107 protein-coding genes and 1 riboswitch (1 of these 108 running past the window's edge) are annotated in these 115,343 nt (G+C 44.2%); of the genes, 102 read left to right on the top strand and 5 right to left on the bottom strand.

Features of this window, described 5'->3' with window-relative positions; genetic code table 11:
• The 7 genes in view from HMPREF1521_RS06010 to HMPREF1521_RS05980 are tightly spaced (at most 57 nt apart) and all read left to right on the top strand, a layout consistent with a single transcriptional unit that may run on beyond the window.
• A protein-coding gene (locus HMPREF1521_RS06010) for an ABC-F family ATP-binding cassette domain-containing protein (RefSeq protein WP_038117109.1) crosses the window boundary here: on the top strand, positions 1 to 157 show its 3' end. It extends 1,220 nt beyond the left edge of the window; 157 of the gene's 1,377 nt are visible here — the last part of the coding sequence; its start codon lies off the left edge, out of view; it ends in the stop codon at positions 155 to 157.
• Positions 158 to 165: 8 nt separating this feature from the next.
• Positions 166 to 735 carry a GTP cyclohydrolase I gene (folE, locus tag HMPREF1521_RS06005; RefSeq protein WP_038117108.1) on the top strand — a complete coding sequence of 190 codons (570 nt, stop codon included), beginning with the start codon at positions 166 to 168 and terminating at the stop codon, positions 733 to 735.
• Positions 728 to 1,561, top strand: a complete 834-nt coding sequence (gene folP, locus HMPREF1521_RS06000) for a dihydropteroate synthase (RefSeq protein WP_038117106.1) — start codon at positions 728 to 730, stop codon at positions 1,559 to 1,561. The genes folE and folP overlap by 8 nt, the downstream gene beginning before the upstream one ends.
• A gap of 1 nt (position 1,562) precedes the next feature.
• Positions 1,563 to 1,925 carry a dihydroneopterin aldolase gene (folB, locus tag HMPREF1521_RS05995; RefSeq protein WP_038117103.1) on the top strand — a complete coding sequence of 121 codons (363 nt, stop codon included), beginning with the start codon at positions 1,563 to 1,565 and terminating at the stop codon, positions 1,923 to 1,925.
• A complete protein-coding gene (gene folK, locus HMPREF1521_RS05990; RefSeq protein WP_038117100.1) occupies positions 1,925 to 2,392 on the top strand; it encodes a 2-amino-4-hydroxy-6-hydroxymethyldihydropteridine diphosphokinase in 468 nt (155 codons plus the stop codon). The genes folB and folK overlap by 1 nt, the downstream gene beginning before the upstream one ends.
• A gap of 57 nt (positions 2,393 to 2,449) precedes the next feature.
• Entirely contained in the window at positions 2,450 to 3,259 is an 810-nt protein-coding gene (locus HMPREF1521_RS05985) for a hypothetical protein (RefSeq protein ID WP_038117097.1), read from the top strand.
• 12 nt (positions 3,260 to 3,271) lie between these two features.
• The gene (locus tag HMPREF1521_RS05980) at positions 3,272 to 3,511 is read left to right on the top strand and encodes a GlsB/YeaQ/YmgE family stress response membrane protein (RefSeq protein ID WP_038117095.1); all 240 of its coding nucleotides are present in this window, start codon (positions 3,272 to 3,274) and stop codon (positions 3,509 to 3,511) included.
• 183 nt (positions 3,512 to 3,694) lie between these two features.
• Here the strand turns inward: HMPREF1521_RS05980 and HMPREF1521_RS05975 are convergent, their stop codons facing one another.
• Positions 3,695 to 4,642 (bottom strand): L-lactate dehydrogenase, encoded by a 948-nt coding sequence (locus tag HMPREF1521_RS05975; protein WP_038117093.1) that lies wholly within the window; start codon positions 4,640 to 4,642, stop codon positions 3,695 to 3,697.
• 321 nt (positions 4,643 to 4,963) lie between these two features.
• Between HMPREF1521_RS05975 and HMPREF1521_RS05970 the strand changes: the two genes are divergently transcribed.
• The 6 genes from HMPREF1521_RS05970 (at position 4,964) to ftsH (ending at position 10,314) form a co-directional block, all read left to right on the top strand.
• Positions 4,964 to 5,296, top strand: a complete 333-nt coding sequence (locus tag HMPREF1521_RS05970) for a septum formation initiator family protein (protein ID WP_038117092.1) — start codon at positions 4,964 to 4,966, stop codon at positions 5,294 to 5,296.
• 75 nt (positions 5,297 to 5,371) lie between these two features.
• Complete coding sequence (locus tag HMPREF1521_RS05965; protein ID WP_038117091.1) at positions 5,372 to 5,770, top strand: S1 RNA-binding domain-containing protein; 399 nt, start codon at positions 5,372 to 5,374, stop codon at positions 5,768 to 5,770.
• 65 nt (positions 5,771 to 5,835) lie between these two features.
• Positions 5,836 to 6,732 (top strand): phosphatase, encoded by an 897-nt coding sequence (locus tag HMPREF1521_RS05960; protein WP_038117088.1) that lies wholly within the window; start codon positions 5,836 to 5,838, stop codon positions 6,730 to 6,732.
• Positions 6,701 to 7,699, top strand: a complete 999-nt coding sequence (gene tilS, locus HMPREF1521_RS05955; protein WP_038117085.1) for a tRNA lysidine(34) synthetase TilS — start codon at positions 6,701 to 6,703, stop codon at positions 7,697 to 7,699. The genes HMPREF1521_RS05960 and tilS overlap by 32 nt, the downstream gene beginning before the upstream one ends.
• Positions 7,700 to 7,721: 22 nt before the next feature.
• On the top strand, positions 7,722 to 8,267 hold the full coding sequence (hpt, locus tag HMPREF1521_RS05950; protein ID WP_038117083.1) for a hypoxanthine phosphoribosyltransferase: 546 nt from the start codon (positions 7,722 to 7,724) through the stop codon (positions 8,265 to 8,267).
• Between the two features lie 88 nt (positions 8,268 to 8,355).
• On the top strand, positions 8,356 to 10,314 hold the full coding sequence (ftsH, locus tag HMPREF1521_RS05945; RefSeq protein ID WP_038117080.1) for an ATP-dependent zinc metalloprotease FtsH: 1,959 nt from the start codon (positions 8,356 to 8,358) through the stop codon (positions 10,312 to 10,314).
• 163 nt (positions 10,315 to 10,477) lie between these two features.
• Here ftsH and HMPREF1521_RS05940 read toward each other — a convergent pair whose 3' ends face one another.
• Positions 10,478 to 11,821, bottom strand: coding sequence for a threonine/serine exporter ThrE family protein (locus HMPREF1521_RS05940; protein ID WP_038117078.1), 1,344 nt, complete (start codon positions 11,819 to 11,821; stop codon positions 10,478 to 10,480).
• A 216-nt stretch (positions 11,822 to 12,037) separates the two neighbouring features.
• Here HMPREF1521_RS05940 and HMPREF1521_RS05935 point away from each other — a divergent pair, with 216 nt between their 5' ends.
• The 63 genes from HMPREF1521_RS05935 to HMPREF1521_RS05625 all read left to right on the top strand — a co-directional run bounded on the left by HMPREF1521_RS05935 (position 12,038) and on the right by HMPREF1521_RS05625 (position 89,476).
• A complete protein-coding gene (locus HMPREF1521_RS05935) occupies positions 12,038 to 13,012 on the top strand; it encodes a biotin--[acetyl-CoA-carboxylase] ligase (protein WP_038117076.1) in 975 nt (324 codons plus the stop codon).
• 10 nt (positions 13,013 to 13,022) lie between these two features.
• Positions 13,023 to 13,790, top strand: a complete 768-nt coding sequence (locus HMPREF1521_RS05930) for a type III pantothenate kinase (RefSeq protein ID WP_038117074.1) — start codon at positions 13,023 to 13,025, stop codon at positions 13,788 to 13,790.
• 87 nt (positions 13,791 to 13,877) lie between these two features.
• Positions 13,878 to 14,873: a tRNA dihydrouridine synthase DusB gene (dusB, locus tag HMPREF1521_RS05925; RefSeq protein ID WP_038117072.1), complete on the top strand. Its 996-nt coding sequence runs from the start codon at positions 13,878 to 13,880 to the stop codon at positions 14,871 to 14,873.
• A gap of 114 nt (positions 14,874 to 14,987) precedes the next feature.
• The gene (gene greA, locus HMPREF1521_RS05920; protein WP_038117070.1) at positions 14,988 to 15,461 is read left to right on the top strand and encodes a transcription elongation factor GreA; all 474 of its coding nucleotides are present in this window, start codon (positions 14,988 to 14,990) and stop codon (positions 15,459 to 15,461) included.
• 29 nt (positions 15,462 to 15,490) lie between these two features.
• The gene (gene lysS, locus HMPREF1521_RS05915; protein WP_038117068.1) at positions 15,491 to 16,999 is read left to right on the top strand and encodes a lysine--tRNA ligase; all 1,509 of its coding nucleotides are present in this window, start codon (positions 15,491 to 15,493) and stop codon (positions 16,997 to 16,999) included.
• 557 nt (positions 17,000 to 17,556) lie between these two features.
• A complete protein-coding gene (gene speF, locus HMPREF1521_RS05910) occupies positions 17,557 to 19,731 on the top strand; it encodes an ornithine decarboxylase SpeF (RefSeq protein ID WP_038117066.1) in 2,175 nt (724 codons plus the stop codon).
• Positions 19,732 to 19,793: 62 nt separating this feature from the next.
• The gene (potE, locus tag HMPREF1521_RS05905) at positions 19,794 to 21,113 is read left to right on the top strand and encodes a putrescine-ornithine antiporter (protein WP_038117065.1); all 1,320 of its coding nucleotides are present in this window, start codon (positions 19,794 to 19,796) and stop codon (positions 21,111 to 21,113) included.
• A gap of 166 nt (positions 21,114 to 21,279) precedes the next feature.
• A riboswitch (purine riboswitch) is annotated at positions 21,280 to 21,378 on the top strand.
• A 52-nt stretch (positions 21,379 to 21,430) separates the two neighbouring features.
• A complete protein-coding gene (locus HMPREF1521_RS05900; RefSeq protein WP_051435763.1) occupies positions 21,431 to 22,774 on the top strand; it encodes an NCS2 family permease in 1,344 nt (447 codons plus the stop codon).
• A gap of 129 nt (positions 22,775 to 22,903) precedes the next feature.
• Positions 22,904 to 24,193, top strand: coding sequence for a guanine deaminase (gene guaD / locus HMPREF1521_RS05895; protein ID WP_038117064.1), 1,290 nt, complete (start codon positions 22,904 to 22,906; stop codon positions 24,191 to 24,193).
• Between the two features lie 150 nt (positions 24,194 to 24,343).
• The gene (locus HMPREF1521_RS05890) at positions 24,344 to 25,297 is read left to right on the top strand and encodes a cation diffusion facilitator family transporter (RefSeq protein WP_038117062.1); all 954 of its coding nucleotides are present in this window, start codon (positions 24,344 to 24,346) and stop codon (positions 25,295 to 25,297) included.
• Between the two features lie 150 nt (positions 25,298 to 25,447).
• The gene (gene serS, locus HMPREF1521_RS05885) at positions 25,448 to 26,728 is read left to right on the top strand and encodes a serine--tRNA ligase (protein WP_038117060.1); all 1,281 of its coding nucleotides are present in this window, start codon (positions 25,448 to 25,450) and stop codon (positions 26,726 to 26,728) included.
• A gap of 12 nt (positions 26,729 to 26,740) precedes the next feature.
• Positions 26,741 to 27,385: a fructose-6-phosphate aldolase gene (fsa, locus tag HMPREF1521_RS05880; protein ID WP_038117058.1), complete on the top strand. Its 645-nt coding sequence runs from the start codon at positions 26,741 to 26,743 to the stop codon at positions 27,383 to 27,385.
• Positions 27,386 to 27,449: 64 nt separating this feature from the next.
• Positions 27,450 to 28,412 carry a class II fructose-bisphosphatase gene (gene glpX, locus HMPREF1521_RS05875; protein WP_038117056.1) on the top strand — a complete coding sequence of 321 codons (963 nt, stop codon included), beginning with the start codon at positions 27,450 to 27,452 and terminating at the stop codon, positions 28,410 to 28,412.
• 237 nt (positions 28,413 to 28,649) lie between these two features.
• Positions 28,650 to 29,915 (top strand): UDP-N-acetylglucosamine 1-carboxyvinyltransferase, encoded by a 1,266-nt coding sequence (murA, locus tag HMPREF1521_RS05870; protein WP_038117054.1) that lies wholly within the window; start codon positions 28,650 to 28,652, stop codon positions 29,913 to 29,915.
• Positions 29,896 to 31,281: a rod shape-determining protein gene (locus HMPREF1521_RS05865; protein WP_038117145.1), complete on the top strand. Its 1,386-nt coding sequence runs from the start codon at positions 29,896 to 29,898 to the stop codon at positions 31,279 to 31,281. The genes murA and HMPREF1521_RS05865 overlap by 20 nt, the downstream gene beginning before the upstream one ends.
• 197 nt (positions 31,282 to 31,478) lie before the next feature.
• The gene (locus HMPREF1521_RS05860) at positions 31,479 to 32,822 is read left to right on the top strand and encodes a phosphodiester glycosidase family protein (protein WP_038117053.1); all 1,344 of its coding nucleotides are present in this window, start codon (positions 31,479 to 31,481) and stop codon (positions 32,820 to 32,822) included.
• A gap of 87 nt (positions 32,823 to 32,909) precedes the next feature.
• Entirely contained in the window at positions 32,910 to 33,194 is a 285-nt protein-coding gene (locus HMPREF1521_RS05855; protein WP_038117052.1) for a biotin/lipoyl-containing protein, read from the top strand.
• A gap of 13 nt (positions 33,195 to 33,207) precedes the next feature.
• Entirely contained in the window at positions 33,208 to 35,244 is a 2,037-nt protein-coding gene (locus HMPREF1521_RS05850; protein ID WP_038117049.1) for a SpoIVB peptidase S55 domain-containing protein, read from the top strand.
• 33 nt (positions 35,245 to 35,277) lie between these two features.
• On the top strand, positions 35,278 to 36,039 hold the full coding sequence (locus tag HMPREF1521_RS05845) for an ABC transporter permease (protein ID WP_038117047.1): 762 nt from the start codon (positions 35,278 to 35,280) through the stop codon (positions 36,037 to 36,039).
• A gap of 20 nt (positions 36,040 to 36,059) precedes the next feature.
• Positions 36,060 to 36,818, top strand: coding sequence for an ABC transporter ATP-binding protein (locus HMPREF1521_RS05840; RefSeq protein WP_038117046.1), 759 nt, complete (start codon positions 36,060 to 36,062; stop codon positions 36,816 to 36,818).
• Positions 36,818 to 38,077, top strand: coding sequence for an MlaD family protein (locus tag HMPREF1521_RS05835; protein ID WP_038117044.1), 1,260 nt, complete (start codon positions 36,818 to 36,820; stop codon positions 38,075 to 38,077). Before HMPREF1521_RS05840 ends, HMPREF1521_RS05835 begins: the two co-directional genes overlap by 1 nt.
• A gap of 23 nt (positions 38,078 to 38,100) precedes the next feature.
• A complete protein-coding gene (locus HMPREF1521_RS05830) occupies positions 38,101 to 39,561 on the top strand; it encodes a TolC family protein (RefSeq protein WP_038117042.1) in 1,461 nt (486 codons plus the stop codon).
• A 224-nt stretch (positions 39,562 to 39,785) separates the two neighbouring features.
• Positions 39,786 to 44,078: a translocation/assembly module TamB domain-containing protein gene (locus tag HMPREF1521_RS05825; protein WP_038117040.1), complete on the top strand. Its 4,293-nt coding sequence runs from the start codon at positions 39,786 to 39,788 to the stop codon at positions 44,076 to 44,078.
• Positions 44,079 to 44,258: 180 nt separating this feature from the next.
• Complete coding sequence (locus tag HMPREF1521_RS05820) at positions 44,259 to 46,433, top strand: BamA/TamA family outer membrane protein (RefSeq protein ID WP_038117038.1); 2,175 nt, start codon at positions 44,259 to 44,261, stop codon at positions 46,431 to 46,433.
• Positions 46,434 to 46,539: 106 nt separating this feature from the next.
• Positions 46,540 to 47,028 (top strand): OmpH family outer membrane protein, encoded by a 489-nt coding sequence (locus tag HMPREF1521_RS05815; protein ID WP_038117036.1) that lies wholly within the window; start codon positions 46,540 to 46,542, stop codon positions 47,026 to 47,028.
• 28 nt (positions 47,029 to 47,056) lie between these two features.
• Positions 47,057 to 48,028, top strand: coding sequence for a hypothetical protein (locus tag HMPREF1521_RS05810; RefSeq protein ID WP_038117034.1), 972 nt, complete (start codon positions 47,057 to 47,059; stop codon positions 48,026 to 48,028).
• Positions 48,029 to 48,038: 10 nt separating this feature from the next.
• A complete protein-coding gene (locus HMPREF1521_RS05805; RefSeq protein ID WP_038117031.1) occupies positions 48,039 to 48,581 on the top strand; it encodes an OmpH family outer membrane protein in 543 nt (180 codons plus the stop codon).
• 28 nt (positions 48,582 to 48,609) lie between these two features.
• Positions 48,610 to 49,641, top strand: coding sequence for a UDP-3-O-(3-hydroxymyristoyl)glucosamine N-acyltransferase (gene lpxD / locus HMPREF1521_RS05800; protein WP_038117029.1), 1,032 nt, complete (start codon positions 48,610 to 48,612; stop codon positions 49,639 to 49,641).
• Between the two features lie 6 nt (positions 49,642 to 49,647).
• Positions 49,648 to 50,550 carry a lysophospholipid acyltransferase family protein gene (locus HMPREF1521_RS05795; RefSeq protein ID WP_038117027.1) on the top strand — a complete coding sequence of 301 codons (903 nt, stop codon included), beginning with the start codon at positions 49,648 to 49,650 and terminating at the stop codon, positions 50,548 to 50,550.
• Positions 50,551 to 50,640: 90 nt separating this feature from the next.
• A complete protein-coding gene (gene lpxC, locus HMPREF1521_RS05790) occupies positions 50,641 to 51,480 on the top strand; it encodes a UDP-3-O-acyl-N-acetylglucosamine deacetylase (protein WP_038117025.1) in 840 nt (279 codons plus the stop codon).
• Entirely contained in the window at positions 51,477 to 51,902 is a 426-nt protein-coding gene (fabZ, locus tag HMPREF1521_RS05785; RefSeq protein ID WP_038117023.1) for a 3-hydroxyacyl-ACP dehydratase FabZ, read from the top strand. Before lpxC ends, fabZ begins: the two co-directional genes overlap by 4 nt.
• 20 nt (positions 51,903 to 51,922) lie before the next feature.
• Positions 51,923 to 52,735, top strand: coding sequence for an acyl-ACP--UDP-N-acetylglucosamine O-acyltransferase (lpxA, locus tag HMPREF1521_RS05780; RefSeq protein WP_084214635.1), 813 nt, complete (start codon positions 51,923 to 51,925; stop codon positions 52,733 to 52,735).
• A 199-nt stretch (positions 52,736 to 52,934) separates the two neighbouring features.
• Positions 52,935 to 53,774, top strand: coding sequence for an LpxI family protein (locus tag HMPREF1521_RS05775; protein ID WP_038117021.1), 840 nt, complete (start codon positions 52,935 to 52,937; stop codon positions 53,772 to 53,774).
• The gene (lpxB, locus tag HMPREF1521_RS05770; RefSeq protein WP_038117018.1) at positions 53,771 to 54,913 is read left to right on the top strand and encodes a lipid-A-disaccharide synthase; all 1,143 of its coding nucleotides are present in this window, start codon (positions 53,771 to 53,773) and stop codon (positions 54,911 to 54,913) included. The genes HMPREF1521_RS05775 and lpxB overlap by 4 nt, the downstream gene beginning before the upstream one ends.
• On the top strand, positions 54,906 to 56,636 hold the full coding sequence (locus HMPREF1521_RS05765; protein WP_038117016.1) for an ABC transporter ATP-binding protein: 1,731 nt from the start codon (positions 54,906 to 54,908) through the stop codon (positions 56,634 to 56,636). Before lpxB ends, HMPREF1521_RS05765 begins: the two co-directional genes overlap by 8 nt.
• Before the next feature lie 2 nt (positions 56,637 to 56,638).
• Complete coding sequence (locus HMPREF1521_RS05760) at positions 56,639 to 57,943, top strand: 3-deoxy-D-manno-octulosonic acid transferase (protein WP_038117011.1); 1,305 nt, start codon at positions 56,639 to 56,641, stop codon at positions 57,941 to 57,943.
• A gap of 18 nt (positions 57,944 to 57,961) precedes the next feature.
• Entirely contained in the window at positions 57,962 to 59,074 is a 1,113-nt protein-coding gene (gene lpxK / locus HMPREF1521_RS05755; RefSeq protein ID WP_038117009.1) for a tetraacyldisaccharide 4'-kinase, read from the top strand.
• 44 nt (positions 59,075 to 59,118) lie between these two features.
• Positions 59,119 to 59,850 carry a 3-deoxy-manno-octulosonate cytidylyltransferase gene (gene kdsB, locus HMPREF1521_RS05750; protein ID WP_038117007.1) on the top strand — a complete coding sequence of 244 codons (732 nt, stop codon included), beginning with the start codon at positions 59,119 to 59,121 and terminating at the stop codon, positions 59,848 to 59,850.
• Positions 59,851 to 60,669 (top strand): 3-deoxy-8-phosphooctulonate synthase, encoded by an 819-nt coding sequence (gene kdsA, locus HMPREF1521_RS05745; RefSeq protein WP_038117004.1) that lies wholly within the window; start codon positions 59,851 to 59,853, stop codon positions 60,667 to 60,669.
• A gap of 11 nt (positions 60,670 to 60,680) precedes the next feature.
• Positions 60,681 to 61,652 (top strand): SIS domain-containing protein, encoded by a 972-nt coding sequence (locus HMPREF1521_RS05740; protein ID WP_038117003.1) that lies wholly within the window; start codon positions 60,681 to 60,683, stop codon positions 61,650 to 61,652.
• Positions 61,653 to 61,654: 2 nt separating this feature from the next.
• Positions 61,655 to 62,176 carry an HAD family hydrolase gene (locus HMPREF1521_RS05735; RefSeq protein ID WP_038117001.1) on the top strand — a complete coding sequence of 174 codons (522 nt, stop codon included), beginning with the start codon at positions 61,655 to 61,657 and terminating at the stop codon, positions 62,174 to 62,176.
• Positions 62,177 to 62,190: 14 nt separating this feature from the next.
• Positions 62,191 to 63,120: a lysophospholipid acyltransferase family protein gene (locus tag HMPREF1521_RS05730; RefSeq protein ID WP_038116999.1), complete on the top strand. Its 930-nt coding sequence runs from the start codon at positions 62,191 to 62,193 to the stop codon at positions 63,118 to 63,120.
• Entirely contained in the window at positions 63,110 to 63,646 is a 537-nt protein-coding gene (gene lptC / locus HMPREF1521_RS05725; RefSeq protein ID WP_038116997.1) for an LPS export ABC transporter periplasmic protein LptC, read from the top strand. Before HMPREF1521_RS05730 ends, lptC begins: the two co-directional genes overlap by 11 nt.
• A gap of 15 nt (positions 63,647 to 63,661) precedes the next feature.
• A complete protein-coding gene (locus tag HMPREF1521_RS05720; protein ID WP_038117142.1) occupies positions 63,662 to 64,381 on the top strand; it encodes an LptA/OstA family protein in 720 nt (239 codons plus the stop codon).
• 9 nt (positions 64,382 to 64,390) lie between these two features.
• The gene (lptB, locus tag HMPREF1521_RS05715; protein WP_038116993.1) at positions 64,391 to 65,110 is read left to right on the top strand and encodes an LPS export ABC transporter ATP-binding protein; all 720 of its coding nucleotides are present in this window, start codon (positions 64,391 to 64,393) and stop codon (positions 65,108 to 65,110) included.
• 9 nt (positions 65,111 to 65,119) lie between these two features.
• On the top strand, positions 65,120 to 66,211 hold the full coding sequence (locus tag HMPREF1521_RS05710) for an LptF/LptG family permease (protein ID WP_038116991.1): 1,092 nt from the start codon (positions 65,120 to 65,122) through the stop codon (positions 66,209 to 66,211).
• Between the two features lie 133 nt (positions 66,212 to 66,344).
• Positions 66,345 to 67,553: a DUF3084 domain-containing protein gene (locus HMPREF1521_RS05705; protein WP_038116989.1), complete on the top strand. Its 1,209-nt coding sequence runs from the start codon at positions 66,345 to 66,347 to the stop codon at positions 67,551 to 67,553.
• 155 nt (positions 67,554 to 67,708) lie between these two features.
• Positions 67,709 to 68,233 (top strand): hypothetical protein, encoded by a 525-nt coding sequence (locus HMPREF1521_RS05700; RefSeq protein ID WP_038116985.1) that lies wholly within the window; start codon positions 67,709 to 67,711, stop codon positions 68,231 to 68,233.
• Positions 68,226 to 69,095, top strand: coding sequence for a YitT family protein (locus tag HMPREF1521_RS05695; RefSeq protein WP_038116983.1), 870 nt, complete (start codon positions 68,226 to 68,228; stop codon positions 69,093 to 69,095). The genes HMPREF1521_RS05700 and HMPREF1521_RS05695 overlap by 8 nt, the downstream gene beginning before the upstream one ends.
• Before the next feature lie 11 nt (positions 69,096 to 69,106).
• Entirely contained in the window at positions 69,107 to 69,691 is a 585-nt protein-coding gene (gene lepB / locus HMPREF1521_RS05690) for a signal peptidase I (RefSeq protein ID WP_038116981.1), read from the top strand.
• 638 nt (positions 69,692 to 70,329) lie between these two features.
• Complete coding sequence (locus HMPREF1521_RS05685) at positions 70,330 to 71,592, top strand: S-layer homology domain-containing protein (RefSeq protein WP_038116979.1); 1,263 nt, start codon at positions 70,330 to 70,332, stop codon at positions 71,590 to 71,592.
• Between the two features lie 595 nt (positions 71,593 to 72,187).
• Positions 72,188 to 73,417, top strand: a complete 1,230-nt coding sequence (locus tag HMPREF1521_RS05680) for an S-layer homology domain-containing protein (RefSeq protein ID WP_038116977.1) — start codon at positions 72,188 to 72,190, stop codon at positions 73,415 to 73,417.
• A gap of 447 nt (positions 73,418 to 73,864) precedes the next feature.
• Positions 73,865 to 74,677 (top strand): Cof-type HAD-IIB family hydrolase, encoded by an 813-nt coding sequence (locus HMPREF1521_RS05675; protein WP_038116974.1) that lies wholly within the window; start codon positions 73,865 to 73,867, stop codon positions 74,675 to 74,677.
• 12 nt (positions 74,678 to 74,689) lie between these two features.
• On the top strand, positions 74,690 to 75,604 hold the full coding sequence (gene rapZ / locus HMPREF1521_RS05670) for an RNase adapter RapZ (protein WP_038116972.1): 915 nt from the start codon (positions 74,690 to 74,692) through the stop codon (positions 75,602 to 75,604).
• Between the two features lie 12 nt (positions 75,605 to 75,616).
• On the top strand, positions 75,617 to 76,966 hold the full coding sequence (gene yvcK, locus HMPREF1521_RS05665; RefSeq protein ID WP_038116970.1) for a gluconeogenesis factor YvcK family protein: 1,350 nt from the start codon (positions 75,617 to 75,619) through the stop codon (positions 76,964 to 76,966).
• Positions 76,967 to 76,981: 15 nt separating this feature from the next.
• Complete coding sequence (whiA, locus tag HMPREF1521_RS05660; RefSeq protein WP_038116967.1) at positions 76,982 to 77,929, top strand: DNA-binding protein WhiA; 948 nt, start codon at positions 76,982 to 76,984, stop codon at positions 77,927 to 77,929.
• A 12-nt stretch (positions 77,930 to 77,941) separates the two neighbouring features.
• The gene (locus HMPREF1521_RS05655; protein ID WP_038116964.1) at positions 77,942 to 81,031 is read left to right on the top strand and encodes an ATPase; all 3,090 of its coding nucleotides are present in this window, start codon (positions 77,942 to 77,944) and stop codon (positions 81,029 to 81,031) included.
• A 234-nt stretch (positions 81,032 to 81,265) separates the two neighbouring features.
• Complete coding sequence (locus tag HMPREF1521_RS05650) at positions 81,266 to 82,216, top strand: aspartate carbamoyltransferase catalytic subunit (protein WP_038116963.1); 951 nt, start codon at positions 81,266 to 81,268, stop codon at positions 82,214 to 82,216.
• Positions 82,200 to 83,489: a dihydroorotase gene (locus tag HMPREF1521_RS05645; protein ID WP_038116962.1), complete on the top strand. Its 1,290-nt coding sequence runs from the start codon at positions 82,200 to 82,202 to the stop codon at positions 83,487 to 83,489. The genes HMPREF1521_RS05650 and HMPREF1521_RS05645 overlap by 17 nt, the downstream gene beginning before the upstream one ends.
• A complete protein-coding gene (gene carA, locus HMPREF1521_RS05640) occupies positions 83,486 to 84,553 on the top strand; it encodes a glutamine-hydrolyzing carbamoyl-phosphate synthase small subunit (RefSeq protein ID WP_038116961.1) in 1,068 nt (355 codons plus the stop codon). The genes HMPREF1521_RS05645 and carA overlap by 4 nt, the downstream gene beginning before the upstream one ends.
• Before the next feature lies 1 nt (position 84,554).
• Entirely contained in the window at positions 84,555 to 87,755 is a 3,201-nt protein-coding gene (gene carB / locus HMPREF1521_RS05635; RefSeq protein WP_038116958.1) for a carbamoyl-phosphate synthase large subunit, read from the top strand.
• A gap of 3 nt (positions 87,756 to 87,758) precedes the next feature.
• Positions 87,759 to 88,526 carry a dihydroorotate dehydrogenase electron transfer subunit gene (locus HMPREF1521_RS05630; RefSeq protein WP_038116955.1) on the top strand — a complete coding sequence of 256 codons (768 nt, stop codon included), beginning with the start codon at positions 87,759 to 87,761 and terminating at the stop codon, positions 88,524 to 88,526.
• Positions 88,526 to 89,476, top strand: a complete 951-nt coding sequence (locus tag HMPREF1521_RS05625; protein ID WP_038116953.1) for a dihydroorotate dehydrogenase — start codon at positions 88,526 to 88,528, stop codon at positions 89,474 to 89,476. Before HMPREF1521_RS05630 ends, HMPREF1521_RS05625 begins: the two co-directional genes overlap by 1 nt.
• Positions 89,477 to 89,706: 230 nt before the next feature.
• Here HMPREF1521_RS05625 and HMPREF1521_RS05620 read toward each other — a convergent pair whose 3' ends face one another.
• Positions 89,707 to 90,597, bottom strand: coding sequence for a LysR family transcriptional regulator (locus HMPREF1521_RS05620; protein ID WP_038116950.1), 891 nt, complete (start codon positions 90,595 to 90,597; stop codon positions 89,707 to 89,709).
• Positions 90,598 to 90,791: 194 nt separating this feature from the next.
• Between HMPREF1521_RS05620 and HMPREF1521_RS05615 the strand changes: the two genes are divergently transcribed.
• Positions 90,792 to 90,977 (top strand): hypothetical protein, encoded by a 186-nt coding sequence (locus HMPREF1521_RS05615; RefSeq protein WP_038116948.1) that lies wholly within the window; start codon positions 90,792 to 90,794, stop codon positions 90,975 to 90,977.
• A gap of 36 nt (positions 90,978 to 91,013) precedes the next feature.
• Here HMPREF1521_RS05615 and HMPREF1521_RS05610 read toward each other — a convergent pair whose 3' ends face one another.
• A complete protein-coding gene (locus tag HMPREF1521_RS05610) occupies positions 91,014 to 91,664 on the bottom strand; it encodes a YigZ family protein (protein WP_038116946.1) in 651 nt (216 codons plus the stop codon).
• Positions 91,665 to 91,884: 220 nt separating this feature from the next.
• On the opposite strand from HMPREF1521_RS05610, the gene HMPREF1521_RS05605 reads away from it, so the two are divergent.
• Both HMPREF1521_RS05605 and HMPREF1521_RS05600 read left to right on the top strand, forming a co-directional pair.
• Complete coding sequence (locus tag HMPREF1521_RS05605) at positions 91,885 to 94,056, top strand: cation-translocating P-type ATPase (protein WP_038116943.1); 2,172 nt, start codon at positions 91,885 to 91,887, stop codon at positions 94,054 to 94,056.
• A gap of 211 nt (positions 94,057 to 94,267) precedes the next feature.
• Positions 94,268 to 94,795 (top strand): ECF transporter S component, encoded by a 528-nt coding sequence (locus HMPREF1521_RS05600; RefSeq protein ID WP_038116941.1) that lies wholly within the window; start codon positions 94,268 to 94,270, stop codon positions 94,793 to 94,795.
• A gap of 90 nt (positions 94,796 to 94,885) precedes the next feature.
• On the opposite strand, the gene HMPREF1521_RS05595 is transcribed toward HMPREF1521_RS05600, so the two are convergent.
• Positions 94,886 to 96,211, bottom strand: a complete 1,326-nt coding sequence (locus HMPREF1521_RS05595) for an FAD-containing oxidoreductase (RefSeq protein WP_038116939.1) — start codon at positions 96,209 to 96,211, stop codon at positions 94,886 to 94,888.
• Between the two features lie 286 nt (positions 96,212 to 96,497).
• On the opposite strand from HMPREF1521_RS05595, the gene ylxM reads away from it, so the two are divergent.
• The 23 genes from ylxM (at position 96,498) to secF (ending at position 114,937) form a co-directional block, all read left to right on the top strand.
• Positions 96,498 to 96,821 (top strand): YlxM family DNA-binding protein, encoded by a 324-nt coding sequence (gene ylxM / locus HMPREF1521_RS05590; RefSeq protein WP_038116936.1) that lies wholly within the window; start codon positions 96,498 to 96,500, stop codon positions 96,819 to 96,821.
• 1 nt (position 96,822) lies between these two features.
• Positions 96,823 to 98,175, top strand: coding sequence for a signal recognition particle protein (gene ffh / locus HMPREF1521_RS05585; protein ID WP_038116934.1), 1,353 nt, complete (start codon positions 96,823 to 96,825; stop codon positions 98,173 to 98,175).
• Positions 98,176 to 98,234: 59 nt separating this feature from the next.
• The gene (gene rpsP, locus HMPREF1521_RS05580) at positions 98,235 to 98,498 is read left to right on the top strand and encodes a 30S ribosomal protein S16 (protein ID WP_038116931.1); all 264 of its coding nucleotides are present in this window, start codon (positions 98,235 to 98,237) and stop codon (positions 98,496 to 98,498) included.
• 21 nt (positions 98,499 to 98,519) lie between these two features.
• Positions 98,520 to 98,747, top strand: coding sequence for a KH domain-containing protein (locus HMPREF1521_RS05575; protein ID WP_038116928.1), 228 nt, complete (start codon positions 98,520 to 98,522; stop codon positions 98,745 to 98,747).
• 15 nt (positions 98,748 to 98,762) lie between these two features.
• The gene (locus tag HMPREF1521_RS05570) at positions 98,763 to 99,170 is read left to right on the top strand and encodes a YlqD family protein (RefSeq protein ID WP_038116924.1); all 408 of its coding nucleotides are present in this window, start codon (positions 98,763 to 98,765) and stop codon (positions 99,168 to 99,170) included.
• Positions 99,170 to 99,667 carry a ribosome maturation factor RimM gene (rimM, locus tag HMPREF1521_RS05565; protein ID WP_038116921.1) on the top strand — a complete coding sequence of 166 codons (498 nt, stop codon included), beginning with the start codon at positions 99,170 to 99,172 and terminating at the stop codon, positions 99,665 to 99,667. The genes HMPREF1521_RS05570 and rimM overlap by 1 nt, the downstream gene beginning before the upstream one ends.
• Positions 99,668 to 99,935: 268 nt before the next feature.
• Entirely contained in the window at positions 99,936 to 100,766 is an 831-nt protein-coding gene (gene trmD / locus HMPREF1521_RS05560) for a tRNA (guanosine(37)-N1)-methyltransferase TrmD (protein ID WP_038116918.1), read from the top strand.
• A gap of 61 nt (positions 100,767 to 100,827) precedes the next feature.
• The gene (locus tag HMPREF1521_RS05555) at positions 100,828 to 101,913 is read left to right on the top strand and encodes a hypothetical protein (protein ID WP_038116915.1); all 1,086 of its coding nucleotides are present in this window, start codon (positions 100,828 to 100,830) and stop codon (positions 101,911 to 101,913) included.
• 10 nt (positions 101,914 to 101,923) lie between these two features.
• The gene (locus tag HMPREF1521_RS05550; RefSeq protein WP_038116912.1) at positions 101,924 to 102,355 is read left to right on the top strand and encodes a DUF350 domain-containing protein; all 432 of its coding nucleotides are present in this window, start codon (positions 101,924 to 101,926) and stop codon (positions 102,353 to 102,355) included.
• 11 nt (positions 102,356 to 102,366) lie between these two features.
• Positions 102,367 to 102,930, top strand: coding sequence for a hypothetical protein (locus HMPREF1521_RS05545; RefSeq protein ID WP_038116909.1), 564 nt, complete (start codon positions 102,367 to 102,369; stop codon positions 102,928 to 102,930).
• A 14-nt stretch (positions 102,931 to 102,944) separates the two neighbouring features.
• The gene (locus HMPREF1521_RS05540; RefSeq protein WP_084214633.1) at positions 102,945 to 104,225 is read left to right on the top strand and encodes a glutathionylspermidine synthase family protein; all 1,281 of its coding nucleotides are present in this window, start codon (positions 102,945 to 102,947) and stop codon (positions 104,223 to 104,225) included.
• A 111-nt stretch (positions 104,226 to 104,336) separates the two neighbouring features.
• A complete protein-coding gene (locus tag HMPREF1521_RS05535; RefSeq protein WP_038116903.1) occupies positions 104,337 to 104,909 on the top strand; it encodes an RNA methyltransferase in 573 nt (190 codons plus the stop codon).
• Between the two features lie 9 nt (positions 104,910 to 104,918).
• Positions 104,919 to 105,656 (top strand): YebC/PmpR family DNA-binding transcriptional regulator, encoded by a 738-nt coding sequence (locus HMPREF1521_RS05530; protein ID WP_038116900.1) that lies wholly within the window; start codon positions 104,919 to 104,921, stop codon positions 105,654 to 105,656.
• 316 nt (positions 105,657 to 105,972) lie between these two features.
• Positions 105,973 to 106,467: a crossover junction endodeoxyribonuclease RuvC gene (ruvC, locus tag HMPREF1521_RS05525; protein ID WP_038116897.1), complete on the top strand. Its 495-nt coding sequence runs from the start codon at positions 105,973 to 105,975 to the stop codon at positions 106,465 to 106,467.
• Complete coding sequence (gene ruvA / locus HMPREF1521_RS05520) at positions 106,468 to 107,076, top strand: Holliday junction branch migration protein RuvA (protein ID WP_038116896.1); 609 nt, start codon at positions 106,468 to 106,470, stop codon at positions 107,074 to 107,076.
• Positions 107,077 to 107,078: 2 nt separating this feature from the next.
• The gene (gene ruvB, locus HMPREF1521_RS05515) at positions 107,079 to 108,089 is read left to right on the top strand and encodes a Holliday junction branch migration DNA helicase RuvB (protein ID WP_038116894.1); all 1,011 of its coding nucleotides are present in this window, start codon (positions 107,079 to 107,081) and stop codon (positions 108,087 to 108,089) included.
• On the top strand, positions 108,086 to 109,657 hold the full coding sequence (locus tag HMPREF1521_RS05510; protein WP_038116891.1) for a SpoIID/LytB domain-containing protein: 1,572 nt from the start codon (positions 108,086 to 108,088) through the stop codon (positions 109,655 to 109,657). Before ruvB ends, HMPREF1521_RS05510 begins: the two co-directional genes overlap by 4 nt.
• 11 nt (positions 109,658 to 109,668) lie before the next feature.
• Positions 109,669 to 110,694: a tRNA preQ1(34) S-adenosylmethionine ribosyltransferase-isomerase QueA gene (gene queA / locus HMPREF1521_RS05505; protein ID WP_038116888.1), complete on the top strand. Its 1,026-nt coding sequence runs from the start codon at positions 109,669 to 109,671 to the stop codon at positions 110,692 to 110,694.
• 8 nt (positions 110,695 to 110,702) lie between these two features.
• Positions 110,703 to 111,818, top strand: coding sequence for a tRNA guanosine(34) transglycosylase Tgt (gene tgt, locus HMPREF1521_RS05500; RefSeq protein ID WP_038116887.1), 1,116 nt, complete (start codon positions 110,703 to 110,705; stop codon positions 111,816 to 111,818).
• 76 nt (positions 111,819 to 111,894) lie between these two features.
• A complete protein-coding gene (gene yajC / locus HMPREF1521_RS05495; protein ID WP_038116884.1) occupies positions 111,895 to 112,185 on the top strand; it encodes a preprotein translocase subunit YajC in 291 nt (96 codons plus the stop codon).
• Positions 112,185 to 112,754 carry a 5-formyltetrahydrofolate cyclo-ligase gene (locus tag HMPREF1521_RS05490; protein WP_038116881.1) on the top strand — a complete coding sequence of 190 codons (570 nt, stop codon included), beginning with the start codon at positions 112,185 to 112,187 and terminating at the stop codon, positions 112,752 to 112,754. The genes yajC and HMPREF1521_RS05490 overlap by 1 nt, the downstream gene beginning before the upstream one ends.
• Positions 112,755 to 112,769: 15 nt before the next feature.
• Positions 112,770 to 114,044 (top strand): protein translocase subunit SecD, encoded by a 1,275-nt coding sequence (gene secD / locus HMPREF1521_RS05485; protein WP_038116878.1) that lies wholly within the window; start codon positions 112,770 to 112,772, stop codon positions 114,042 to 114,044.
• Positions 114,041 to 114,937: a protein translocase subunit SecF gene (gene secF, locus HMPREF1521_RS05480; RefSeq protein WP_038116875.1), complete on the top strand. Its 897-nt coding sequence runs from the start codon at positions 114,041 to 114,043 to the stop codon at positions 114,935 to 114,937. The genes secD and secF overlap by 4 nt, the downstream gene beginning before the upstream one ends.
• Positions 114,938 to 115,343 lie beyond the last annotated feature (406 nt).

The following is a 115,343-nucleotide window of genomic DNA, read 5'->3' as shown; positions in this document are numbered from 1 at the left end:
GACAAATCATCTGGATGTGTATGCGAAAGAAGAATTGAGCCGTGCGTTACGCGCGTTCAAAGGTACAATTGTGCTCGTAAGTCATGAACCCGAATTTTATAACGGGTGGGTTACGGATATTTGGAATATTGAGGATTGGACGACAAAAATTGTTTAGGAGGACCGATGAATCAACGTGCGAAGGACGGGATAAAGCAGTTTTTACAGGCTTTATCTGTTGATACAGAGGCGCCGGAATTAGAAAAAACACCAAGTCGTGTAACGGAATTATACGGCGAATTATTTAGCGGTGTCGGGATGGATACGAAATCCGCGTGGGGCGACACCTTTACGGCGGATTATAAGGGCCTGGTAGCTTTGAGTGGAATACCGTTTTATTCCATGTGTGAACATCATTTATTGCCGTTTTTCGGTACTGTAGATATTGTATACCAGCCGAAGGACGGTTGTGTAGCGGGGCTCAGTAAGTTTCAGGATGTGGTGAACATCCTCAGTCGAAGACCGCAATTACAGGAGCGGTTGACGTCAGAACTGGCCGATGCGATTATGGATGATTTATCGGCTCACGGTGTATTTGTGCGCATTACATCAACTCAGTTATGCATGTTGATTAAGGGGACTATGCAGCAAGATTCAAAGGTAATCACCTTGGAGAGTCGCGGTGTATTAGATGAGACAGGGACGTTTCGAGATGAAGCGTTAGCGATGTTAGGCGGAGGACAGGCAGATGTTTAAACGTAGAAATTATTCATGGAAAGATGGGAAGAGCTTGGCTTTATCCGATCGAACCCTCATTATGGGGATTTTAAATGGAACGCCTGATTCCTTTTCGGATGGAGGTCAATTTAACACGCCCCAGACGGCAGTGGATCATGTGAAACAGATGATTCAGGATGGGGCGGATATCATTGACCTCGGTGTCGAATCAACGAGACCTGGAGCAACACCGTTGACGGCGGATGAAGAGATCAGTCGTTTATCTGAGTTGCTGGAACCGGTACTGAATGCATCGACGGTTCCTGTTTCGATTGATACATATCATGCGAAGACCGCGGATTATGCGTTTTCAAAAGGAGCGCATATCATAAATGACGTGTGGGGACTGCATTACGACCCGGATATGGCGGCTGTTGCGGCACAATACAAGGTGCCTATTATTATCATGCACAACAGCAATGATACGAACTATGGTGATATTATTGAAGATATGAAAGCCTTTTTCTTTGCTGCTATAGACAAGGCGATGAAAGAAGGCGTATTACCTCAACAGATCTGGATTGATCCGGGAATCGGTTTCGGCAAGACGGAAGAACAGAACATTGAGGTTATACAGCGGTTGGGCGAATTGACGGCATATGAATATCCGGTTTTATTAGCGCCTAGTCGAAAACGTTTTATCGGTTCTATCTTGGGCGGCCTGCCACCGGAAGAACGTGACGAAGGTACCGTAGCAGCGTGCATTACCGGTGTATTCCAAGGCGTTGATATGGTACGTGTTCATAATGTACGGATGCATAAGCGAGCTTTAGCCGTGGCGGATAGCTTGCTGCGAGGTGAATAATATGGATAAAATCGTATTAAAGAATATGGGCTTTTACGGATATCATGGAAATCTGGAGTCGGAACAGGAACAGGGACAACGGTTCTTTGTGGACGTGGAAATCACCACGGATCTTACAAAGGCGGGACAAAGCGATAATTTAGAGGATTCCATTAACTATGTAGAAGTCTATGAGTTGGTGCGTTCCGTTATGATCGGTGAGAAATGCAATCTGTTAGAGCGGTTGGGGGCGCTCATTTCGGACTCCTTATATCAGCATTATCAAGGTATAGTAGGGTTGTCCGTGACGGTGCGCAAACCATCGGTGCCGATTGCGGGTATGCTTGATTATGTCGAGGTGGTTACTACGCGGGGCCAAATTTGATGTATACTTATTTCATCGGTGTCGGGTCGAATCTGGGGGACAGATATCGATATATTGATGAAGCATTTCAATCCTTTCAGACTCGTCATGATATATATAATGCGCACACCTCCACGTTGATTGAAACTGAACCGTGGGGATATAAAGATCAAGATACATTTATAAATGGCATGTGGTCCTGTGAAAGCAGTTTGTCGCCACATGATATGCTCGAAGTATTGCAGAATCTGGAGCGCATTGCCGGTAGAGAACGGCATATTCATTGGGGACCGAGAACATTGGATTTAGATATCATTTTAATTTATAAGGATGATAGGTTACTTTCTGTTGAAGATGAGAGTCTCACGGTTCCGCATCCATATTTCTGGGAACGGGATTTTGTACTGAAGTCGTTGAAGGAATTATTGCCTGATTTCATTTATGATGGAATATCTATCAAGGATAGATTATCTGTATTAGATATATAATATACGAGGCATATTATATAGTTACGTTTTATGATAAGGGGTTCCTGGGGAGGATAAATGTATATAAAACGTATAGGTCTATGCGTTCTGGCCATAATTATAATGGGGTTATCATATTGGCTTGCCGTGGGTGGAACCAATCATGGTACCAAGACGATTCGCATAGATCCGGAGTCGCATGCATTGGTAAATTCCAGTGATGCAGTTATCTCCAAACGCATTTTAGCTATGAAAACTGTAGACTCACGAGTTTATTTTCTTGGCTATGACGGTTATGGAGTGTATAATCTAGATAATAATACTCTTAGCCTTATGCCGATTGCTTTCAGAGGTCCTCATGTGGATGTTCCGGAAACAACGGCATATCAAAGAGGGTTAAAGAATGTTATTAAGGTAAAAGCGTTTTCCGATTTTGATGATAAGGATCGGTCCGAGTTGGAAGGATTGTTAAAATCCTCTGATCGTGGAACCTATTATTATGGAGACTTCTATCATTCCGGTTATGAAGCATCTCTTATAGATCTGCGGGATCAGTATTTTATTACAAATACGGTACGAGCATTAAAACGGGTTAATCATACATTATATGTGTATGATGCATCGGGATTTATCATCATTGATTTGGATACGCGACAGATTCAAGGATTTTTCAATAATCGCATTAGTGGTGAGGGTGCGAAGGGGATACCGGATAGCTTACGCGGTCATTATGGACCGAATTTCACTATGATTTATGCATTATCTAAATTAGCTCCTGAAAATTTGGATATTCTTTGGACGATGCGCAAGCAGTATTTAGAAAAATCCCCTCAAGTTGTAGAGGAGAAAGATTTATTTCCTTTAAATCTTGAGGATATGACATTATAGGAGGTATATATTATGCTTTGGTCTATTATTGTAGGCGGATTTATCGGCTTTGTGGCAGGTTGTATTACAGATAAATCTGCAAAAATGGGTATTATTTATCGTGTTGTTGCAGGTTTAGTCGGTGCTTCTGTAGGTCAAACCTTGCTTGGCACTTGGGGCCCTAGCCTTGCCGGCATGGCATTGATCCCGTCTATTGCGGGTGCTGTTATCGTTGTTGCCGTTGTGAGCTTCTTTACAGGTCGCAATAGCTAATTTCTTTTAGCTTGGTATTAAGCTTTTTAGAATATTGTAGATAGTATACTAATTGAATAAAAAGGTCCGCCTATTCCGTTCGCTCTCATTGTAGAGTCGCTATTCATCGGAATGGGTGGACCTTTTGTTGTATATTAGATTATAGTGAGTATTATTTTGGTTATGGAATCATGATGAAAGTTTTTACATGGTCTCCGCTTTTAATGCATGTTCTCGAATAACGGAACAGGAGTACCTGAATTTCTCTAATTCATCGGGCGTTAACTGCAGCTCTAAGATATCTTCGATGCCATCCTTCCCGATGATGGCCGGTGTAGAGGCGAAAATACCGGATTCGCCGTACTGTCCATTGAGATAACAGGAGCAAGGTAAGACCTTTTTTTCATCGTGAAAAATGGATCGGATGAGTTCCGTTGTAGCACTGGCAATGCCGAACTCTGTAGAACCTTTACCGGCCAGCACATGATAACCGCCGATTTTCACATCGTTTAACACCTGCGTGTGGTCAAGCTGAGGGAATCGGTGAGGTAATTCTTTTTGTAACTGCGTTAACGGCTTGCCCTGGATGCATATGTGGGACCAAGGTATCATGGCGCTGGTGCCATGTTCACCGAGGCAATAGGCCGTAATGGAACGATGGCTTATATGAAAGTGTTGACTTAATTCTTTTTGTAAGCGCGCTGAATCAAGTGCCGTACCGGATGAAATGATGCGATTATAATCCCAGTTTAAATGTTTTTGTAAATAGGTTGCGACCACATCGGCCGGATTTGAAATGGAAATGATGAATCCTTTAAAGCCTGATGCTTTAATGCGGGGGATGACATCTTTTAGGACTTCCACCGTTTCCCCTAACGTTTCCAATCTATCTTGTGATATGTTTGGTAAAGGACCTGCGCTGAAGATAAGAATATCGCAGTCCCCGCAATTTTCTATAGGACCTGCCGTAGCTGTTACGTGATGCGGAATATAACTGACGGCATCGTTAATATCCATAGCTTGCGCCTGTGCTTTCTTTTCATCGATATCCATCATGTATAATACATCTGCCTCACCCTGTAATGCGAGGGAAAATGCTACATGCGATCCTACGTGACCGGTGCCGATAATACCAACTTTTCGTAATTTCATGATGACCTCCTATCATTTATATCGAAATGTCTATTAAGGTTGATAAGTATACTGTTATTATATACCTCTCTAAAAATATAAGAGAAATTTTATTTTAATTGGTCATATTATAGTTAAAGTGATAGAAAGAGGGCCTGTACTTGTGCAGCGATTTTGCGCAGGGTGGAACAAGCAAGTATAAGCTCTTCTTTTTTTGTCCCATCAAAATTACGAAACGAAAATTCTATAAAATCGGGTTAGATTGTATGACATATTTCATCAGTTCTATGGTATAATTTAAGAATGTCAGTATACAGTTGATGAATATTTTGGGGGACATTTATGAATCAGCATACAACGGAAATACAAAGACCGAAGGAACCGCGCAAACGGGTTCGCCCTAATCGCAGAGAACAGGATCAGCGTATTGCCCTTATGTGGATCAAGCGAATCGGGATAGGGCTTATGGTTTTGCTATTGTTAGGGCAAGCCTATCGCTTGGTGGCTGTATATCAAGAAAAACAACATATAGAACAACAGTTAGAAGAACTAAAGCAGCGAAATGATGAATTAGAACAGGAAAAGGCTAAGTTACAAGATCCGAAGACCATAGAAGGGGTGGCTCGAGAGGAGTTAGGACTGGTTAAACCTGGTGAAGTACCATATGTGAAATGATTTGTACTTTTACAGATAAAGTTATATTCGCAACGGTTTGTAGTTTGAAGTTTCCGCATTATTTTAGGAGGTTGCATGGCAATCGAAGTTGGCAACATTATTGATGGTACAGTATCGGGTATTACGAAATTCGGAGTGTTTGTTGATTTAGGAGAAAAACAAACGGGTTTAGTACATATTTCTGAGGTGGCGCATGGTTATGTAGAGGACATCAACACAGTATTGAAGGTTGAGGATCCTGTGAAAGTTAAGGTTTTATCCGTTGAAGGAAATAAGATCGGCCTTTCTATTCGTCAAACGCAGCCGAGGGAAGAGGCTCGTGAAGAGCGTCCGCGTCGTATTCAGACTAAACAAAGCACAGAGGCTTTTGAGGCTAAAATGAAAATGTTTTTGCGCGACAGTAGTGAACGCTTGCATGATTTGAAGCGAAATACAGAAGGTAAACGCGGAGGCCGTGGCGGTCGTCGAGATTGAGTTAAGGGATGGCTTCGAGCCATCTCTTTATTTATGTATCCGTAAATATTGGTGCAGGAGGGCATATGAAATCGGCAATTGTAGATATCGGTTCTAATTCGATACGTTTGTTATTGGCGAAATTTGACGGAACTACATGGCATTTCGAACCGAAGCAGTTATGGACGACGCGGCTGGGACAGCGTAATACGGACGGAGCCTTGCGCACGGAATCGATAGAGGCTTCGTATAGGGCTTTTAAGGAGATACATAGCCTGCTTCAAGCATATGGAGCACAGTGTTGCTGTGGATTTGCCACCAGTGCCGTGCGCGAAGCACCTAATGGAATGGATTTTATGAATGCCGTTTCTGATTATTGCCCGATGGAGTGGCGTATCTTAAGTGGCGATGAAGAGGCCGTATATGGTTTTAAAGGGGCTTTGGGTGAGCAACTGCAGGATGGTCGTCACTACGCCACTATCGATATCGGTGGAGGCAGTACCGAAATTGCTGTAGGGAATATAGACGGTGTCTATTGGAGCCGTTCCTATCCGGTAGGGGCGGTGCGTTTACAGACCGTATCTGATGAAGGACCTCAACGGGTATGGGAGGAAACTCGCTTTTTGTGGGAACCGATGATGATTGAAGGTCAGTTTGGAGAGTTTGTCGGCATTGGGGGCACGTTGACGACATTGGCGGCAATTGACCTGGGGTTAGATGTATATGATGGCAGACGTGTACAAGGTCATAAATTGAGTCGTGAAACTGTAGAGGGGCTTATTATGAGACTTCGCTATATGAGTCGTGACGAGCGTTTACAGGTGATCGGATTGCCTGCGGGACGCGCCGATATTATCGTGGCCGGTGCCGAAATTTTAACATCCTTTATGGATTCGTATGAAGTGCCGCACGTAATTGTGAGTGATCAGGATGGTATGGAGGCGATGGCTCGTGAATGTGAAGCAGCTCATTCGAACCGTTAATTTCACATTAAAACAGAATGATTTATTTCCTGAACATAGCCGTATACTGGTCGCCTGTTCGGGCGGACCCGATTCGATGGCATTGCTTCATCTGTTATTGGATGTTGCGGCGCAACGACATATTCATTGGCATATCGGAGTGGCCATTATGGATCATCAGATTCGACGTGAAAGCAAGGATGAGGTGCTGTGGCTGCAGGATCGGGTGAAAGCCCTGAATCTGGACTTTTACAACGTGGCTATTGATGTACCGGCTTTTAGTATGGAGCGGAAGATTTCCGTGGAAACCGCAGGCCGGGATATCCGTTATGGATGGCTTACGGATTTAGCTCGAGCTAAGAGGTATGATTATATTGCGGTGGCTCATCATAAAAATGACCAGGCTGAATCGATTTTGGCTCATCTTATTCGGGGCTCGGGTATGAACGGTTTACAGGGGATGTCCGTGCTCAGCCATAGCTATGCAATACCTGTTGTAAGACCGTTACTTGAGGTGAAGAAAGAGGCGCTGCTGGCGTATTTAGAGGAACGTCATATTTCTTATTGTGTTGATTGTACTAACGATGATATAGAATATCAACGCAATCGAATTCGTCATTGTATCATTCCGGAATTGGAAAAAATAAATCCTGCCGTTATAGATTCTCTTGAGCGGATGTCCCGCTCTGTTACGGAGGATATGGAGTTTTTGCAACAGATGGCGCAAGAGGTTTTTGACACGTTGATCTCAGTAGATGATCGAAGCTGCACCGTTTCCCGCCGTCGATTGCGTCAACAGCCGATGGCATTACAGCGAAGACTGTGGCAGATGATGGTACGGGTAGTCGATAATCGTTTAATATTGAGCTTTGCTCATCAGGCACAGTTGTCTGATATAGTACAGACGGGAGAAGTGAAAACTTTCACTATTGCACGTATTATTATTGAGGCCCGATGTGATACAATAAAAGTGTATAGCAAACATTAGATATAGATCGTGGAGGTCATATATGCATCAGGATGTAAAAGAGATTTTGTATACCCCGAAGCAACTGGCTGCGCGCGTTACCGAACTGGGGCGCGATATCAGTCGCGATTACAAGGGCGAATCTGTGGTGCTCGTCGGAGTTTTAAAGGGGGCTATCGTATTTTTTACGGATTTGGCCCGTGCTATAGATGATACGGTGAATGTGAGTTTTGATTTTATTTCTTGCTCCAGTTATGGCAATAGTACTACAAGTACCGGCGTCGTAAGAATTCTGAAGGATTTGGACCGTTCCGTGGAAGGCAAGCATGTGCTCGTCGTCGAGGATATTGTGGATACCGGTACGACGTTGCATTACCTGCTGGATAATCTGCGTGCCCGCGGGGCTAAAAGCGTGCGCTTGGCGGCGTTACTGAATAAACCGGACCGTCGAAAGATGGATGTGCATGTCGATTACGTGGGCTTTGTGATTCCCGACTATTTCGTCGTCGGATATGGGCTGGATTTTGCCGAACGATATCGCCATTTACCATATATAGGTATTTTGAAGGAAGAAATGTATCAAGATTAAGAAGTATGGTATAATATATGAGTGCATCTCGTCATGAGGTGTACTCAATTCGTTTATAAACTAAATTGTTGTTGAAAGGGGTAATCTCTTGGGTCGATTTACAAAAAATATCGTCCTTTATTTACTGATCATTGCCGCTTTTGTTATCGCTATTGATGCTTTTTCTGGTCAAAGTGCGAATAAATCTGAACTCAGTTATACGGGATTTATTCAACAGGTACAGCAGAAAAAGGTTGAGTCCGTAACGATTACGAATGATCATGGTATTAAAGGCAAATTAAAGAATGGAACAGAATTTAATTCTTATGCGCCTAGTGATGAAACGCTAATCAAAACATTACAAGATAATGGAGTGGAAATTACAGCTGCTCCGCCGGAACAACCGGCTTGGTGGATGAGCTTGTTAGGGTCCGCTATTCCTATTATTATTTTGGTGGTACTTTTCTTCTTCATTATGCAACAAACCCAAGGTGGTGGCGGCCGAGTGATGAACTTCGGTAAAAGCCGTGCAAAATTAATGGGTGAAGGTAATGTAAAGGTTAATTTTAAAGATGTAGCCGGCGCAGAGGAAGCTAAACAGGAATTGGAAGAAGTGGTGGAGTTCCTCAAGGATCCCGGTAAGTTTACCGCTATCGGTGCGAAGATTCCAAAAGGGGTTTTACTTGCAGGACCTCCGGGTACCGGTAAAACCTTGCTCGCTAAAGCCGTAGCCGGAGAGGCGGGGGTACCGTTCTTCACTATTTCCGGTTCCGACTTCGTAGAGATGTTTGTCGGTGTCGGTGCATCCCGTGTACGCGATTTGTTTACACAGGCGAAGAAAAATGCACCATGTATCATCTTTATCGATGAAATTGATGCGGTAGGTCGTCAGCGTGGGGCGGGCCTTGGTGGCGGTCATGATGAACGCGAACAGACCTTGAACCAGTTGCTCGTTGAAATGGATGGATTTAGTGCCAACGAAGGCATTATTACCATTGCGGCGACAAACCGTCCGGATATTCTCGATCCCGCATTATTACGTCCCGGTCGTTTCGATCGTCAGGTTGTCGTAGGCCGTCCGGACTTGCGCGGCCGTGAAGCGATCTTAAAAGTTCATGCCCGCAATAAGCCGTTGGCTGATGATGTGGATTTAAAAACGATTGCGAAGAAAACTCCGGGCTTTACCGGTGCGGACTTGAGTAATTTGTTAAACGAAGCAGCTCTTTTGGCGGCTCGTCTCAATAAAAAAATCATTTCCATGGCGGAAGTAGAAGAAGCCAGCGAAAAGGTCAGCATGGGTCCTGAACGCCGCAGTCATATCGTGAGTGAAAAAGATCGCAAGTTGACGGCGTATCATGAATCCGGTCATGCTATTGTGGCACATTTGCTGCCTCATGCGGACCCGGTTCATAAGGTAACGATTATTCCGCGCGGTGCTGCCGGTGGTTATACGATGATGTTACCTACAGAGGAACAGAATTATAAAACCAAATCTCAATTGTTGGCGGATATTCGCGTGGCTCTCGGCGGTCGTATCGCGGAGGCGTTGGTTCTCGACGAAATCAGTACAGGCGCATCCGGTGATCTCCAAAGCGTTACGAACACGGCTCGTGCCATGGTAACACGTTGGGGCATGAGCGATGCGTTGGGACCAATTGTATTCGGCGAACAGCAGGAACAGGTGTTCCTAGGTAAAAATCTCGGACATGAACGTAATTATAGTGAAGAGATTGCCGCTAAAATCGATGAAGAAATTCATCGTATTGTAGAGGAAGCATATAAAGATGTTACAAAGCTTCTCAGCGACAATTTGGATTTCCTTCACAATATGGCAAAAGCTTTATTGGAGGAGGAAACCATTGATGCGAAAGCGGTGGAAAATCTTTATAAATACGGTACAACGAAAACTCCTGATGCGGCTGAGCCTAAAAGTGCACTGGAAGCAGCGGGAATTATCGTACCGGAAACGATTGATAATCCTGTCGATAATGCTGTTGGTACTGAAACTTCTGATCCTTCAGAAGAAATTAATCATGCGGTTTCTACCGATGAAGATGAAACTAAATAATATACGGTAGTTCATAACTATTGGTATGAATATAAAAAGAGCAGGTCTCCATGAGAGGCCTGCTCTTTCTACTATGTAGATACTTGTACTATATAAATCTATATAAATCCATATAGGGATAATGCTAATTATGATTTTTAAATCTCTTTGTGCTATATGGTATTTATTGACCGTCGTGCACATGTCTTGTCGCCATGAGTTCCGCAATTCGGCGCTCTTTGATATTCTTTAAATATTTCTGAGCCAATACATTCGGTATGGCCACGCCTACCGCAATCCCGATAATTGTGAGAACTCCGGTAATGCCGTTTTGCATCATGTGAACGAGGCCTGCTTCATTGAGGCTGTTTATGTGTAGAATATCGAATACGAAGCGATATAATAGGATTCCGGGCATCAGAGCGATGGCTGACGGAACGATGATAACCGTACTCGATGTTTTTATCCATGTAGATACTTTTACAAAAATAATACTCATAACAGCGGCGCCTATAAAGGTTGCACCGGGCGTGGAGAATCCGAAATCAACCAGCAGCAGATTGCGGACGAAAACACAAAGAATACCGCCGATACCGATGTATCCGAGCAAGCGTGTCGGTGCATTAAAGAGAACCGCAAATGCAGAGGCCGCCGTGAAAGCACCGATAATCTGTGTAAGGGAGATGACATGCGGCTTGATGTCGACGAAATTAAAGGCCGGAACGGGACTGAAATAGAGCGCCATGGCCATACCGAGCGTCATGCTGCCCACGATGAGAAGAGTTCTAATTGCCCTTGTTACACCGGATAATATATGGTTGTTGATTATGTCGATGACAAAGTTGATAAGTGGAACCCCGGGAATCATGAAGAGCGTGCAGCATACGAGGACATATAGCAATGAGCCCAGTTCGATGTGCGTATAAAAAGCGTATGCCGATATCATGGCGGTAAAAGCGCCAACGGAAATGCCGACATATTCGTTACAGCCGATACGCGTAGATAAGGTGCGTGTAACATATCCGATAAACGAGCAGATGATAGTGACGATAAAGGCAATCCAGTCGCCGCTGTATAAGAAGGCGAGACCCGCCGATCCTAAACCGCAAGCAAGGCCTTTTATCCAGTTCGGATACGTTGGTATGGTGTATTCCAGTTTTGATATGAGATGCTCGTACGTGGTGAGTGAGTAATGGCGTTCGAAGGCTCGCCAGGTCAATTTTGAAACGGCGTTGATCATAGCCATGTTCGGTATATGAACGGGCGTTTTACGAAAAACCGTAATGGACCGTTCCTTATGGAGCAAATTTACCATTAAGGTCGTATAGGAAATGTGTATATTCAAGTAATCATGAGGAATTCCCATAAATGTGGCGGCCTTTAACATTTCTTCGGTGATGCGGTTTGTATCTGCACCGCACTCCATGAGCAGCTTCCCCACGTGGAGCAGTACATCTAATTTGCGATGTATATGGACAAAGGGGTTCTCCAGCACCGTGTTCTTTTCTTCTAATGTAAAGTGTTGCATAATAGTTTCTCTCCCGTAGATATGTAAATACATTGTTATTGAACGTACATCATATAATCGAATGGTTAACATTTATATCTTGTAAATTTTTGATATATGTATTATACCACTTTCAGAATATAGAGTGTCTTGATTCAAAATAATCCTTGCATTTTCAGAGGCGCGCTTGTAAAATCGAATTGTAAACCCAGGTTAACAAAGAAAGGGGCTCTAACCATGCGTGATGAAGTGCTAGAATTCTTGAGACAAAACCAAGGTGGCTTCGTATCGGGACAGGATATGTCGGATGCATGTCACGTATCTCGTACTGCAATTTGGAAACATATCAAAGCATTGCGTCAAAAAGGCTATAAAATAGAATCTTATACCAAGAGGGGGTATCGATTATTGGAGGAACCTGATTTGTTGAGTCCATTGGCAATGAAACAGATTTTAGATACCGATGTGTTTGGCAAGCGGTATGTTTATATGGATACTACGGAATCCACAAATTTGGAGGCCCGCCGTTTAGCTCAGCAAGGGGCGGAAGAAGGGACTGTTGTCGTTACGGAAGAACAGGTGGCCGGACGAGGACGTTTGTCCCGCGGGTGGTATTCTCCTTTCGGTAAAGGCTTATGGTTCAGTATTATTCTGCGTCCTGATTTTGCACCTGCGGATGCACCTAAATGTACTTTGATGGCGGCGGTAGCCCTTACAAAGGCATTTCACAAGATGGGCCTTGTCGATGCGGGCATAAAATGGCCTAATGATATTCTCGTGAACGGTCGTAAACTGGTAGGTATATTGACGGAAATGTCCGGATCCATGGAAGAAGTTTCTCATATTATCATGGGTATCGGTGTCAATGTAAAGACGAAACAGGAAGAACTGCCTGAAGAATTAAAACATATCGCCACGTCCTTATTGATGGAAGGTGTTGACATTGAAAGGACGGAGGCGTTCAAGATTATACTGGAATCATTGGAACATCAGTACTATGAAATCCTCGATAACGGTTTTGAGGATACCCTTAATGAATGGCGTCAGCTCTCTGTCACATTGGGGGCGGATATAGAAGTACGTGCGCCGGGAAATACCTATGAAGGTGTGGCGACGGATATTGATGAAGACGGTAATTTATTAGTTAGAACCCCGGACGGGGCCATTAAACGCATTGTGGCCGGAGACGTGTCTATACGTTCACGCCAATAGAGGAGGATTCATGTTATTAGTTATTGATGTGGGAAACACCAATATTGTACTCGGTGTATATGACAGGAAAGACCTTGTCGGTCATTGGCGTATTTCTACGGATCGGGTGCGTACCACCGATGAATATGGCATGTTGATGATGAACCTGTTTTTTCATGATCGCAAGGTCAATGTGAAAGATATAAAGGATATCATTATTTCTTCCGTTGTACCGCCGTTAATGCCTACACTGGAACGTGTATGTCTGCGTTATTTCAATGTGAATCCGATTATCGTAGGACCCGGTACGAAAACGGGCATTGCCATAAAATATGATAACCCTCGTGAAGTCGGGGCGGACCGTATCGTGAATGCGGTGGCTGCTTATGATAAATACAAAGGCGATTTGATTATTATTGATTTCGGTACGGCGACTACTTATTGTGCCGTTCGAGGCAATGGTGATTATATCGGTGGTGTCATCAGTCCCGGCGTGACCATTTCTGCGGAAGCTCTTTTCCAACGGGCGGCTAAGTTACCGCGTATCGAGGTTAAGGATCCGGGACAGGTTATATGCCGAAATACCGTATCATCGATGCAATCCGGTATGTTTTACGGTTATGTAGGTCAAGTAGAAGGGCTTGTGACACGTATGAAAGCGGAAATGGAAGGATCCGTGACCGTAGTTGCCACCGGCGGTTTGGCACAGCTTATCAGCAGCGCTACCGATTGTATCGACCATGTAGAACCTATGTTGACGTTGGAAGGGTTGCGCCTTATTTACGAACGAAATAAATAATGCTACTATAATAGAGTTATAAATTATAACAAAGTAGTGTACATTCGGGTACAGCCTATGCTGTACCCTTTTTATTAGGTGATATATATGAATACAAAGCGATGGCATATAGGTTCCGTTTTGATTGACGGACAGGCCATATTGGCACCCATGGCGGGGGTAAGCGATATCGCATACCGGCTTTTGGCGAAAGAGAACGGGGCGGCTTTAGTGTGTACCGAAATGGTGAGCGCTATGGGAATTAAATATAAAAATGAACGAACACATGAATTATTGCGCATTGAAGAGGCGGAGCGACCTGTGTCGATGCAGATCTTCGGATCCGACCCTGCAGCTATTGCTTTAGGTGCAAAGGTCGTAGCCGATGCAGGTGCGGATATTGTGGACATCAACATGGGCTGCCCTGTAAAAAAGGTCGTTACATCCGGTGACGGTTCAGCTCTCATGAAACATCCGGATTTGGCCGCGCGTGTGGCGGAGGCGGCTGTCAAAGCTGTTGATGTACCGGTGACGGTGAAAATGCGTATAGGCTGGGATTATGATCATATTAATGTCGTGGATTTTGCTAAGCGCATTGAATCTACCGGCGTAGCCGCCATCGCTGTTCATGGGCGTACTAAGGAACAGATGTACAGCGGTCATGCGGACTGGTCGTATATTAAAGCGGTTAAAGAGACCGTATCCATTCCTGTTATAGGTAATGGGGATATCGTTGAGCCGGAGAATGCGAAGCGTATGCTTGATGAGACGGGATGTGATGCGGTGATGATAGGACGTGGTGCGCAGGGTAATCCGTGGATCTTTGATCGCATTCATCAGTACTTAGCCACCGGTGAAGTCGTATCTGCACCGTCCGCATTGGAGCGCCTCGATATGTTGATGAAACACTTCCGATTGTTATGTGAATACAAGGGGGAGCACCTGGCTGTGCGAGAAATCCGAACACATGCGGGATGGTATTTGAAAGGCTTACCTGAATCCGCCTATTGGCGCAATCGGGTGAATACGATTCATACGGTAACAAGCTTTCAGAAAGAGCTGGAAACATACCGTTCCATTTTGGCTGAAGTTAAGGCGCATTGACAAATGTATAGTATTTTTATATAATGATTGAGAAAATTTACAAACAAAGGATAAGGTGTCATCTTATTGTGGCACTTTTTCTTATTATTTATACGTAGAAAGTGTGGGGTATCCATGGCAGACGTAAAAGAAACATTACTTACCGCCGAAGGTTTAAAGAAATTAGAAGAAGAATTATCGTATTATAAATCTGTGCGCCGTATCGAAGTATCTGAACGCATTAAAACAGCTATTGAATACGGTGACATCAGTGAAAACTCCGAATATGACGATGCGAAAAATGAACAGGCTTTCATCGAAGGTCATATTGTGGAATTAGAAAATAAAATCAATACTGCGAAAATCATCGACGAATCCGTCAAGGGTGATGTAGTATCCGTAGGTAGCAAGGTTACCGTACTGGATACGATGTATAACGATGAGTTGGAGTACGTTATTGTGGGCTCTTCCGAAGCGGATCCTTTTAATAATCGTATTTCCAATGAATCTCCTGTAGGCAAATCTATTTTGGGCAAACGCAAAGGTGATGAAGTAGAGGTGTCCACACCGGACGGTCCTGTGACTTTCAAAGTATTAGCAATTCAATAATTTACGGTTCACAACGAAGAGGCGATAAGATGAGTGAAGAAATTAAAAATACCCAAGAAGAATTAAATGATCAAATGCAAATTCGCCGTGATAAATTGGCTGAGTATGAAGCTGATGGCATCTATCCGTTCGGTCAACGTTTTATTGTCAAAGATCATGCACAAGATATTAAGGATGATTTCTTGAATTACGATGATCAACCTGTAGTGATTGCAGGCCGTTTGATGACTATGCGTTCCCATGGTAAAACGGCATTTGCGAACATCCGTGATTTGTCCGGTGATATTCAGGTGTACTTCCGTAAGGATGTATTGGGTGAAGATAATTACAAGTATGTAAAAATGCTTGATATCGGTGACATCGTGGGTATTGAAGGTCATGTATTCAGAACTCATATGGGGGAAATTACCGTTAAGGTTGATAAATTGACCCTATTGTCCAAATCGTTGCGTCCATTGCCTGAAAAGTGGCACGGCTTAAAGGATACGGAATTACGCTATCGTCAACGTTATGTTGATCTGATCGTAAATCCCGAAGTCCGCGATACATTTGTAAAGCGTACTAAAATCGTAGCGAAGGTTCGTGAGTATTTGAACAATCAGCACTTCATGGAAGTGGAAACACCTATGATGCACGCTATTCCTGGCGGTGCTGCGGCTCGTCCGTTCATTACGCATCATAATGCCCTTGATATCGACATCTATATGCGCATTTCTCCGGAATTGTACTTAAAACGTCTTATCGTAGGCGGGTTGGAACGCGTTTATGAAATCAACCGCTCCTTCCGTAATGAAGGTATCGATAATCGCCATAATCCGGAATTTACAATGATGGAATCGTATCAGGCATACGGCAATTATGAAGACGTCATCCGTTTGACTGAAAATATCGTATCTTACTGTGCAAAAGAAGTTTTGGGTACGACCAAGATTACCTATCAAGGCACCGAAATTGATTTGACTCCACCTTGGAATCGTATTACGATGCAAGAGGGTATCAAAAAGTATACAGGTGAAGATTTTGATGCCGTTGAGACATTGGAAGAAGCCCGCGCCATTGCGGATCGTTTGAACGTTGAGTATGGTTCCGGTGACGGTATCGGTAAGATCATGAATGCTTGTTTTGAAGAGTATGTAGAAGAAAATTTGATTCAACCTACATTCGTATACGGTCATCCGAAGGAAATTTCTCCATTGGCTAAATTGAATCGTGAAAAGCCGTTGACTACTGAACGCTTTGAAGCGTTTATCTATGGTCGTGAACTGGCAAATGGTTTCTCCGAGTTGAATGACCCTATTGATCAGAAAGAACGTTTCGAAGCTCAATTGAAGGAACGTGAAGCCGGTGATGATGAAGCTCATCGCATGGATAATGATTATGTAACGGCGTTGGAATATGGTTTACCTCCAACTGCAGGGCTCGGTATCGGTATCGACCGTCTAGTTATGTTCTTGACAGACTCCGCATCTATCCGTGACGTATTATTGTTCCCGTTGATGAAACCGGAAGTTCAACAGCAAACTGAATCTGAAGAATAATAATTGTAAAGCTCACTGCCAATATGGCGGTGAGCTTTTTGCTGTTTAGCATACAAAAAAATCGATAAAAAGCCCGTATCAAATACGTTGATACGGGCTTTTATCAATTCTTATAATGTTGATTAATAAATATGTGAGGTATGATTAGATATACAATATAAAAATGCTGCATGGATTTTCTATGATTACATTGTGATATACATAAAAAATTTTGATTTACTTTGTGATGAAGTAAAAGAACATTGAGATATAGTATTTATCGTTGCTTTTCCGATATTATAGAGGTGTATGTGATTAAATTTACACATACCTGTAACAGTATAGATTATACATTTAAATCATGCACAATGTATAATTATGATATATGTGTATAATTAAACACTTTTAAATGAAAAATTCAGATGTTAAGATAGAAATATAGATACGTGAATTACCTTTAAAACAAGGAGGTGTATTTAGTAAAGGTGAATTCATTAATAAATTTTATAAATCGACCCTATGTGTAAGTCACATTCTTTAAATTATCGTTGTTAACATAATTTAGGAGGAAACACATCATGAAACATTTAAAAATTGCTTTCTCTCATAAAGCGCAATTCTATTTCGGTTCTATGGAAGGGCGTACAAATGTGGAGCTTAGTCAAACTGATTTTACCGATGTGGGGGCTATAGTCATTAGCGAGTCCGATACAGATGTACTTGAGAATGAGTTGGTTCAATCCTTTGGTATACCGGTTTTCTTGGTTGTGTTTGATAAGTCTGTAGATATTTCCCCGTTTATCGGTAAGGTGGAACGTGTTATCGACGGATCAACTACAAATTTTGATTTATATAAACGACAGATTGAAGCGGCCGCTGCAAAATATGAAGCTTCTATGTTACCGCCATTTTTCCAAGCTTTGGCAAATTACGTAGAGGACGGTAACTCTCAATTTGACTGCCCGGGGCATCAAGGGGGGCAATTCTTCTGTAAGCATCCTGCGGGACGTGCTTTTTATGATTTCTTCGGCGAAAATGTATTCCGTGCCGATCTTTGTAATGCGGATGTCAAGTTAGGTGATCTTCTGATTCATGAAGGTTCCGCAGTTGAAGCTCAGCAACATGCTGCACAAGTTTATAATGCGGATAAAACATATTTTGTATTGAACGGAACATCATCCTCTAATAAGGTCGTGTTAAATGCATTACTTACTCCCGGGGATATTGTTTTATATGATCGCAATAATCATAAATCGATTTGTCACGGGGCGCTCGTCATGTCCGGAGCAACACCTGTATATCTTGAAACGGCACGCAATCCGTTCGGATCCATCGGTGGTATCTTAGAACATTGCTTTGATGAAAAATATATTCGCAAGTTGATTGCTGAAAAAGATCCTAAGAAAGCAAAGGCAAAGCGGCCTATCCGGTTGGCGGTTATTCAATTGGGGACGTATGACGGGACTATTTATAATGCGCGTCAGGTTGTCGATAAAATCGGACATCTCTGCGATTATATCTTCTTTGATTCCGCTTGGGTCGGCTATGAACAGTTTATCCCTATGATGAAAGACTGCAGTCCGTTGCTTTTGGAACTTGGTCCTGATGATCCCGGTATTTTGGTATCTCAATCCGTCCATAAGCAGCAGGCGGGTTTCTCACAGACATCTCAGATTCATAAGAAGGATAAGCATATTAAGGGGCAAGACCGCTATGTAAATCATAAACGTTTGAACAACGCATTCATGATGCATGCCTCTACATCACCGTTCTATCCGTTGTTTGCAGCCCTTGACGTAAATGCAAAAATGCATGAAGGCGAAGCGGGTAAAAAATTATGGATTGAATGTGTGGAAACGGTTATCGAAGCTCGTAAGGCCGTATTGAAACACTGTAAATATCTTCGCCCGTTAGTACCACCGGTTGTACATGGTAAAAAGTGGGAAGACGGAGATACAAAGAAAATGGCACAGGATGTGGACTACTTCGCATTTGAACCGGATGCGAAATGGCACTCCTTTAAAGGTTATGGTAAAGGTCAATATTTCATAGATCCTTGTAAATTCCAATTGATTACACCGGGTATCAATGTGGAAACGGGTGAATATGAAGATTTCGGTATCCATGCCAATATTCTTGCAAACTATTTGCGCGAAAATGGAATTATTCCGGAAAAATGTGATTTAAATACCATTCTGTTCTTGATGACACCGGCGGAAACAAAGACGAAGATGGACGATTTAGTGGCACAGCTTGTTCGATTTGAACAATTGATTGAAGCCGATGCACCTATGCAAGATGTATTGCCGTCCATTTATTACAGCCACTTGGATAAATACAAGGGATATCATATTCGTCAACTATGTCAGGAAATGCATGACTTCTATAAAGACCGGAATGTAAGTATCTTGCAACAACGATTGTTCTTATATGATTACTTCCCGGAATATGTTATGAATCCTCAGGAAGCTAATTTTGAATTCCAGCGCGGCAAAGGTGAGCTTGTACCGTTGAGCGAAGCGGAAGGGCGCATCGCGCTTGAAGGTGCGCTTCCTTATCCTCCGGGGGTATTGTGCGTACAACCGGGCGAACGTTGGTCGAAGACTGCTTGTGATTACTTCTTGGCTTTGGAAGAAGGCATCAACAAATTGCCTGGATTTGCTCCGGAAATTCAAGGTGTATACATTACGGAACAGCCGGATGGAACGAAGAAGGCATTCGGTTATGTGTTGAAAAAAGAATTTGAAAAATAATTCCTCTGTGTACCGTCGGAGGGTTTCCGACGGTACAATACACAAGATAAAAGGAGGTAACTATGAGTACAGGCAAAAATAAGATGTCCGTATTGCAGCTTACAATTTTGACCGCTGTGAATATGATGGGGTCAGGCATTATCATGCTGCCTACAAAATTGGCGCAGGTAGGATCGTTGTCAATCGTATCATGGTTGATTACTGCTGTAGGTTCCATGTGTTTGGCTTATGCTTTTGCAAAGTGCGGTATGTACAGTCGTAAAGGCGGCGGTATGGGCGGTTATGCCGAATATTCCTTTGGCAAAGCGGGGAACTTCATGGCGAATTATACGTATGGCGTGTCTCTTTTAATCGCCAATATCGCTATTGCTATTTCAGCGGTAGGCTATGCGGCGACCTTTGCAGACGTTACGTTGACTCCATTGTTGACAGGTATTTATACAATTGTCACATTGTGGTTGGCGACGACGTTGAATTTCGGTGGTGCCAGCATCACGGGACGTGTATCCAGCTTTACGGTATGGGGTGTTATTGCACCGGTTATCGTAATCAGTACAGTCGGTTGGGCTTATTTCTCAACAGATATGTATGTAGCAAACTGGAATGTTAATAATATGCCGTTCGGCGAAGCGGCAACTAATTCCATCGCCATGACTTTATGGGCATTTCTTGGACTTGAATCCGCCTGTGCGAATGCGGATGCCGTGGATAATCCCGAAAAGAATGTACCGAAAGCAGTTCTCGGCGGTACATTAGGGGTTGCAGTTATTTATATCGTATCCACCAATATGATTTTTGGTATTGTTCCTGCAAATGAACTTGTTAACAGTAATGCACCGTTTGGTTTGGCATTTGCATCCATGTTTAACGGTATAGCCGGTAAAATCGTTATGGGTCTTATGGTTATGTCGTGTTTCGGCTCTTTACTCGGATGGCAGTTCACCATTGCCAATGTATTTAAGGGTGCTGCGGACGAAGGGTATTTCCCTAAATTATTCAGCAAGATTACATCTAAAGATGCACCTGTAGTAGGGATGGTAACGATTACAATCATTCAATCCTTCCTCAGTTTGATGACAATCAGTCCGTCTTTGAGTGAACAGTTTGAAACGCTCGTTAATTTGGCGGTTGTAACGAATATCATTCCATATCTCTTGTCGATGGGGGCTATCATTGTGTTGATGAAAGCTGCGGGCCGCAGTGGCGGTGAATTGAAGGGGACAACCTTTATTGCTTTCATTGGTTCCATTTATAGTTTATATGCGTTATATGCATCTGGTCTTGAAGCAATGACATATGGTGCCATTGTAACCTTTGCGGGATGGACTTTGTACGGCTTTGTATCGGACCGATTTGACTTGGAGCGCAATCTCGGGAAATAGTCTTTATATGATGAGCCTCCCGAGGGAGGCTCATTGTTAGGATGTTTATTTATTATTTATTATTTATTATTTATTATTGACAGCATATAAAAATAATTTTATACTTAAACTGAGATATACTTTGTTCGGTACATATTTTATATAACTGATATATATATATATATAATTTCATAGTAAGACTATACCTTGTATACCCTTGACATGATGGGTCAAGGCTTTCTAGCGGGAACCGATATTCACGACTACAAGAGCTATTTTGTGATGCTCTTGTAGTCGTTTTATTTATTTTCTTCTCTTTAAGTTAGGAGGTAAGTAAGATGAATTCGATGTCGAATGAGAGTGTAAGACACGGACAGGGCTGGCTTGATAAATTTTTCAAGCTGTCTCAGCATGGTACGAATGTGCGTACCGAGATTTTTGCGGGCATAACTATGTTCATTGCTTCCGTATATATTTTAGCGGTTATACCGAATTTGCTGGTCGTATCCGGTATGCCTCATGAAAGTACGGTTGCGGCAGTTATTTTGACGACCGCATTTACGACGATTTTAATCGGTTTGGTAGCGAATGTTCCGGTTATCGTCGCTCCTGGATTAGGACTTAGTGCATTCTTCGCCTATACCATATGCGGATCGATGGGACTGACCTGGCAAACCGCATTAGGTGCCGTATTTATTTCCGGTGCTGTATTCATTGTTTTGACAGTAACGCGTATTTTGAATCTTATCATCGACGGTATTCCCAAGGTACTTAAAACATCTATCGGTGTCGGTATAGGTCTCTTTATCGCCTTTATCGGATTTAAAAATGCGCATATTATCGTAGCGGATAAGGCCACATTTGTAACACTTGGAAATATGCAGGATCCTGCGGTATTGTTGACCTTGGCCGGTTTGCTTATCACCAGTGTGCTGTTAGCCAAGCAGGTGAGGGGCGGTTTGTTGTTGGGTATGATTATCACGACTGTTGCGGCTATGATATTCGGTTATACAAAGGTCCCTGAGACAAGTGCGGATGTTTTCAACTTGGTGCCGCCATTTCCTGTGGATACATTTGCTCAATTGGATGTGATGAGTGCTATTAAATATGGTTTTTTGTCCATTATTTTCTCTATTACAATCGTAGATATGTTTGATAACATCGGTACGCTTATCGGTGTTACGCGTAAAGCGAATCTTGTTGATGCGGACGGTAAATTTAAACGGCTAAATCATGCGTTATTATGTACATCCATAGGTGCCGCAGCCGGTGCGATCATCGGCACATCTACGGTAACTTCCTATATTGAAAGTGCGGCCGCTGTTGCCGATGGTGGACGTACGGGTCTTACGGCATGCGTAACGGGTATATTATATTTAATCGCTCTGTTTTTTGCGCCATTATTCTTATTGGTACCCGCTCAGGCAACAGCTCCGGTACTCGTTATCGTAGGTGTATTTATGATGAGTGAAGTGACGCATATCGACTTCGGTGATTTTACGGAAGCGTTGCCTGCATTTTTAACGATTCTTCTTATGCCGCTTACCTTCAGTATTGCGCAAGGTTTATCCTTCGGTTTTATCTCTTATACATTGGTGAAACTTATTACAGGTCGTCGTAAGGAAATCCATCCTGTTATGTATGTAATGACCATTGCTTTCATCATACATTTTGCTATATAAGTTGTGAGAGTCGGGATTGTCATATGTGTTTTTATTGTTGAGAGAGTAACATTGAGCAATTACATTTTATTGTAATTGACGTACGTATATTACGGTTAAGCGGTATTATTGAAAAGAGGAGATTATTCGATGAATTCCGTTTATATAGTAAAAGGTAATATTATTTATACATCACGACCGGCGGAGTTTTCAGTGATTCCAAACGGCTATGTCATTGTTCGTGACGGTTGTATCTCGTATTGTGGTGAAAGTATTCCCTCCGAGTATGAGGCGTATCCGGTTGAGGACTACGGGGATAATTTAATTATTCCCGGATTTGTCGATACTCATGCCCATGCGCCTCAGTTTTGTAATCGAGGCCTCGGTATGGATAAAGAATTGCTGCCTTGGCTTGAAACGTATACATTTCCGGAGGAGGCGAAGTTTTCGGATTTAGAGTACGCAAAGACGGTATATAGCGCTTTTGTTAATGAATTATGGCGTTACGGTACAACGCGCAGTATTTTATTTGGCACCATTCATAAAGAAAGTACATTGCTATTGATGAAGCTGCTTTCAGAAGCCGGTCTATCCGCTTTTGTAGGTAAGGTTAATATGGATCGGAACAGCCCTGATTATCTGATTGAGGATACGGAGCGGTCTTTACATGATACGAGAGTATGGCTTGAAGAGGCTCAACAGTTCGGACCGCTCGTACGACCTATTGTAACCCCTCGCTTTGTACCGTCCTGTACGAGCCGCCTGATGAGTGGACTCGGAGATTTAGCGGTGGAGTATAATGTGCCAATTCAATCTCACTTATCTGAAAATCATGGTGAGATTGACTGGGTTCATTCACTTCATCCGGATTCATCCAGTTATACGGATGTATATTGTGAACATCGTCTGATGGGTACAGTACCGACGGTTATGGCTCATTGTATTCATCTGAGCGATGAAGAAATGGAGCGGATGTATGAAACAAAGACAATGGTGGCACACTGCCCGTATTCTAACGTGAATTTGTCCAGCGGCATAGCGCCTATACGAAAATTATTGAATCATGGCATTTCCATTGCATTGGGCTCAGATATTTCAGGGGGGCATGACATCAGCATGGCCAAGGTTTTGACCGAAGCCGTGGGCTTGTCAAAGATGAAATGGGCCGAGGTGGATAAAAGCTATGCACCGCTTACATTACCGGAAGCTTTCTATATGGCAACCAAGGGGGGCGGACAATTCTTTGGTGATGTAGGCAGCTTTGAAATCGGTTATGAATTTGATGCTCTTGTTATCGATGATCATGAATTGTTTGATCCGAATGAACGAAGTATAGAGGAACGCCTGGAACGGTGGCTATATATAGGCGATGATCGCCATATTGTAGGGAGATATGTAGCCGGTAAATCCTTAGATGCGCCACCGATGGCTATTGTGTAGTTATCCTATAATAGAATAAAGTTCATATGTTAGTGATTGTTGAAAGTCCACCGTGTATAAACTGTGCGGTGGACTTTTGCGATACATTTTATACACTTCGGTGATTAGTGTATAATAAAGATGTATATAAGTGAGAAAGGAGTGTGCTCAATGGATATATTAGGGGCAAGGCGCTCCATTGAACAGAAACTACTGATGCAATCCGTGGGGCTTATGGCTTTGGTGGCTGTGAGCGGTACGATAATGGGGATTGTGACCGGGTCGAGTGCGGTCTTATTAGATGGTGTATTCTCCTTTGTCGATGTAGTTATTAAGATTATGATGCTCATGACGGCCAAATTAGTAGCTCGTGAGACGAGTAAGCGCTTTCAGTTCGGATATTGGCAATTTGAACCTCTCGTACTCGCTGTGGAAGGTTTTTTTATTCTGCTTATCGTGCTGTATGCATTGTCCAGCGGTATTACGGATCTGTTAAGCGGCGGACGTCACGTAGATTTCGGCCCTGCTATTTATTATGCTATATTTTTTACCGTTGCAGACACTGCGTACTATCTATATGTTCGACGCATCAATAAGAGTTTGCAGTCAAACTTGATCAAGTTTGATAACGTAAGCTGGTATGTAGATGCATTATTGGAAGCCGCTATTCTGATCAGTTTCGTCGTAGCAACGATGCTGGAAGGAACGGAATACGGAAAATGGGCCGCTTATATCGACCCGATTGTATTGATTGTACTTGCAGTACAGATGATTCCATCCGCCATTCATATTATCGTTCCGTCCACTAAACAAATTTTGGGCTGGGCGCCGTCATCCTTGCATGATGAGGTGCAGGAAATTATGGACCGATTTATGAAAAAATATGATTTCAAGGATTACGTGACAAGCGTACAGGCGTACGGTAATTCCAGAATCATCGAAATTGATATTCTGGTTCGCAAGAACTTCCCGTACCAAACCATTGCCGAGCTTGATGCGATTCGCAATGAAATCGATGCGGAAATCGGCGGAAATCCGACGGAGAAATGGGTGACCATTTCTTTCACGGGCACACGCAAGTGGATGGCGAAAGATTATCTGCTCGACGAAGATGATGACGATTAGATATCTGTACGGATGCGCGTCAATGTATAAATCTTCGCTGAATAGATGTATAAATATAGGCTGTTAATGATAAATACAGTAATATATGGTATACTTAAACGTATTGAATACACTTTGTACGTAACATAGTTGGAGAAAGAGGTTTATAGTATGTTAGATTTAAAATTTGTTCGTGAACATCTCGATTTGGTGCAACAAAATTTGGACAATCGCCATACGAAGGGCGATTTAGAAACCTTTGTATCCGCTTATGATGAACGTCGTCAATTGATCGGTAAGGTAGAGGAACTAAAGGCTCTGCGCAATTCCGTAACAGAGAAAATCAGTCAATTGAAACGCAATAAAGAAAATGCTGATGATAAAATCGCTGAAATGAAGAAGGTGGGCGATGATATTGCGGAACTCGATAACCGAATTCGCGAGGTGGAAACCAGATTGCGTGATGCGGCATTGATGTTGCCGAATATGTGTGATGAATCCGTTCCTGTCGGTGCCGATGAGGACGAAAATGTAGAGCAGCGTAAATGGGGTGAACCGCGTCAATTCGATTTTAACGTGCAGGCTCATTGGGATTTAGGTGAAAGCCTCGATATCCTTGATTTCAATCGCGCCGGTAAGATGAGCGGTGCTCGTTTTACCGTGTATAAAGGGTTAGGTGCTCGCTTAGAACGCGCTCTTATCAACTTTATGGTCGACCTTCACGTAGATAAGCACGGCTATACGGAAATGATGACACCGTATATGGTAACGCGCGAAACGTTGACCGGAACAGGCCAGTTGCCCAAATTTGCGGAAGATATGTACCATGTAGAGGATACGGAATATTTCTTGATTCCTACGGCAGAGGTAACATTGACGAATTATCATGGCGGCGAGATTTTGAACGAAGATGAGTTGCCGAAATATTATACCGCGTTTACTGCATGTTTCCGCGCCGAAGCCGGTTCTGCCGGTCGCGATACGCGGGGGCTTATCCGTCAGCATCAGTTCAATAAGGTGGAAATGGTGAAACTGGCGAAACCTGAGGATTCTTTTAAGGAACTGGAAACATTGACGGACAACGCCGAAGAAGTGTTGCGCTTATTGGAATTGCCGTTCCGCGTTATCACCCTTTGTACGGGTGACATCGGATTCGGTTCCGCTAAGACCTATGATGTTGAAGTATGGATGCCTGCACAAGGTAAGTATAGAGAAATCTCTTCCTGCTCCAATATGACCGATTTCCAAGCTCGTCGAGCGAATATCAAGTTCCGTCGCGGACCTAAAGGAAAACCTGAATTTGTTCACACTTTGAACGGATCCGGACTTGCTGTGGGCCGTACGGTGGCTGCCATTTTGGAAAATTATCAACAGGCGGACGGATCCGTTGTAATTCCTAAGGTTCTTGTTCCGTATATGGGCGGCGTTGAAGTGATTGCGCCGGTGAAGTAAGAGGGGGCTCCTATGAAGTTTTTTATTGATACAGCGGAATTTGATGAAATTAAAGAGGCTTATGCTTTCGGATTTATTGATGGAGTAACTACAAATCCATCCCTTATCGTGAAGGCTAAACGCGATTTGAAACAAGTTATTTCCGAGATTGCGAATCTTGTAGATGGACCTGTCAGCGCGGAGGTTATCGCTTCTGATGCGGAAGGCATGGTCGCTGAAGCTCATGAACTGGTGAAATTAGGCTCTAACGTAGTCATTAAAATTCCGATGACGCCGGAAGGTCTTAAAGCCGTTTCTGTGTTGAGTAAAGAAGGCATTAAAACAAACGTGACTTTGATTTTTTCAGCTAATCAAGCGCTGTTGGCGGCGCGTGCCGGCGCCTCTTATGTGAGTCCGTTCGTAGGACGTATCGACGATATCAGCATGGAAGGGCTTACATTGATTCAGGATATTGCGGATATTTTCGCTATTCATGACATTCCCACGGAAATTATCGCTGCCAGTGTGAGAACCCCGCTGCATATCATTCAATGCGCAAAGGCCGGCGCCCATATTGCGACGGTTCCGTTTAAAGTACTTTTACAGGCCATGAAACATCCGTTGACGGATGCAGGTCTCGAAAAGTTTATGGCTGATTGGAAACAAGCTGATCAATAAGACGGTATATAACTCATACAAGTGAGCTACATTATTAAATACAGGACTTATAAGGAGGCCCATTATGGATCGTACATTGTCGTTGGAATTTGCTCGTGTCGTTGAGGCTGCGGCTTTGCGCAGCGGTCGTTTATTAGGACGCGGACAAAAGGATGAGGCTGATGGCCTTGCGGTAGATGCGATGCGTCAAGCATTTGATTCCGTGCGCATTTCCGGTACCGTAGTTATCGGTGAAGGTGAAATTGATGAAGCACCTATGCTTTATATCGGTGAACATGTAGGTGCGGGCGGACCGGAAGTCGATATCGCGGTGGATCCTATCGAAGGGACGAATCTTATTGCAAAAGGACAGAACGGGGCGATTGCCGTTATGGCTATCGCTGAAAAGGGCGGTTTGTTGCACGCACCGGATATGTATATGGAAAAATTGTGCGTCGGTCCTCGCGGGGCAGGTGCTATCGATATTACAAAATCTTTGACGGAAAATATTAAAAATGTGGCTGCCAAGATGGAACGTAATGTAGATGAAATCACATTGGTTATGCTCGATCGTGAGCGTCATCAAGGATTGATGAAAGAAGCTCGTGATCTAGGTGCACGTATTATGCTTATCACCGACGGAGATGTAAACCCTGCAATGGAATGTTGTATCGAAGGCTCCGGGGTACACATGGTTGTCGGTACGGGCGGCGCGCCTGAAGGTGTATTGGCCGCTGCGGCATTGAAATGCGTAGGTGGTGATATGCAGGCGCGTTTGAAACCGGAAACGGATGAAGAAATTCGTCGTTGCCATGAAATGGGTATTGCCGATGTCAATCAGGTTCTTACTTTGGATGATTTGGTTCGTACCGATGATGTTATTTTTGCGGCAACAGCCATTACACGCGGTAACTTGTTGAATCCGATTCAATACTTCCCGGGCGGTGCGCGTACTCATACCATCGTGATGCGCTCTAAAACGGGTACCGTACGATTCCTCGACACGGTTCATATGGACCAAAAATTAAAATCGTTGAAAGCGAAATAAATTTATATGACTGTTTCATTGATATTCTCGTCATTGAATTGCGGTTGATATAGGTTTGAAGAGGCTCCTCATCAAGAGGAGCCTTTTTTCGTTGTAAATTTAATCGTTCTCTTGATGAGAGATAGAAAAAAATAGTATAATAACATTTAGTATAATAACATTTAGTATGTGACGTTATAAATACAAAATCTTGTAGGTGATGCAAGATTATTGATATAAAGTGTAGGAGGAATTCTGTTGGAAAAGCTAATTATTCAAGGTGGCAATCGATTGGAAGGCCGTGTACGTGTCAGTAGTGCAAAAAATGCGGTATTACCTATTATTGCCGGTACATTACTAGCGTCTACACCTAGTAAATTACTTGAAATTCCAAACTTGGAGGATGTTGGAACTATATGCCAAGTTATCGAGTCTTTAGGGGTTAAGATTACCAGAAATAAAGAAGATAATGAAATCATCTTTGACGCTTCTACACTCACTGCAACCGAAGCACCGTACGAATTAGTTCGCAAGATGCGCGCATCCTTCCTCGTGATGGGACCTTTGTTGGCCCGGAAGGGGGAAGCCAAAATTTCTATGCCCGGCGGCTGCGCTATCGGAGCACGGCCTATCGATCTTCATTTAAAAGCCTTTGAGGCTCTCGGTGCAAAAATCGATATTACCGAAGAGTATGTACATGCATATGCACCGGAAGGCTTGAAAGGAACTCAGATTTACCTGGATTTTCCAAGTGTAGGTGCTACGGAAAATGTCATCATGGCTGCCTCTATGGCGCAGGGAAAGACTGTTATTGAAAATGCTGCCGAGGAGCCCGAAATTGTTGATTTGGCGACATTCTTAAATGCAATGGGCGCTAATATCCGCGGTGCCGGTACCAATGTGATTCGTATCGAAGGGGTACCTGAGTTGCACGGTGCTACACATACAGTCATTCCTGATCGCATTGAAGCGGGAACATACTTGATTGCGGCGGCTATGGCCGGCGGGGATGTATTTGTAGAAAATGCATTGCCGGAACATTTAAAACCGGTGGTGGCTAAACTGAAAGAGGCCGGAGTTACCGTAGAGGAAGATATTGACGGTATCCGTGTCATCAGTACCGGTAAAGATATTAAAGCGGTAGATATTAAAACATTGCCGTATCCGGGATTTCCGACAGATATGCAGGCTCAGTTTATGGCTTTAACAACGATTGCAGAAGGATCGAGCACCGTTACGGAAACGGTATTTGAAAACCGCTTCATGCATGTTGCCGAACTTCGCAAGATGGGGGCTCATATCGATATCGATAACCGGCAGGCTATCGTAGAAGGTATGCCGCGTTTACATGGCGCTGTCGTGAATGCAACGGACTTGCGTGCGGGGGCTGCCCTTGTATGCGCCGCATTGACGGCCGAAGGAACGACGGAAATCGGGCGCCTTCATCACATTGATCGAGGCTATGATGATTTTGTGGGTAAGTTGAAAAGGTTAGGTGCCGATATTGTTCGGGTTGACGAATAAGAATAAAGGGCCAAAACAGAATACAAAGAAACGAAGCCGGCGCTCTAAAGGGCCGGCTTTATATAACGAACAGCAGAATTTAGGTGCGGCCAGGGCGGCGAATACGAAGAGCGATGCGGGCCGTAAGCCGTTACGCAAGACAAAGCGAAAGTCCGCGAAGCTTTCAAAAGGGGTAACGAAACAGGCGAATCATTTGACCTCGAATATGCGAGATGCCATGGTAAAGGTTACGCAATTACGCCGTGCTGAACGCCGTAATCGTGAGGCTGTAGCGATTGCCAAGACAACACCTGCCATGACCTTGAAGCGATTGGTCAGACCGGAACAGGTCGGGGACTGGATGAGTCGATTGAATCGGTCTCTGACGTTTGATTTAGGCATCGATCTGGGTACGGCCAATATCCTGATCTATGCGAAGGGGAAAGGCCTTGTCTTGGATGAGCCGGCTTATATTGCACGAGATGACAAGACCGGGGATATTCTCGCCTTGGGAGAAACGGCACGTACCATGGTAGGCCGTACGCCAAAGGGTATTTCCGTCATTCGCCCCGTGAAAGCAGGTGTCATTGCGGATTATGATATGACGGAATTTATGCTGAAGTATTTTATTCGTTCCGTCGTACCTGCTTCGCGTCTCATGAAAACGCGCATCATCGTCTGTGTGCCGTCAGGGATTACACCTGTTGAAAAGCGGGCGATCCTGGAAGCGCTTTTACGGACGGGGGCAAAGAAGACGGTTCTTATCGAAGAACCGCTTGCAGCTGCTATGGGAACGGGCCTCAACGATGCGCAGCAGGTGGGGGCCATGGTGGTAGATGTGGGCGGCGGTACCACGGATATTGCCGTATTATGCGATACCGGTGTCGTTGTCAGCGAGTCCTTACGTATCGGCGGAGATTCGTTTAATGATTCTATCATTCGTTATATACGGCGTAAAAAACGTCTTATTATCGGTCAATTGACGGCGGAAGAGATAAAGGTTGCTGTCGGCACCGTCGATCGTCGTGCCAGAGAGCGCGTTATTGAAGTGCGCGGCCGTGATTCCGGATCGGGCCTGCCTAAGATGGTTTCCGTTAATTCTTTGGAAATTCAACGGGCTTTAGAGGCGCAGGTGATGAATATTCTGGAGGCTATTAAAGGTATTCTCGAAAAGACGCCGCCTGAGTTGGTAGCGGCGATTACTGATCACGGAATTATCTTGACCGGTGGAGGAGCCCTCGTTGACGGTCTTGACAGGGTCATCACGCGCTCTATAGGTGTTGCATCTTATCTTGTGGAATCACCTCGCTATGCGGTCATCAAGGGGGTTGCCAAGGCCCTTGATGAAATGTCGCAACTGCGAGATACATTGGATGAATTACAATAATATACATCTATATTTCATGAATATAAAGTAAGATACAAACGAAGTTATTCTTCTGTCGCTAGTCATGTTGACATATCCAAGAAGTATATAACTTCGTTTTTGTATTTTTGAAATATATCATGTATACTATAGTAAAAGTATATTGTACAAAATTTATATAAAGGCAAGTCTTATACATTGTCTTATTGAGGACATATATGAAACGATATATCTATCTAACCGCAGCGTTGTTTGGGGCTATGGGATTACTGGCTCCATCGGCTGAGGCGGGAAATCTTACGGCACTACGCGTATCTAATCATGACGGCACAAGTCGGGTCGTGTTTGATTTGTCGGAAATGCCTGTTTCTTGGACGAGTTCTTATAATGAAGCAGATCGGTCTCTTACGTTGAATTTAGGTGGTACGAAGAACGGTTTGACCGCTCCGGTGGCGCAAAACTCCAGTAAAACCGGTGTGCTTAAAGGCGTGGGCTTACAAAATGTAAACGGTTCTTTACAGGTAACACTGACTGCGAACCGAGATGTACAACACCATGCTTTTACATTGAAGAATCCGACGCGTATTATAGTCGATTTGTTCTCGAATTATTCACAACAGACCACAAAGGATATTAATAAATCCATTAAGTACAGTAAAATCAGCAATACTGTAGGCGAAGGAAAAATTCAGGCCTTTGCGTTGGCCGTCGATAATACATCGCCGATGGTGGCGTCTCATGTACCTGAAGGGAAAGCACTTTCCGGCATACAGCAGAAACATACGGCGGCTATCGGCGCAAAAGTCAAGGGGCGTAGTTTTGAACAACCTTATACCGTTGCTTCTAATGGTGCCGTTGATCTGGAACGGATAGGCAATCGCGGAACTTTGCGGTATACCCCTAACCGAGGTTATTTTATAGAGGAAAAACGACCTTCTTTACAGGCGAAAGCGGGAAAACAAAGTTTTACAATTACATCTGTAAATACGCCTCGTAAGGAAAATGCGTTGACATTATATACCCCGTCGTATGGCAACTCCACAAAGACCAATGATTTTGGTTATGAGGTGACCGTGGCGAACGGGAAGGTTGTGAGTCATCGAAAGGGAAATTCTCCAATCGGTGCAAATCAATATGTATTATCGGGGCATGGCGAGTCTCGAGACGCCTTGCGCAAGTTAAAGGTAGGAACACCTGTTACAATTCAAAATCGACAGGATTTAGCGCAGGTCAGTACCGCAGGCGGTGCTGCCGTTCAGGGCGGTACACTGGTAATGAAAAATGGCCGTTATGTAGGTGCTGATACGTCAAATAATGAAGCGCGCAGCTTTATAGGCACCACAAAAGATCATGATTTGGTCGTGCTGACTGTAGATAAGGCGGGAATTAATTCCGTCGGGGTCACTGAAAAAGAGGGGGCGGCGTTGCTTTCAAAGATGGGGGCCACAGATGGTTTTGAATTATCAAACCAGGGTAGCGTAGATGTTCTCGTGAATGACGCCTATGTACACAAGGCATCATCCGCACCTTCGACATACGAAGATATAATTATTATTAAATGATATATTGCATACAATTTTGTTTGAAAAAAACGTTATAATTTAGTATACTATACGTACATAACTAATTTTGTAAAAGGAGGGATCGTTATGAAAAGAGTCACATTAGCCTTAGCAGCGCTAGGTGTATTAGGTGTTACATCTGTAATGGCGGCCCCTGTATCATACCAAAGTGTATTAACAGGTAAGGTGGCTTCTGTTGTTTCCGTTGGTTCCCCTGTAACTGAAGGGCAAACCTTGGTAACCGTAGAAACCTTAGCAGGACCTATGGCGGCTGCTAAATCTACTGTAAATGGTACTGTATCGGCGGTTAATGTTACAGTGGGTTCAGACGTTTCTCGTGATCAAATCGTTGTCACTGTAGAAAGTAAATAAAGGAGAGAAAGGAATGACGTTTTCTCATTCTTGGCGTCGGTATAGAAAAGCGATACTGGCGCTTTTCTTCTGTACCTCTCTTAGCGTAGCGCAGGCTGTCGATTTTATGCCTGTCAATGATGTAGAGACGGGAATGGAAGGAATTGCAAAAACTGTAATTGTAGGGGATACTATTTCGACCTTTGATGTAAAGGTGCTTGGTGTTATGAAGGATAAGGGGCCTTCAGGACATCTTATTCTGGCAAAATTCTCGGGGCCTGTCATGGAACAGACGGGCGGTATTGCTCATGGTATGAGCGGTAGTCCCGTGTATATAAACGGGAAACTCGTCGGCGCCGTTGCATACGGTTGGGGCTTTGCGGACGGTACGGTTGGCATGATTACGCCAATCGAGGATATGGTGAAACTTTGGAATATCCCGTATGAGAAAAATCTGTCTAATACCTGGGATGATAAGCAGCTGATTCCTTTAGGCACACCGTTAATGGCGTATGGTTTTGATGCGGCATCCATGAACTATTTCAAATCCAAGTTGCCTCAATATAAGTATGAAACCTATGATACGGCCAGCGCTAGCGGTGATGATATAGAAAAACCTTTGGAAGCAGGCGGCTCTGTAGCGGCGTTACTTGTTGACGGAGATCTTAAACTCGGTGCTATCGGAACCGTAACGTATGTAGATGGCGAAAAGGTTGTCGCTTTCGGACATCCGTTCCTGAAACACGGCTCATCGAACTATTTCATGCATAATGCCAGCATCTTTACGGTTGTAAAAAGTTATGATTCCGCTTTCAAATTGGGATCCATGGGACGTGAAGTCGGATCTGTTACAGAGGATCGGGGGGCCGGTATTGCCGGTGTGTCCGGTGTGATTGCACATGGTATTCCGATGCGATTCCATCTGAAAGATACCGATATGGGCCGTGATAAGACGAGCTCCGTTAAGGTTATCGAAGATAGGGATATGACGCCGACCTTAGCGGCTACATCCTTATATAATATGTTGAATAAAACAGTGGATCGCAGCGGTTCGGGTACTGCGAAAATTACCTATACGATTACCCCGAAGGGAAAGGAACATAAGCCGTTTACACGAACGAATATGTTCTATAGTTCCGAATCCATCAGTGAGAAGACGGTTGATGAATTTTATAATGTTATTGACGTACTTATGAATAACCGTTTTATCAACTATGAAATTACGGATATTTCTGTAGAGACAGAGGTAACGCAAGATAAGAAAACGGCAAAACTTGTCGATGCATCCGCGTCCTCCACAATCGTGTCCCCTGGTGATACCATTGTGGTAGATGTAACATTGGAACCGTTCCGCGGAGAAAAGGTCGTAAAGGAAATTTTCTTTAAAGTTCCTGAAGATCAAGCGATAGGTAAATATACGCTTGAAGTTCGCGGCGGCGGTGAAATTCCATTGCCATATGTTTTGGAAAAACAGAAATATAATTTAACGGATGAAATTTTACGTCGTTTGAAAGTTTACAAAGATTTCAATGATCTCTTTGATGAATTGCAAAAGACGGATACAAACAATCAAATTGTTGTGGAATTCCTGGAAGACGGTATAAGCCTCGTTAATGAAGAGGGCACTAAATCCGTCAAGAAGGCGAAGCTTAAAGACGTTGAAACCAATCCTATGCCGGGTGATGTGAAGAAAAAGACATCGAAAGAAGATATCGGCGATGGCAAGGATGATGATAAAAAGATAGAAAAAACGGCTGTCGATACGGACTATATCGTAGAAGGTGACGGCCAGTTCACCATCCAGGTCATGAAACCGGCCGATCGGGATAAAGCTTTGGCAAAACGTGCAAAAGAGGTAAAAGCACAGATTAAGATGGAACATAAGCTGGACCTTGAGGATGCATCTAAAAAAGGCAAAAATGCGAAGAAAGATGCAAAATCCAATGGTAAAGAGGATGTAAAACCCAATACTAAAAAAGATGCAAAACCGGATACACAGAAAGATGATAAATCTGACAGTAACGGCGATGCTCAACAGGAACATGAAACAATAACAAATCCGGCTGAATAAAAACCGTGATACAGGGAAAGGGGCTGAATCGGTTTGACCTGGCTTGAAGCAATCGGTCGGTCCGTTATGGATCGACTGTCTCAAATGGGCAGTGCCACACTTTTGGTGTGGCAGACTATTAAACAATTGAAAATGCTTAACCTATGGCATGTATTCCAACAGATGTCCCATTTGGGCGTTGATTCGCTGCCCATCATCAGCCTCACACTGCTGTTTGCAGGTGCCGTTATGACATTGCAGATTACAGATGTCCTGGTTAAATACGGTGCTCAAGGTACTGTAGGGGGGCTCATGGCCGTAGCTATGGGTCGTGAATTAGGACCTATCCTTGTCGGTGTCGTGTTGGCCGGTCGTGTTGGGGCCGCTATAACGGCTGAAATCGGTACGATGAAGGTCACCGAGCAAATCGATGCGCTGCGCGTAATGGCCGTTGATCCTATCGGATACTTAGTGGTGCCTCGTGTCGTGGCTTGTATGATTATGGTACCTATTCTGGCTTTTTACGGTATCGTTATCGGCATTGCCGGAGGTTATTTTGTGGCTACCGTTATCAAAGGGTTGGCCCCGGCAACTTACATGGATTCAATCCAGATGTTTTCAACTATTTCCGATTTTACATTGGGGCTGATAAAATCCAGTGTGTTTGGCGCCGTTATCGCTTTGGTGGGCGCATATAAGGGGATGGAGACGAAAATGGGTGCCGAAGCGGTAGGTTTTTCTACGACCAGTTCGGTAGTGACCAGCATCATTTTAATCTTTGTGTTGAATTACTTTTTATCCACCTTGTTATACTAGTCGAGGCGATAGAGGCTTATATGATTGAATTACGTAATGTTGTAGTCGCCTATGATACACGGGTGATTTTGGATTCCATAAATTTGACTATCTTGGATGGGGAAACATTGGTCATTCTAGGTGGCAGCGGCAGTGGTAAAAGTACGATGCTGAGACTCCTGATTGGCCTACAGAAACCTACATCGGGTCAAATTATTGTAGACGGCACGGATATTACAACGTTATCCGAAGAAGAATTTAATACGGTACGCAGAAAGATGGGCATGGTATTTCAATATTCCGCACTTTTCGACTCTATGTCGGTTGGTGAGAATGTAGCGTTCGGACTGCGGCAGCATACGCATTTACCGGAGGAAGATATACGGCGGATAGTGTCGGAACGTCTTGACTGGGTAGGCTTAAAGGGGTATGAAAAGTATATGCCGAATGAATTGTCCGGCGGTATGAAAAAACGGGTCAGCCTGGCTCGCGCTATCGCCTTGGATCCGAAATTGATTCTCTATGATGAACCGTCATCAGGGCTGGATCCCATTACATCAGGGACAATCAGTATGTTAATTAAAGGGATGCAGGAACGATTGGGGTGTACTTCGGTAGTGGTGACGCATGATATGAATGCGGCTTTCTATGTGGCAAATCGCATAGCACTATTGGATAAGGGGAAATTTGTGGAGATTTCTGATACAATAGACTTTAAGAATTCTTCAAATCAAAAAGTACAACAGTTTATTCATGGCGAAGCAGAACCGATTCATGTGTCTGCGATGGGAGATTTATAATGAAGTGGACGACGGAGGCGAAAGTTGGGGCTTTCACAATCATAGGGATTGCATTATTTATTGCAGGAATCCTTTTTGTGGGGCGTATCGATATATGGGCGAAGCCGCAGATGACCATTACCGGTGATTTTGAGCAGGTTAACGGTTTAAAAAACGGTAATCAGGTTAAATATTCGGGCGTTACCATCGGTACCGTTTCAGATATTGAAATTACACCGCGCGGTGTCGTGGTAAAAATGAAAATTGATGAATCCACACAGATTCCGAGTGATTCAACCTTCAGCTTGGGGGCGGATGGCTTCCTGGGGGATAAATATATTCAGATCTCTCCGGGCACATCCAAGGTGTATTTACAAAATGGCGATACCGTTCGCGGGGAAGGTAGCGATGCTGTAGATAAGGCTATGCGAAGTGCTCAGAAATTGATGGACGGTACAGAAAAGATGTTGCAGTCTATCAACAATATTATCGGCGACCCGGCGACGCAAGGTGCATTAAAACATTCTTTGCAGTCGACAGCGGTTATGGCGGATAATGCAGTAGCTATCACGCAGAATATGGCGGATGCTACGGCTCAGCTTAATGCAGCGGCGCAGCAGTTTAATTCGGATGGCAATGCAGGTAATGATATGCGTGCCATTTTGACGAATTTAAAACAGACTACAGAACGTGTGGATCGTATGGCTCGTTCCATGGAATCCACCGTGACGGACCCGAAGGCGCAAGAGAATATTCGGGAAACATTGCATAATACGGCTCAGATTTCGGCTCGTGTCAATAAATTGATGGGCGGAAAGCCATATCAATCTGAAGCATCCGTTAATGACACGGAAGGTGTTGAGGTTGAAAAAAAGCATTCCACTAAGATTGAGCCATCCATAGATGCGTTATATAATACAAATGACAATGAATTCCGCATCAACGGTCGAATTCGCGCTTTCAATGATAAAGGCATGGCCGAGTTTGGGCTATCCAATATCGGAGACGGCACGAAATTCGATCTGAATGCAGGTAAATTCATCAATTCTAAATGGTTGGTACGAGGTGGTATTTTTGAAAGTGAACTCGGACTCGGTGTAGATTATAATTTGCGCGGTCCGGTATCCTTGTCCGCAGCCATGTATGATTTAAATCATCGAAAATACCGTATTCGTAGTGATATACGTTTACATAAAGATACATACGGTGTCATTCAGATGACCCGACCGTTCGGCTCTACGAACGGGGGTACCTATTTCGGTATTAAACAAGTATTCTAGCTAATACATTGGAGGTACATATTATGAATAATAAGGCTCTTTCCTTAGCCGTATTACTTTCTTTGGTTACAACAGGGGCATTTGCTGCTGATGTGGTTACAACATCTGTAAATAACGGCGACCAATTGAGTAAATATCAAAAAGAAGCAATCCAATTGACACAACAACAATTGGCTCAGAAGTCGGCTCAAGACAGTAAGACCTTTGAAAATTCATTGGCTCTAAATGAAGCGCGCACTGTTGATTTAGCATTGGCTAATAACCGTACGGCTAAACAGTCCATGTGGGGTTATAAGGCGGCTAAATCCAATGTCAGCCAGGTAGCGGCAGGTAAAAATCCTACGGTTTCTTATGGCTGGAGTGCACAGAAGGCCGGCGGTGATGCAGGCAGCAGTAAGACCGGGAATCATAACTTCTCCATTTCTGCACCTGTATTCAGTCCCGAACTTGATGCGAACATTGACTCCGCCCGTTATGCCCGCGAAGGATCCGGCGCAAGCTACGAAGAAGCATTACAACAGGCAAAATACGATGCCATCAGTGGATACTATACATTGATTATGAATCGTAATTTGGTAGACGTAGCTCAACAATCCGTAAAGGATTATCAAGGTCATGTTGATAATGTACAGGCACAATATAAAGTAGGCATAGTAGCAAGCTCCGACGTATTGGCTGCCAATACAAATCTGGCTGATTCTCAAACCAGTCTTGTGAAAGCACAGAACAAAGCCAACTTGTCCGAAGCACAACTCAACAATGTTATCGGATATCCGGTACAGACACATATTGATACGGCGGAGCACGATTTACAATATAAACCGTACAATGTCACATTGGAGCAGGCAAAAGCATATGCTATGCTACATCGTTCCTCACTTGTTAAGTCCGCATTGGATGTAAAATCTGCGGAAGAATCGGTTCGGGCGGCAAAGGCCGGGTATATGCCTACCGTTTCTGTGAGTGCAGGTCGTGGATATGGTGATACGGACGGTTACTTCGGTACGAGCAATAAATCCTGGACTGTTGGGGCTAAGGCATCATGGAATATCTGGGATGGCGGTGTTACGCAGAACAGCGTAAATAAGGCTAAATCTCAGTTAGAACAAGCTAAAGAGGCTAATTTGGCCGCAGTTGACTCGGTTCTCCTAGCAGTACAAGAGGCATACTTGAATTTACGCTCCGCAGAGCAAACAATTCAAAGTACGCAAACTGCGGTGGCACAAGGTACAGAAAACTTCCGTATCGCTAGATTGCGTTACAGTGCAGGTGTGGGTACAAACCTTGATGTATTGGATGCGGAAACTAAATTGACTGAGGCCCGTAATAACTATGTACAAGCATTGTATAACTACAATGTAAGTATTGCTGCATTAGAACATCTTACCGGGGTGCCTTTGGATACGCCTGTCGGTCAAGGTGCGGATGTTATTGCCGGTAGTGGTGCTGTTGAACAATTGGCGCAGTTAAGCGGTAATCAATAATTACAGAACATAATCTTAATCAAAAAAGGCGACTGGTGTCGCCTTTTTTATGCGTATTAATTGTTGAAACATATTTTTAACATTTCCGGATACGCTTTTTGAGCGGCAGAAAAAAGTTCATTAGTTTTATAAAATTTATTTTAAAAATCTGTAGTTATTGCTATGATTATGGTAAGATTAGTATATATTTACAGTTTATTCATAATCGATGTGGGAGCAGCATCATGACGCGAAAAAAATGTTGCCTCATAGGGGCGGCTATTCTTGGATTATCATGCGGTATAGGGGCCAGCATTAATCCTATCGCTCAAACCTATGTGGCGCCGATGGTTAAGGAACAAGTGAATACAGCCATCAATGGATCTGTTGATTATGATTCTCTCCGTATTAATTGGAATGGCGATATAATTCTTACAGATGTGGTGATTCATGATACAGAGGGGCATCTCGTAGGAACCGCACCTGAAATAGCGGTGGGTGTAAAGCTATCGTCTCTACCGGGTCTCATCAGTGGAAATAGATCGGGGGCAGATGCCATTTCATCGGTCTCTGTTGAACGGCCTGATTTACACATTTGGCAATTGGCAGACGGGTCCTGGAGTGTAACGAAGCTTATTAAACCTTCAGATCCTAATGAGAAAAAATCGTTTGAAGGGGATATCAATGTGGATGAGGGTACAGTTGCTTTGCGTATGCAAGATGGTACCAGGCATGTTGTAAATAACTTGAACGGATCTGTAGCACTCGATACAAATTCACTGTCCAAAGGGGCTTTCACAGGGAGTCTTGACGGATCGGCCGTTCAGATTAACGGATCTGTCGATATGAATGATTTCACCAATTTTGAGTTTTATGCACAATCGGATTCCGTTGATGTGTCGGGACTCATGAATTTCGTTCCTTTAGGAAATGATATATCCGTTAAAAAAGGTACGCTACAGGATTTACATGTAAATGTGAAATGTGAAGACGGCAAATATATTATGTCCGGCAATGTGAAATTCAAGGGGCTGGAAGGGACTTATAAACGAGGAAATACGATATACACCATTACCGATGGTAACGGTCGTATTATGCTGAACCATAATCAGATCGTCATTGCTCAAAGCTCCTGGCGTGTTAATGATCAGGTTGCCAAGGTGAACGGACTTATTACATTGGGGGATAATGAGGAATATTTAAATCTTAATGTCGTTGCTGATAAGGTTGATGTAGCTACGCTTACAGATTCCGGTATTACGGGAACTGTAGGCGGACGTGTCCATATCGGCGGTACGACGGTGTCTCCTTATGTATCCGCAACGGTGGCAAGCAGCGGTTTATCGTATGGCGATTATCATGTGGATCGTGCTCAAGGTGATATCGTATATGACAATGGCCGTGTTAAAGTATCCGATATAACGTTGTTCGCCGGTACAGGTAATGCAAAGGTTAACGGGCAGTATATGATTGATGACGGTTCCTTCACCGCCGATATAAAGGCTCATGCATTACCGCTGGATGCTTTCACCCAAAATATGAATCATCCGATAGGGGGATCTGTTGACGGGGACATACGTCTAGTCGGTAAAAATAATGCCTTAACGGATCTTGTGGGGCATGTGGAAGGTCAACAGATTTCGATGCGCGGTATCGTACTGGATTCTGTGAAAGCGGACTTGTCTCAAACGGGTGATAAAACTAATGTTGTCGCCGTAGGTAAGATGGGCGACGGTACGCTGAGCGGTTACGGATATATAGAAAACGGTCAGGTGCAGGCGACTGTTTCCGGTAATGCTCTGCCGTTGACGTCTTTGAGCTCGATAATCGGAGCAGCGGATGTGGACGGTACATTGTCCACGTCGATTAATGTGCAGGGCGATTTGAATAATCCGCATGTAACAGGTAATATATGGGGACAGGAAGTCCATTACAAAGGTTCCCGATATAATGATATTCACAGTGATTTGGAGTTGAATAATCATGTGTTAACTCTAAAAAATGGTCATATCGGTGATGGAAACGGAGGTTTTGATGTATCCGGTCAATATCATCTCGATACGGATGCCATTGATATCACGGCTGTTGCAAGGGCGGTACGCATTGAAAATGCAATTCGTCCATTTACGGATTTACCGATAACCGGCTGGTTTGAGTCTGATAATCATATTACAGGCACTATGGCGAACCCTATTGTTGAAGGTCGTGCACATTTATGGGACGGTTCGGCTTACGGTAAGCTAGTGACAAATGCCTTTGTTAAGTATAGCTATGCGAACGATAGTTTGCGATTATATCGGTTCGATGTGGAAGGATATGGTGCAACAATTACCGGTGGCGGTACTGTAGCGAAGGATGCTATTGATATAAGCTTTGAAGGTAACAATATCGATATGGGCCGATTGCTCATCAATAGCGATATAGATATACAAGGACTCGTATCCGGACGCGGAACTGTTCGTGGATCAATGGATAATCCTCAACTCAATGCCTATGTGGAGTCGAATGCGTTGGTTCTTAATGGGGAGGCGTTATCGGATATTCACGGTCAACTTTATGCGGACAAATCGGTTGTGAATTTGCAAAATTTTACTTTTGCGGAGAATACCGGCGGTCGTTATGTAGCGAGCGGAGGCATGCGACTTGACGGTACTAAGTCTTTGTTCGGAGCATTGAATGTAGAAAATGGCGGTGTTAATAATTTATTGACATTGTTGGATAAGAAAAATGAGCATCTTGACGGAAGACTTAATGGTTCCGTTGAACTGGGGGGGACTTATGATAACCCTAGCGTTCATGTACAAGGTACGATTGATGATGTAAGTATTGATAAAACCGTCGTAGGTGATGCGTCGATTGATGCGAGTCTGGCAAATCGGAAGTTTGACGTTAAGACCCTTAAATTGCCTGTTAATGATGGCCTCATTGCGATGGGCGGCACTATGGATCTGGATGGAATCGCCAATATGCAGGTTGCCTTAAAAAATGTCGATATCAAACCATTTTTGCCGTTGATCGGTAAGGACATCAATGCGACCGGTAATGTAACGGGCGTATTAAATATGACAGGGGAAACAAAAAATCCGAAGGTGGAATTGTCAGCTGCTATTGAAGACGGTTCGTACAACGGTATAGCGATTGACCAGGGGTTTGCTCTTGCCACCATGCAGGATGGCGTTATTCAGATTCAGCGTATTCAGGGGACTAAAGGCGGTTATAAACTTGCGGCTTACGGAAAAATTCCGTTGGCTGCCCTTTATACATCCGGTCATTTAGCGGCGGATGATAAAAAGGCCATGGATGTGACGATTGATTTTAATGAAGCCGATATGGCGGTTATTCCTCTCGTTACAAAGAGTGTGAAAGAGGCCACCGGCGCATTGAAGGGAACCGTACATATTACGGGTACCGTAGATCAGCCGGAAGCATATGGCGCCGTATCTGTACGTAACGGTTCGATGAAGTTGGCCGCAGTCAACAACGAGATTACAGATATCAATGGCGATTTAATTTTCTCCGGACAACAGGGCGATTTACAAGCTCGAATCACCATGGGGAAAGGCTCTGCCGGTTTGGCGGCCAAGGTGAACTGGAACGGTCATAGCCTTACAAACTATCGTGCGGCGGTTCAATTGGACGGTCTCGATGTGCGCAGTGAATATGTAAAAGGACCTTTAAACGGGGAATTATATATTGCGGATAAGGACGGTTTACCTACCTTGATGGGACACCTGGATTTGGAAAAGGTTCAATTTAAAATTCCACTCTCCTTTGAATCCAGCAGCAGTACTGATGATTTGGGCGTAGATGTTACTGTTCATGCCGGTAAGGGTGTACGGCTTTATGACCGGACTCTATATGATATGTTTATAACCGGTGATGTTCACTTCGGAGGCTCTTTGTTGAATCCGATGGCGAGCGGTCAATTCGATGTGAAGTCGGGAACATTTAAATATCTAAGCCATACCTTTAATATTACAAAAGGTAACGCACATTTCGTCGGCGGATCTTATTTACCGATGCTACAATTGGAAGCTGAAACCAATGTAAGTAACTATAATATTATGCTCGGGGTGAAAGGAACTGTGGATCATATGGATCTTTCCTTAACATCTAACCCTGGATTATCACAAAAACAAATTATTTCGATGCTTACATTTGGTCGTGGTGCGGATAGTAATAGCAGTACGCTTACCAATGATGATGTAAATGCGGTTGCTACAGCAGGACTGCAGATGTTTGCGTTCGGTTATGTACAGGATGCATTGCAGAATACATTTGGACTAGACCGGATTAATATTACGACGGGCTCCATTGATCCTGATGAGCCGACGAATAAGGCGACTGCGGGTAATTATAATATTGAAATCGGTAAGTACGTATTACCGAAGGTTATGTTGACCTATTCGCAGGGGATCAATAATAAACAAAATAAATATGGTATAGAGTATTCCGTTCGTCGGAATATCAAATTTACCGGATGGCGTACATCACAAGGTAATAATTATATAGGTGGACGCTGGACAAGAAGCTTTTAACAAGGTATGACTACAATGTGCAAACCCTATAGATATGCATATTGTAGTCATATTAATTTCATAAAATATGTTTATAGTAGTACTCATTCCTGGCATTATATGCTATAATAATAAAGATTTAATACTCTTTTAAATAAAGATTTAATTTTCTTTATAAGGGATGAATTCTAGGAGGAATTTATGTTAAAACCAAAAGCCTACAAAAGTATGCTTGCAGCATCCGTGTTGACTGCTGTCGTGGGAACTGGCAGTGTTTTTGCTGCAGAGGTACAAGCTGGCTATACTCCAGATTTGAATAGCACTACAACAACTAGTGCGGCTACAACAGAGGATACATCGACTACACAGGCGGTGTTTAATTCTGGTGCGGCGACTGGAACAACTCAAGATGAAACTGATGCGGCTATTTTAGCGGCTCGTGGGGATACTACCGTATCCAGTGACGGAACCGTAGTACAAGGTTCTGACGGGACTGTGACTGTTAATAATGCCGTTTTGAAAACAGATGACAAACAAGTAAAAATGGTGTCGAAAACTACAGGTGGTACTGATCTTGATAAAGCCGCTGAAAACGGTCAAACTCAAGCTGTTACAACTGTAGAGGCTCAATATGTGACGTCCGCTAATGCTGAAATCGTGAATCCTTATGTAGGTAAAACCATTACGGGCTTATCTATTTCCGGTGTTACAGCAGAGCAGCAAACACAATTATTGCCTATTCTAAGTCAGAAAGTGGGCGATGCTGTATCTGTTGACGGCGTTTTTAAGGACGTTCAAAATCTTGGTAATACAGGCTATTTTTCTGAAGTAAATCCTATATTCACTTCCGTGCCGGAAGGCGTTAAAGTTGATTACGCCGTAACGGTAAATCCGATTACAAATGGTGTTGTATTTGAAGGTAATACCGTTTATTCGTCTGAAGTGTTGACGAAGTTTATGGATATTCAACCGGGCCAAGTACTCAACTCCGTCTACGTAGGTCAGAAGGTACAAGGCATCAATGCTGCTTATGCTCGTGACGGTTATATGTTGGCTCACGTTGACGGCATCCGTGTGGATGACCAGGGCATATTGCATATTCATATCGTGGAAGGCATGGTTGAAGACATTATTCCTGCCGGCAATAAGAAGACCCGTAATAAGGTTATTACACGTGAATTCGTTCAAAAAACGGGTAAACCGTTCAATAAATTCCTTGTGCGCCGTTCCGTAGAACGCGTATATAATTTGGGTTTCTTCGATGATGTAAACGTTCGTATGTTGCCTGGTGAACAAGATCCTAATAATGTTATCATCGAAATCGATGTACTGGAACATAAAACAGGTACGGTTACGTTAGGGGCCGGCTATTCCAAATCTGACGGCCTTGTAGGTATCGTTGAGTTCGGTGAAGATAACTTCCGTGGTACCGGTGATAAGTTCAAGGTACACTGGGAAATCGGCGGTAAGAAGAAATATAAAAACTACCAGATTTCCTACTTGAAACCTTGGATTGACAGCAAGGGTACATCCCTTGGCTTCTCCTTCTTCAACCGTGAAGATGAGTACACTGACTACAATGAAGATGGTAACGAAGTAGCGGAATACAACAAGAAATCTCGTGGTTTCAATATTTCCTTCGGCCGTCAGACCGGCGAATATACACGTGATTACTTGACATTAGAATCCCGTAAGGATACTTACAAATGGGATAGCGATGAAAGTTCCGGCTATCGCTATGACCGTGATGCCGGTGCAGGTCCTAACGGGGCTTGGAATAACGGCAATTATAACTTTGCATCCGATAACTATGTGGCTAATAACTTCGGTCGTATTAACTCTGCTACATGGCAAAAGGTATATGACTCCCGTGATAATATTTATGAACCGACTCGCGGTCGTCGTATCTCCTATACTGCACAATGGGCGGGTCATGGTTTAGGCGGTGACTTTGATTTCTATAAATTCACGGCTGAAACTCGTATGTACAAAAAATTAGGCGCTAAGAATGTATTGGCATTCCGTGCCCGTGCCGGATTTATTCAGGGCGATGCACCATATAGCCAATTGTTTACTTTGGGCGGTGCCGATTCCTTGCGCGGTTATGAAGATGATCAATTCCGCGGTAAGAAAATGTACAATGCTACATTGGAATTCCGATTCCCTATAGTTAAAAAGGTTAGCGGCGTATTGTTCGCCGATATCGGTGATGCATGGGATGCACCTAATGTTACTTGGTATAACAGTAAGAAGAACTTTAACTATGGTGTTGGTGCCGGTGTTCGCATTACAACTCCTATCGGTCCTGTTAAACTTGACTACGGTGTTGGTAAGCATAAAAATAAATTCCATTTCAGCTTCGGTACACAATTCTAATATTGAAAATGTATATGGTGAAAGTCTCTTTTATAAGAGGCTTTCACCAATATCTCTATATGGCATCCTTTGATGCGGTAATTAACAGAAATGAGGGCATTTCATTATGATGCGAATGATGAACAACAAGACGAATGTAAAAATATTTTCTATCGTCATTGCTGCTATTTTTATTATAGGTATCGGTGCGTTGGCATATACGCAGATGGCGTCGCCGACAAGTAACGGCGGATCCAGTACAGTAGGGGTTATCGATACGTCTCGCATGATGTCTCAGGATAATCCGATTTATGTCAATGCGGCTCAGGAATTTATGAGCTATCAAAGTCAATTACAAAAAGATGCACAAGCTAAAATTGATGCGGCACCGGATGATGCGTCAAAACAAAAAATTGCAGAAGAAATGCGCGAAAATTTAGCAAAGAAAGACCAGGAAATTGCGAAGTCCGTTCAAGACAAAGCAATGGAGGCTGCAAAAGCTGTAGGGGATGCTAAAGGCTTGAGTGTTGTTATGACTAAAGACAGTGTATTATACGGCGGTGTAGATATTACCGACCAGGTATTAAAGAAATTATCTTCAGAAGCAAAAAAATAAGCGGTAGTTCTATGTAGGGGAAACGACAATGAACGGGAATAAACGATATATCGGGTTAATCATATTTCTCGTTGCTGCACTGGGGGCTATGGTTTGGTTTTACGGCTTTGTGACGAATCGGCAACATAATTCCGATGGAATATCCATCGGTGTCGTCCGCATGGATGATGTGCTGGAATTCAATCCGTCTTATGAAGATTACAAGCAAGCCAAGCAAGAATTGGATTTGCTTAATCGACAATATCAATTGGAGCAGACGGCTTTAAATGCCAAGTCGGATGCTCAAGAGGAACAATTGAAATCGTTAGCCTTAGATTCAACTTTGTCTGATGCTCTTACGGTAGAACTGCAGACTCGTATTGCAACGAAAGAAAATGAACTCAATCAGCAACTGAATGCGAAACGCAATGAATTGACGCAGAAGTACTTATCGGAGTTAAAGGTGAGTGCCAATGCATATGACCTTGAAATCGTTAATCTTCAGCTTGATTTGTATGCTTATGATGATCGCGTATATATCGATGATGCACAGCGACAACAGGCGATGGCTGAAAAAGCTGAGAAAGAGGAACGCTTAAAAGAGTTACTGGCCAAACGTCAACCATCCAGTTCAGATGTGGACGCTATTAAAAATAAGGTTGAGGCGGAACTTGCACCATTACAAAAGAAAGGGCAGGAAGAACTCAATCAATATGCGGCGTCGTTACAACAGGAATTGGCCGCTAAGCGAGACGACATGATGCAACGACAGGCACAAGCGATTATATCCAATAATAATTTACCTGTTGCACAGGATTGGAATGATACTTGGGCTAAGAAGCTGTCTGATAAGGAAGCGGAAGTGAGTGCTCTTCATGAAGCGATATTGGAAGATGTGCGTATGCGTGTCGGAGTTATTGCGCAGGAACAGCATTTAGATTTAGTTATTATTGATGATGGTGGCAATATTAAAGGCCTGGATATTACAGATGCGGTAAAAGCATCTTATCGGGTTCAATAAGGAGTATATTATGAATAAACGTATGAAATCTTTGGTATTAGGTGTATCTTTAGTGGCGTCTATGGCCGTTATCGGCGGATGTGGGTCTAATAATATCGGTTACGTGGATAGTGTGAAAGTTGCGAACAGCACTGAAAAGGGTATCACTATTACTAAAGAAATTAATGCTAAAAAGGCAGAATTGAATGCAAAAATTGCAGCTGCTGATGAAGCATCTAAACCTCAAGTATATAAACAAGCGGAACAGGAATTGGCTACTTTCAGTACTGCAAAAGCTCAAGAATTCCGTCAATATCAGGATCAACAAATCAGTGAACTCGTAAAAGATAAAAAGCTTGACGTAATCATTGAGAAAGGTGCTGTTATTGGTGGCGGTACGGATGTAACCGATGATTTGATCAATAAAATGGGTAAGGCTACAGATGATCAAATTAAAGAGGCTGAAGCTGCAGCGCAAGCCGATGAACAACAGTCCAACCAACAAGATAATCAGCAAGATAATCAACAAGGAGCAGCTCAACCTGCCGAAGGTAGTGCGGAAGCTTCAGAATAATCTATTTTAAAAATAGGGGGAGATTACCTTGGAAAAAACCTTACAGGAACTTGCGAAATTAGTACAAGGTCGCGTTGTAGGTGATGATACGGTACACATCACGGAAACACGTAGCTTTGAGCAAGCTGCAAAACAATCTATTACCTTCGCTGTCGGAGATTATGTGGAACATATCGGACTCTGTCAAGCCGGTGCGGTCATTGTAGAGTCTGAAATACCTGATGCGCCAATGTCACAGATTGTAGTTGATAATGCGAAGTCTGCCTTTGCACAGATTCTGGAATTGTTTCATCCGCCTGTAGTGGTACCTCGTGAGGTGCATAGCACGGCGATTATAGGCAAGAATGTATCCATAGGTAAAAATGTCGCTATTGGAGCGTATTGTGTAATCAATGATAATGCCGTAATCGGTGATAATGTAACGATTCGACCATATGTATATATCGGTCATAATGTACGAATCGGTGCGGACTCCGACATTTATGCGGGTGCTATCATACATGAAAACTGTATCCTCGGTCAGCGTGTTGTATTGCGTGCGAAGGCCGTAATCGGTGGTGAAGGTTTCGGTTTTGCAACTGAAAACGGTGTACATACTCACATTCCTCAGGTAGGAAATGTCATTTTAGAGGATGATGTGGAAATCGGGTCCTGTTCGACAATCGATAATGCGACAATGGGGTCTACTCTTGTACGACGTGGTACTAAAATTGATAATTTAGTACACTTGGGACATAATGTTGAAATTGGTGAGGACTGTTTTCTTATTGCTCAGGTCGGAATTGCAGGCAGTACTAAATGCGGTAACCATGTTATCTTTGCCGGCCAAACAGGTTGTACGGGACATATTACCATTGGTGACAATGTACAATTTGCAGGGAAAACAGGTATTACCGGTAATGTACCGTCCGATTGCGTTATGGCAGGGTATCCTATGAGGCCTCACAAAGAATGGTTGAAATTAGCGGCTTATGAAAATCGCTTACCGGATATGGTGAAAACGGTAAAACAATTACAAAAGGAAATTGAAGCTTTGAAAGCACAGCTTAAGGAGAGCTAATAATCCATGTATAGGTTTATGAAAATCTTTAGTGCCTTTATTTGTATGTTGCCGAAAGGTTTACAATATGCGATTGGCACGTTGCTTGGTGAAATTGCGTGGCTGGTGGTGCCGCCTAAACGTAAGCGATTAGCTATCGGTCAGATTATGTTCTGTCATATTACAGATGATCCGAAGGAAGCACGCCGTATTGCAAAGGCGAGTACAACTCGATTCGGACGTATGATTATCGATGTAGTGCGCTATCCTGAAATCAAGGATGGTGCTTATAAAGATATGGTCGAGTTTATCAATCGTGAATACTTAGATGATGCTCTTGAAAATGGTCGCGGTGCAATTTTGGCTGCTGTTCATAGCGGTAACTGGGAATTATTAGGTGGTGTGCTCGCATCTGAAGGCTATCCCCTGATTTCCGTAGCTATGAAACAGAATGGTGATTCCGACCGGTTTATTAATGAATATCGGCGTATTATGCATCAGCATGTTACGTATAAAACCGGTGTGCGCGAAATGATAACAGAGCTGAAAAAGGGTGCTTTTCTAGGGCTGATTATGGACCAGGATCCCGGTGATGATGGTGTATTGGTACCGTTTTTCGGATATGAAACCTTAACAGCCGCTGGACCGGCCGTATTGGCTCGCATGCAGGATGTTCCTATTATTTTCGTTACCATACATTACAATCCGTATTCTGGAAAACATGAAATTGAGGTACATCCACCGATGTATGTGGAGCGTACGGATGATAAAAAACGTGATATTTCTGTTACGACAACGCGTCTGAATGAGTTTATTGAAGATTATATTCGCCGGTATCCGGAGGATTGGTTCTGGCTGCATAATCGATGGAAATGGACTCGTCGTTATTATGGTGAGCAGATTGAAACGCCACCCGATGTCTTTCAATAAATAGTCAATTTCTTGTATCACCTATGCAAATAGGGTATAATACATATTGGTGTATAGTAAATATAAATCAGAGTATGAAAGGACATTCTTATGAGTAAGCCACAACAGACGATTAAACAGGCTGTTTCATATCAAGGGATTGGCCTTCATAGCGGTGAACCGGTAACTATGGTTTTTAAACCTGCACCTGAAGATACAGGAATTGTGTTTGTACGTACGGACATTGAAGGACATCCTTCTGTGCGAGCACACATTGATAATGTGACGAACACTATGCGCGCTACTACGTTAGAGAATGGTGAAGCTAAGGTATTTACCGTTGAGCATGTATTAGCAGCGTTCAGTGCTATGAATATTGACAACTGTTATATAGAGATGGATTCTCCGGAACCTCCGGTAGGTGACGGTAGCAGTGCGGTCTTTGTCGATTTGATAGAGCGGGCGGGCCTTGATATACAGACGGCAAAACGCCGGGTATATAAGGTCAAGAAATCTCATGCCGTATATGATGAAGATCGATTTATCGTCATTCTTCCGTATGATGGATATCGTATGACATTTACTTCTATCAACAGTCATCCATTACTTGGAACCCAGCAATGTGATTTTGAGGTTACTCCGGAGTACTTCAAGGAGCACATAGGCCCGGCTCGAACTATTGGATTTATGAAGGAATTAGAACAATTACAGGCTATGGGGCTTGCTAAGGGCGGCAATTTGGATAATGCATTGGTTTATGATGATGAGAAATGCTTATCTGTCCCTCGCTTTGATGATGAACTTGTCCGCCATAAGGCGCTTGATGTTATTGGGGATTTGTTTTTATTAGGACCTATTGAAGGCCATGTAATCGCTTTAAAATCGAGTCATGAACTTAATTCGCGTTTGGCTCACAGTATAATGGAAGAAATAAGGGAGACACAGCCATGATTCTTAATCACGAAGATATTTTAGAAATTTTACCTCATCGTTATCCAATGCTCTTAGTCGATCGAATTACTGAATTGGAACCCATGAAGCGTGCTGTGGGCATTAAAAATGCCACCTTTAATGAACTTTTCTTCCAGGGGCATTTCCCCGGTAATCCTGTGATGCCTGGTGTTTTGATTACAGAAGCAATTGCCCAAGTAGGGGGCATTGCTCTTTTATACCCTGAAGAAAACCGCGGTTTGACACCGATGTTTACAGGCATTGATAAGGTTCGTTTCCGTCATCCTGTGAAACCCGGCGATCAAGTGCGCATGGAAGTTGATATCGTTAAGATAAAAGGCCGTATGGGTAAGGTGGAAGGCCGTGCCTATGTGGGGGATAAACTGTGCGCTAGCGGTGAATACATGTTTGCCCTTGTATAATAAACTGAGGAGTGATTATAGTGATAGTTGTAGGCATGGAAAATGCAGAATCCAACATCCATAGTACAGCCATAGTCCATCCAAATGCTAAATTGGGCAAAGATGTAATCGTAGGTCCTGGTGCAATCATTGGGGAACATGTCGTAATCGGCGATGGAACCAAAATTGGTGCACATGTTGTGATTGGTGGTTGGACAACCATTGGTAAGCGTTGTGAAATTTATCCGAACGCATCTATTGGGTTGGAACCGCAGGATTTAAAATTTAAAGGTGAAAAAAGCTTTTGTAATATCGGCGATGAGACGGTTATTCGCGAGTTTGTTACCATCAGTCGGGCTACCGGCGAAGGTGAAGAAACACGCGTCGGAAATAACTGCTTGCTTCAAGCCTGTACTCATGTAGCTCATAATTGTATTGTAGGCAATAATGTGATCATGAGTAACTGTGCCGGTCTTGCAGGTCACGCTATTGTTGAGGACCGCGTAGTAATCGGTGGACTTGCCGGTATTCATCAATTTGTGAAAATCGGTCGTAATGCCATGGTCGGCGGTATGGCTAAAGTGGTACAGGATATTCCTCCGTATGTTATCGCAGATGGTCAACCGGCACGCGTTATCGGACTTAATTCGGTAGGCTTATCTCGTGCAGGTATTTCCGAAGATGTACGACGTGATTTAAAACAGGCATTTCGCATCATTTATCGTTCCGGATTCAGTTTATCCAAGGCGATTGAAGAAATGGAAATGCAGCTTGATTCTTCTGTAGAAATAGAAAATTTATTACGATTTTTGCGCAATGCCGATCGTGGTATTATGCGTACTCGTCGCGATTAATAATAAGGGACCTCGTAGTATTACGGGGTCCTTTTCTATTGTGGTAAAAGCCGTGTTTTAATGGTAAAAAATGGTCATTTATAGTACAATATACTGTATATGAGTGCGTCATCGGACGGTAATTCTCGTATTGTTAAATTGTATACAACCGGTATGTAAATATAAGCTTGGACCGATAGGTCATATAGGAGGTATAGTTTTGGCAAAGGTAGGATTGATTGCGGGCATCGGTATACTGCCCGTAGAATTCATGCGTGCCGCACACCTATTAGGGCACGAAGTGGTTGTTATAGGTGTGGTACCTGATATAGACCCGGCCCTTGAACGTGAAGCCGATGCTTTTTACAGCATAGGTGTCGCAAAATTGGGGAAAATTTTCAAGACCTTAAAGAAGGAAGGCGTCGTTGAACTGACCATGTTGGGAAAAGTGACTAAGGAAATCCTCTTTAACGGTTTATCGTTCCCAGATTTAAAGACACTGGGGGTCTTGCGCCGTCTTAAAAATCGCAAAGACGATACGATTATGCTTGCCATTGTCGATGAAATTGAGCGGGAAGGATTTAAAGTTCTGGATCAGACCGTATATTTAAAGCCTTTTATGCCTAAAGTAGGGGTGCTTTCACAAACATCACCTACCGATGAACAATGGGAAGATATCTGTTTCGGATTTGAATTGGCTAAACAAATGGGCGCCCTTGATATTGGACAGACTGTCGTTGTAAAACATAAGGCGGCCATGGCGATTGAAGCTATTGAAGGCACAGATAAGTGCATTTTACGAGGCGGTGAATTAGGCAGAGGCGATGCTGTTGTCGTCAAGACGGAGAAGCCGAATCAGGATGTGCGTTTTGACGTACCTGCGGTAGGCATTAAAACGTTGATGTCCATGATAGACAGCGGATGTAAGGTACTGGCTGTAGAAGCGGAAAAAACCATTTTCGTACAACAGCAGGAAGTGCTTGATATGGCAAATCGTCATGATATTGTCATATGTGCCGTAAACGAGGATTTTGTGAATGCCAGAAAGGATGCACGATGAAAATCATGTTTTCTGCCGGAGAAGCATCCGGTGATACTCATGCTGCCAGTGTTGCTGCAGCATTGCGCGAACTGGATCCTACGGTAGAACTGTTTGGAATGGGCGGCACCTTGATGGAACGGGCCGGTGTTCGCATTGTATATGACATTAAAAATCTTGGTGTCATAGGCATTGTAGAGATTATTAAATCGTTGCCGAAGTTCTTTAAATTACGCACGTATTTAAAACGGGTCATGATGAAAGAAAAACCGGATATTCTTGTCTGTGTAGATTATCCGGGGTTTAATATGAAACTCGCTGCAGTAGCACATGAACTCGGTATTCCGGTGGTATATTATATTGCACCGACTATCTGGGCGTGGCATAGCAGCCGTGGTGATACCATTCGCAAATATGTGACAAAGGTAGCTTCGATTTTTCCGTTTGAGGCGGAGGCGTATCGGAAATATAAATGTGATGTTGAATTTGTAGGACATCCGTTATTGGATATCGTTCACCCGACCATGAACAGGGATGAAGCTTTAGTATATTTTGATGCCCGAAAAGAGGCTAAAAAAATATTACTTATGCCCGGCAGTCGTAAACAGGAAGTCATGTCGTTACTTGATACGATGTTAAAGAGCGCCGAGATATTGATGGAATCTCATGATGATATACAATTCTTTTTGCCACGAGCTCATACTATTGATCACAGCGAACTGCAATCGTTTATTGATTCCCATAATGTGCCGGTAACGATCACGGAGGATCATACCTACGACTTGATGCAGATCTGTGATGCCTGCCTCGCCGCTTCAGGGACCGCGACACTTGAAACGGCTATGATGGAATTGCCTACCGTCTTACTGTATCGCGTATCACCGATTACGTATGGTATCGGTAAAATGGTGGTTAATGTATCCCACGTGGGCTTGCCGAATATTATCGCCGGCAAAGAAGTGATACCGGAACTTTTACAAGATGAGGTAAATCCGAAACGCATCGTAGCGGCCATAGCGCCGTTAATCGATGATGAGTCGGCAAATGCGGCTATGCGCACGGAGTTGCGCGAAGTACGACATACATTAGGTGAACCGGGGGCGGTAAAACGCGTAGCGCACCTCGTATATGACCTAGCTAAGGAGAAGTGTAATGAATAGTTATTCCAGGCTCTTATATTTTGTAAAGCCTTATTATAAGCGCATGATATTTGCCGTATTCTGTATGATTGTAGCGGCAGCCGCGTATTTGGTCGTGCCATGGCTCATCAAAAATGTGGTGGATCAAGTTTTACAAGATAAAAATATGTTTATGCTGAACCTGATTGTAGGGGCGATTATTCTTATCTTCTTAATTCGAGGCTTCGCCACGTATGGCCAGACCTATAATATGTCCTATATCGGTCAACGCGTTATCATCGATGTGCGTGAAGCGATTTTTAATCATCTTCAACGCTTGAGTTTATCTTATTTTGATCGCCGTAAGACGGGCGTTATCATGAGTAATCTCACCAACGACGTGGCGGCCTTACAAACGGCGGTGGTGGATAATCTCATATCCTTCATAACCGAGTCCGTAACGCTCATCGGTTCTCTCGTATCGATGTTGCTTATTGACTGGAAGTTGACGTTAGTTACCTTTATCACTGTGCCTGTTGTATTATTGATTATCAACGTGTTCGGTAAGAAATTGCGCCTCGCCGGTCACGATGTGCAGGGGCGTATCGCTGATATTACGGCGCTTTTACAAGAGGTTATCAGCGCGGTACGGGTTGTTAAATCCTTTGCTCGCGAAGATTTTGAGCGAAACCGTTTTGAAACGGAAAATGCCCGTAACTTTAAGGCCGTTATTAAGGCTACGAAACTGACCAGCTTATTGAGCCCTATGGTCGAGTTTTCTGCGGCTATTGCCGTGGCGGTTATCCTATGGTATGGCGGTTATTCCGTTGTAACCGGTACGATTACGGCCGGATCTCTTATCGCATTTTTAATTTATGCTATCAACCTGTCGAATCCGGTAAAGCGTCTGAGTCAAGTCTACGGTAATATTCAAAAGGCTTTGGCCGCAGCGGATCGCGTTTTTGAAATTTTGGATACTAAAACTGATGTTATCGAGAAACCCGATGCAGTTGTATTACCGGCTATTACCGGCGATGTGGAATTTAATGATGTATCTTTTTCCTATGATGGTGAAAAACCGGCATTGGAACATTTTACTCTATCTGTTAAGGCCGGTGAAAGTGTGGCGCTCGTTGGTCCGTCCGGTGCGGGTAAGACGACATTGGCAAATTTACTGCCTCGTTTTTATGATGTCACCGACGGTTCCATTACTATCGACGGATATAATGTGAAGGATGTAACCTTTAAGTCCTTGCGCGAACAAATCGGTTTAGTTCCGCAGGAAACCGTACTATTTAATGCTACGATTCGTGAAAATATACTTTACGGACGCCTTGATGCGACGGATGAAGAAATATACGAAGCGGCAAAGGCGGCTAATGTATTGGAATTTGTCGATAAACTGCCGGACGGACTCGATACCATCGTGGGTGAGCGAGGCAGTTCCCTATCAGGCGGTCAACGTCAACGGGTGGCTATTGCTCGTGCGATTTTAAAGGATCCACGCATTTTGATTCTCGATGAAGCTACGTCAGCTCTGGATACGGAAAGTGAAAAACTCGTTCAGGAGGCGCTTGATCGTCTCATGAAGGGACGTACCGCATTTGTCATCGCACATCGATTGAGTACCGTTCAAAATGCAAATCAAATTGTTGTACTTAACCATGGTCGCCTGGTAGAGCAGGGGTCTCACCAGGAGCTGTTAGCTATTGAAGACGGGTTGTACAATCATCTTTACTCTGTTCAATTCTCCAATAAAGGATAACCATGTACTGGATATACAACGTATTGCTCATATTCTATTGGATAGGCCTGATACCGGTCATTTTGTACCGGCTCGCTTTTGAAGACGGATTTTATGAGCGCATTAAACAGAGTGCGGGCTATATGCCTGCATCATTATTAAAAAAAATAGAAGGACGCCGTGCGATTTGGATTCACGCCGCATCTGTCGGTGAAATCGTGGCTACCAGTCCGCTGGTAAAAGAAGTGAAAAAAGAGTTCCCTGAGGCTGTCGTTGTTGTTTCCGTAGTTACCGCTACGGGCCATGCGATGGCACACCGTATTATTCCGGAAGCGGAAGGGATTATCTTTTTCCCCCTTGATCTGCCATATTTGACCCGTAAGATTTTACATATTATCAAACCTATTACGATTTTATTGGTGGAAACCGAAATCTGGCCGAACTTTTTACGAATCGCTCAATCTGAAAACATCCCTGTTATGATGGTCAACGGACGTATCTCGGATCGCAGCATGAAGAGATATCGTTATATCAGTGCTTTCACACGGGAAATGTTGCGGTCTATCGAACGATTCTGCATGCAATCCAAGTTTGATGCGGCGTATATTGCACGACTTGGCGCTAATAAAGCGGATATTACCGTGACGGGCAATATGAAGTATGATCAGACATACGCCACTGTATTCAGTGAAGAGAAGCAGCAACTGCTCGATGAATTCGGATTTGGAAATAATCACCCGATCATCGTCGTGGGTAGTACCCATAAGGGTGAAGAGGAGGCTATTTTTGAAACCTTTACACAGGTCTTGCAGGAGTACCCTCAAGCGCGTTTATTGATTGCACCGCGTGAAATTTATCGTGGTCATGATGTACAAAACCTTGCGAAACGATATGAACTGAATGCCATTTGTCGCAGTGATATGACTGAGCCCGTACACGAAGGTATTCCCGTGGTTGTTCTCGACACGATCGGTGAACTCGGGCGTCTTTACAGTTTAGGGGATATTATATTTGTGGGTGGCTCGCTGGTACGAACCGGCGGACATAATATATTGGAACCGGCTGCTCACGGTAAGCCTATTCTGGTAGGTCCTCATATGTTCAACTTTAAAGAAATCTTTTCGCTTCTTAATTCGCGAGGGGCTTGTGAACAGGTAAAAAACGGCAAAGAATTGACCGAGATGGTCTTGCGTCTTTGCAAGGACAAAGCCTTGGCCGAAGAGATGGGTGAACATTGCCTGGAAATTATCAGGGAAAATCGAGGAGCTACACGACGTAATACTCAAGAGTTGCGCCAGTTATTTGAAGCACATCATATCATTCCGTAATAGGAAGGAGAGACTCTTATGAGTGGGGAAGAATTATTCAAATCCATTGTCAGTGGTGAAAATAAGTCCATACTGGGCGATATGGCTCGATCCGGCCTTGCATTTCTCAGCAAGGGATATGAACAGGCCGTATCAATCCGCAATGCTCGTTTCGATGAAGGAAAGGGCGTTAATAAGGTGACTGTGCCTGTCATCAGCGTCGGTAATATCACGGCCGGCGGTACCGGCAAGACTCCGATGGTGCGATTTATTTGTGATGTACTCACTCACAAAGGATTTCATCCTACTGTGTTGAGCCGCGGTTATCGGGCGGAGGATAATAAAAAGAATATTATTATCTCCCGAGACGGTACCATGCTGGTGGAGCCGACCATAAGCGGTGATGAAGCCTGGTTATTGGCAAAGGTGTTGTCGAAATCTAACGTTATTATCGGCAGGGATCGTACTCAATCGGCAATTATTGCCATTGATAAGCTCGGCGCGGATTGTCTGGTTATGGATGACGGCTTTCAGCATAGGGGGCTGGCTCGAGACATCGATATTGTCCTTGTCGATGCATCCAATCCGTTCGGTTATGAGCATGTACTGCCGCGAGGTTTACTACGTGAACCGTTAAGCGGGTTACAGCGGGCCGATATCATTGTCCTCACGAAGGTTGATCAGGTGGCACCGGGAATCGTATCGAGCATACGGAAACGGTTGGCTCAAATGCTGCCACAGACACCGATTTATGAAACGACCCACAAACCGCAGGCCTTATATACTTTAGATGAATGGGCCGTCGGTGCAAAGGGGTCTCCCGTGGGAACTCACAAAGAAAAGAGGATTATGGCTGTCAGCGGCATCGGAAATCCGCAGTCTTTTACCCGAACCTTAGTTGATGTGGGCTATAATGTAGTTCATACATTGGCGTTTGGGGATCATCATGAGTTTACCAATGACGATGTAGTGGAGATTTGGAAACAGGCCTTTGCACATCAGGCGGACATGATCTGCATTACGGAAAAGGATGCGGTGAAGTTAAGTCAGTTGCATGCAATTGAAGATTTGAAAATACCGATTCTGGTGCTATCTATCGGCATTGAATTTGTGGCCGGAAAACAGGAATTCATAGAAAATTTAGAGATTTAGTGTATAATAATAAGATGTATAAATGACAAAAAGGAGGGCTTATTGTGCAATTCGGATGTATAATTCCGGCCCGTTACGGGTCTACACGATTGCCTGGTAAACCTTTGGCTGATATTGCCGGTAAACCGATGATTCAAAGGGTTTATGAACGCGTGTCACAAGCGACAAAAACAATGTATACTATTGTGGCTACCGATGATGAACGGGTATTCAAGACCGTACAAGGTTTTGGCGGTACCGTAATGATGACAAATCCGAATCATCCGACGGGGACAGATCGTCTTGCGGAGGTAGCGGCTCAATATACTGATTTAGATGTGATAATCAATGTACAAGGTGATGAACCGATGATTGATTTCACACTCATCGATGATTTGGCGCGACTTTTTGAGGATGATCCGAATTTGCAGATGGCCACCGTTGCAACGCCTCTTTTAGAGGAGGAATATGATGAGCCGTCCGCGGTAAAGGTCGTTCTTAATAACCGAAATGATGCGATGTACTTTTCCAGATCCCTGATCCCATATCCTCGACAGGATTTTGTGAAAGCACCGCTTAAACATATCGGCATTTATGCATATCGCAGAGACTTTCTGTTAAATTACGCTAATATGGAGCCGACAGCGGCGGAACAGACCGAATCGCTGGAGCAATTACGGGCTCTTGAAAATGGATATACTATTCGCGTTATTCTTACGGATAAGCGATTTATCGGTGTAGACACACCGGAAGACTTGGCTCGCGTAAATGCCATTTACGCGCAAGAGGAGAGATAAATGAAAACAGTTCAAATTAATCATATTACCGTCGGGGGAGGCAAGGGCTTATTTGTTCTTGCCGGACCTTGTGTGATTGAGGATTATGATCGCACGTTGGCCATCGGTAAACGGGCTAAAGAAATTTGTGAGCGCGTAGGTGTTCCTTACATATTTAAGGCTTCCTTTGATAAGGCTAACCGCTCCAGCTTTAATTCCTTCCGCGGCCCCGGTTTGGAGGAAGGCCTCAAGATACTGGCTTCTATAAAAAAAGAACTCAACGTGCCTGTAGTCAGTGATATCCACTCTATTGAGCAGATCGAACCGGCTGCTGAGGTATTGGATATTTTGCAAATCCCTGCATTCCTGTGCCGCCAGACAGATCTCGTATATGGTGCGGCAAAAACGGGTAAATGCGTGAATGTAAAAAAAGGCCAGTTTATGGCTCCTAAGGACATGGAAAATGTTCTTAATAAGATGAAAGAAACAGGAAACGAAAACCTGATGCTGACGGAACGGGGATTCAGCTTCGGGTATAATAATCTCGTTGTGGATATGCGTTCGTTTCCGATCATGCGTTCTTTTGGCTATCCGGTAATCTTTGATGCAACGCATAGTGTACAGTTGCCGGGCGGTGCGGGTACTAAATCCAGCGGTAATCGTGAATTTGTACCTAACTTGGCACGTGCTGCCGTAGCTAGCGGTGTGGACGGGCTTTTCTTTGAAGTACATGATAATCCTGAGGAAGCATTGTCCGATGGACCTAATATGTTGTATTTAGACCAATTTGAAGCATTGCTTCGCGATTTAGTAGCTATTGATAAAATCGTTAAAGGTTAGGGGCGGTATTGGTGACTATTTTAGAACAGGCGGCACAGGTACTTCACGAAGAGGCTCGTGCTATTGAACAACTGAGTTCTCGTTTGGATCATAATTTTGTTAATGCTGTAAATATGATTTTGGCTTGTAAGGGGCGTGTTGTGTGCACCGGGATGGGTAAATCCGGTCACATAGGGCGCAAAATAGCGGCCACCTTGGCGAGTACAGGGACTCCGGCTCTCTTTATGCATCCCGGCGAAGGCGTGCATGGAGACCTCGGTATGATTACTGAGGATGACGTAGTATTGGCCTTTTCCAATAGCGGGGAAACAGGTGAAATTATCAGTATTTTACCGTCCTTACGTCGCATTGGTGCCAAGCTGATCTGTGTAGTAGGCAATCCGAACTCCACATTAGCTAAGAATTCCGATATCGTTTTATTGGCTGAAGTGGAACGTGAAGCGTGTCCCTTAGGGTTGGCACCTACCACGAGTACGACGGTGGCACTTGCTTTAGGCGATGCACTGGCCGTGTGCTTATTGGAACGTCATCATTTTACACCGGAAAACTTCGCCATATTCCATCCGGGCGGTTCTTTAGGTCGTAAACTATTGTTGACCGTGGAGAACATTATGCATGGAGGTGCGGACAATCCGATTGTTCATAAAGGCGCTTCTGTTCGAGATGCATTATTTGTAATGACTGAAAAGGGCTTAGGCGCTACAAATATCGTGGATGAAGAAGGATATCTCATCGGTCTCGTTACAGATGGCGATGTACGTCGTGGCCTTGACTCGGGCAGTAATTTCCTCGAGTGGCCGGTGGAAGACATGATGACGACGATGCCTCGCACGATTACAAAGGATAAATTAGCTGCCGAGGCGCTTCATTTAATGGAAAAGAATCAACCTCGACCTATTACGGTGTTACCGGTAGTAGATGCGGATAATAAATGCCTCGGCATTGTTCATATTACGGATTTGTTGCGTAGAGGCATTGTATAATAATGGATATTCGATGGATTGTACTTGATGTAGACGGTGTTTTATCCGACGGCTCGCTGATCTATACATCCGGCGGTGAAGAAATGAAGAGCTTTTCCGTAAAGGATGGCTTAGGTCTCACGGCGGCCCGTAAGGCCGGTTTTAAATTGGCTATCATTACGGCTCGCAGATCACCGATGGTTGAACGTCGTGCCAAAGAGCTTCATTTTGACGCATTAATCATGGGCCATGCAAATAAAACAGAGGCATTACGTACCCTTTGTACGGAACATGGCATCGATGCGGAAAATATCGCTTATATGGGTGATGACCTTAATGATTTAGGAGCGTTACAGATCGTAGGTTTACCGATGGCACCTCAAAATGCGGTACCCGAGGTAAAGGATATAGCTAAATTTATTTCTCATGCTGCGGGCGGTCATGGTGCCGTGCGGGAAGCCGTGGAATATATTTTGAAGAATCAAGGCTTATGGGACTCTGTCATAGCAGACTATGCTCGGGAGGCACATGCTTATGGACAATAAAGGAGGTGAGCAGAATGAACAATGAATGGCAATACCATTTAGTTAAAGCTATTAGTTGGCTTGTATGTCGACTGCCATATAAACTCATTTTGCTCATAGGTGCTAGTTTAGGCCCTATATATGGTCTTATAGCGAAGAAGCAAAAGCTTAGAGGCATTAAAAATATAAAGATAGGCATGAATATGAATGACCAGCAGGCTGAAGAGCTCATTAATCGCTTGTTTAAGAATTTGGGCCGCAGCGTCATGGAAGTCCTGTATATGCCGAATTTAACAAAATCTTTTATTAATAAACACATTGAACTGCGCGGCATCGAACATCTGGAGTCGGCCATCGCGGAGGATAAAGGTGTCATCGTTCTCACCGGTCATGTAGGCAACTGGGAATGGATGGGGGCTGCTATGGCGGCACACGGATATCCATCTACGACGATTGTAAAAAAACAGCCGAATGCTCAATTTACCCGTCTGATGAATGAATATCGCGAGATGGTGGGGCTTGATGTGTTTGCCAGCGGCGGTAACGAAATCGTATTGGCTGCAAAGGCTTTAAAGAAAAAAAAACTGCTTGGTTTCCTTGCTGACCAAGATGGATATATACATGGTTTACCTGTTCCGTTTTTAGGGCAGGAATCTTCGGCCGTGATGGGACCGACTACATTTGCAAAAAAATTCGGTTCTCCGGTGGTGCCGATTTTTACATCTCGTAAACCTGAAGGTGGGCATATCGTTCATATTCTACCTGCATTGCACTATGTGGATACCGGTGATGAAGAAGTGGATATGTATCGCCTGACAGAGGAATGTGTTCGTGTAACCGAGGACTTTATTCGTCAACATCCGGATGAGTGGCTCTGGTTCCAACATCGTTGGATGACCAAGATGAACGAAATTGTCGATTACGATAAGAAAATGGCTATTCGGGAGAGGGCACATGAAAAATAATAAAAAGTTAATTGCTATTGTGGTCGCTGTAGTATTTGTCCTGGTAGGGCTTATCGTATATATCATGAAAGATTCCGGCGAATCCACAACGACTCAGACAGGTGCCGGACAACTAGTTAATTTCCAAGGTGCAGATTTGCAGGAGGAAAAGGACGGTAAATTGGTGTGGGCCTTATCGGCAGAAAAAATTGAATATGACCCGCGAACGAAAGCTATCGTTTTGACAAATCTAAAGGGGCAATTCTATCAGAATAATGTAACCACAACAATTACGGCTCCTCATGCGGTCCTGACAGGAGACAGAAATTCTCTTGATATAGATCAGGGGGTAACTGCAACAAATACGGAAGGGGCAACCTTTAAAACAGAGGCTTTACATTTTGATAATAAAACAAAACAGCTTACATCTCAGTCGGCTTTCACCTATACCAGTAATGACGTGACATTAGTGGGCGATAAGCTGGAAGGCAATATGTCGCTACAACAGATCAAAGCCATAGGTAATGCGAAATTAACAAAGAAGTAATAGTGAGGAAATATGATGAATAAGAAGAAACAGATTGGTATGGCCGTATTGGCTGCACTCATGACCGCATCCATTACGGCATGGGCGGCCAATGATCCGTTGACCATCAGTGCGGATACATTATCATATGATGGTACTACAGGTCGTGCGGATGCGAAGGGAAATGTCGTGATTACCCAACTTGATAAAACCATGACCGGTGCAAACGGCTGGTATAATACGAAGACACAAGAGGCTAATCTTGACGGCGGCGTATCCATGATCGGTACCGATATGTCTATGTCGGCTCAATCCGTTCATAGCTTTAACAATAATAAATTCACCGCTATGGGTGATGTGCATTTACAACGGGCAGATCGCCAAATCTTTGGTAATTCCGTTGAATATAATACTGATACAGAGTATGGTTTAGTATCCGGAAATGCACGATTGATTGCGGAAGGAACGACCTTGACCGGCGATCAGGTTGAAGGCTGGTTGAAGGAGATCAGAGCCGTTGCCAAAGGTAATGTAACCTTTGCTAATCCGGAACGTAATGTATCCGGTTCGGCTGACCGTGCTACGTATACACAAACGCCAAATCAAAATGACGGGGTTGTGTTGTTATCCGGTTCTGCGCATGCCGTACAAAACGGCAATGTGCTGAATGCACCGGAGCTTAAGATTCGCCTTGCTGATGATTCCGCAGAAACATTAGGGGGTCGTAGCACATTAGTCATTGTTCCAAATCAGTAAGGATCGTATATGTATATAGAAACCAAAAACTTAGTCAAAACCTTTAGCGGTCGCAATGTCGTGGATGGGGTGAGTCTGCGCGTTGATAAGGGGCAGGTTGTAGGCCTCTTAGGTCCTAACGGGGCAGGGAAAACCACATCATTCTACATGATTGTGGGGATAGAACGACCTAGTTCTGGTGTCATTACCGTAGATGGAAAAGACATTACGAATATTCCCATGTATAAGCGGGCCTCTGAGGGAATCGGATATCTGCCGCAGGAGGCTTCGATATTTCGTTCTATGTCCGTTGAGGACAATATTCGTGCCATGCTGCAGACTACATCAAAATCCGCTGATGAAATTGAATCCATCGTGGAATCGCTCATTGAGGAATTTCATATCGAGCATGTGCGCGACCGTATGGGGATGCAGTTGTCCGGCGGTGAGCGACGTCGTGTTGAAATCGCACGTTGTTTAGCCTTGGAGCCGAACTTCATCTTGCTTGATGAACCGTTTGCCGGGGTTGACCCAATTGCGGTGGCGGACATACAGCAAATCATATTACATGTTAAAAATCGAGGTATCGGTATTTTGATTACGGACCATAATGTACGGGAAACATTGGGGATCGTTGATAAGGCGTATATCTTGAGTAGTGGTAAAATCCTCTTGGAAGGAACCCCTGATGAGATCGCGAATAATCCGATTGCGCGAGAACATTATTTGGGGGATAACTTTAAACTATAGGAGGGGACCATGCGATTATTAGACAAATATATTTTGAAAGCCTTTGTAGGTCCTTTTCTATTTGGCGTTTTCGCCTTTACCAGTATATTTATAGGTACGGGCACATTATTTCGGATTGCTCAATACATTACCGAATACGGGGCGCCTTTATTGCTGGTTATGAAAGCATTCATACTGGCATTACCGAGTATTGTCATCTTAACATTCCCTATGTCTGTACTGTTGGCATCGCTCATGACGTTCAGTCGCTTGAGCAGTACCAGTGAAATCGTCGTGATGCGGGCCGGTGGTCTCAGCTTTTTACGGTTGGCCATGCCCGTGTATATCATCGCGCTCATCATATCCATCGGAGCCGTAGCGTTTAACGAGTTTGTTGTCCCTCGTACAAATCATATGTATCAGAGTATTGTGCGCGAAGAAATCATGAAAAATGCATCGCCTCAAACCCAGGACCATATCGTATTGAAGACGATGAATGGTGATGACTTGGGTACGTTGATGTATGCAAAGCATTACAATAGCGAGACGAAAGAGTTGAGCATGATTACGGTGCAACAATTCGGCGAAGGCGGTAAATTGCAGCAGGTGGAAAATGCGGATTCCGCCGTTTGGAATGGACAGTACTGGGTAATGCATAACGGTATCATTTATGATATTTCCGCCGGTAACGGTGTGGAGCGGACCATGCGCTTTAAGGAGCAATCGCTACCGATTAAGTCTGCCCCGAAGGATATCCAACAAGATCAACGTAAACCTGAAGAGTTGACGATTAAGGAATTGCGTCATCAAATCAGCGCCTATAAGGCGGCATATACAAATGCCAATAAATTGGAAATGGAAATGTATCAACGTTTTACCATTCCGTTGGCAAGTTTCGTATTTGCCTTGGTAGGGGCTCCGTTGGGATTACAGAAACAGAGATCCAGTTCATCGATCGGCTTTGGTATCAGTATCTTGATTATTTTCATCTATTATGGTGTCATGACGTTCGCCGGTGCGCTGGGAAAGGGCGGTGCGTTGCCGACGATGCTCGCCGCATTAATTCCGGATACATTGGGTATTATTGCGGGCTTGTATTTGAATTGGCGCGTATCCAAGTGACGACGTCATCTAGGTAATAACGTAAAGGGATATTTACAGTTATTACTTAGTGACGGTATACTATGAATATAAATATAAGTTATAAATAGATTAATATAATGTTTGGTAATGGAAATGAAAGGAGGGACGTGATGTGCTGGTAGGGCTTAAAATTTTGATTATTATCGCCTTGATGGGCGGGATTATCGCCTATATGGGTGATAAGTTAGGCACGAAAATAGGTAAACGTCGTATGTCCCTCTTTGGTTTACGACCTAAACATACATCTATTATCGTTACGATTGTGACCGGCTTGCTTGTTGCAGCTGCAACCGTAGGGGTCCTAACATTTACATCTCAAAGTGTACGAACAGCTCTTTTCGGGATGGATAAATTGCGCTCGGATATGAAGCAACTCAACGAAGAAGTGGCGGCTAAGACGCAGGAACTCATCCGAGGGAAGGCTTTATTGGAGCAGAATAAGCAGGAACTGCAGGAGCGCATGAATGAAATAGAACAGATTCGACGCGAGGTAGAGACGACCCGGGCTGAACTGGAAAGTGCTCAGGCTGCAAAGGATGCTACAGAGGCTGAATTGGCTACGTTGCAGTCCTCCTATGCACAGGTTTCTCAGAAGTTGGCCGATTTGGAAGCGACGCGTGCCAAGATGGAAGCCCATATTGCAGAACTGCAGAATACGCAGGAACAATTGCAGAATGGCATCATTCATCTCCGTGAAGGGACGATTTTATTCCAAGTAGATCAACTGTTGGCACAAGCCGTAGTTCGTCCGGGATTAAGTGAAGAAGATAGTCATAATGCTATCAAAAATATTATTGACGATACCAATCAACTGGTTATGCGCCGGTTAGGTATAACCGATACTGGTCAATATGTAGTATATGTGGATCGTCAAAATGTGGAAATCGCTACACAGAAATTAATCGGTGCCAAGACACCGATGGTGGTACAAGTTGTGGCGGCGGGAAATATCATCGCCGGTGAACCTGCGGTGGCTACCATCCAGGTATATCCACAACAATTTATCTTTAAAAATGGTGAAGTTATTCATTCCACCGTGATGGATGGCGGTAGTAATGCTCAGTCGGCTATGTTGCAATTTTTGAAACAGGTCAACGAAAATGCGAAGGCAAAGGGTGTTATTCCGGATTCCTTGACAGGTGATATCGGTACGATACCGGGGGATGATTTATTTGCGGCTATACGTCGTATCGGTATGATGCATGGCAAAGTTCATGTAGAGGCTTATGTCGATGGAGATACGTACTCCTCCGGTCCGGTACATATTAAATTACGTATAACACAAATGCCGGATATCGATAGAAAATCCAGAATGCAATAAGTGATAAACATCAGAGTTATATCGACATCATAATTCGTGGGAAGCGTACCGTGCTTCATGGAATAAAATCGGGAAGGTCTTATGTGATTTTTTCACATAAGGCCTTCTTTTTATGTTAAAATATAACTATTGTATTCGTTAGTGAGGACATTAACATGACTGATAATACTTATATTCTGGCAGTGGATCCGGGTAATGAAAAGACCGGGGTTGCTATTGTAACGCCGACGGGGGCCTTGGTATATCGCGATATCATTGCCAGTAAAACTTTCAATAATGATATAGAACGAATTTTGACAATCTATTACGGTGTTAATCATATTGTATGCGGTAACGGAACCAATCATAAATATTTATATCCATCATTACAGCAGATTGGACGCAATCACAAGATTACCACAAGTCTCATTGACGAGTCCCGCAGTACGGAGGAGGCCCGTAAATTATATTGGCAATATAATCCGCCGAAGGGGTGGAGAAAGATTTTACCTACAACCATGCAATTTCCTCCGGAGCCGGTGGATGATTTAACGGCCTATGTAATCGCATTGCGTTATACGAAACAATTAATTCAAAGTGCTCTGGCCGCAAAAGAGGATGATATTGATTCGGGCGAGCTGCAAGAAAAACGTTTGCATGCGATGGAGCAGTTGTACGGAAAAGGAGATAGACATGAGTAACGATATGACAGCGCGCAGCTGGACACATTTGATTATGCGTTGCCTGATGATGATATTAGGGGCTCTTATCTATACGGTAGGCCTTGATTTATTCTTGGTACCGAATAACATCATCGACGGTGGCGTAGTCGGTATTTCATTGATGGCATCTGAGTTGTCGGGGATCTCGTTCAGTATTTTCGTAGTCCTCATCAACTTACCGTTTTTGTATATAGGGTATCGGGTTATCGGTAAAACCTTTACGTTCTCCACGTTGTTTTCCATTGTGTGGATGGCTATATTTTCCAATTTTGCCCATGATTTTGAGCCTGTTACGACGGATCCTTTTTTGGGAGCCATATTCGGGGGGATTATCCTCGGTATCGGGGTAGGGCTCATTATTCGAAACGGCGGTTCATTGGACGGTTCAGAAATCGTGGCGATTATCTTTGATAAGCGGTCCACATTCTCCGTCGGGGAAATCGTCATGGCTATGAATCTTATCATTCTGGGGGCTGCAGGCTTTGTATATAGCTGGAACAGCGCGATGTATTCTCTTATAGCTTATTTTATCGCTTATAAGATGATTGATATAACGATTACGGGCCTTGAAGAGTCTAAAGGCGTTATGATTATTACGGATGCGGCAAATTCTGAAAATATTGCGGATGCCTTGAATGAGAACCTCAATAGAGGTGTTACTATTATGTATGGTGAAGGGGGCTACTTAAAACAGCCTAAACATGTATTATATTCTGTGGTGACACGACTCGAGATTACACGTCTTAAGGATACCGTATATGAGGTTGATCCAACCGCATTCATTACGATTCAGGATGTGCACGATGTATTTGGTGGACGATTTAACACAGGTGGTCATTAAAGGGGGCCCTTATGAGTAATAAAGTAGGAACAACAATTGTAAAAGAAATTTTAGACTGGATATACGCCATCGCATTGGCACTTGTTATTGCTATGGTCATTCATATCTTTTTGATTCAGCCTACCCGCGTATCCGGCGAATCGATGGAGGATACATTACATAATGGACAATATCTGATCGTTACAAAATGGCATCATATTATGAATGAAATGCCGGATTACGGTCAAATCGTTATCATCGACAGTCGTGTCAATCGGGAACGCACATGGGTGGATGATGTGAAAGAACCGTTGATGAATTACGCGTCCGTGTTCAGCAAGTCTGCTCAGACTAATGATGTATGGGTAAAGCGTGTTATCGGACGTCCCGGCGATGTATTGGAATTTAAGGACGGTCATGTGTGGCGTAATGGACAGGAATTGCAGGAACCTTATATTAAGGAACACAATATAAACTATACGCGTTCCACTCCGGTGACTGTACCGGAAGGGCATGTGTTTGTTATGGGGGATAATCGCAATCACTCCAGCGACAGCCGCTTTATCGGCCCTGTACCGATAGACCATGTGTTAGGATTCGTATCCTATGCAATTTAAATAATATAATACAATATAATATAAATAATAATATAATAGTGAAAGCCTATTTATAGCATAATAGTGAAAGCTTATTTATAAGCGCATAATAGTAAAACTTTTTGTTGCTGAACATGAATGTTTCAATTGTTGAGCATATGGAAAATTTACTCATAAAAGCGCTTATAAATAGGCTTTTTATTTGTTTAAAATAAATGAATTACGTTAAAATCGCTTATAAAAGTGCCTGTAATTAACAGATATATAACAAAAATTAATCTATGATACATAGTTAGATTAGGTAAAATTACTAAAAATAAGATTAAAAGGGATAAATTTTAGTGCTATTTTTACGAAAATAAAATGAAATTGTATGAAATTTAATTTTAAGAATACAGTAAAAATAAGGGTTTGTACATTGAAAATTATTCATGAAGAAAAATTCATCAAATTTAATTGCGTGAAATACTTTACAAGAAAAATGACTGGTGCTATAGTCACAGTACAGAAAGACATAACCACATAGAAGTAGAACAAAGAAAGACCTATTTAGATGAGGAAACGTGGACACTCCTAAAGAATTCTTTCAGAGTTAAGCGGACATGTGATGACTGTCTTCTGATTATATATTTCTTTATATAAGAAGGAAGGTTTTCATTATGAAAAAACAATTCGCAACAATGTTAGCAGCAACAGCAGTGTTAGGTGTAACAACAGCATTTGCTGCAAATCCATTCTCCGATGTAACTCCAGACAGCTGGGCATATCAAGCAGTATCCCAATTGGCACAAGCTGGTATCGTTAATGGTTATCCGGATGGCACTTTCAAAGGCCAAAACAACATCACTCGTTATGAAATGGCTCAAATGGTAGCTAAAGCTATGGCTAACCAGGATCGTGCTAACGCTGAACAACAAGCTATGATTAACCGCTTGGCTGATGAATTCTCCAATGAATTGAACAGCTTGGGCGTTCGTGTATCCCGCTTGGAAGATCGCGTAGGTAATGTAAAAGTAACCGGTGATATGCGTCTTCGTTATCAAGGTTCCGAAGATAAGGGCGTTTACAAACCAAACAGTAAATCCTTAACTGACGGCCGTGCACGTGTACAGTTCAATGCTAATGTAAATGATAAAACAGAAGCAGTTGTTCGTGTAAAAGGTAATTACGAATTCGGTGATTCCAGTAAGGATTCCCAAGCAAAAATCGATCGCGCTTATGTAGATCACAAATTCGGTAGTAACGTATCCGCTAAAGCCGGTCGTTTCCAACAGACAATTGGTGGCGGTTTGATGTACGATGATACATTCGACGGTGCTCAATTGAACCTCGGCAATGACAAAGTTCAATTGCAAGGTGCTTATGGTTACATGATTGACGGCGCTGCTGATGGCAACTCCAAATCCGATAATCCATCCGTATCCTATGTCGGCTTGAAGGGTAAAGTTGGTAAAGAATCCTCCGTCGGCGGTTTCTACTCCAGATTATCCAGTGGTGACTTGAACCACAATGGTGTAACAGTTAACTCCGATAAACAAAATGTTTACGGTTTCAATGCGGACTTACGTAAAAATAAATTATGGGCCGGCGGCGAATGGTTGAAAGCTTCCAACGTAGATAACTCTCAAGCTTGGACAGCAGGTCTTGGCTACGGTAACTACGACATCGCTAAGAAAGGTACATGGGATGTGAAGGGTCAATACTTCAACCAAAAAGCTAATGCACCTATCGTAAGCTCCACATGGGATCAAGCATATGACTTGACTAATACATCTAACGGTTACAAAGGCTACATGGCTTCCGTAGATTATGCGGTACAAGATAATGTAGGTTTGAGCGCCGGCTACGGTTTCAACTCTAAAGACCAAGACGGTAACGACTTATCCGACTTCTACCGTGCAGAATTGAATTACAAATTCTAATTTAGTTAGAATCATAAAAAAAGACTTCTTCGGAAGTCTTTTTTTGTATGAAATGTTTTGTATATAATGGTATATATAAAGGAGAAATTTTTTGTATGTATTGAAGTTGTGAATAAGTTTTTTCTAGTATTTAACGGTAAACAGGGCACTATATATTGTATGAAATCTTTATGAAACATATTGTATAAAATGAGATGAGGTTAATTAATAGGTACATCATTAATTAGACATACTTAATAATATTTATGAGAATTAATATTGAAAAAGGAGATGAAATACAAAGTTTGATTTTTTTTCAAAATTTATTAAAGCTTCATGAAGATAGAATATAACTGGCTTCATCGAATTTTCAAAAAAGAAAATTTGATTGTTGAGAACAAAAATGAGAAAAAGGGGTTTACACTAAAAATAGGTTGTGCTAATATCACCGTACAAGAAGTGACAAACACATGAAACGAGGAACTTCGATATAGAATATGGTGAGGAAACGTGGACACTCCCAAGAATTCTTAATCTGAAGGACTGAGTAAAATGTGAATGTTATGACTTGTAACATTTTTATTTTTTTAGTTTTTCAGAAAGAAGGAATTCAACTATGAAAAAACAATTCGCAGCTCTTTTTGCAGCAACAGCAGTATTGGGTGTAACTACTGCATTCGCAGCTAACCCATTCTCCGACGTAACTCCAGATTCCTGGGCATACCAAGCAGTTTCCCAATTGGCTAACGCTGGTATCGTTAACGGTTACCCAGATGGCACTTTCAAAGGCCAAAACAACATCACTCGTTACGAAATGGCTCAAATGGTAGCTAAAGCTATGGCTAACCAAGACCGCGCTAACGCTGAACAACAAGCTATGATCAACCGTTTGGCTGATGAATTCTCCAACGAATTGAACAACTTGGGCGTTCGTGTAGCTCGTTTGGAAGACCGCGTTGGTAATGTTAAGGTAACAGGCGATATGCGTTTACGTTACCAAGGTTCTGAAGATAAAGGCGTGTACAAAGATAACAGCAAATCTAAATTTGATGGCCGTGCTCGTGTACAATTTAATGCAAATGTAAACGACAGAACTGAAGCAGTTGTTCGTGTAACTTCCGGCAACTATGAATTTGGTGATTCCACTTCTAGTGGTAATGCAAATGCTACAATTGACCGCGCTTATGTAAATCATAAATTCGGCGAACGCGTATCCTTAAAAGCTGGTCGTTTCAACCAAGTTATTGGTGGTGGTCTAGCATTTGACGGTACTTTCGACGGTGCTCAATTGAACGTTGGTAACGACAAAATTAAGGCTCAAGCTGCATACGGTTATATGGTATCCGGTGAATTAGCAGGCTTGACTAAAGATGAAAATGTAACTCATACATATGTTGGCTTGAATGGTAAAGTAGGCAAAAATAGTACTGTAGGCGGTTTCTACAACCGTGTAAACCAAGATGGCGATGGTTATAAAAACATCTATGGTTTCAACGCAGATGCTAACTTCAACAAAGTTTGGGTTGGCGGTGAATGGTTGAAAGATTCTAAAGTAAATCGTTCTCAAGCTTGGGTTGCAGGTCTTGGTTATGGTAACTACGACATCAAAAAAGCAGGTACTTGGGATGTGAAAGGTCAATATTTCAACCAAAAAGAAAATGCACCTATCGTTGATTCTACTTGGAATCAAGCATATACTCAAGATTCCAAAGGTTGGTTGGCAACTGTTGACTATGCATTGCAGAACAATGTTGGCTTGTCCGCTTACTACGGCTTCGATTGGAAAGATCAAGCTGGTAACGATCTTAGCGACTTCTACCGTGCAGATCTTAACTACAAATTCTAATTTGATAGTTAATCATACAAAAGAGACTCCTCCGGGGGTCTCTTTTTTGTATATATTTATATGTGCACCGTTTAAGGTACCAACTAAGATATCAATAATTTTAATGAATTTTTAGTGAAACGGGCCGGTGCTATTCCTTTTTGGTATGGTGATGAACCTTTATTTTATGGTTATTATGAATGAATACTCTGTATATTTTGTTTTATTATGCATTATTCGTATATACTCAGGTGTTTACATTTTCTACGTATGGTCGTAAGATGAGAATATAAATGGTAAGACCAAGGGGGAATGGCTATTTTTCTTGCACTACACACATTCAACCTTGTATGCGGACCTTGGAGAGGAGGCCCGATAGGACCGGACAATTCTGTCTGGTCCTATTTTTATTACTCTATAAAATGGTATAATAAAGAGTATATTATTTGTTATATAAAGGAGGCGGGCATGAATCCTTCTTTTTCTCATATACAGATGGTGGCTATCGATTGTGATGAGACCTTGGTACGGAGTGATAATACCGTATCGGATTATACCGTTGATGTGCTGCAACGCTTGCAGGAAAAGGGTGTTGCCGTTACGATTGCAACGGGGCGTATGTATCAGACGGCCCGTCCTGTCGGGGAGGCATTACAGCTTGGCAATGTACCGATGATTCTATTCTCCGGCGGATTGATTCAGGAATTAACCACCGGTCAAAAGCTGTTTGAACAGACCGTGCCTCTTACAGCGGTACAGCGAATCTTTCAGATGGCGGAAAAACACCATTGGTATATACAGTCCTATGTAGACGACCGATTATTATGTCATCATCCGACGTGGCAATCCGAGCTGTACGAACGCCAGACGGGGGCGAAGCCCGAGTTCCTAGGTGATGATCTGTACGGTTTGAACAGGGAACCGAATAAGCTGATTGCTATCGATAAAGCGGAGCATATTGACGGCATTATCGATACTTTACGACCATCGGTGGGCGATATGGTTACGATGGTGAGAAGTCAGGCGGATTTTCTGGAAATCGTCGCGCCTCATGTATCAAAGGGGCATGCGTTGCAACGGCTGGCTGATTCTAATTCTATTTCTTTAGAACATATCGTATCGTTCGGCAATGCGGAGAATGATATTTCCATGCTGAGCAGAACGGGATTTTCCGTGGCGGTTGAGAATGCGACACCTGCCGTGAAAGCTATGGCAAAAGGCATTTGTGGGCATCATAATGAGGATGGTGTGGCACATTGGATCGAAGAGAATCTTTTATAATGGAGACAGGATATGGAAGCATTTCGTTTATTAATTGTAACGGGCATGTCCGGTGCCGGTAAGACACAGGTATTACAAGCTCTTGAAGATATGGGATATTTATGCGTCGATAATATCCCGCCTATATTGATTCCGAAATTGAGTGAAATCTGTCGTCAAGGCGGAGAAAAAACGAATCGCGTGGCCCTTGTCGTGGATATTCGGGGGGGCGAATTTTTTGAAGCTCTATCCGCATCTCTTGACAGCTTGAAAGAGATGAAGGTGGATTATGAAATTGTATTCATGGATGCTACCGATGAAACATTGATACGGCGCTATAAAGAGAGTCGTCGCAGTCATCCGTTGGCCCCTGACGGGCTCATCACGACAGGTCTAAAAAAGGAACGTCAGATTTTAAATTCCGTACGTCATAAGGCGGATTTTATCATCGATACGACGAACATGAAGACAGCCAGCCTGAAAGAGTATTTGAAGACTCGTTTCACTCAAGCTGATGACGGGCACGGTATGTCTATCACCGTGGTGAGCTTCGGATTTAAATACGGTATTCCTCTCGATGCGGATATGGTATGGGATGTACGATTCCTGCCGAATCCTTTCTATATTCCCGAGTATCGTCATAAGACCGGCCGCGTAAAGGTCGTCAACGATTATATTCATTCCTTTGAGGTGACGGAAGAGTTTAAACGGAGATATTTTGATACCATGGATTTTCTCGTGCCGAATTATGAGCAGGAAGGAAAATCTCAATTTATCATAGCTGTCGGCTGCACGGGCGGCATGCATCGCTCCGTGGCGATGGCGGAGGCTCTATATGCCCATTTATTGCAGAATGGATATCATGTATCCGTTGAACATCGGGATATGATGAAAAATAATGTGGAAGAGGATTTTAATCCTCATGAAATTAATACACTGTGTGACTAGATAGGGGTTATTATGTTACGAAAAGGATGGTTCCGGTGGCTGATTCCGGGTCTAAATATCAAACGTTGGCTTACCCTGTTCAGTCTCGGTGTAGGTCTATTGATCATCGGCATTTCCTTGATGTTTAACTATCAATGGTTAGCCGTTCTTGAAGATATCGTGCTCGCGTTTTCTTATGAAATGACGGGCTTTTACAATTATAATATACTCGTCGCCGTCGGTGTTGTGCTCATCTCTGTCGGAGGTGTACTGATGCTGATCGGTACGAGTAAGGTCGTTAAGACCATTATTCGCGCCGTTTTACCGAATCCGGACAGCAAGGTGTCGGATATTATCTTTCAGAATATTCGCCTTGATAAAGGTCCTAAAATCGTCGTTATCGGCGGCGGTACGGGTCTGTCCAATTTATTGCGCGGCTTGAAAACTCATACGTCGAATTTATCGGCTATCGTTACTGTCGCTGATGACGGTGGTTCATCGGGCCGTCTGCGTGAAGACTTTCAAATGATTGCACCCGGTGATTTACGAAACTGCCTGGTTGCGTTGGCGGAACAAGAAGGTGTTATGGAAAATCTGTTCCGATATCGATTTGAAGGAGATAATGAATTATCAGGACACAGCTTCGGTAATCTGTTTATCACGGCCCTTGCGCAGGTGTATGACGGTGATATAGAGGAAGCCTTAGAGGCGGCCAGTAAGTTGTTGCGTGTACGCGGGCGCGTTATTCCGTCATCTACGGAATTTATTAAATTGCGCGCGGAAATGACAGATGGTACTATAGTTGAAGGTGAAAGTAATATTCCTAATTCGGGTAAATGTATTCGCCGCATGTACAGCGATCCGGCATTGCCGAAGCCGGAAGGGGCCGCATTGCGTGCCATAGATGAAGCCGATTTTATCATCATTGGGCCGGGCAGCCTGTATACGAGCATTATTCCGAACCTGCTCACCGATAAAATTGCATCTCATATTAGAGCAAGCAAAGCGAATAAGATTTATATCGCCAATGTTATGACTCAACCGGGGGAAACATCAGGCTATACATTAAATGACCATGTGGAGGCGCTTATCGCGCACGGCGGAGAGGGAATTATTGATACGGTTCTCGCTAATGACGGACCGTTGCCGATTCAGATGGTCGAACAATACAGCGCCGTCGGTTCAGAGCCGGTGGCAATTGATTCAAAGAAATTGCAGGCCAAAGGCATTCGTACGATTCGCGCGACGTTGATCAGTTCTCAGAAGCCGGCTGTTCACGATCCGGAGCGATTGGGCAAGGTCATCATGGATATCGTCCATGCTATGCAGTCCAATACGGAGCCGCATATTCTGGAATATTATTTACAACGGGATGATCATTAATCAGAGGAAATCCATATGTCATTTGCAGAAGATGTAAAAAATGAATTATGCCAATATGAATCATCCGGTGATGTGGATATGGCCATGAAAATTGAGGCGTCCTGCTTGTTGCGTATGAGCGGATCCATTATTCTGGGCCCTAACGGGGCCGTAGGCATTCGGCTGGCAACCGCCAATAATGCGGTTGCCCGTCGTCTGTTAGGCATTTTAAAAAAGCAATATGAACTGCCTACAAATGTACTGGTACGGCAGGGACTGAATTTAAGAAAAAAGAATATGTATACATTGTCCGTGGAGCCCTCTGCGGAAGGACGTCAGGCATTGGAAGATTTGGCCCTCTGGCCTATGACGGCACAGATTCCCAGAAGCTGGCTCAAATCGATGGAATCCCGTCGCGCCTTTTTGAGAGGGGCGTTTTTAGGGGGCGGATCCGTTAATAAGCCGCAGAGTGATTATCATCTGGAATTCATGACCGGCAATGAAGCTTTTGCGAGGGAGATTATTTATGTATTGAAATTATTTCATCTTCATGGCGGTCTGACGGAGCGTAAGGATGAGTTTGTGGTGTATCTCAAGGAAGGGGACGCCGTGACGAACTGCCTTCAAATCATGGGGGCTCAGTCGGCATTGATGGACTTTGAGAATGTGCGGATTATGAAAACCGTGCGTAATCAGATTAATCGTCAGGTGAATTGCGAGACGGCGAATCTGCAAAAAATTGTAGATGCCGCGGTTCGTCAGGTCAAAGCCATCCGTATTGTTGATGAATATTTAGGTATCGACAAATTACCGGAGAAATTGCGTGTTGTGGCCGGATTGCGACTGGAGAATCCGGAAGCCAGTTTAAAAGAGCTTGAAGAAATGATGAACGGTAAATTGTCTAAATCCGGTATTGGTCATCGTTTAAAAAAAATTGAAGCGTTAGCGCTAACTTATGACCCGAACGGTCTGGAAGAATTATAGAGGTGAGAGAGTATGTTTTCATATCAATCAAAATATTGTGTGGCTGCGGCGATGGCCGCGATGGCTGCGCTTACGGGGCATGTGGAGGCACGCGATATTGACTTAAAATCCATAGGATATTTTCAATTTTCGCCATTGCCGCCATCCTTGGTGTCCCAGACGGATACATTGTTGCTATCCGACAGTCCTGAATACGTAGGTCCTGTAGGTGGTACGCTCAGCGCGGGTACGCTTAACGGAAACGGGCGTATCTATTTCTATCATGTAAATGAAATGTCGCAACCTCATAAGATGGCCATCGTTCTGGAAAATCAGACGCCATATGCGAGTACTGTGCATGTTATGAGACAGCTTAAGTCCGTAGCATCGAAGGATTATTTTGCGGCCGGCCGCGATTTATCACGTCAGGATTTAGAACATCCTCTTGATGAAAGTCCGACGGCAAAGCCTCTATATTCTTTGAGTATCCCTCCGAAAGGTCGGCAGCTCATATTCTCGGATTTAGAAAATACACCGGTCCCTCAGGATGCATTATTTACGGGCCTTGTAGATATTAAAACGGATGCACCCGTTTATGCGCGTGTTATGATGCTCCCTATGGATCTTAATTCGGTAGAGGCGTCTCACTGGGTTAATAATTTACCGATCGATGAAATCCAATTGCGCGGTACCTATACAGGGGCCAAGCGTAATATGGAGGTAACGACGCCGTACGATACAGCTCTTGGCGGTGCTTATGTGGAAATCGGTAATGATAGAGAGGATGTTTTCATCAACGGTGTAGATGAAATGCAGAATAAGGCATTCGTTCGGGACCGCGGTAACTATGGTGTATCGTATACTTTAAAAATTCCTACGAAGGGCGAGGAACCGTTCCGTCTGTATTTTAATCCTCTCGGTGGACCTTATTCCGGTTCTTTTACGGTGAAAGCTTTGCATCAGCAGGGGGCTCGTCGAGGTGAAACGGATACTCGTACATATCATATCGGCGGTGCGGATGGCGTTTCGGCTTTAGGTGACGGAACGATTCTGGATAGCCGATTGATGGGCAACTATAATGCGGGGGATGAATTGACGTTATCCTTTATGCCTGCCGGTGCATCCAATTTACCAATTCGATTCCTATTCATTCCTGAATCATTGGCGAATCCCCAGCAACAGCAGACGATCGCCGTGGAAGTATCTAAAGAGGCTAAAGACAGCTTAGGACATCCTACGGAAGGGCTCAAGAACATTCCGGTAGGGACTTCAAAAGGTGCCGAAAAAGGTCGCATCGATACAACGAAGCCGGGTGCTGCTGATAAGGTGAAATCCGCAGAGTCAATTGCTCATGAGGAAACCAAGAAGTTAAGCGACAAGGCGGCGGCTGAGGCTAAGCGCGAAGAAAAATTGAAGCAGGCGAAAAAACTGGAAGAAGTGTTTGCCCGCAAGAAGGCCGAGGAAGCGCGTGTTGCTGCGGATAAAGCGGCAGAAGAACGCAAGGCTGCTGAAGCGAAACAGGCTGAAATAGAACGCAAGATGGCGGAAAAAGCCGAGGCGGATCGAAAGGCGGCCGAGGAAAAGGCCGCTAAAGAGGCTCAGTTGGCAGCTGAAAGGGAAGCTCTCAAGGCGCGTGAAGCGGAAGAGGCGCGACAAGCGGCAGAAGCAAAACGGATTGAGGATACGCGCAAGGCGGAAGCTGCAAGAATTGAAGCGGCTCGTAAGGCTGATGAGGCTCGACAAGCAGCTGAGGCGAAACGTGCAGAGGAATTACGTAAAGCCGAGGAAGCACGCATAGCGGCAGAAGAAAAACGCGCCGAGGAAGCACGTAAGGCGGAAGAAGCGCGACAAGCGGCAGAGGCAGAACGCATTGAAGCGGAGCGCAAGGCTGAAATCGCGAAACTTGAGGCCCTTAAGCAGGCTGAGGAAGCAAAACGTGCCGAAGAAGCCCGTAAAGCGGAGGCAGCACGTCAGGCAGAAGAGGCGAAACAGGCCGAAGAAGCGCGCAAAGCGGAAGCGGCGCGAATCGAGGAAGAGGCAAAGAGTGCTGAGAATGCCAATAAAGAAGCTGTAGCTCGAATCGAGGCGGCCCGTAAAGCGGAAGCGGATCGTCAGGCGGCGGAGCGAAAACGTGCTGAGGATGAACGTAAAGCTGAACAGGCACGGCAAGCTGCTGAGGCTAAACGCATTGCAGCCGCTCATAAGGAAGCGGTAGCACGAATTGAAGCGGCTCGTAAAGCCGAGGAAGCACGCCGAATTAAGGAAGCAAAACAAGCGGAAGAAGCACGCAAGGCTGAAGTTGCGAGAGTTGAAGCGGCCCGTAAAGCGGAAGAGATGCGTAAAGCTGCAGAAGTGAAACGCATCGAAGAAGAACGAAAGGCTGAGGAAGCTCGTATTGTAGCTGAAGCTAAGCGCGCAGAAGAAGCACGTAAAGCCGAGGAAGCTCGAAAGGCGGCAGAAGCGAAACGCGCTGAAGATCAACGTCGGGCAGAGGCCGCCCGTATTGAATCTGAACGACAGGCGGAATTGGCACGTCAAGCTGAGGCCGCTCGTCAGGCGGAACAGGAACGATTGGCTGCGGAACGCGCCGAAGCGGAACGACAAGCAGCGGAAGCAAAGCGTATTGCGGAAGAACGATACCAAGAACACCTCATGGCGGAACGCAAAGCGGAAGAAGCTCGTCAGCAGGCATTGGCTCAAGCAGAAAGCGAACGGAAAGCGAAGGAGCGCGCCGAGGCGATTCAACGTCTTCAGGAACGACAAGCCTACGAGCGTCGTAAAGCGGAAATGGCACGTCAACAGTTGGAGGCGGAACGACAAGCGGCGGAACGCGCTCGCAGAGGCCGATCCTTCGAAGAGCTGGATGATACCTCTAACAGTGCACCAAAAGTATATATTCCGGATGCTATATCCATTGAAGAGTTGACGAAACCTAGACCGACAGCTTCGCAGAATACGCGTCCTCGTGAACAGCGTGAACAGGAGCAGCAGGAACAGCAACAGGAACCGCAAAATCAACAGCAGGAGCAGCAGAACCAACAGCAGGAGCAGCAGAACCAGGAACAAAATAATGATCAACAGAATCAACAACAGAACCAACAAAACGGAGCTCAAAACGGCTGATGATTTTTTCGTTTTTACATTGACTTTCACAGGAGGATTCAGTACAATTAATGGAGATATAATGCTGAAGGCGGTACGAGAGATCGCTGCATTAGACAATACCTTTTAAATTGGTCCAGAGAGGCTAAAAAAGGAATATAGTTAAAGTGCCCTCAAGGGCTTCTTTGTGTAAACTATTAGACCTTTTGCTCTGGGCAAAAGGTCTTTTTTGATATGGTGAGTTAGGAGGCAATCATGGGACAAGTTAGCTTGCATGGCAAACATCTATTGGGTTTGCAGAATGTGTCCGCTGAAGAAATCAAATTGATTTTGGATGTGGCGAAGAAGATGAAGAAGGTCGTCCTGTCTGATGACAAGAAGATTCCGTTTTTGAAAGGGAAATCTATCGTTAATCTCTTTATGGAACCCAGTACGCGGACCCGCAGTTCTTTTGAATTGGCCGGTAAATACCTGGGCGCTGATGTCATCAACATTACGCCGAGCGGCTCGTCCATGGGCAAGGGTGAAAGCTTCCGCGATACATTGCTCACATTGGCCTATATGGGAACGGATGCCATCGTAATGCGCCATAGTGCAGAAGGGGCGCCCTTGTATGCCACAAAGGCAGTAGATCCTATCATCATCAATGCAGGTGACGGGGCGCATGAACATCCTACGCAGGCCTTACTCGATATGTATTCCATATTGGAGAAAAAAGAGTCCATCGAAGGTTTAAAGATTGTTATCCTCGGGGATATCATGCATAGCCGCGTTGCAAGATCCAGCATTTACGGTCTCACGAAAATGGGGGCCGATGTGCACTTAGCCGGTCCTCGCACCATGGTATATCCGGAGTTTGCGAAAATGGGCGTCACCGTTCATCACGATGTGCGTGAGGCCGTTGCCGATGCGGATGTAGTCAATGTACTTCGCATTCAGCTGGAACGTATTCACTCCGCTTTATATCCGACTAACCGTGAATATGCGCGTATCTTCGGTATCAACAAGGACGTATTAAAATTGGCAAAGGATGATGTCATGGTTATGCATCCGGGTCCGATGAATAGAGGTCTTGAAATCGCCCCTGATGTAGCTTATTCGGATCAATCGGTAATTCAGGAACAGGTACGCAACGGCGTAGCGATTCGTATGGCGGTATTGTACTTAACAATTCATGGAGGTGACGGTAGTGAGCTTGCTTATTAAGAATGGTACGGTAGTTAATCCGGCAAAACGACAACATGAAGTAGCGGACGTTCTCGTGAAAGATGGTAAAATTGCGGCCATCGGTCGAAATTTAAGTGCAGACGGTGCCGAAATATATGATGCGACGGGTCTCATAGTGGCACCGGGTCTTATCGATATTCATACACATTTACGCGAACCCGGTCAGGAAGCGAAGGAAGATTTTCATTCCGGTACACAGGCGGCGGCAGCCGGCGGCTTTACCCGCGTCGTAACGATGGCGAATACGACACCTGTTGTGGATAATGCGGCCCTCGTGAGAGGTTTGAAAAAACAGGCGGAACTGACCGGTGTCGTGAAGGTTGAGTTTATCGGTGCCGTTTCCAAAAACCTTGAAGGTAAGGAACTGGCGGAACTCGGTGACATGGCGGAGGCGGGCGTCGTTGCATTCTCCGATGACGGTCACTACGTAGAAAATGCGGCATTTATGCGCCGCGCTTTGGAGTACTCGTCCATGTTCGACAAGATGGTTATCGATCATGCAGAGGACATTACGTTGACGAAAAACGGTCATATGCATGAAGGTTTTGTATCCTATGAACTGGGTGTTATCGGTCGACCTGCGGTAGCGGAGGATTTGGCCGTAGCCCGCGATATCTTATTGTCTGAAATGACGGGCGGTCATATTCACATCGCTCATGTAAGTAGTAAGAATACTGTGGACATGGTGCGCCGTGCAAAGGCTAAAGGCCTCAATGTAACCTGTGAAGTGACGAGCCAACACTTGTCCTTTACGGATGAATATTTACGGGATTATAATCCCGCTTTCAAAATGGCGCCGCCAATCCGATCGGAAGATCATCGTCAGGCCCTATTGGAAGGCTTAAAAGACGGCACCATCGATGCGATTATTACAGACCATGCACCGCATGCGTTTGAAGAAAAAGACCACGAGTTCTGCTGTGCGCCGAATGGTTTCAGCGGCCTTGAAACATCGTTGGCCGGCGTTATTACGAATGCATACGGTCCTGATAAACTCAGCATCGATCAGGTCGTGTACCACATGAGTACGCGCCCGGCGGAATTGATGCGTCTTGATGCGGGTGTTCTTGAAGTCGGTAAACCGGCAGATATTACCGTGTTCAGTGATACAGAAACTTGGACTGTGGATCGCAATCAATTCTATACAAAAGGTAAGGTCAGCCCATTTGACGGTATGACCGTTACGGGCAAGGCTAAACTCACCGTAGTGGATGGTGAGGTTGTTATGAAGGAGGGCGTAGTCCTAAGATGAAAGGCAAGTTAGTACTCGAAGACGGATCCGTATTTGAAGGGTCCTTGTTAGGTGGCGCTCCTACAGTAGGTGAGGTCGTTTTCAACACCGGTATGACCGGATATCAGGAAATCCTGACAGATCCGTCCTATGCGGATCAAATTATTACATTGACCTATCCCTTGATAGGTAATTACGGCACATTAAATGCTATTACGCAGGGTCCTAAACCGTATTGTAAAGGCTTTATTGTCGGTGAGTTATGCGACTTTCCGTCCAACTGGCAAAATGAAGGCCTGTTTAGCGAGTACCTTCGTCTGCATGGCATTCCTTGTCTTTATGATGTGGATACGCGTGCGATTACGCGTACTATCCGTAATCACGGTGTAATGAAGGGCGTTCTGGTACGTGCCGATTATCCGATGGAGGATATTGAAAAATTCTTTAAACAGGAATTGCCTACCGATCAAGTCATGCGAGTTACTACGAAGTGGCAGGGGATGCGCGGCGATAAAAATGCCGAGTTCCACGTTGCCGTTATGGATTACGGTGTGAAAGAGAACATCCTTCGTTCTCTGGAGGCGGCGGGCTGCCGTCTCACCGTATTCCCGGCTGATTCCAAGGCGGAGGAGGTACTGGCCGTGAATCCGGACGGTATCTTTTTGTCAAACGGCCCGGGAGATCCTAAGGATCTCGGATATGCGGTGGAAGAAGTCAAAAAAATGTTCGGTAAGAAGCCGATTTTCGGTATCTGCATGGGTCATCAGGTACTGGCGCAGGCCTACGGGGGCTCTACGTTCAAATTAAAATTCGGACATCGCGGGTCGAACCATCCTGTACAGGACCTTAGGACCGGACGCGTGTATATTACATCTCAAAATCATGGCTTTGCCGTAGATGATACGACGTTGCCTGATGATGTGGAGGTGACGCATCGCAGCGTAAATGACGGGACCGTAGAAGGTATGCGTCATAAGACATTGCCGATTTTTTCTGTTCAATACCATCCGGAAGCATCACCGGGACCGACTGATAACCTATATTTATTCGATGAATTTGAAGATATGATGAGAAAGGGACGATAATATGACCACAGAAGCAAAAAAGGTACTCGTAATTGGTTCTGGGCCAATTATCATCGGCCAGGCGGCGGAGTTTGACTACGCCGGTACACAGGCCTGCCGCTCCCTTCGTGAAGAGGGCTACAAAGTAGTCTTGGTTAACTCCAATCCGGCTACGATCATGACGGATACGGATATTGCGGACCGCGTATACGTGGAGCCTATCAGCCTTGAATTTGTTACAGAGGTCATCAAAAAGGAACGACCTTGGGGGCTTTTGGCGACATTAGGCGGTCAGGTAGGGCTTAATATGGCCGTACAACTGTCCGAAGCGGGCGTTTTGAAAGAGTACGGTGTGCAATTGCTCGGTACCACATTAGAGGCCATCAAACAGGCGGAAGATCGTGAACTCTTTAAGGAAGCGATGAAGGAAATCAATCAACCGGTTCCTGAATCGGATATTTTTAACGACCTTGAGGAGGCCGTAGCTTTTGCGAACCGTATCGGTTATCCGATCATCATTCGGCCGGCCTATACATTGGGCGGCACCGGCGGCGGTATTGCGCATAATGAAGATGAAATGTATGAAATCACACGCCGCGGTTTGAAACTTTCACCAATCCATCAGATCCTGGCGGAACGTTCCGTTGCGGGCTGGAAGGAAATCGAGTACGAAGTGATGCGCGACAGTGCGGATAACTGTATCATCGTGTGTAATATGGAAAACATCGACCCTGTAGGCGTGCATACGGGCGATTCCATCGTCGTGGCGCCAAGCCAGACATTGAATGACATTCAATACCAGATGCTTCGCACCGCATCTGTAGATATCATCCGATATCTGAAAATCGAAGGCGGTTGTAACGTACAATATGCGTTGAATCCGAACAGCAACGAGTACATCGTTATCGAGGTAAATCCCCGTGTATCCCGGTCCTCCGCGCTGGCGTCCAAGGCGACGGGCTATCCTATTGCAAAGGTGGCTGCAAAAATTGCGGTCGGTATGACCCTTGATCAAATTACGAATGCTGTAACAGGCGAAACCAAGGCGTGTTTTGAACCGACGCTTGACTACGTGGTAACCAAATTCCCGCGTTGGCCTTTTGAAAAATTCAATTTGGCTGACCGGACCTTGGGGACTCAAATGAAGGCGACCGGCGAGGTTATGGCCATCGACCGTTCTTTGGAAGGTTCTCTATTGAAGGCGATCCGTTCTCTGGAAATCGGCTTAGACCATATCGAACTTAAAAAGATTGCCCACGAATCTATGGAGCAATTGATTGAACGTCTGCATCTCGTAGATGATGAACGTATCTATGTTGTAGCCGAAGCACTCCGCAAGGGCATCAGCGTAGAAAAGATTCACTATATTACAAAAATTGATACATTCTTTATTGAAAAAATCAAGAATATTATAACTGTAGAAAAAGCGTTAGCTGAAAACGGTTTGACAGAGGACGTGTTGCGCAAGGCAAAACGCTACTCCATGACCGACTCCGTCATCGCCCGTTATGCACATACGACAGCGGACGAAGTACAAGCGAAACGCAGGGAATGGAATATCGTTCCTACCTATAAATACGTAGATACATGTGCAGCCGAATTTGAAGCGCACACGCCATACTATTACTCTGCATATGCAACAGAGGATGAGGTGCGACCTCTGGGGGACAAATCCGTTGTGGTTCTCGGTTCCGGTCCGATCCGCATCGGTCAGGGTGTGGAATTTGATTACTGTTCCGTACATTCCTCCTGGGCGCTTCGCAAGGCGGGCTATAAATCGATTATCATCAACAACAATCCGGAAACCGTTTCAACCGACTTTGATACATCCGATTCCTTATACTTCGAACCGCTAACCGTGGATGATGTAATGGAAATCATCAAAAAGGAAAATCCTATCGGCGTAATCGCTCAATTCGGCGGTCAAACGGCGATTAACTTGGCGGGACCGTTGGCTGAACGGGGTGTAAAAATCCTCGGTTCCTCCGTAGACAGTATCGACATGGCGGAAGACCGTGAACGCTTTGACGAATTGTTGGCGAAACTTGGCATCTCCCGTCCTGTAGGGGCTCTTGTGACGTCCGATGAAGAGGCGCAAGCGGCGGCTAAGAAGCTGCAATATCCGTTGATTGTCCGTCCTTCCTATGTGTTGGGCGGTCGTGCGATGGAAATCGTATATAACGATAAAGAACTCGACGTATACATGAAGGAAGCCGTAGTCGCCTCGAAGGAACATCCTGTTCTCATCGACCGTTACATGGTCGGTATGGAGGTAGAGGTTGACGCTATTTCCGACGGCACCGATGTATGTATTCCGGGGATCATGGAGCAGATCGAACGTGCCGGTGTTCACTCCGGTGACTCCATGGCCGTATATCCGGCACAACATCTGAGTCAGGATATCATCGATCAAATCGTTGATTACACACGTCGTATCGCAATCGGCCTCAATGTTAAGGGCGTCCTCAATATCCAATACATCGTGGCTGACGGCGCATTGCATGTTATCGAGGTAAATCCTCGTTCCAGTCGTACGGTGCCGTTCATTTCCAAGGTTACAGGCATCAATATGGTGGAATGCGCAACGCGTATCGCCCTTGGTGAAAGCTTAAAGGATTTAGGTTTGCCGTCAGGCCTCGTTCCTAATAAACCATATGTGGCCGTAAAGGCGCCGGTCTTCTCGTTCTCCAAAATGGGGCTCGTGGAAATCGCTCTCGGTCCTGAAATGAAGTCCACCGGTGAAGTTATGGGTATCGGTCGTACGTACTCGGAGGCATTATTTAAGGCTATCAACGGCGCGAATATGCGTATTCCTGAGGACGGTACGATTCTTATGACCGTTGCGGACCGCGATAAAGAGGAAGCCAGTCAGCTGGCAAAAGGCTTTATCGAACTGGGGTATCATATCGAGGCGACGGGCGGTACCGGTAAATACTTTAAAGACCATGGCGTTGACTGCAAGGTGGTCAATAAAATCTCCGAAGGCAGTGATAACTGTGCGGATCACATCCGTCAGGACAAGGTTGATCTTGTGCTCAACACATTGACGGCAGGTAAACGTCCTGAACGGGAAGGGTTCCAGTTGCGCCGCCTCGCCGTAGAAATGGGGACACCTTGTCTAACAAGTCTCGATACGGCCCGTGAAGTATTGCGTGTTGTGGCAAATCGTAAGAATAATGCAAATTATAATGTAGAGGCATTACAGGATTTTGAATTGGAGTAAAACATGAGCGGTTATGTGGAAAAGGGCGAAGTCGTTCGCAATGAGCAGATAGGTTCCGATGTATGGATTATGGATGTCCACGCACCGAAACAGGCGGCGGAGGCTAAGGTGGGACAGTTCTGTAATGTGCGCGTTACAGATTCTACGGCTCCATTGTTGCGTCGTCCTATCAGCTACGCCGGATTTGATGCGGAAAAAGGAATAATTACCCTCTTGTACCGCGTCGTAGGTGCGGGAACGGATATTATGACTCGTCTCGTGCCCGGGGATAAGCTGGACTGTCTGGGGCCTTTGGGGGAACCTTTTGTAACGTCCGAGAATATGCTTCTCGTCGGCGGCGGTGTTGGTATTGCACCGATGCTGTGCATCGCTTTTCATTTGAAAGCGGATGAAAAGGCGCAGGTGATTTTAGGCTTCAGAAATGAATCGGAAACATTTTGGGCGGATCTGTTTGTCGATACGCCTGTGAAAGTACATATCACAACCGATGACGGCAGTGTCGGTACGAAAGGGTTTCCGACGGCTGTCATGCCTGAACTGATCCGTGCGAATGCCTTTACCTCGGTCATGACCTGCGGCCCTACGCCGATGATGAAGGGCGTTGCCCAGGTGGCGAACGATCTTTCCGTGCCATGTCAGGTTTCGTTGGAAGAGCGCATGGGGTGCGGTACCGGCGGTTGCCTCGGCTGTGCTTGTGACGGGGCGGAAGGTAAACGCTATAAGGTATGTAAGGACGGTCCCGTATTTCCCGCTGAGGAGGTGTTCTTTTAATGAGTGAACGCGATTTAAATAACACTGTTACACCAAATCCGAAGCTTGCCGTAAACTATTGCGGAATTAAGATGAAGAATCCTGTTATCGCCGCATCCGGCACATTCGGAAACGGCCCTGAATATGCAGGCTATCTGGATCTCAGTAATGAGGTAGGGGCTATTTCCGTTAAAGGATTGACCCCGAAGGGGCGTCACGGTAATCCGGGACCCCGCATTGCGGAAACGCCGTCCGGCGTATTGAACTGTATCGGCCTTGAAAATCCCGGTGCGGAGCACTTCGTATCGGATATTCTGCCTACCTTGAAGCAATACGATGTGCCGTTATTGGCGAATATGTCCGCCGGTACCATCGATGAATTCGCTTGGATGGCGGAGGTCCTCTCCGTAGACGGCATTGCCGGTCTTGAAGTCAATGTATCCTGTCCGAATGTCGCTTGTGAAGGCATGGCTTTCGGCGTCGATTCGAAGGTGGTGGAACAGGTGACGAAGGCGGTTCGCAAGGTGACGGATAAGCCGGTTATCGTGAAACTTTCACCAAATGTTATGGATATCGTGGAAATCGCAAAGGCCGTTGAAGCAGGCGGCGGTGACGGAGTGAGCCTCATCAATACACTCCTGGGGATGGCCATCGATATTCATCGTCGTAAACCGGTGTTGGGGAATATCTATGGAGGACTCTCGGGACCTGCCGTAAAACCTGTAGCACTTCGCATGGTGCATCAGGTCTATAAATCCGTGAACATTCCGATTATCGGCCTGGGCGGCATCATGACGGGAACAGATGCCATCGAGTTTATGATGGCCGGTGCCTGTGCCGTTCAAGTGGGAACCGCCACCATGGTGGATCCGACGGCAATCGGACGGATTGCACGAGAAATGGGCGATTATGTGGAACGATATAACCTGAACAGCATCAGCGATATCGTCGGAGCTGTGCATGATGCTTAAAAATATGTAAGTATACCGTGTAAACATAGGTATATATCATAGGTATATATAATAAATATATACGTTCATAATGTGTAACGAGATATATGTATTCGCCAATACATGTAAAATAGTATACATACTGTCTGTCCAGAGCGTTTGGGCAGAATAAAAGACCTAGTATATGATGTACTAGGTCTTTTATTATCCTCATATCGTCTGTATTTTGATTGTTAAATCGGCGTATGCTGTTATACATAGGCTTTATAGAAGTCGATAAATTGTTGCGCCACAGGGGAAAGTGAATGCCCTTTAAGCGTAATGAATGCTTTTTTAAAGTCTCCTGAGAATTCAGGTAATTTAATACGAGCCATCTTGCGGTGGTTAACCATTTCCTTCGCATCCATCGGAACGAGTGATACGGTACGACCTGAAGAAGCCCATTCGATGGCGGAACTCTTGGTGGTCGTAATAGCGATAGCGTTCAGTTGCGTCATGTCCGTCAAGCTTGATTGTATAATCATGCGTACCGATCCGCCCGAGAGCGACAGAGGACATTTTTTGATGTCATCCCATGTGATTGTATCGTGTTCCCGATCGGTCCAGAATACATCGCGTCGGAATATAGCATATAAATGTTCCTCCTGCGTGAGAAGAATATCGAATTTGTCAGTATCAACCATTTGAATATTGGCTATGCCCAGTTCGGCACTGCCGTTGATGAGTTGGCTCACGACATTTGTCATGAGACCTTCGTAGATTTCAAAGTGTACCGATGGATATTTTATGGAAAAAGCCGGCAAATACTGTTGTACAATCGGCGTAGACCGGGAGGCGGACGTTGCGATACGCAGTGTGCCCTCAATGCGTGAGTTTAACTGCTGCACCGCATTGTACGTGGACTCTTCAATCGAGCATAGTTGCTGTGCTTTTTCATAGAAAATCTTGCCTGCATCGGTGAGTTGTAAATTGGTCCCTCGTTGTCCCCGTTTGATATTGATGAGCTGCGCTCCGAATTCAGCCTCTAAATACTTTAACTGTTTACTTAAAGCGGGCTGTGTAATATGCAGAATTTCTGCAGCCTGTGTCATATTGCCAGTTTGAACGAGGGTAATAAAGTTGTGGTAATAAGATGTATCCATGTGATCTCCCTATTATACATAAAACAGATAATAAAAATTTATAACTGACAAAACAATCGTTATTTCACATTTTACAGAAAGCTATATATACTATACAACAGAAACGAGATACAAAACAAAATCAATATAAAAAGTTTTGTCTATCTCATCAAAATTTTTAATGTGTTTCTGTGAGCAAGAAAGTGGGTACTATTATGGGCGTAGTAAAAAGAACTTTAAAACAGGCAATGCGTAATTGGGAAGCACGTAAGTTAATGACTGCACACAATTCCGTTAATCGTAAAAAACAATTGGAACGGGTATGGCCTCATCCGTTGACTTCCGAAAAACGTCGTCAGCTAGGTCAGGGTGTTTTAAGTTTAGGTCGCCATAGCGGCTAATCATTACATTTGATTTTTTGTATCAGCTGTAATCGTTTAGTTTAACGGCAGTACCACTTCAATAGAATCTAAAATTTCGCAAGTTGCAGCTCCATGACTGAGGTCTTGGAGCTCTTTTTGCGCCCGCTCCATATCATCAGGGGGCACTAAAATCGTCAATGTTACGTGTTCGTTGAATAAGGCATCATAATGGAACTGTTGATCTTGTAAATAGCGTTCTATTGCACCATATAAAGGGTAATCAATCGTCACCTGCAGTTGTGCTCGTGTCGTATGCAGTTCTTTCGGTGCAAGGCGCAATGTTTCCGCAACGGAATGTGAATATGCCCGAATCAAACCGCCTGCGCCCAATTTTATGCCGCCGAAATAGCGTGTGACCACGACGACCACATTTGTAATACCCGTTTTCTTGAGTACTTCCAACATCGGTTTACCTGCCGTGCCGGACGGTTCTCCGTTGTCTGAGGAACGTTGCTGTTCCTGTTTCGGACCGATGGCAAAAGCCGTGCAGTTGTGGCGGGCATCCCAGAATTCCTTGTTAATACGGGCGATAAATTCTTGCGCTTCAGTCTCCGTCGTACAAGGAGAAACAGTCGTAATAAAACGTGACTTTTCGACTATATACTCGTGACGGAATTCTTTGGCGACAGAGGTAAACTCCATGGTAGGGATCGTTGATTCTGACATATATTCACCTCCTTAAGAATCAATCTATGTATTTATTCATCATCACTTTATTATAATCTATTTATGAAGGCTATGTATAGGCTGAAAGAATAACCCTGTATGTTTAGTAGGATATTGACTAAGTGAGAATCTGTGTTATTATAAAATTATAATTAATTATATGTAAACATATATTCATTTAATGTGAATACCGTTATAGATAGAAGAAAGAAGTGTATATATGAGCGGCAGAAAACAAGAGTTTGATATTACGGGAATGCACTGTGCGGCCTGTGTCAAGCGGGTTGAAAATGTGGTGTCAAAGGTTGACGGGGTAGCCTCCGTGAAAGTCAATCTGTTGACGCGTAAGGGCAGTGTGGAATATGCGGACGGCGCAAATGTAGAACCGCAACAGATTATCGATGCCATTACAAATATCGGATTTGGGGCGACTGAAGCGGATGAAACAAAACAGGAAATCGAAAAGGTGAATTTAAAACCTCATATCATCCGACTTGTCGTAGCCGCATGTATGGCGATACCGATGATGATCAACATGACATTACATCGCTTCGGATTTGAGGCTTTACCGGTATGGGTGGAGTTTGTCCTTGCTACTATTGCTCAGTTCGGACCGGGACTCATGTTCTATAAGAGCGCGTGGAGCGCTGTCAAAAACGGGGCGCTTACAATGGATGTTCTCGTGGTGATGGGCACATCGGTGGCGTATCTTTTCAGTATCTATAATTGGCAGTTTCATCCGGAATTGGACGCTCACGGCATCTACTTTGAAACCTCCGCATGGCTTATCACATTTATCCTCCTCGGTAAACTATTAGAGGAAATCGCAAAAGGTCGTACATCTGAGGCTCTTCAGAAATTGATCGCCTTGCAACCGGCGACGGCTCACGTATTGCGGGACGGCGAATTCGTGGATATCCCTACATCAAAGGTCGTGGCCGGAGATGTGGTTCAGGTGCGGGCCGGTGAAAAAATTCCTGTAGACGGCATTGTGACGGATGGTTATTCTACCGTGGATGAGGCGATGCTCACCGGTGAAAGCTTGCCTGTAGAAAAACAGGTCGGTTCCGAGGTCATCGGGGCTACGATTAACTTGAGCGGTGCTTTCACAATGGAAGCGAAACGCATCGGTTCCGATACGATGCTGTCTCAGATCATCAAGGTCGTAGAGGAAGCACAAACATCGAAGGCGTCGATACAACGTATTGCCGATGTGGTAGCGCAATATTTCGTACCGACCGTTATCGGTCTTGCCGTATTGACCGGTCTGGTGTGGTATTTTATCATAGGCGACAGTCTCAATGTGGCACTTATCAATGCGACGGCGGTTCTTGTCATCGCCTGCCCATGTGCTTTGGGTCTTGCGACACCGACATCGATCATGGTCGGATCCGGACTTGGGGCGGAGCATGGCGTTCTCATTAAAAGTGCGGAATATCTTGAAAAAGCGGGGAAACTGAATGCTGTCGTTATGGATAAGACCGGCACACTCACACAAGGTGTTCTCGATGTGACGGCTTTCAAAAATTATAGTGGCGATGAAGCGCGCAATATGAATCTCATGATGGCCCTTGAACAGGGAACATCGCATCCGATTGCGAAGGCTATGGTGTATTACGGTGAGGATCGTGGCTATAAGTCCGTTGTAGAACTGGAATCCTTTGCAGACGTGCCGGGAAAAGGTTTGCAAGGTTCGTATCAAGGTGTGTCCGTTCAGCTGGGGCATAGCCGCTGGATGAAGGAATTAGGCTATGATTTGAGTGCTGTCGAAGATGATATACTCACCTATGAATCGCAAGGGGCCTCCGTTTCGTTATTGGCCGTAGACGGTGTGATTACCGCAATTTGGGCCGTAGAGGATGAATTGCGTCCTGAAACCGCTTCCGTAGTGAAAGAATTGCAATCGCAAGGTATCGAGGTATGGATGCTTACAGGTGATAATCGACGTACTGCGGAATACATTGCGAAACAGGCGGGGATTTCTCATGTCATCGCCGAAGTATTGCCACAGGACAAGGCAAGCAAGGTCAAAGAATTACAAGATAAAGGCCTCGTGGTCGGTATGGTCGGGGACGGCATCAATGATGCGCCGGCCCTCGTGACGGCGGATATCGGATTTGCTATCGGCAGCGGTACGGATATCGCTGTAGAGGCGGCGGATATCGTTCTTGTACGCAATGATTTACATACATTGGTGCAGGCCGTACGCCTCAGCCGTAAGACCATGACGAATATTAAGCAAAATTTGTTCTGGGCGTTGATTTTTAACTGTATCGGTATTCCGTTGGCCGCTGTGGGGGCTTTAAATCCTATGATTGCCGGTACGGCGATGGCGTTCAGCTCTGTAACGGTCGTAAGTAATTCGCTTCGTTTAAAACGGGCTAAGATATAGGCCGGGGAACAATATGGGGATAGGATATACTCCATTTGCCGATGAGATTACGTTAATAAAGAACACCTGTGCGATTGTCGGTCTTAATGATCGAATGGAATCGCATAGGTGTTTTTTATTCCTATGAACTCGGTATTTTTAGAGCGTGTATGATTTGGTATACTGAATATAGTTAGTAATAGGATAGTTATATAAAAAGAGGCGTTTACATATGAAATTAAATACTCGTGATATTGTATATATCGGTTTTATCGCAGCTCTATGTGCCGTAGCTACGACGATACGCGTTGAAATTCCCGGCGGTGCCATGGTGCATCTCGGATCGGCGGCGCTTTTTACGACGTCTATTTTATTCGGCGGTTTATATGGCGGATTGGGCGCGGCTATCGGGTCGGCTTTATTTGATTTATTCGGCGGACATACGCAATATATCGTATTTTCGTTTTTTATCAAGGGGATAGCCGGATTTATTGTAGGCGGGATAACAGCCGGTTATTTGCCTCCGTCTATCAATAAACCGACGGCGTCCTTCGGTCGCATTTTCGCGGCGCTTATCATCGGTGCTCTTTGGACTGCGTTTGGCTACTTCCTTGCTTGGTGGTTTGTTCTTGAAAGCGCCGTTGTGGCGGCAAGCAAGATTCAATATTCCTTGATTACCAGTGCAGCGGGGATTGTTGTCGCTATTGTGTTGACCCCTAAACTACAGGCTGTAGTGCGGAGATTGTTTACGAAGAACTGAATAAATGAGCCGCCATCTCTAACTGTTTTTAGAGATGGCGGCTCATTTATTGTGTTCTATTTTTACATATTGTACAGATGATTTATATACTTAGAAATTACAGAGGTCATTTAAGTTCTCAGCCATAGTAGGGTGTGTAAATATCTGGTTTTTGAAATAGGTATATGGAATAGCGTTATCCATCGCCATTTTTATGAGATTGATGAGTTCTTCGGAGCTTTGAGAATACATCGTAGCGCCGAGTATTAAATCATTTTCTGCATTTACTACGATTTTAAAAACGCCCTTTAGATTATCGTTTACATGGGCTCTAGGCATTGTAGCAACGAGGAGTTCTTTCGTTTTAATCGTATAGCCTTTATCAATGGCTTCCGCCTCTGTAAAACCGACACGGGAGAGTGGTGGTGTTAAGAAGGTTGTGTGTGGCACATTTTTTCGATCCTTTAATGTATATTGTCCCGTACCTGTTAGTGCACTGAAGACGATTCGGAAATCATCGAGGGATACATAGGTGAACTGAGGGCCGCCGTTTACATCGCCTACGGCGTAGACGCCAGGAACGGAGCTTTCACAAGTATCATTGACAATAACGGCACCACGTTCGTTGGTGATAATATCCGTATGTTCCAGCCCGATATTCTCTGTATTTGCCTTGCGACCTGTGGCGTAAAGGACAGCATCAAAGGTATAGTTTTTATTATCCGCTGTAATGACCGGTTTATCAGCATCATTTGATACGGAATCTAATTTGACAGCATTGAGAATGGTGACTCCCTGTTCCTTTAAATACTCATTTGCTAATTGCTGAACTATCGGTTCTTCTCGTTTTAAAATAGAGAAATCGATATTAAAAACAGTTACTTTGGTACCTAACTTGGCGTATAAGCTTGCAAATTCAAGACCTATAGGACCGGCGCCGATAATGCCTAATGTGCCTGGCCGAGGTGATAGCTGTTGAATTTCCGTACTGTTATAGAAGCCCTTAGCGGTGTCAATTCCTTGAATGTCCGGTTTGATTGCTATAGCACCTGTATTAATAACGATGGTATCAGCGGTTAATTTAATGTTCTCATCACCGGCCGTTATCGAAATCTCTTTATTGCCCGAGAATTCACCATGCCCTGTATAGACATCGACATGAGGATTTGTATTAAGCATATCAAAATTTTTATTTCGTAATCGCGATGTAACAACCTCACGTTGGGTCAGTACCTGATCGTAGGATAAGCCTTTTGAGGCAGCCATAATCATCGTTTTTGTCGGAATACAAGCGATATTAATACATGTACCGCCGTACATGAGAGGATTTTCTTCGATCATGGCTACCGATTTTCCCATAGAGCCCAGTTTTGCAGCTAAGGTTTTCCCGGCCTTACCGAAGCCGAGAATTATGATATCGTATTGTTTAGTGTTCATGGACTATCTCCTTTATATTGAAAATATTAGATGTATATATTATAGCATATTATTATAGATATAAAAGCAGTAAATAGAAAATAATATCATTTACTAAAAGACGGAAAGGGGCGTAAATTTTTTTGAGACTATTGTCACTTTCGGACGCATTATTAAGTCTGTCCCGTTTATTTATAACGATTCGCCTCTATGAAACCTGTGTGTTAAGTAAATCTACTTGACACATCTTTTTTTATCCTGTATCATATGTAAAGCAATATAACTTGACAGTGATGGAGGTGGCCAAATGGAGGAACGAGTACTCATAAGTTTGCTCTTGGATTTCTACGGGCCCTTGTTGACGGACAAGCAGCGATTGTCCTTGCAGCTTCATCATGAAGATGACATGTCTCTCGGCGAGATCGCCGAGGAACTGGGTGTATCTCGTCAGGCCGTACATGATAATTTACAGCGGGCTCGACACATCTTGAATGAATATGAAAGTAAATTGCACCTGGTGGCGCAATACGAAGCGCGTGAGCAGGTGCTGAAAGAATTAAAAAGTACGTTGCCCACGGATGTGCTTTCACAACCGCGGGTACAACAGTTATTGACGCAAATGGAGGGATAATATGGCATTTGATAGTTTATCGGAAAAGCTGCAAGACGCCTTTAAATCCTTAAAGGGGAAGGGCAAAATTACGGAAGACGATGTCAATCTTGCGTTGCGTCAGGTGCGAACGGCTCTTTTAGAGGCGGACGTTAATTTCATGGTGGCAAAGGATTTTGTTAAATCCATTAAAGAAAAAGCCCTCGGTGAAGAGGTGTTCGGTTCCCTGAATCCGGCTCAAACGGTTATTAAAATCGTAAATGATGAGTTGACGGAACTGCTGGGCGGTACGCAAAGCCGTATCATGATTTCCAGCAAGCCGCCGACGATTATCATGTTGGTCGGCCTGCAAGGTGCCGGTAAGACGACGACGGCCGGGAAATTAGCCGTATACCTTCGCAAACAAGGTAAGCATCCGATGCTCGTAGCGGCCGACGTATATCGCCCGGCGGCGATTACTCAGTTACAGGTGGTCGGTAAGCAGATCGATATTCCTGTCTTTGCGGATGAAACACCCGGTGCTGACCCGGTAGATATTGCACGCCGCGCCGTCGAGCAAAGCACGCATATGTTAAAGGATGTTGTTATCATCGATACCGCAGGTCGCCTGGCGATTGACGAGCCTTTGATGCAGGAACTGTCCAACATCAAAGCGGCTGTTCGACCTCATGAAATCCTGCTGGTTGTGGATTCCATGATCGGTCAGGATGCGGTGTCGACGGCTCAGACATTCAATGAAAAATTGGGCGTTGACGGTGTTATCCTTACAAAACTCGATGGCGATGCCCGCGGTGGTGCGGCATTATCCATCAAGGCCGTAACGGGCTTGCCGATTAAGTTTACCGGTGTCAGCGAGAAGATGGATGGATTTGATGTATTCTATCCGGATCGTATGGCTTCCCGTATCCTCGACTTGGGCGATTTTAAAACACTGATTGAAAATGTGCAAGGTGCCATCGATGAGGAAGAAGCCCGTGAAATGGCCAAGAAAATGGCTAAAAATAATTTCACCTTGGATGACTTCCTGAAACAGATGAATCAGGTGAGAAAGTTAGGTCCGTTGCAGAATATCATCGGCATGTTGCCGGGCATGGGACAGGTTAAGGATCAATTAAAGGATCTGGACCTGAACAGCAAAGAGGTGCGCCGCATAGAGGCCATCATAACATCCATGACCGCAGCGGAGCGGGAGAATCCGAATATACTGAACGGATCCCGTCGCAAGCGTATCGCACAAGGTTCGGGTACACAGGTACAAGATGTAAATCGTTTGTTGAAACAATTTGAAGAAGCGCGGAAGATGATGAAGCGCATGAAAGGGTTACGAGGCGGTAAGGGCGCTTTACCTAAGATGCCTAAATTACCGTTTATGTAATACATGGACAGGGGCGCTGAACCTGTCCAGTCATATCAGTATAAGGAGGTGAATTTCACATGTTAAAAATTCGTTTGACTCGTTTAGGTGCTAAAAAGGCTCCTTTCTACCGTATCGTAGTTGCTGATTCCCGTGCTCCACGTGAAGGCCGTCCTGTTGACACAATCGGTCAATATGATGCTACAAAGAATCCGGCTATCGTTAATGTAGACGAAGAAAAAGCTTTGGCTTGGTTAGCTAAAGGTGCTCAGCCTACTGACACTGTTCGCTCCTTGTTCAAAAAAGAAGGCGTTATGCAAAAATTTGCTGACGCTAAAAAGTAATTAATAGAAAGGCATACTGCGATGGTAGAATTAATTTCATTAATTGCAAAATCATTGGTGAAGCAGCCTGATGCCGTTTCTGTTACTATGGTTCAAAAGGGCAATATAGAGGTTTATGAACTTCACGTTGCCCCGGAGGATATGGGCAAAGTTATCGGAAAACAAGGACGCATAGCAAAGGCCATACGTTCCGTTGTTAAAGCGGCGGCTATTAAAGAGAACAAAAAAATATCTGTTGATATTGTGTAAAAGGGAGTAATTAGAATGGAAGAAATAACATTACGTGTCCCTGTAGCAGTAAAAGCAAAAGTAACAGAAGACTTGAAAGCGAAGATTACAGCGGATCTTGAAACTCGCCTCGATATGGTGAATAAAGATCTGGAACAAATCGAGTTTCAGGCGCAACGTATTTTAGCTGATGCAGCTAAAGTTGACGCTACAAGTCTTACTGCGATTCGTCAACAAATCGACGAAGAGAAAAATAAACGCTTGGCTTTCAAAGAAGAAGTAACAGCTAAATTGAAAGAGGCTCAAGAATTAAGCTTGGGAACTGAAATTACTCAAGGCACATTGGAGCAAACGGTTACCGTTAAACTCGGGGATGATTTGGATGCCTTGATGGGCGCTGAAATCCTATTAGAAGACGGTAAAATCGTTGCGTTTCGTCAATAATGAAGCATAACGATTTCATCACAATAGGTGTTATCATCGCCCCGCACGGCGTGCGGGGTGATCTTCGTATTATGCCTCAAACCGACTTTCCTGAGCGGTTTATGCATATGGATGCCTGTTACATCGATGGTAAAGAATATCACGTTGCATCCGCCCGCTTTCATAAACAATATGTATTAGCATCCTTTAAGGAAATTCCGGACCGTAATGCGGCTGAATTATTCGGTAAGAAAGAAATTCAAGTGCGCCGCGAGGATCTGGTGGAATTGCCTGAGGGTCGTTATTACATTTTTGATATTATCGGTCTTGAGGTACAAGATACAGAGGGAAATGTGCTCGGCACGGTGACTGATGTGTTGCAGCCCGGTGCCAATGATGTATATGTGGTTTCCAAAGAAGGGGAACCGGATCAATTGTTTGCGGCTATAGAGGATGTTATTAAGGACATCGACATGGACCGACAGTTGATGATCGTAGATCCGCCTGAATGGATATAATCCTTTGGGCGGCTTTGCTTTATCCATATATAGGTGTTTTATGCTGAAAGCCGACCGTATGAGGCTGTACAATCATCGGCTATATGGTCAATACATTATAAAATAGCTATATGTAGGTAGAGTATAATATTATAATAGAGTATGTAGATAGATGGTTTAAAAGGTGCGTACGAGTATATGTATAACCGAAGGTATAAGCTGATTAAAGAAAATCTTGTTTGATTTTGGAGCACATTAATCTTATGTGTATTGTGATAAAGGGGGCGCTATGAGAATCGATATTGTATCATTATTTCCCGAATTTTTTGATGCCTTTTTTAATCATTCCATCATCAAACGGGCTATCGAGGCGGAACGGTTATCTATGGGTGTGACGAATCCTCGCGATTTCAGTCATAATAAACATGGTCAGGTGGATGATACGCCATACGGTGGCGGGGCGGGCATGCTTATGATGGCGCCTCCTATTTTTGAGGCTGTTGAATCTGTTATCAGCACCTATGAAAGTAAATTTAACGCCCTTAATCTCATTGATCGTGCTGAAGTTTGTGATGAAATGAGTTTGATCGGAACTCCGAATAAAGATATACGTCGTCGCGTCGTATTCATGGGGCCTACCGGTACTCCGTTTACACAGGAGAAGGCACGCGAACTGGCAACATATGACCAACTTGTACTTGTATGCGGACACTATGAGGGTGTCGATTATCGCGTGGAAGAGCATTTAGTGGATGAAACGATTTCTATAGGTGATTATGTACTGACGGGGGGCGAGCTGCCGGCGATGGTCGTTGCCGATGCGGTGGCGCGTATGATCCCGGGTGTTCTCGGTGCGGCCGGCGGCGCTCAAGAGGATTCGTTTTATGAGCCTTTACTAGAAGCACCTCAGTACACAAAACCACCGGAGTTTAGAGGTTGGTCGGTTCCGGATGTGTTGCGAAGCGGTCATCATAAAAATATCGCCGCATGGCGTCAAAAGGAATCGTTAAAGCGGACTCGTCTGTTGCGTCCCGATTTGTTAGAACGGCCTTTAACAAAAGAAGAACTTAAGATTTTAAAAGAAATTGTGGCGGAAGAATCGGAACACCTGTTTGATTAAGCGATTAGCTGTAGTGAACAATTTAAATGAATTTGTTAGGGCTATTCTTGCGAGGTTGTTTATGGAGTTTAATTGTTACGATGTCCTGGAGGTTCAGGGCAGTCGATATGTAATTACAGAAAAAATAAAATATATTGAGATTATTCCGAAAGCGGATCAGGAGCAGTCTTACAAAGCCAAGCCGTCTATGCAAAAGTCACCCGGTGATTATTGGCATGAATATGGACTCGAGGCTATAGAGGGAGCGGATAAAATATGGGTAACCATTGAATATAATGATAATGAGTGGTGCACCGTTTCCAGAACGAGCTATCATAAACGACCGGGAAAGGGCTTTACGTTACATCAAATCGGCTTAGAAAAGGTTGTCGAGGTTGATGGCGAAAGTGGTGCCTCTGTAGGTGACCGAGCCGGATATAAGGAATATCAACTGCCCCGTGAGGGTGGCGCCAGCGTGTTCTTTGAGGAAAATTGGTTCAAAGGGGAAAAAATGTTTGCCGAAGGGGCTCGTGTGCCTCTGATGAATATTCGCCTCTGTAATGATGCGGCAGCTGTTGCTATACGTGAAAAGAGGCGTAATAAGCGTCTAAAGAAACGGATAGGTGCATTGGCTGCAGGACTCGGGTATGTTGTACTATTTACGCTCTTCCTTGTCGGTTCAGACGATGACTTTTCATGGCATGGTATACGTAGTACATTTGGATTTCCCTATACCGTAAAGGAACATATGCATGATACCTCCACATATTATACGAAGACGGATTCGGATAGTGGAGACGTGTATACTTCGAATTTAGACCCTGTCAGTACCGCATTAGATTTGATTGACTCCGTGCAGGGGGATATCAGAAATGAAGGTGATGACTTACAAGAAGGGCATGAAGTCATTGTATTTTATTCAGGAGACTCTGCGTATATCATCACCAATACGGATGGACAGACGCGCGTTAAGGTGTGTGATCAGTCGAAATTGACACAAGAGGATCAAAGTATCATTAATCGTACTGTATCAAAGGGGCATACACTTGACTCTTATGCGCTCATGATTCGCCAACGGGACAGTCGAGGCCGTGACAGCTTATATAATACGGGCACAGCCAACACATCGAGTAACACATTGAATTCGAATGTGAAGTTACGATATTAGGAGGATTACCATGATCTATATATCTGATGTATTATTGACGATTTTTTATGCTTGTTTTGGTATATTATTGATGTTAACCGCCAATACGGTTATCGATTTTTTTGTACCCGGTAAATTCAGTGAAGAAATAAAGCGCGGTAATTGTGCTGTAGCATGGCTTTCAGCGGGTTCATTTATCGGTATCGGTGAAATATTGCGCTCCGTTATTATGTCGCCTGCAGTGACCGCTGCGGATACCTCCTTGTTGCATGGTGTGGTAGCAAGTATCGTGTATGCCGTGCTTGGTATCGTGCTATTTGTAACAGGTTATATGTTTATTAACTTGTGGCATCGTAAATATAATTTATCTGAAGAGATTATGGGTGGTAATACGGCTGCGGGTATCCTCGTATTCGGCATTTTTGTAGGCCTTGCCCTCGTTGTTAGCGGTGCTGTGCACTAAGGAAGTGTCCTATGTATAAGCCTAGTAAGAAAACAATATACATAACGAGTGCCTTTGCCGCTGTTGCGGGTATCGTCGGCGTGTATTCATACTGGAACGATATCTCCTATGCTGTTTGTGATAAAGTCTACCCGGAAGCGAATGAAGGGGAGGTTCGATTAAAGGATAATCAGGGAAATCGTTATTCTTTATTGAATCATGGAGATGGTAAAGAAACAGCTTTATATGATGACGATCGTTCCGTCACCTTTCATCGTGATAATAGCGGGAATCTGGTATGGGATGCGGGCCTGGCCGGGCTCTTACCTGGTATTGCTGCAGGGTATTATGCATTTCATGGCTTTAATGCCCCTCAAGCCCGAATGGATGCAAAAACCATGACCTATCGCGTGGCGGCACCGTTAAAACCGTATGAGGAACCCTATGTATATACCGCATCCGGGTCGAATGTGCACAGTTCTGTTGGGCGAAGAACCTATAAAGACTATGAGAATCGTAGAAGTAAGAAAGCAGCCTCTATAGGTCAGAAATCCGGTTTCGGCAGCGCCGGTGTTCGTTCCTCCGGCAGTTCATAATGGAGGGCGATAGTATGAAGTCGTATATTGATGAGCTTGATACCGCTATATTGCCATTTGTAGATTATGAAGGCTATGATGACCGTTATCCGGCTCTTTCGGCACAATTCTTTTCAGCTGAGTTCTATGATGAAATACGTCATGCATCGCGCATGTTATTCCAGATATTCTGTAAGGCTGCCAAGGTGTTTCAGCAGGCTCCTGATGAGTTTGCCCTCAATATGGATATGCCGGAAAATCTGATTCCTTATCTTCATCGATGGAATCCATTGGGATTACCTACGTGGTTATCTCGATTTGATTTCGTACTTGATACACAGGGGCGATTACGTATGGTGGAAATCAATGCGGATACGCCTTGCTTTCTGATTGAAAGTTATTATGCAAACGGGGTGGCGGCTCGCTTTTTTGACAAACCGGATCCTAATATAGATGCCCGTTATGAATTAGAATGTTTCTTGCGCCGTGTGTATCAAGCGACGTCTCGTGAAAATCAGAATACGACAGCTCTCGTCAAAGAGAATCCTTTTGTATTTGCTTGCTTTCATGATTATCCAGAAGACTACGGGACTACCAAGTTCCTCATGAATGCTATGAAAACCGCCTGTCCTGAGGCGGACGTACGATTTTTATCATTCTATGATATGGTCATTGATGATGTCGGTATTCTGTTATCTGATGGCAGTCATGCAACGAATCTTTATCGATTGCATCCGATGGAACTTTTGATTGATGAAACTACAGCGGATGGGGAACCGTTAGGTGAAATGTTCCTGGATTTGTACAATGAAGGCAAGTTTAACCTGTTCAACCCGCCGGAGGCGATTATATTGCAGAATAAGTCGTTTATGTCCCTGGTGTATGCTTTATACTTAACGAACCAATTTTTTACGGGGCCCGAGAGAGAAATTATAGAATGTTATCTGACCCCGTCTTATTTTGAAAGTGATTTCTCTGGCCTAGACGACGGACTTTATATTCAAAAGGAAATCTGGGGGCGTGAAGGACGACATGTACAAGTCGTCCGAAAGTATGGGGCTCAAACTGAGCTTTATATGGAAAAGGTCGTAGATAATTACGATGATATAGTCTGTCGTGACAGTAAAAAGGTCATGTATCAGGATTTCGTAAATCAGAAGCATTTTACTCACGCCGTGGACAGTGGCGTTAAAGCGGGATTTTTAACGCTGTCCTGCTTTATGTTGGGGGATAGAGCATCGGCCGTAGGTTGCCGTTTTTCACCTGAGGAAATTGCCGGTACAGAAGCGTATTTTGTACCGCTCTTGGTAGAATAATTTTTTATTATCTAAATATAATAGATTATAAATGTTATTTGGTACTTATACGATTTTGTTGAACCGGTATACCCTTCTTTTGTTTTATTGATTTTTAGGAGATATAAGGCTTTGGCTAATTTATATATCGGGCTTGTTCATTATCCCATTATGAATAAGCATAAAGATGTGATTACGACGGCGATTACGAATTATGATATTCATGATATTGCACGAGCGGCTATTACCTATGATGTATCCAAATACTTTGTAATCCACAATATACCGGCGCAACGAGAACTGGCTGCAACCATTATGGAGCATTGGAAAACCGGCTTCGGCAGTACTTATAATCCGGATCGGAAGGATGCTTTCACAGGTGTGGAACTCGTCAATTCTATTGCTGTTGCGGTGCATAACATCGAGGAAATTGAAGGTGTGAAGCCGATTGTGGCCACGACCGACGCGCGTACGTATGATAATACAATTACCTATGCGCGTATGAGGGAACACCTTGAAAATGAGGCGCGCCCTGTGTTAGTATTATTTGGTACCGGTTATGGTATGACAAAAGAAACGATGGAAAGCTTTGACTATATTTTGGAACCCATATATGGCCATGGTGAATACAATCATTTATCCGTGCGCAGTGCCGTATCGATCATTCTTGATCGGTTGCGGGGCGAAGCATGGTGGAATAAATAGGAGGCATCTATGTCAGGACATTCTAAATGGGCAAATATTAAACATAAAAAAGGTAAAACAGATGCGTTAAAGGCTAAAATGGCCACAAAAATCGGCCGTGAGATCACCGTTGCGGCACGCATGGGCGGCGCGGATCCGACGGGTAATATGCGTTTGAAATTAGCACTTCAGAAAGCTCGTGAAAACAACATTCCTAAGGATAATATTCAACGTGCTATCGATAAGGGCGTAGGCGCTACGGATATGAACGCATACGAGGAAATCGTATATGAAGGTTATGGTCCTGCCGGTGTTGCCGTTACCGTCGAGGTGATGACGGATAACCGCAACCGTGCCGCTGCAGATGTGCGCCATGCGTTCTCTAAACAGGGCGGTAATCTTGGTGAAAGCGGCTGTGTAGGTTGGATGTTTAAATCTAAAGGCGTATTCGTTATCGATAAGGAAGGTCATGACGAAGACGAACTGACGTTACTCGCTCTTGATGCGGGTGCGGAAGACCTTAAGGCGGAAGATGACGTATTCGAGATTTATACAACACCGGAAGATTTTGATGCGGTAGAAGCGGCTCTTGCGGATGCGGGCATCGAAACAGAAGTGGCGAAGATTACGATGATTCCGGATACGACTATTGAGTTGTCCGGCGATGATGCGGTAAAAATGCAGAAGATGCTCGATGTGCTCGATGATCTTGATGATGTGCAGAACGTATATCATAATGGTATTTTACCGGATGATGAAGAAGAATAATATACAGTCAGTACTATAGTCTTTATATAGATAGCGGATGGCTATAAACAGCCCCCTAATGGTAGATTCAAATCGGTCTTTCGTTAGGGGGCTGTTTACTAACCGTGGTTAATTGTTTATCATTTTAAGTGCTTAGTTGTATAAGAATTGATTCTCTTTTAATTTATGGTGCGGAGCATACGTTAAATTTAATGGAGAAAATTTGATTTTTCTACGGTAATTCATGAATTTCGATGTTCTTATATGCTATAATAAAATAGATTATGTGATGGAGGTAAGCGGAGGCTTATCTCATTTTTAAACTAAGGGGGTTAGGGTGCGCATTATTGGTATCGATCCGGGCACGGCTATATGCGGATATGGCATTATAGACGTGAAAGGCAGCAAACTGACTCCGGTGGCTTACGGGGCGATTACAACTCCCAAGGATTTGACCGATTCACAACGCTTAGAGATATTATTTAACGATTTAAGTGATATTTTAGAGGAATATAAACCGGATAAATTCGGTGTAGAGGAATTATTCTTTAACCGAAATGTGACGACCGCTATCAAGGTCGGCCAGGCGCGCGGTGTTATTCTGCTCGCTGCTGAGCAACAGCGCATACCGCTTTACGAATATACGCCGCTACAGATTAAGCAGGCCGTTACAGGCTACGGTAAAGCGGATAAGAATCAGGTGATTTACATGACCATGAATATTTTGGGGATTCGTGAGAAGATCAAGCCTGATGATACGGCCGATGCCTTGGCGGTGGCAATCTGTACGGCTCATAGTTCTCACGGTGATAGATTAATGAGGTTGGTATAAATGATTGGATATGTAAGAGGCATCGTAACGCATCTTTTTAAAGAGTCCTGTTACGTTGATGTACACGGCGTAGGCTATCGCGTATATGTGCCGACTACTACACGACAACAATTGATAGAGGGGCAAGAGGTGACGCTCTTTACATATCTCAATGTACGTGAAGACGCGATGCAGCTCTACGGCTTTTGGACGGAGGACGAATATGAGCTTTTTATTTTACTCATTTCCGTATCCGGTATCGGTCCTAAGGTGGGGCTCGGTATATTGTCGGGCATGACGCCGGAGGCTTTCAAACTGGCTGTTATAAACGGTCAGGTACAACAGTTGACCAAGCTGCCCGGCATCGGAAAGAAGTCTGCGGAACGGCTGGTTTTGGAGCTGAAAGACAAGTTAGCGAAGATGACTCGGATTAATACGGATGTACCGACTGCGGTTCAGCCGATAGGCATGAGCGCGAATGATGCGGTCAATGAGGCTGTTGAGGCGCTTGTTTCGTTGGGCTATGCGGAGCGCGACGTGGCGCCTGTCGTCGAGTCTCTTGATGACGGTAAACGCGATGTATCGGCGTTGATTAAATCCGCCTTAGTTGAGCTTGGAAAGGGACGGTAAGCATGAACGAAGAAGTGCGCCTTGTCGGCAATGACGAACATGAAGAAGACATATGGCAATACAGCTTGCGACCGAAGTTTTTCAAGGAATATATAGGACAAGAGGAAGCCAAGAGCAATTTGAGTGTTTACATTCAAGCGGCTAAGCAACGTCAGGAGTCCCTGGATCACGTTCTTCTCTATGGACCTCCAGGCCTTGGAAAGACGACATTGGCAGGTATTATCGCCAATGAATTGGGTGTTAATTTCCGTATAACTTCAGGCCCTGCGATTGAAAAGGCCGGTGACTTGGCGGCTATATTGACGAATTTGGAACCTCACGATGTGTTGTTTATAGATGAAATCCATCGTTTATCTCGCAGTGTGGAGGAGGTATTATACTCCGCCATGGAGGATTATGCATTGGATATCATTATCGGGAAAGGCCCGAGCGCCCGGTCGGTTCGTATCGATTTACCGAAGTTTACTTTGGTAGGGGCGACGACTCGTGCCGGTGCCCTGGCGGCACCGCTACGGGATCGTTTCGGCATTATCAACCGGCTTGAATATTATAAACAATCAGAACTGGAGTTTATTGTGACCCGGGCGGCGGAGATACTGAATATCGGAATTGAGCCGACAGGGGCCGGTGAAATTGCGCGTCGTTCAAGAGGAACGCCTCGTATTGCCAATCGTTTGCTCAAGCGGGTGCGTGATTTTGCACAAGTTGTAGGTGATGGGGTTATCACCAGAGATATTGCGGATGATGCGTTGCAACGCTTGCATGTTGATAAAATGGGGTTGGATCGAATCGATCGGCGTGTGTTACAGTGTATTATTGAAAAATATGACGGCGGTCCGGTAGGTATAGATACGATTGCGGCGGCTGTCAGCGAAGAGAGAGATACCATCGAAGATGTGTATGAACCATATTTGATGCAATTAGGCTTTTTAGGGCGCACACCGCGTGGGAGGGTGGCCACTAAATCGGCCTATGAACATCTTGGTATTTCACAAACAGGGAAAGAGCAATGAAAACGAAACGATTACAATTGATGATTATGGCCACATTGTTTTTAGGTGTCAATGTGGGCGGTGCTGTTACAGCGGAAGCTGCGACAGTACAAAATAAGAACGCTGCTGTAGCGAAAAAAACGACACCTTCTAAGGTTGTTATACCTAAATCCGGTATGCAGAAGAAATCTATATTTCGACCATTAGTGACTAAACCGGCACCGAAACCGGCGGTTACACAAAAGGCAACAAGTAAAGCGAATTCTGCTGCCGTAAAGAAGGCTACTGCTGTAAAACCTTCGACTAAATCCGTGAACACAAATACAAAGTCGTCAGCGGCGAAGGTACAGAAGTCATCAGATACAAACAGTATTGTAGCAAATACGGACACCATTACGAGAAATAAAGTCGGCACTGTGGTGACGTCTTCCGCAGAGCATAAGGGGCAGGTACCGAATGTACGCGTTTTATTGGGCAGTCGTACGCAGGATGCAACGGTAAAACCTACATCTGACCTGGTTGTCTTAAATAGTGCCAACGGTCAGGTCACTCAGGTGGGAGCTAATCGTGGAACTACCATAGGCTTACGAGGTGGTAAAATCGCTGTTAACGGAAAGCCTGTTGACAGTGTGGTTACATTAAAACCTTCTAACAGCGAGGCTCCGTTTCTTTTTGAAGGAAAGAGCTATCGCGGGGGGCTGACCTTGCGCGCTAATAACGGTACGATGATGATTATCAATCTGGTGCCTTTAGAAGAATATTTATATGGTGTGGTTGCGCAAGAGGCCGTACCGTCCTGGCCGGCAGCGGCATTGGAGGCGCAGGCCGTAGCAGCCCGTACATATGCATTGCATACGATGGAGCAAAATAAGGGTAAATTATATGATGTGAGCCCGACTACGGATCACCAGGTATATGCCGGTGTTGCCGGTGAATCGGCCGCCACTACTGACGCGGTCAGAAAAACTAAAGGTGTTGTTATGCTTTATAATCAGCGCCCTATCAATGCGTTATTCCACTCCGACGGCGGTGGCTATACAGAGGATAGTGCCAATGTGTGGGGGAATGATATTCCGTATTTGAAAGGTGTAAAGGATTACAGTACCGGAACGTCTACATCAAACTGGACGGTTACTACGTCGCGTCAGGCTTTGGAAAGCAAGCTGAATGCGGCAAGTAAGGGGGTCGGAAAATTGAAAAGTATTCAATTGACTCCGTTAGGTAAACCGGGTAAAGAAACATCTGACCGCGGTGTATCGGGGCGCATTAAGAGTGCTACTTTCATAGGCACATCCGGTAAAACCACCGTTGATGGTGATTCGTTGCGTAATATTTTGGGCTTGAAATCGACCTTGTTTGATTTTTATGTTAACCATAATCCGGAAAAGGGGAGCGGGAAAGCCTATCATAATTTTACAGGTAAAAACGATACCGTTTATATTAAAGGTCACGGTTGGGGTCATGGTCTCGGTATGTCTCAATGGGGCGCTGCGGAGATGGCAAAACAGGCGAAACCGGGGGATGCCAATTATTACCAAACAATTTTACGTCACTATTATAGCGGCATCACATTAAAGAAAATGTACTGATAAGGATTACGATGAAAGTTACAGATTTTGATTATGAACTGCCGGAAGAACTTATTGCTCAACATCCCGTGGAGCCACGTGATACAGCGCGTCTCTTAGTCTTGGATAAGGTTACAGGTGCTGTTGAGCATAAAGCTCATTTTTATGATTTGTTAGATGAACTGTATGAAGGCGATGTGCTCGTATTTAATAATACGAAGGTTATTCCGGCACGACTCTATGGTCATCGTCGAGAATCCGGCGGTAAAGTAGAGGTTTTATTGCTTACGCCATGTGGTGAAAATCGCTGGGAATGCCTCGTTAAACCGGGGAAAAAATGCCCTGTAGGACAAGTTGTTGAATTTGATGATCGACTTAGGGGCACCGTATTAGATAAAACTGAATTTGGTGGACGTATTATTGAGTTTACCTGTGATGGTGTATTTGATGATATTATTCAGGAAATCGGTGAAATGCCGTTGCCTCCGTATATTCATGAAAAACTGGAGGATAAAGATCGTTATCAGACGGTGTATGCAAAGGAAAAAGGATCTGCTGCGGCACCGACGGCGGGACTCCATTTCACGTCGCAGCTGTTGGATGCTATCAAGGCAAAGGGGGTATCCTTGGAATTTGTTACCCTCCATGTCGGTCTCGGAACTTTCAGACCGGTATCGGCCGAAATCATTGAGGATCATGAAATGCATAGTGAATTCTTTGTTGTTCCTAAAGATACAGCGGACCGCATAAACGCGGCAAAGCGCAACGGTTCCCGCATTATTGCGGTAGGAACCACATCGGTGCGTACGTTGGAGTCCGCTACCGATGATGATGGTATATTGCAGGGAATGAGTGGATGGACGCAGATTTTTATTTATCCCGGGTATCAATTTAAGATGATTGATGCTCTCGTGACGAATTTCCATCTGCCTCAATCTACATTATTGATGTTGATCAGTGCTTTAGCAGGCCGTGAACATTGTTTGGCGGCTTATGAAGAAGCTGTTCGAGAGAGATATCGCTTTTTCAGTTTTGGCGATGCAATGTTTATACGATAGGAGAGGACATGGCAAGTATTACCTATGAATTACAAAAGACCTGTCCTCATACAGGGGCGCGTGCAGGTCTATTACATACACCTCATGGTACGTTTCAGACGCCTATGTTTATGCCTGTAGGCACACAAGCCACGGTAAAAACGATGACGCCGGAGGAATTGAAAGACATGGGCTCTCAAGTCATCTTGAGTAATACGTATCATTTATTTTTACGTCCTGGCTCTGAATTGATTGAAGAAGCCGGCGGCCTTCATACGTTTATGAATTGGGATCAGGCAATTCTTACAGATAGCGGAGGATTCCAGGTGTTCAGCTTGGGAGACATGCGAAAAATCACGGAGGAAGGCGTTACTTTCAGATCACATATTGACGGATCGAAACAATTTCTGTCACCTGAGGTCGCAACAAAGGTACAGGAACAGTTGGGATCCGATATTGCGATGGCCTTTGATGAATGCATTCCGTATCCGGCAGATCATGATTATGCGAAACGCTCTACGGCACGTACCACTCGGTGGGCTCATCGATGTCAGGAGGCGCGTCATGCACATGACCGTCAAGGCATGTTCGGTATCGTCCAGGGCGGCATGTACAAGGATTTGCGTAAACAAAGCGCCGCGGAATTGGTTGCGATGGATTTTGAAGGATATAGTATCGGCGGTTTATCGGTAGGTGAACCGCATGATTTGATGAATGAAATTCTTGAATATACTACACCGTTATTACCGACCGATAAAGCCCGTTATCTGATGGGGGTCGGCACGGCGGACTGTCTGGTGGAAGGCGTGGCACGCGGTGTCGATATGTTTGACTGTGTATATCCGACTCGGGTTGCTCGCAACGGGATGGCTATGACCTGGAAGGGGCGTCTCAATATTCGAAATGCCGCTTATAGCAGAGACTGGGGCCCGTTGGAGGAAGGTTGCCAATGCTATACCTGCCAAAATTATTCTCGCGCTTATATTCGTCACTTGTATAAGGCGGAGGAAATTCTAGCGTTGAGACTCGTAACATATCACAATCTTTACTTTTTACTTGAGTTTATGCGTCAAATGCGTCAAGCTATCCTAGAGGACCGATTCCCTCAATTCAGAATGCAGTTTTGGGATAGTTTTAAAAAATAGTAATTTAGTCTAGTCAAATTTATCTTAGATGGCTATACTAGAAAAGAAATACAAATTTATTATCTAGGAGGAAAAAATGGGAGATATCCAACAAATATTACAAACCAGCTGGCCGATTTTGTTAATGGTGGTGATTTTTTATTTCTTATTGTGGCGTCCGCAAAAGAAACAACAAAAAGAACGTGCCAACCTTTTGGGCAGTTTGAAAAAAGGTCAAAAAATCGTCACTATCGGTGGCATTTATGGAGAAATCATTGAGCTTGACGATGAAAAGGTGAAGGTACAGGTTTCTGAAAAGGTTGAATTGACCTTTGCGCGCACCGCTATTGCAAACGTGCTTTCCAAGAAAAATAAGGACGAAAAATAATGAATACGAAGGAAGCAGTGCGCCGGTCGTGTAAATCCGTGCGCGCTGCTTTATCGATTGAAGATTGTGAACGATGGACAACGTCGTTAACAGAACAAATTACTTTGAATCCTCAGTATCAGTCGGCAAAGACCGTCATGGCTTATTTAGCGATGCCGAAAGAGGCCAACTTAGACGGTGTAATCAGACATGCTTTAACATGCGGTAAATCTGTATATGTTCCCGTATGTGTCGATAAGACGACGATGATTGCGGTTCGTCTGCAGTCTTTGGAGACTGTTACTCGTGGTGTTTTAGGTATACGTATTCCTCCTGAACCATATGATATCATCCGGCCGGATGATCTGGATTTGATTCTTGTGCCCGGTGCGGGATTTGACCGTTATGGCGGGCGCATGGGAATGGGAAACGGTTATTATGATCGATTTCTCGAGGGGCTTTCACCATCATCCTATATAGGCGTGTGCTGGAGTGCTCAATTGAGCGATACACCGATTCCTATGGATGAGCACGATTGTCGGGTGGAACAGATTATTACAGAGCAAAGCATAGTGCATTGCGTGCAGTAGAAGGGAGCAACTATTTTGAAAGGCAAAGCTATAGTAAAGTTTTTAGTTGCCGTTGCTGTCATCATTGGGTTATTTGCGTACTTTATTCAACCTTTAGCGGGATCCTTGAAACAAGGTCTTGATTTACAAGGTGGTACGCATATCGTATTGGAAGCGGAAGATTCCGCGACCGGTGTGGCTGATAATGATGCGGTTGAACGGGCAAAACAGATCTTGGAGCGTCGTATTAATGAAATGGGGCTGTCCGAACCGTTGGTACAACGTGAAGGGGCTCGTCGTATTATCATCGAACTGCCGGGGGTAAAAGATCCTGACGAAGCGATTAAACGTATCGGTAAGACAGCGGTATTGGAATTTAAAAATGATCAGGGCCAAACGGTAATGACCGGTGATGATTTAAAAGATGCAAAGGAAGAACTGGGACAGAATAAACAACCTCTTGTTGCTATTGAATTGAGCGATGAAGGGGCTAAGAAGTTTGCCGATTTGACATCTAAAAATATCGGTCGTCGCATCGCAATTACATTGGATGGTAAAGAGTTGACAAATCCTGTAGTACAACAAGCTATTACAGGCGGTAAAGCAACTATTTCCGGCAGCCAAACGTTGGAAGAAGCAAAAGATTTAGCGATTCTTTTGCGTTCCGGTGCATTGCCTGTGAAAATCAATGTATTGGAAGTACGTACAGTAGGTCCATCCCTGGGGCAGGACTCGAAGGATAAATCCGTTGTAGCATTCAGTGCAGGGATTGCTATGATTATGATCTTCCTGATTGTTTTGTATCGCTTGTCCGGTGTTGTAGCTAATCTTGCATTACTTGTGTACGTTCTGCTTCTACTACTCGTGTTGGGCAAGGGCTTTGCTGCAACTATGACATTGCCGGGCATTGCCGGTATTATCCTGTCTATGGGTGTTGCGGTAGATGCGAATATCCTCATTTTTGAACGATTTAAAGAAGAGTTATTTTCCGGTAAATCCATGCGTGTCGCTATGGAAGCCGGCTTTAGCCGTGCATTGGCGACCATTACCGATGCAAACGTATCCGTTATTATTACAGCGGCTATTTTGACGATTCTCGGATCGGGGCCTGTTCGAGGCTTTGCTATCAGCTTGGGTGTCGGTGTTGTGGTAAGTATGTTCACAGCGATTACTGTGAGCCATTTCTTATTGCGCTTATTAATCGATTGTAATTTCACGAACCATCCATTCTGGTTTGGTGCGAATATTTCCCCTGCCACGAGCGCAGATGCTTTTGCACCAAAAACTTTGAAAGGAGGTAAGCGCAAATGACATTAGATGTAATCAGACACCATCGCTGGTGGTTTGCCATTTCCTCTATTCTGGTTATTATCAGCCTTGTGTCGATTTTTACAAAGGGTTTTAACTTTGGTATCGACTATACGGGCGGTACCATCGTTGAGGTGGTATTTGACAAGCCCGTAGAGGTTAGCCAGGTTCGTGACGTTTTGAAAGTATATAATCTTGAAAGCGCACAAATTCAGCTTTCCGGAGATACGACAGGTGATACGTCCGGTGAGGATGTAATGATTCGTACTCGTAACTTGGAGCCTAGTGAAAGTGCAGCCGTTGTAGAATCCTTAACAAAATCTCTTGGAAATAATACGGTTAAGCGTATTGAAACAGTAGGTGCCGTTATCGGTTCCGAGGTGACGGAACATGCGATTTTAAATCTTGTCATCGCTTTTGCTGCACTTGCACTGTATATTTCATATCGCTTTGAATATAAAATTGCTGTTTCCGCATTAGCGGCCATTCTTCATGATTTGATTATGGTTTTAGGCGTATTCTCGTATTTTCAGTTGGAAATCGATGCGTCCTTCTTGGCGGCGATTTTGACAGTTGTAGGTTATTCGATGAACGAATCGGTTGTCATTTTTGACCGTATTCGTGAAAATACTCATACCCATAAGCGTACCGATACATTTGCGGACTTGGCAAATGCATCTATTACGCAAAGTATTCATCGCAGTTTTTATACTTTGGCAACGGTTATGTTCGCATGTGTATCCCTCTTTGTATTCGGTGGAGATACGACGAAAAACTTTGCATTATGTATGATTATCGGCTTTGCCAGCGGTGCATATTCTTCTATCTGCGTAGCTACTTCTTTGTGGGTTTTATGGAAAAGCCGTAATAAGAACGATATGCGCAATCAACAATAGTATAAGTATAGCTTTTGTGATATTTATTGTGAAAGCATGTAAAACCCCTTCGGGAATTTTCGTAATTCCTTAGAAGGGGTTTTGTATTTTCTACTATAGTTGCAAATATGAAAGAATTTTATAAGGGGGAAGGGTAGAATTTTAAATATACAATTAATATACTGTTTAAAAGAATAAATTACGTTGTAAAATGAATAAACGATGAAAATGAAGGGAGGGTGGAAATATTTATTGACGTTTATTTTAGATATGCTATACTTATAAAAGTCATTACGTTACAGCTAAATATATATTGAATTTTTAATCTATAAAAGTTTAAAAAGTGCTTGACGAAATGAGTCAAACTTGATATCATAATCAAGTCGTCAGTTAACACGATGTTATCTTTGAGAAATGCTTGAATATT

It is taken from the genome of Veillonella sp. AS16 (assembly GCF_000517785.1).
Classification (GTDB): domain Bacteria; phylum Bacillota; class Negativicutes; order Veillonellales; family Veillonellaceae; genus Veillonella; species Veillonella denticariosi.
Note: the sequence above shows the minus strand (reverse complement) of the source record. Positions and strands in the feature narration are given on the sequence as shown.

Excerpts from the sequence above, each read along its gene's own strand:
- folE (WP_038117108.1), top strand. The coding sequence starts at position 166 with ATGAATCAACGTGCGAAGGACGGGATAAAGCAGTTTTTACAGGCTTTA.
- folP (WP_038117106.1), top strand. The coding sequence starts at position 728 with ATGTTTAAACGTAGAAATTATTCATGGAAAGATGGGAAGAGCTTGGCT.
- folB (WP_038117103.1), top strand. The coding sequence starts at position 1,563 with ATGGATAAAATCGTATTAAAGAATATGGGCTTTTACGGATATCATGGA.
- folK (WP_038117100.1), top strand. The coding sequence starts at position 1,925 with ATGTATACTTATTTCATCGGTGTCGGGTCGAATCTGGGGGACAGATAT.
- HMPREF1521_RS05985 (WP_038117097.1), top strand. The coding sequence starts at position 2,450 with ATGTATATAAAACGTATAGGTCTATGCGTTCTGGCCATAATTATAATG.
- HMPREF1521_RS05980 (WP_038117095.1), top strand. The coding sequence starts at position 3,272 with ATGCTTTGGTCTATTATTGTAGGCGGATTTATCGGCTTTGTGGCAGGT.
- HMPREF1521_RS05975 (WP_038117093.1), bottom strand. The coding sequence starts at position 4,642 with ATGAAATTACGAAAAGTTGGTATTATCGGCACCGGTCACGTAGGATCG.
- HMPREF1521_RS05970 (WP_038117092.1), top strand. The coding sequence starts at position 4,964 with ATGAATCAGCATACAACGGAAATACAAAGACCGAAGGAACCGCGCAAA.
- HMPREF1521_RS05965 (WP_038117091.1), top strand. The coding sequence starts at position 5,372 with ATGGCAATCGAAGTTGGCAACATTATTGATGGTACAGTATCGGGTATT.
- HMPREF1521_RS05960 (WP_038117088.1), top strand. The coding sequence starts at position 5,836 with ATGAAATCGGCAATTGTAGATATCGGTTCTAATTCGATACGTTTGTTA.
- hpt (WP_038117083.1), top strand. The coding sequence starts at position 7,722 with ATGCATCAGGATGTAAAAGAGATTTTGTATACCCCGAAGCAACTGGCT.
- HMPREF1521_RS05940 (WP_038117078.1), bottom strand. The coding sequence starts at position 11,821 with ATGCAACACTTTACATTAGAAGAAAAGAACACGGTGCTGGAGAACCCC.
- HMPREF1521_RS05935 (WP_038117076.1), top strand. The coding sequence starts at position 12,038 with ATGCGTGATGAAGTGCTAGAATTCTTGAGACAAAACCAAGGTGGCTTC.
- HMPREF1521_RS05930 (WP_038117074.1), top strand. The coding sequence starts at position 13,023 with ATGTTATTAGTTATTGATGTGGGAAACACCAATATTGTACTCGGTGTA.
- dusB (WP_038117072.1), top strand. The coding sequence starts at position 13,878 with ATGAATACAAAGCGATGGCATATAGGTTCCGTTTTGATTGACGGACAG.
- greA (WP_038117070.1), top strand. The coding sequence starts at position 14,988 with ATGGCAGACGTAAAAGAAACATTACTTACCGCCGAAGGTTTAAAGAAA.
- lysS (WP_038117068.1), top strand. The coding sequence starts at position 15,491 with ATGAGTGAAGAAATTAAAAATACCCAAGAAGAATTAAATGATCAAATG.
- speF (WP_038117066.1), top strand. The coding sequence starts at position 17,557 with ATGAAACATTTAAAAATTGCTTTCTCTCATAAAGCGCAATTCTATTTC.
- potE (WP_038117065.1), top strand. The coding sequence starts at position 19,794 with ATGAGTACAGGCAAAAATAAGATGTCCGTATTGCAGCTTACAATTTTG.
- HMPREF1521_RS05900 (WP_051435763.1), top strand. The coding sequence starts at position 21,431 with ATGAATTCGATGTCGAATGAGAGTGTAAGACACGGACAGGGCTGGCTT.
- guaD (WP_038117064.1), top strand. The coding sequence starts at position 22,904 with ATGAATTCCGTTTATATAGTAAAAGGTAATATTATTTATACATCACGA.
- HMPREF1521_RS05890 (WP_038117062.1), top strand. The coding sequence starts at position 24,344 with ATGGATATATTAGGGGCAAGGCGCTCCATTGAACAGAAACTACTGATG.
- serS (WP_038117060.1), top strand. The coding sequence starts at position 25,448 with ATGTTAGATTTAAAATTTGTTCGTGAACATCTCGATTTGGTGCAACAA.
- fsa (WP_038117058.1), top strand. The coding sequence starts at position 26,741 with ATGAAGTTTTTTATTGATACAGCGGAATTTGATGAAATTAAAGAGGCT.
- glpX (WP_038117056.1), top strand. The coding sequence starts at position 27,450 with ATGGATCGTACATTGTCGTTGGAATTTGCTCGTGTCGTTGAGGCTGCG.
- HMPREF1521_RS05860 (WP_038117053.1), top strand. The coding sequence starts at position 31,479 with ATGAAACGATATATCTATCTAACCGCAGCGTTGTTTGGGGCTATGGGA.
- HMPREF1521_RS05855 (WP_038117052.1), top strand. The coding sequence starts at position 32,910 with ATGAAAAGAGTCACATTAGCCTTAGCAGCGCTAGGTGTATTAGGTGTT.
- HMPREF1521_RS05850 (WP_038117049.1), top strand. The coding sequence starts at position 33,208 with ATGACGTTTTCTCATTCTTGGCGTCGGTATAGAAAAGCGATACTGGCG.
- HMPREF1521_RS05840 (WP_038117046.1), top strand. The coding sequence starts at position 36,060 with ATGATTGAATTACGTAATGTTGTAGTCGCCTATGATACACGGGTGATT.
- HMPREF1521_RS05835 (WP_038117044.1), top strand. The coding sequence starts at position 36,818 with ATGAAGTGGACGACGGAGGCGAAAGTTGGGGCTTTCACAATCATAGGG.
- HMPREF1521_RS05830 (WP_038117042.1), top strand. The coding sequence starts at position 38,101 with ATGAATAATAAGGCTCTTTCCTTAGCCGTATTACTTTCTTTGGTTACA.
- HMPREF1521_RS05825 (WP_038117040.1), top strand. The coding sequence starts at position 39,786 with ATGACGCGAAAAAAATGTTGCCTCATAGGGGCGGCTATTCTTGGATTA.
- HMPREF1521_RS05820 (WP_038117038.1), top strand. The coding sequence starts at position 44,259 with ATGTTAAAACCAAAAGCCTACAAAAGTATGCTTGCAGCATCCGTGTTG.
- HMPREF1521_RS05815 (WP_038117036.1), top strand. The coding sequence starts at position 46,540 with ATGATGCGAATGATGAACAACAAGACGAATGTAAAAATATTTTCTATC.
- HMPREF1521_RS05810 (WP_038117034.1), top strand. The coding sequence starts at position 47,057 with ATGAACGGGAATAAACGATATATCGGGTTAATCATATTTCTCGTTGCT.
- HMPREF1521_RS05805 (WP_038117031.1), top strand. The coding sequence starts at position 48,039 with ATGAATAAACGTATGAAATCTTTGGTATTAGGTGTATCTTTAGTGGCG.
- HMPREF1521_RS05795 (WP_038117027.1), top strand. The coding sequence starts at position 49,648 with ATGTATAGGTTTATGAAAATCTTTAGTGCCTTTATTTGTATGTTGCCG.
- lpxC (WP_038117025.1), top strand. The coding sequence starts at position 50,641 with ATGAGTAAGCCACAACAGACGATTAAACAGGCTGTTTCATATCAAGGG.
- fabZ (WP_038117023.1), top strand. The coding sequence starts at position 51,477 with ATGATTCTTAATCACGAAGATATTTTAGAAATTTTACCTCATCGTTAT.
- lpxB (WP_038117018.1), top strand. The coding sequence starts at position 53,771 with ATGAAAATCATGTTTTCTGCCGGAGAAGCATCCGGTGATACTCATGCT.
- HMPREF1521_RS05765 (WP_038117016.1), top strand. The coding sequence starts at position 54,906 with ATGAATAGTTATTCCAGGCTCTTATATTTTGTAAAGCCTTATTATAAG.
- HMPREF1521_RS05760 (WP_038117011.1), top strand. The coding sequence starts at position 56,639 with ATGTACTGGATATACAACGTATTGCTCATATTCTATTGGATAGGCCTG.
- lpxK (WP_038117009.1), top strand. The coding sequence starts at position 57,962 with ATGAGTGGGGAAGAATTATTCAAATCCATTGTCAGTGGTGAAAATAAG.
- kdsA (WP_038117004.1), top strand. The coding sequence starts at position 59,851 with ATGAAAACAGTTCAAATTAATCATATTACCGTCGGGGGAGGCAAGGGC.
- HMPREF1521_RS05735 (WP_038117001.1), top strand. The coding sequence starts at position 61,655 with ATGGATATTCGATGGATTGTACTTGATGTAGACGGTGTTTTATCCGAC.
- HMPREF1521_RS05730 (WP_038116999.1), top strand. The coding sequence starts at position 62,191 with ATGAACAATGAATGGCAATACCATTTAGTTAAAGCTATTAGTTGGCTT.
- lptC (WP_038116997.1), top strand. The coding sequence starts at position 63,110 with ATGAAAAATAATAAAAAGTTAATTGCTATTGTGGTCGCTGTAGTATTT.
- HMPREF1521_RS05720 (WP_038117142.1), top strand. The coding sequence starts at position 63,662 with ATGAATAAGAAGAAACAGATTGGTATGGCCGTATTGGCTGCACTCATG.
- lptB (WP_038116993.1), top strand. The coding sequence starts at position 64,391 with ATGTATATAGAAACCAAAAACTTAGTCAAAACCTTTAGCGGTCGCAAT.
- HMPREF1521_RS05710 (WP_038116991.1), top strand. The coding sequence starts at position 65,120 with ATGCGATTATTAGACAAATATATTTTGAAAGCCTTTGTAGGTCCTTTT.
- HMPREF1521_RS05700 (WP_038116985.1), top strand. The coding sequence starts at position 67,709 with ATGACTGATAATACTTATATTCTGGCAGTGGATCCGGGTAATGAAAAG.
- HMPREF1521_RS05695 (WP_038116983.1), top strand. The coding sequence starts at position 68,226 with ATGAGTAACGATATGACAGCGCGCAGCTGGACACATTTGATTATGCGT.
- lepB (WP_038116981.1), top strand. The coding sequence starts at position 69,107 with ATGAGTAATAAAGTAGGAACAACAATTGTAAAAGAAATTTTAGACTGG.
- HMPREF1521_RS05685 (WP_038116979.1), top strand. The coding sequence starts at position 70,330 with ATGAAAAAACAATTCGCAACAATGTTAGCAGCAACAGCAGTGTTAGGT.
- HMPREF1521_RS05680 (WP_038116977.1), top strand. The coding sequence starts at position 72,188 with ATGAAAAAACAATTCGCAGCTCTTTTTGCAGCAACAGCAGTATTGGGT.
- HMPREF1521_RS05675 (WP_038116974.1), top strand. The coding sequence starts at position 73,865 with ATGAATCCTTCTTTTTCTCATATACAGATGGTGGCTATCGATTGTGAT.
- rapZ (WP_038116972.1), top strand. The coding sequence starts at position 74,690 with ATGGAAGCATTTCGTTTATTAATTGTAACGGGCATGTCCGGTGCCGGT.
- yvcK (WP_038116970.1), top strand. The coding sequence starts at position 75,617 with ATGTTACGAAAAGGATGGTTCCGGTGGCTGATTCCGGGTCTAAATATC.
- whiA (WP_038116967.1), top strand. The coding sequence starts at position 76,982 with ATGTCATTTGCAGAAGATGTAAAAAATGAATTATGCCAATATGAATCA.
- HMPREF1521_RS05655 (WP_038116964.1), top strand. The coding sequence starts at position 77,942 with ATGTTTTCATATCAATCAAAATATTGTGTGGCTGCGGCGATGGCCGCG.
- HMPREF1521_RS05650 (WP_038116963.1), top strand. The coding sequence starts at position 81,266 with ATGGGACAAGTTAGCTTGCATGGCAAACATCTATTGGGTTTGCAGAAT.
- carA (WP_038116961.1), top strand. The coding sequence starts at position 83,486 with ATGAAAGGCAAGTTAGTACTCGAAGACGGATCCGTATTTGAAGGGTCC.
- carB (WP_038116958.1), top strand. The coding sequence starts at position 84,555 with ATGACCACAGAAGCAAAAAAGGTACTCGTAATTGGTTCTGGGCCAATT.
- HMPREF1521_RS05630 (WP_038116955.1), top strand. The coding sequence starts at position 87,759 with ATGAGCGGTTATGTGGAAAAGGGCGAAGTCGTTCGCAATGAGCAGATA.
- HMPREF1521_RS05625 (WP_038116953.1), top strand. The coding sequence starts at position 88,526 with ATGAGTGAACGCGATTTAAATAACACTGTTACACCAAATCCGAAGCTT.
- HMPREF1521_RS05620 (WP_038116950.1), bottom strand. The coding sequence starts at position 90,597 with ATGGATACATCTTATTACCACAACTTTATTACCCTCGTTCAAACTGGC.
- HMPREF1521_RS05615 (WP_038116948.1), top strand. The coding sequence starts at position 90,792 with ATGGGCGTAGTAAAAAGAACTTTAAAACAGGCAATGCGTAATTGGGAA.
- HMPREF1521_RS05610 (WP_038116946.1), bottom strand. The coding sequence starts at position 91,664 with ATGTCAGAATCAACGATCCCTACCATGGAGTTTACCTCTGTCGCCAAA.
- HMPREF1521_RS05605 (WP_038116943.1), top strand. The coding sequence starts at position 91,885 with ATGAGCGGCAGAAAACAAGAGTTTGATATTACGGGAATGCACTGTGCG.
- HMPREF1521_RS05600 (WP_038116941.1), top strand. The coding sequence starts at position 94,268 with ATGAAATTAAATACTCGTGATATTGTATATATCGGTTTTATCGCAGCT.
- HMPREF1521_RS05595 (WP_038116939.1), bottom strand. The coding sequence starts at position 96,211 with ATGAACACTAAACAATACGATATCATAATTCTCGGCTTCGGTAAGGCC.
- ylxM (WP_038116936.1), top strand. The coding sequence starts at position 96,498 with ATGGAGGAACGAGTACTCATAAGTTTGCTCTTGGATTTCTACGGGCCC.
- ffh (WP_038116934.1), top strand. The coding sequence starts at position 96,823 with ATGGCATTTGATAGTTTATCGGAAAAGCTGCAAGACGCCTTTAAATCC.
- rpsP (WP_038116931.1), top strand. The coding sequence starts at position 98,235 with ATGTTAAAAATTCGTTTGACTCGTTTAGGTGCTAAAAAGGCTCCTTTC.
- HMPREF1521_RS05575 (WP_038116928.1), top strand. The coding sequence starts at position 98,520 with ATGGTAGAATTAATTTCATTAATTGCAAAATCATTGGTGAAGCAGCCT.
- HMPREF1521_RS05570 (WP_038116924.1), top strand. The coding sequence starts at position 98,763 with ATGGAAGAAATAACATTACGTGTCCCTGTAGCAGTAAAAGCAAAAGTA.
- rimM (WP_038116921.1), top strand. The coding sequence starts at position 99,170 with ATGAAGCATAACGATTTCATCACAATAGGTGTTATCATCGCCCCGCAC.
- trmD (WP_038116918.1), top strand. The coding sequence starts at position 99,936 with ATGAGAATCGATATTGTATCATTATTTCCCGAATTTTTTGATGCCTTT.
- HMPREF1521_RS05555 (WP_038116915.1), top strand. The coding sequence starts at position 100,828 with ATGGAGTTTAATTGTTACGATGTCCTGGAGGTTCAGGGCAGTCGATAT.
- HMPREF1521_RS05550 (WP_038116912.1), top strand. The coding sequence starts at position 101,924 with ATGATCTATATATCTGATGTATTATTGACGATTTTTTATGCTTGTTTT.
- HMPREF1521_RS05545 (WP_038116909.1), top strand. The coding sequence starts at position 102,367 with ATGTATAAGCCTAGTAAGAAAACAATATACATAACGAGTGCCTTTGCC.
- HMPREF1521_RS05540 (WP_084214633.1), top strand. The coding sequence starts at position 102,945 with ATGAAGTCGTATATTGATGAGCTTGATACCGCTATATTGCCATTTGTA.
- HMPREF1521_RS05530 (WP_038116900.1), top strand. The coding sequence starts at position 104,919 with ATGTCAGGACATTCTAAATGGGCAAATATTAAACATAAAAAAGGTAAA.
- ruvA (WP_038116896.1), top strand. The coding sequence starts at position 106,468 with ATGATTGGATATGTAAGAGGCATCGTAACGCATCTTTTTAAAGAGTCC.
- ruvB (WP_038116894.1), top strand. The coding sequence starts at position 107,079 with ATGAACGAAGAAGTGCGCCTTGTCGGCAATGACGAACATGAAGAAGAC.
- HMPREF1521_RS05510 (WP_038116891.1), top strand. The coding sequence starts at position 108,086 with ATGAAAACGAAACGATTACAATTGATGATTATGGCCACATTGTTTTTA.
- queA (WP_038116888.1), top strand. The coding sequence starts at position 109,669 with ATGAAAGTTACAGATTTTGATTATGAACTGCCGGAAGAACTTATTGCT.
- tgt (WP_038116887.1), top strand. The coding sequence starts at position 110,703 with ATGGCAAGTATTACCTATGAATTACAAAAGACCTGTCCTCATACAGGG.
- yajC (WP_038116884.1), top strand. The coding sequence starts at position 111,895 with ATGGGAGATATCCAACAAATATTACAAACCAGCTGGCCGATTTTGTTA.
- HMPREF1521_RS05490 (WP_038116881.1), top strand. The coding sequence starts at position 112,185 with ATGAATACGAAGGAAGCAGTGCGCCGGTCGTGTAAATCCGTGCGCGCT.
- secF (WP_038116875.1), top strand. The coding sequence starts at position 114,041 with ATGACATTAGATGTAATCAGACACCATCGCTGGTGGTTTGCCATTTCC.